This window comes from Bacillus sp. SRB3LM (assembly GCF_015712745.1).
Taxonomy (GTDB): domain Bacteria; phylum Bacillota; class Bacilli; order Bacillales; family Bacillaceae_G; genus Bacillus_A; species Bacillus_A thuringiensis_K.
In genome coordinates this window covers 1-95,000 of the sequence record NZ_VWVQ01000045.1, presented here as the reverse complement: position 1 = coordinate 95,000, position 95,000 = coordinate 1, and the positions used below count along the sequence as shown (strand labels likewise).

The following is a 95,000-nucleotide window of genomic DNA, read 5'->3' as shown; positions in this document are numbered from 1 at the left end:
GCCAACGTTATGTTTTTCGGAAAATCCACCTCTGAATTATCTATCGTACTTGATCCGAACCAATTAAAAAATAAAAACGTAACATCACAGCAGGTACTAACTGTTTTACAAGGAAAAGAAACTTCTACTCCAGCTGGGGCAATTACTGTTAATCAGGAAGAATACAACCTCCGCGTCATTGGGGACATAAAAAATGTAAATGCCATTAAAAACATCACTGTGGCACCCCAGGTGAAATTGGAAGACATTGCTCAAATTGAAATTAAACAACACTACGATACAATCTCACATATAAACGGAGAAGAAGGCACAGGATTAATCATCATGAAAGAACCGAGTAAAAATGCAGTTGCCATTGGAAAAGAGATTGATAAAAAAGTTAAAGAGATTGATAAGGAATATAAAGATCAATTTTCTATTAAACTTTTGGCTTCAACCCATGAACAAATTGAAAATGCTGTTACTAACATGGGAAAAGAAGTAATACTTGGAGCAATCGCTGCAACTCTAATTATCTTAATCTTTTTACGTAACTTCCGAACAACACTCATCGCTGTTGTCAGTATTCCATTATCTATTTTATTAACACTCTTTTTACTACATCAATCTAACATTACGCTTAACATTTTAACACTCGGTGGTTTAGCTGTTGCAGTTGGACGTCTCGTCGATGATAGTATCGTTGTCATCGAGAATATTTTCCGCCGTTTACAAAAAGATTCTTTCTCTAAAGATATCATTCTCGATGCAACGAAAGAAGTCGCAGTCGCAATTACTTCTTCTACTTTAACAACGGTTGCTGTTTTTTTACCTATCGGCCTCGTATCAGGAGCAATCGGAAAATTAATGTTACCTATGGTATTAGCAGTTGTATATTCTATTCTATCCTCCTTAATCGTTGCACTAACAGTTGTTCCACTTATGGCTTTTTTACTACTCAAAAAAACAAAGCATCGAAAGCCAAGTTCTTCATCACGATATGTCGCTACGTTAAAGTGGGCTCTTTCTCATAAATTCATTATTCTACTTACTGCATTTTTATTATTTGTAGGATCAATTGCAGCCTATATATTACTACCGAAAGCAAACATAAAATCTGAAGACGACACAATGTTATCTATTAACATGACATTTCCAGCAGATTATAATGCTGAATCTCAAAAACAAAAAGCATTTGATTTTGAAAAGAAATTACTTTCTAATTCAGATATAACAGACGTTATTTTACGAATGGGATCTAGCGCAGAAGATGCACAATGGGGGCAAACAACTAAAAATAACCTCGCTAGTATATTCGTAGTCTTTAAAAAAGGTTCTGATATTGATCAATATATTAAAGAGTTAAAAAAGGAAAATAAAACTTTTGAGCCTGCTGAACTTGATTATATAAAAACAAGTTATTCAAGCTCTGGCGGCGGCAATAACTTACAATTTAACGTAACAGCTACTAACGAAGCGAATTTAAAAGAGGCGGCTACTATCGTTGAAACAAAACTAAAAAGCATGGATGATCTTTCTAAAGTAAAAACAAATTTAGAAGACTCTAAGAAAGAATGGCAAATTCATATTGATCAAACAAAGGCTGAACAACTAGGTTTAACACCAGAAATAGCTGCGCAACAAGTAGCATTCCTTATGAAGAAATCACCTATTGGCGAAATTACAATTAATAACGAAAAAACTACTATTATGATAGAACACAAAAAAGAAAACATTAATAAACAAGAAGATATTTTAAATACAAACATACTATCACCTATTAATGGCCCAATACCTTTAAAAGACATCGCAACTATTTCAGAAAAACAAACGCAAACAGAAATTTTCCATAAAGATGGAAAAGAAACAATCCAAATTACCGCCGAAGCTTCAAATGAAGATTTGAGCAAAGTAAACACAGCAGTAAATAAAGCGATGACTGACTTAGATTTACCTATCGGTGCAAAAGTAAATATCGCAGGAGCTACTGAATCTATGCAAGAGAATTTTACGGATTTATTCAAAATTATGGGGATTGCAATCGGTATTGTATATTTAATTATGGTTATCACCTTCGGGCAAGCACGTGCTCCTTTTGCAATCCTATTCTCCTTGCCGCTAGCTGCTGTCGGTGGTATTTTAGGATTAATCATTTCACGAACACCTGTTGATGTAAATTCCTTAATTGGCGCATTAATGTTAATCGGTATTGTTGTTACAAACGCTATTGTATTAATAGAAAGAGTCCAACAAAATCAGGAACACGGAATGGAAACAAGAGAAGCCTTACTTGAAGCAGGTTCTACTAGACTACGCCCAATTATTATGACAGCTATTACAACAATCGTTGCTATGCTCCCACTCCTATTTGGCCAATCCCAAGCAGGAAGTATGGTATCAAAAAGTTTAGCCGTCGTTGTCATTGGTGGTTTGGCAGTCTCAACTGTTCTTACATTAGTAGTCGTTCCAGTTATGTATGAACTGTTAGATAAAATTGGGAGAAAAAGACGCTCCCGTAGGAAAATCAGCACTTCTACAGAAACACCTGATATTTAAAAACAAAAGGCGTTATCTTCAAAAATGAAGATAACGCCTTTTCTCTACTTAATCATATAATGCATCATTTTTTCCACATATCGCTCTATAGGTTTACTAGAATCCACAATCCAAATTACATCTGTTCTTCTTTATAATTAATTACAAATTCAACAATCATTACATCCATTCCTTCTATATTAAAATACAAAAGAACCCCCTACTTATAAATAGAGAGTTCTCCTTTGTAACTTATGCCGCTTTTACCTTCTTCGTCGTTTTACTTTTTCTTTTCGTTCCTGTAAAACGCTTGTGTAATATAGACGCTACCAAGCGTGAAATAACATTGAATAATAATACCATAATAATTAATACAGCTGCAGATTTTGTCGCAATCAACTTCGCATCTGGAATAACTCCTTCAGAATTTAATTTCCAAATGTGAACCGCTAATGTTTCAGCTGGTCTAAACGGATTTAAAGGATGCGCAGGACTTGAGAAATCCGCTGCTGAATTTAAAATCGGCGATGTTAAACCCGCTGTGTAAATTAATGCTGCCGCTTCTCCAAATATACGACCCGCCGCTAAAATAATACCTGTAATAATTTGCGGTAATGACGATGGGATAATAATACGAGCAATCGTTTGCCACTTCGTTGCACCTAATCCAAGACTTGCCTCTTTTACATTATGAGGAACTTCTGAAATCGCATTTTCACAAACACGTGTTAAACCTGGTAAATTTAAAATAGTTAAAGCAAGAGCACCACCCATTACTGTGTATCCCCAGCCTGTCATTGTAACGAACACTAACAAACCGAATAAACCAACAACAATCGAAGGTAAAGACGCCATTGTCTCAATACATAAACGAACAAAATTTAAAAAACGTCCTTGTTTTGCGTACTCCGCTAAATATATTCCAGCACCTAAACCAAGAGGAATAGATATAACAAGCGTTATAACAAGCATGTAGAAGGAATTGAATAACTGTGGACCAATCCCACCACCAGCTCTTGTATTACTTGGTTCTCCAAACAAGAAATTAGGATCCCAAAATCCCCATCCCTTTTGCAGAATTTCAAACACTAAGAATACTAGTAAAGCTACAACAAAAGCTGCAACTGCATAAAAGATACCTGTCCAAACTTTATTTACCGTTCTTGCATTCATTATTATCGCTCACCTCTTTGCCCAATCGCTCGAATTACTAAAATAAACAGGAATGAAATAACAAGTAAAATCATCGCTAAAGTCCATAGCGCATTGTTCCAAGCAGTTCCGTTTAATGTATTTGTCATGTCCATTGTCAAAATACCAGTTAACGTTGCTGTCGGACTGTATATTCCTTCTGGTAATTTAATTGTGTTCCCGATTACCATTTGAACCGCTAATGCTTCACCAAAAGCACGCGCTAAACCTAAAACAATACCTGTTAAAATCCCTTTTTTCGCAGCAGGAACAATCACTCGGCTAACCGCTTGCCATTTCGTTGACCCTAAACCATAAGAAGCTTCTAAATAATCAAATGGAACAGAGCGTATTGCATCAGAAGCGATACTAGCAATAGTAGGTAAAATCATAATACTTAATACAACAATACCTGCAATTAAACTAAAGCCCACTCCTCCAAACGAATCACGTAATAGCGGCACTAAAATCGTAACCCCTAATAACCCGTATACAACCGAAGGAATACCAACTAATAATTCTAAAACAGGCTTCAATACTTTATTTCCAAACTTCGGCGAAATTAAATTCATGAATATAGCAAGAGCTATAGCAATTGGCGCACTAATAATAACCGCACCTAACGAAACCACTGTTGAACCTACAATGAAAATCAAAGCCCCGAAGGTTCCTTCGTCAGCATTTGGATTCCATTTTGTGGATGTTAACATCTCAGTAAATGAAATACCGCTTTGTGTAAAAGATTGAATACCTTTACCACAAATAAACGCGATAATAGCTAATGTAATTAAAACAATAAAAATACCACAAAACGTAACAAGCGATCTTCCTATATATTCACTTTTTACGTAATTAATTTGTTTTTTCCCCTTCATCACAGGTCAGACCCCACTTCATAGATTGAAATGAACAGGACTGGCCTTGCAGCCAGCCCCATAAACTTTATTACTTATTTAATTTAGACATTGGGATGTAACCCATATCTTCTACTTGCTTTTCAAAGTCTTTACCTTTTACATAATCAATGTAAGCTTTTGTTGCTTCTTTCGCTTCACCTTTTGTTACCATGTACTCGTAAGACCAGAATGGATATTTACCAGACGAAATGTTTTCAACTTTTGGTTCAGCACCATCAATTTTCACTGTTTGTAGTGCACCTTTTTTGTCGCCAACCATGTAAGACATCGCTAAATAACTTACTGAACCTGGAGTAGAGTTAATCGCTTGCTCTACTGCACCGTTAGAATCTTGTGTCGTACCAGTTCCATCATTAATCTTTGCTTCTTTCATAACTGTCTTTTCAAATGTAGCACGTGTACCAGATGAAGCCGGACGGTTAATTACGTTGATTTTTTCATCTTTCCCGCCTACCTCTTTCCAGTTTGTTACTTTTCCAGTGAAGATATCTTGTACTTGTTGCACTGTTAAGTTATCAACTTTTACATCTTTATTTACGACAAGTGCGAATGCAATACCCGCAACCTTGTTATCTACTAATTCTTTCGCTTTTTCAGCATCTTTTATTTTATCTCCTGATGGAACATCTGAATTACCAATTTGTACTGCACCCGATGCTACTTGGTTAATCCCAGTTCCACTACCGCCACCTTGTACTTGAATAGAAACTTTTGAATTTTTCTCCATGAATTTCTTTCCAGCTTCCTCCGCAAGAGGTAGAAGAGCTGTAGAACCAGCTGCTGCAATCGTACCTGATAACTCTTGTTTTGTATTATCGCTTCCTTTAGCAGTTTCTTTACTAGCTGTATCTTCTGCTTTCCCACATCCAACTAACGCTCCTGCCACCACTAAAGCTGCTAAAGAAAATTTAATACCTTTTTTCATAACCATGTCTTGTACCCCCATTTGGATTATCGCTTTTCGAATTCATTTTCTTTCGAACACAAATTCATTGTAGGACAACAATATTATGTGAGTGTTAAGCAATTTTTAATTTTAAGTAAATGACGATAATACTCTTTAAAAGCTAGGAATCCCAACATTTATAGTTAAAGAATCCAACAAAAACCACACTAACTATGCTGTAATGTAAATTTATTCTTAACAATGTAAATTCAATGTAAATGTTTTTCTATCTTTTCCCTTTCTAGTTAAAGTTAGATTTACAATTCCGCGCATTTTGTAACTTTTACACGCCTAATTTGTGAACATTAAAAAGAATTTCAGTAATATTTTTTAGTACAACTAAATAAATTGGAACAATTCTAAAATTAAATGAATATTTTTAAAGTACTAATTGACAACATAATCCAACGTGGTCTACTATATTACTAACAAAAAGTTTACCTTAGGAAACTTTTTAAACTTAAACTAACAATATAGAGATGAGGTAACTTTTATGGTATCGGCTAATACAAAACCACTTTCCGAATTTAGAACAGGAGAGTTTGTACAAATTGAGAAGATACAATTAGAAGGAACTATGAAACGACGTTTATTAGATTTGGGATTTATCCCTGGGGCAACGATTAAAGTATTGCAACGCAGTCCACTTGGAGATCCAGTTGCTTATCAAGTAAGCAACACAACTATTGCACTGCGCAAAGAAGAAAGTTCCCTTATTTTCGGGGTATTAATAGGAGATGATTTCAGATGAGCAAACATCGTATCGCTTTAGCTGGTAACCCGAATACCGGGAAAAGTACATTATTTAATACTTTAACAGGCTTAAAACAACATACTGGCAACTGGACGGGAAAAACTGTTTTAAAAGCTGAAGGGGAATATGAACATAACGGAAGTAAATATACATTAATAGATTTACCTGGAACTTACTCACTATATTCAAACTCTGCGGATGAAGAAGTAGCAAGGGATTATATTATATTTGAAAAACCAGAAGTAACTGTAGTCGTTGTAGATGCAACTGCAATGGAAAGAAATTTAAATTTAGCACTTCAAGTGATTGAAATGACGAGTAACGTAGTCATTTGTATTAACTTAATTGATGAAGCTGAGAAAAAAGGCATCGTTATCGATGAAAAGAAATTAGCAAAATCACTTGGTGTGCCTGTCGTTAAAATTTCAGCACGTAACCGAGTAGGTATTGGTCATTTGCTGAATGTTATTGCAAAAGTAGCAAATAAAAAACTAATTCCAACACCAATTAAAATTACTTACAGCGAAAAAATCGAAAATATGATTCAGGAATTAGAACCACAAATTTATAAAGTGTTCGGTGATACGTATCCAGCACGTTGGATTGCGTTACGTATACTAGATGGAGATAAAAATTTCTTAACTACACTTCAAAAACACCATAATGAACCACTTGTAAGGGAGGTCGTAATTAATGGAATCTCACTCAGCCAGTAAAGCTCTTCCATTAGACTATATTATTCAACATGCACAAACACTTTCAAAAGAAGATATACGAGATGATATAGTCGGAGATATTTACCGAACATCTGCAAGCATATGTAAAGAATCCGTCCAATATACAAATACTGATAAATTATATCGTTCCGAAAAACTAGATAAAGTTTTCACATCTCCAATATGGGGATTCCCAATTATGCTTGGTATTTTATCTATTATTTTTTATCTTACAATTGCAGGCGCTAACGTACCATCTGATATGATTGCCGAATTCTTCGGATGGGCCGAAGGATATTTAACATCTTGGTTCCAAGCAGCACATGCACCTGAATGGTTACACGGCATTTTAATACTTGGTTTATTCCGTGGTATCGGTGCTGTTATTAGCGTTATGTTACCACCTATGGCAATCTTTTTCCCTATGTTCGCGCTATTAGAAAACTACGGATACTTACCACGTGTCGCGTTTAATATGGACCGCTTATTCAAACGATCCGGTGCACACGGGAAACAATCTTTAACAATGGCAATGGGATTTGGTTGTAATGCAGCAGCCATTATGTCAACACGTATCATTGAATCACCACGTGAACGTATGCTAGCAATCTTAACAAACAACTTCGTACCTTGTAACGGTCGCTGGCCTATGTTAATTTTAATGGCCTCATTATTTATGGCTACTGGTTATACAGGTAGTATGCAAACACTTGTTACTGCCGGCGTTGTAGTTGGAATGGTTGTAATTGGTATTATTATGACATTAACCGTTTCTTGGGTACTATCAAAAACAGCTTTAAAAGGCGTTCCAACTCACTACACACTTGAGTTACCGCCGTACCGTAAGCCAAAGGTTTGGAATACAATTGTGCGTGCAACACTCGATAAATCAGTCTATGTTTTAAAACGAGCTGTTGTTGTGGCTGCCCCTGCGGCTGCATTAACTTGGTTACTAGCTAATATTTTCATCGGTGATACAAGTCTACTTATGTATTTTGTAAACTTCCTGGATCCATTCGCTAAAATGTTAGGACTTGATGGCTTTATTCTAGCTGCGTTCATTCTTGGACTACCAGCAAATGAAATTGTTATCCCAATTTTATTAATGTCTTACTTATCAACCGGGGCTTTAACTGAAATAGATGATTTTAATCAAATTAAAAATTTATTCTTAGAAAATGGTTGGACTTGGTTAACAGCGTTAAACACAATGTTGTTCTCACTTCTTCATTTCCCATGTGGAACAACACTGGTTAACATATATAAAGAAACAAAAAGTGCAAAATGGACATTCTTATCGTTTGCAATCCCTACCGTTATCGCTATTGTTGTGACATTCCTCTCTACACAATTGGTACATTGGTTAGGGCTTGTATAAAGCAAAGCATACATAGAAGGTATCCCCCTTCACATATGCTTTGTATAAAAGAAACCTGAAATCATTCAGGTTTCTTTTTTTGCACATCAGTATTCCAAGGTTGCGCTCCATACGTTGTGAGTTTCTTATGAATAAAGTATATGGCTCCTGGAAGAATCGCTATTAATATTGTGCAACTAATTCCTAATCCAGTAAACAACTTCCATCACCTTACTTCACTTTCTTTGGTAATGCTGAACCTGAATGTTCAATTGTTGGATCAACGTGAACATTAATTTCAGCATTACTAAAATAATTCTGACCTTGATCCCAATTCTTACTAATTTTCTTCCACTCTTTATAATTATGCCTCTTATATACCTCTCCTAATTCCAATACATCTACCTTATATTTTTTTTGAACAAGCTGTATAGATTTTTCAATACGCTTCTTCATTTCCTTTGAAATCTCTTTCTTTAAAAACTTTTCATTCATCACTTGTTTCGGTTCATTAAAATGTAACTCAGCTAATATGCCTTCTGTGGACAAATGAATATCAAACTTCGGTTTTGTAGCATTTTCAGTAGACACCTGAATCTTTCGGCGCAACTTATGAATTTCATATGTAATGAGCTGATTCTTTTTACGAACAGTAAAGAAACCTCCAATTTTTTTACCTATTACATAGTTCATTCCTAATGTTTGTTCTCCACTCAAAGTTCCAACGCACTTATTATCCTTTCCACGGATCAATGCCGCTCCTTCCATTTGTACTCCTTGTTTAGTTAATCCTAAGAGAGGTAATGCAAAACTTCGATCTGCGATCATTTTCCCTTGTACCTCACCAATTCTCGCCGCCTCAATCATTTGAGCGTTTTTCGGAGGATGTTCAGCTAACATATCAATGTACTGCGCCGGTAAGTTTTCAGGTTTGGCGCTCTGTTTTAAAATAGATTCTGCATTTTTCTTGGAAACGAACAAACGAATATTTCTTCTCATTTCATGATCACGAAAATATACATCTAACGTATTTTGCAAAACATACGGATTCGCTAGTAATTCATCCGAAAAAATAATGACTTGTATATGCGGAAAAAATAATGTTCGACTAATTTTTTTAGCAATTATTCTTATTTGCTCGAAGACGCTATCTGCTTTCGCACTTACGTTAATATAATTTTCACTATCTCCATCGCCCTGTCCACCTTGTTGTGCTAACTTACTGGGAAGTACCATCTGATACGTCCCTTTCATAATCGGATTTGATTTCTTTTTCTTCACAATATCGTAAGCTGCGCCTACTACAAATCCTCTTTCTTCTATTTCTTCTAGTTCAGAACACCCACTTATAAATCCAGCTAAAACCATAACCATTATAATTTTAAGAAGGTTTTTCATTTCTACCATTCCTTCTTTTTATTTTATATACAATAAAAACTAGCAAAGGAGCTAATACGACAAACCCCATATCTATCCACGCTAAATACGTTCCGTAACTTGATAACGTATCTAAATTACCAGGGAGCATATTCAGCATAAAAATCAGAGGCGCGCTTCCGAAAATAAAAATATGTTTCTTCACTTTCGGAAACATGGCACAAAACAATAAAGATGCGACGTCATAATACATTGCTGTAGTGTTATAAATAGTAATAATCCAAGTCGTAAAAAAAATTGCATCGAACCTTTCTAAAAAGCCTCCACCAATTTCAATTTCTTTCCCTAATTCAATTGTTGGATATGTCAATCCACGAGTTGTCATATACGTAAAAACACTAATACAAGTTACATAAATTAAAATATATGAGAGCACATTTACTATCACGGCTTTTGCAACTGCCATTGGTGCCTTTTTCGCTGTCTTATCATTCAACAACACAGCATAAAACAGAGCTACCTCAAATCCAATAAATGTGAATATAGAATTTTTAACCCCAACAGCGTACTGACTTACTTCCGTTTGAAAAGCTGGAAATAAATTGTTTATTTCCATTAAATTTATATTCAATAAAGAAAGAAGCACTATCGCAATTAAAACAATAGGTAAAAATAGAACATTTAACCTTAATAAGGCCGCTCTTGATCCTGCTATTCCGTAAATAACAACTAGTAAGAAGAAGAAAGACAGTAGTTGTATCGGTGTCTCACTAAATAAATACGTTTGAGAAATAATTGAAATCATTCGCGATTCATATGCTGTCAAAGCAGCAAACGTTAATACTAAAACCATACTAATCGTGTATGCTACCGGCTTTGTCAAATGTGCACTCGTATATTGAACAAAGTTTTGTTTTGGAAATAAAATAGCCACCCTCGTTACAAACCAGCCTAAAACTGCACATATCAATCCACCCAAAAGCAAAATAATCCAACCATCTGAAAATAAAGTTTGGTTAGCAATATCCCTTGGCATAGATAATGCTCCTATACCAATAATGGTCGATGATACCGCAAACCCAATTTCCCGAGATCCAATTTCTTCATCGCCATACTCAAATGGTTTCAATTATTTTCGCTCCTTTGGACGTACTGTAGAATCTTTCGTTTGTAAATATTCCGGTCTCTCTTTCAACATTGATTTTGGCATGCGAATAAACTCCTCTTTCCAATCTTTATAAAATGCAGGAGCAATTGGAGTTGTATACGGTACACCAACACTTGTTAAATTTGTAATATGAACAGCAAGCGCAATAAGAGCTAGAATGATTCCATACAACCCAAAAGCCGTTGCTGCTAATACAAAGACGAAAAGTAAAATCCGAAACGTAATTGTGATGCTATACACTGGAAGTGAAAATGTAGCAATAGCTGTAACCGCAATAATGATAACTAAAAATGGATTTACAATTCCTGCATTCACCGCTGCCTCTCCAATTACAAGACCACCTACAATCCCAATTGTTTGCCCCATCGGTTTCGGCAACCTAATTCCTGCTTCTCGTATTAGCTCCATCGTTAATGCCATCATTAACGTTTCAATATATGCAGGAAACGGAACCCCTTCTCTTGCTCCAGCAATTGAATAAGCCAATTTAGAAGGAATAAGTCCTTGATGATATGAGACGAGCGCTACATACATCGCTGGCATTAAAATCGCAATTATACCAGAACCCATCCGCAAAATTCTTAATAAAGTCCCAATTACCCAGCGCTCATAATGATCTTCCACAGATTGAAAAATATCAACAAATACTAATGGCGCAATAAGAGCAAACGGTGATCCATCCACTAAAATAGCCGCCTTACCTTTCATTAATGAGGCCACAATATTATCAGGCCTTTCTGTGTTCAAAAATTGTGGAAACGGTGACAAATTATTATCTTGAATTAACTGCTCAATCGTTCCCGTCTCAAAAACGACATCTGTCACTATTGATTGAAGACGCCGATCTAACTCTTTTACAATGTAAGGATTAATAACGTCTTCTACATATACTAAAGTTACTTCTTTTTGGGATCTCTTCCCTATAATATAAGATTGAAATCTCAGCTTTGGGTCACGTAAACTACGGCGAATTAACATTTTATTCACGTTAATATCTTCATTTAATCCGATCCTCGGTCCACGTATTAAATCTTCTGTCACTGGTGGTTCTAAACTTCTCTTCTCCCAAGCCCTACTATTAATAACGATAGCAGTTTGAATATTATCAATTAATATAACTGTATCTCCCGCTAAAATCGCATTCATAATGTCTGGAAACTTCGTCTTTACACCAACTTCTGCGATAGAAATAAAACGATCCAATAACGTTTGAACAACGGCTTCCTCACTTGGAATTTCTTCGTATTGCAGCGTACGAACGACATATTTATAAACATTATCCTTGTCTGTTAACCCACATAAAAACACAACCGCACAACGTGTAAAACTCCCAGCAAGAGCAACTTCTCTAATTGTTAAATCATTGGGTGAACCTAACTCATCCCTAATTTCTTTCATAACTTCAAATAAGTTACCTTCAAGCTCTAACAATTTCCCCACCTAACTTCCTTTTCAACAAGTTTTTAGTTAGATTCCGCTAATAGAAGAAAATATATACAAAAAAGAGCTATCTCTTTTCAAAGATAGCTCTAATAAACGAATTACTTTTCTACTATTATGCTGTTTTTCTTTATAGATACACTTTTTGTAAATCCACTAACTACAAACATCACAATCATATTAATTAACAATGCGACTATACCTACATTTAAATCTTTTATAGACTGCGGAAAACTCGGAAACATCGTAGCTATATTAGAGCCCGATAAAGTGATATATGCAACAACTAATAACCCCATTCCCATTCCTGCAATCGCTCCTTGCTTCGTAATAACCTGACGTGGAAACAAGCTACATACAAGTGCAGGGAAAAGTTGTGTAACAATACTGTACCCCATTAATAGAAGGGCTCCTATTGTTTCTCCTCCTTTAAATGTAAATAAAACTGCTACGAGCGTTACTACAGGTACAAATAACTTTGCAGCTTTAGCAACTTGTCTATCTGAAGCAGATGGAACCATCGTTCGATAAATATTTTTCGCTAACAGTGTAGAAGCCGCCATAACAAGCATAGAGCCTGGAACTAACGCCGTTAATACTCCCGCACTACCAATAATTCCAATAAACCAAGGATCAAAAGTTTGTAAAGCAAGACGGAATAACGAAAGATCCACATCCGCTCCCTTTAACCCAGGAACTTGCAATATAGCAGCAAACCCTGCAAAAAATACGAAAAGTAACACTAAAGAATACAATGGCATAATTGCTGCATTTTTACGAAATACTTTTTCATTTTTTGCAGAAAAAGCAGAAGCAAATGTATGAGGCCACATATAAAAACCTAGGGCCGTTAATATAATAGTAGAAACAAACCAAGAAATACTCATTCCTTCTTCAGGTAAAGATAAAAATCCCGGCTTCGCTGCTTCTACAGCCTCAAACATAGGCTGAAATCCTCCATAATAATGATACGGTAAATATATACCTAAAAACATAACGATAAACAGTATCATAATATCCTTCAAAGCAGCCGTCCAAGCCGAACCGTGTATACCTGAAACCATTACATATATAGTTATAACAATAGCACCAATCCATACTGCAACAACAGGTGACACCCTTCCGTAAGAAGCTTCTGAAACGATAATCCCTAGTCCCTTTAACTGTAAAACAAGATATGGGATGATGGAAACAACACCAACAACTGAAACAATAAGTCCAAGAGCTTTACTTCTATATTTCTTCGCAAAAAAATCCGACTGCGAAACAAGGTTATGCTCTTTCGCATACTTCCAAATTGGTGGTAATAAAAAATACGATAAAAGATAAGCTAAAGCACCATATCCCAAAATATAAAAGGTAGGTGCTCCTTTACTATACGCCCAGCCGCTTCCCCCTAAAAATGTAAACGTCGTATAAATCTCACCTGCCATCAGGAGAAAAACAAAAATAGTGCCAAATCCTCTTCCCCCAACTGACCATTGCTCTAAATTCATATCTTTTCCATGTTGTGCCCGAATCCCTAAAAATAGTGCGAGAAACAAAAATAAAATAATGATAAGTAATGCAGTCATTTTACATCCTCCTTATTAGCAGGATCAAACACGTACACAAGCCCCATACAAAGAGATGTAATAAACACTGATAATAATACCCAAAATAATAAAAATGGCATCCCTAATACGTAAGGAGTAACTGAATTCGCAAATATTGGCCCAACTACTAAACAAAGAACTGGGATAAGCGCTAGAATGTGTATTTTCTTCATCTCATTCTCCTTTACTTATAAAGTTCATAATGGCTGATACAAAGACTTCCACTCCAATCGGTAATGCATCTTCGTCAATCGTAAAACGAGGGTGATGATGAGGATATATAATACCTTTCTCTTTATTTCCCGCTCCGATAAAAAAGAATGCCCCTGGTGCCTTTTGTAAAAACGCTGAAAAATCTTCTCCAGCCATCGTCGGCTGCAAACGAACAACTCTATCTCTTCCATAAAGTTGTAATGCCGTTTGTTCAATAAGCTCTGTAACTTCATAATTATTTACAACTGGTCGATATCCATATTCATAAGAAAACGTATATTTCGCTCCGTAAGATTCCGTAATATGCTTCACAATCCGCTCAATCTTCTTCTCTGTTTCACCTCGTAACTCATGTCTTAAACTCCTCACTGTCCCTTCAATCTCCGCTTGCTCTGGTATTACATTATGAGTTGTCCCCGCATGAAATTGCGTAACGGATATTACGAGAGAATCTAATGGATTCGTGAGGCGAGATACAATTTGCTGAAGTTGCGAAACGACTTGTGTACCGATTGCGATACTATCTACCGTTTCATGAGGGATTCCAGCATGTCCACCTTTTCCCTCTATCCTAATTTTAAAAACATCCGGTGCAGCCATTGCAGGACCATAAATAACGCCTATTTTCCCAACCTCTAACAACGCCCAAAGGTGAGCACCAATGATATAATCCACACCTTCCATTACACCTGCCGCAATCATCTCCTCTGCACCACCAGGAAAATTTTCTTCAGCATGTTGGAATAGAAAACGAATCTCCCCTTTAATCTTCTCTCTTGCTTCTACTAACTTATGTACAACCCCAAGTAATATCGCTATATGTCCATCATGGCCACATGCATGCATTACACCCGGATATTTAGAAATAAAGTCAAACTCATTTTCTTCATGAATAGGAAGAGCATCCATATCGGCTCGAACCGCAACTGTTTTGCCCGGCTGTTTACCTACTAACTTTGCCATCACACTATATTTAGTCGGCCGTGACACTTCTAAATATGGGCATTTCCGAAGTATATCGAACACAAACTGCGATGTTTTTTCTTCTTGAAAAGATAACTCTGGATACTTATGAAAATGCCTTCTCCACTCAACTAACTGATTTTTTGACAAAACAAGTTCCTTTGCAACATCCATACCCCTTCACTCCTTCTTCACCAAGTTAAATGTTATTATAACGTGAATTGTTAACTTTTAAAAGAATTTTCTGAATTTTCAATTACAATAAAACAAAAAGAAAAAGCTATCCAAAAGATGACTTTTTCTTTATTATAAAATAGTAATCGCTTGTTTTCCCATTTGCTCCCAAGCTTTCTCAAATTCTGCTCGTGGAACAGCCAAACGTGGATTATTTTTCAGAGGATCATTTACATATACAAAGTTTTGATCATATCCAATTACTACTGCACTATGCTCATAATATGTAATTTTCACTTCGCCTGAACTCGTATTCCATGTTTCAAAACTACTTTCAGCTAGCGGCTTAAACGTCGTATTAATAATGACCCATACCGGGGAGCCAGAACTAATTACTTTATATATATCTTGCATGTCTCTACCTGTTAAATTAATTACTTTTTCAGGAACATATTTTTCTGCTAAATCAAAGATTGGTTTATTGTATACACCATATCCAGGCTTTGCCTTTGTATAAATATTTCCTACAAATCCCTCGTAAGGATTTCCACGCAAACCATTTTGTTCAAATGGAACACGATAAATTTCGCTAGCAAGTTGCATCTTATCTACTTGTACACCTTTATATTGCAGCAACATAGCTAAACTTGTCACTTCACATCCTCGAGGTAATTCTGGTAATTGTTTAATAAACGGAACATCTTCAATCATAGCTGCTTCTTTCATTTCAGATAGAAACTCTAAGCGTAAAACTTGCGCCTTTTGCATGATTTTATCTTTCCCTATAAAAAATGCAGCAACAAGTATAATACCAAAAACAAAAAGATATTTTAACTTTTTCATTATAAACAAAACTCCATTAATTATTATTTTACAGACACAACTCTTATCATTGTACCTTTCTTCTTACTAGTTTGCTAGAAAGATCATGTGAATTATCGCTCATAAAATTAATTGTAAAAATTCTAATTATTTTTAATAAAAAGAAAAATAAATATACATTTCCAGAATATTTTGCTAAAATAAAAATTGTTAACATAGTGAAGATATCACCATGTTAACAAACATTCTTAGAGTATTTAGTCATAGTTCGTTTTTTACATACTCCATTCATTTCATAGCAAATAAACCGAGTGTGTGTTGCATCCCCCACTAATGATTAAAAACTCAGAATAAAATGAAGTTCACACATTCAAGAAAATACGGGGTGAGGGGCATATGAATCAACAAATTGAACAAACAAATTTAAAACGAACAATGAAAAGTAGACACCTATTTATGATTGCACTCGGTGGTGTTATCGGAACCGGGCTATTTATGGGATCTGGTCAAATCGTCCATAATGCCGGACCTGGTGGCGCTATACTTGCATTTTTAGTCGGTGGATTTGTTATGTATTTAACGATGTTATGTCTTGGTGAATTATCTGTTGCTATGCCAGAAGCAGGTTCATTCCAAAGCTATGCAAGCAAATTCATTTCACCTGGTTTTGGATTTGTTGTCGGTTGGATGTATTGGTTAAATTGGGCTGTTACAGTTGGTGTAGAGTTAACAACTGTAAGTATTTTAATGAAACGCTGGTTTCCAGACGTTTCTTCATGGATTTGGTGCGTTACATTTGCAGCAGCGCTCTTCCTCGTAAACGCTTTATCAGCAAAAGCATATGCAGAAGCAGAGTTTTGGTTCGCAAGTGTAAAAGTCGCAACAATCGTTATTTTCATTGTACTTGGTGGGGCTGTTATGTTCGGTTTACTAGACTTTAATGGAAAGCCAGCTCCGATGCTTCATAATTTCACTGAAAATGGCGGGCTATTTCCAAATGGTGCATTAGCTGTTCTTCTTACGATGATTACAGTAAATTACTCCTTCCAAGGAACAGAATTAATCGGAATCGCTTCAGGAGAAAGTGAAAATCCTGAAAAAACAATTCCAAAAGCGATCAAAAATACAATTTGGCGAACTCTCTTCTTCTTCGTCTTAGCGATATCAGTTGTTGTAGGTTTACTCCCATGGCAAGAGGCTAATCTAGTCGAAAGTCCGTTTGTACTTGTTTTTGATGTAGCCGGTGTCCCATATGCAGCGGACATTATGAACTTTGTTATTATTACAGCTGTATTATCCGTTGCTAACTCTGGTCTATACGCAAATTCTCGTATGCTGTGGGCGATGGCAAAACAAGGAATGGCAAGCCCAGCATTTACGAAATTAACTAAAAAAGGTGTACCGCTAAATGCATTAATTTTCAGTCTGATTTTTGCTAGCCTTTCCTTATTAACAAGTGTATTTGCAGCAGATACTGTCTTTCTAGTTTTAACATCTATTGCAGCAATGGCTGCCGTTGTCGTTTGGATGTCAATCGCCGCTTCACAGTTTTTCTTCCGTAGAAATTTCGTGAAAAATGGTGGCGACATAAATGATTTAAAATATCGTACACCGCTCTATCCACTAGTTCCAATCGTAGCATTCTCGCTCAATTTCATTACATTTGTTAGTTTGGCTTTCATTCCAGATCAAAGAATTGCTCTTTATTGTGGCATTCCATTTATGATTATTTGTTACATTTTATACCAAGTTAAATATAAAAAAATTGTCACACTTGAACAGCCGCGAACTGTCACACGATAAATAAACTAAACATACAAAACATTCAGCTATCTTTCTTATGATAAGATAGCTTTTTTCTATTTCTTGGATATCCTGGTATAACTTTATTTATCTTAAAATTTTCACAATCACGTTTTTCTCTGGAAAATAGTTTACAATGTAATCAAGTTACAAATGATATTCACCTTAAAAAGTGTGCATTTGTGTCTATTTTTTAACAATATATCAAAAACTATTGCCTTCTATAAATTAATAGGTTTATATTGTTTTATTGGCATAGTTTCAATCCAAGGAGAAAGGAGATTTTCAATCGTGCAACTAAAGAAAGCGTTTTGGAAGTTGGCTTCGCTTCTTCCGTTATCATTACTTCTGTTCCTCGGTGGCTGTGATAAAAAACTCGCAGTATTAAATCCGCAAGGACCTGTTGCAAAAGCACAGTATGATTTAATTGTTTGGTCATTCTTGCTTATGTCATTAATTATCGCAATTGTATTCATTCTGTTTACAGTCATCTTGATTCGTTATCGTGAAAAACCAGAGAATATGGACTATGAGCCACCTGAACAACACGGTAACACATTACTAGAAATTATTTGGACGCTTGTTCCTGTTATTATCGTTATCGCATTATCGATTCCAACAGTAAAAGCAACTTATGCTTCTGAAGAGGTGCCGAAAGAGTCCAAACATATTAAACCAGTTGAAATTTATGTTACATCTGCAAACTGGAAATGGTTATTCAGTTACCCAGAGGAAAAAATTGAAACCGTTAACTATTTAAACATCCCAGCTGGTGTACCAATTCAATTCAAACTGACTTCTGTCGGCCCAATGAATGCTTTCTGGGTACCAGAACTTGGTGGTATGAAGTACACAATGGATGGCATGATTATGGATCTTTATTTACAAGCTGATAAGCCAGGTTCTTACCTAGGTCGTAGCGCGAACTTCTCTGGTGAAGGATTCACACACATGGAGTTCGAAGTTGAAGCAAAAACTAAAGAGAAATATGACAAGTGGGTTAAAGAAGTACAACAAACTGCTCCTAAACTAACAGAAGATAAGTACAACGAAATTGTTAAACCTGGTGTAGTTGGTCGTATGACATTCTCTAGTCACCACTTAAGTTATGTAGATCCAAAATCACTTGAATATTGTGATTACAACTACTACAAAAACAAAAAATAATAGCTATTATTCCAACAGATTGGAGTGAACACAGTGAAGCTTGATGAATTCTTTGTCACAGGTGACCCGATTATTTACGGTGCAGACGCTTCTATCGTTCTTGTGACATTAGCAATCATTTTCGTACTAACAAAGTATAAAAAATGGAAATGGCTTTGGGACGAATGGTTGACAACTGTTGACCATAAAAAAATCGGAGCTATGTATATTATTTCTGCGGTTATCATGTTATTCCGTGGTGGTATGGATGGTTTAATGATCCGTGCACAGTTAACATTCCCAGAAACAACTTATTTAAACGCTGAACACTATAACGGGATCTTTACAACACACGGTACAGTAATGATTCTTTTCATGGCAATGCCATTCGTTATGGGATTAATGAACCTTGTAGTACCATTACAAATTGGTGCTCGTGACGTTGCATATCCGTTCTTAAATGCTTTAAGTTTCTGGTTATTCTTTGTCGGAGCAATGTTATTCAACATCGCTTTCGTAATCGGTGGTTCTCCAGACGCTGGGTGGACTTCTTACTTCCCAATGGCAGGTACAGAGTTTACTTCTGGTGTAGGAAATAACTACTACGCAATTGCATTACAGATTTCAGGTCTCGGTACGTTAATGACAGGTATTAACTTCCTTGTTACTATCTTAAAAATGCGTACACCTGGTATGACTTTAATGAGAATGCCAATGTTTACTTGGTCAATCTTAATTACAACAATTATCATTATTTTCGCTTTCCCAGTATTAACAGTTGCTCTTGCATTAATGACATTTGACCGTCTATTCGATGCTCACTTCTTTACGATGGCGAGCGGCGGTATGCCAATGTTATGGGCCAACCTATTCTGGGTATGGGGTCACCCTGAAGTATATATCGTTATTTTACCGGCATTCGGTATTTTCTCTGAAATCATTAGTACATTCTCACGTAAGCGTCTATTCGGTTACAGTGCGATGGTATACTCAATGGTTGCAATTTCTTTACTAAGTTTCGTCGTATGGCTTCACCACTTCTTCACGATGGGTGCAGGTCCAGCGGTTAACTCATTCTTCTCGATTTCGACAATGGCGATTTCGATTCCAACCGGTGTTAAGATCTTTAACTGGTTGTTTACGCTGTATAAAGGACGTATTCGTTTTACAGTTCCAATGCTTTGGTCATTGGCATTTATTCCAAACTTCGTAGTCGGTGGGGTTACAGGGGTTATGCTTGGTATGGCAGCAGCTGATTATCAGTACCATAACAGCTACTTCTTAATTGCTCACTTCCACTACGTATTAATCGCAGGTACAGTATTCGCTATGCTTGCTGGATTTACATTCTGGTATCCAAAAATGACTGGTCATATGTTAAATGAACGCCTAGGTAAATGGACATTCTGGATCTTTATGAGCGGATTCAACATCTGTTTCTTCCCAATGTACTTCTTAGGTTTAGATGGTATGACTCGTCGTATGTACACTTACTCTGAAAGTCTTGGATGGGGATGGCTAAACCAAATCGCATCTGTTGGTGCGGTAATGATGGGTATTGGTTTCCTACTTCTTTGTTACAACGTAATTTGGAGTGCTCGTCACGGTGAACGTGACACAACTGGAGATCCATGGGATGGCCGTACACTTGAATGGGCTACTCAATCTCCTGTACAACATTACAACTTCGCGAAACTTCCTGAAATTAAAGAAGCTGATGCTTTCTGGTACATGAAGAAGCGCGGGGAAACAGTTACACCAGCAGAAGAAGACATCAAACCAATTCACATGCCAAGTAACTCTGGTGTGCCTATTATTGCGTCTGGATTCTTCGGTCTTGCAGGTTTCGCATTAGTATTTAGCTGGTTCTGGCTTGCAGCAATCGGCGGCATTGGTATTTTAGCTTGCTTAATCTATCGTTCATTCGATTACGATGAAGGTTACTATATTAGTGTTGATGAAATTAAAAAATCAGAACATGTAGCATGAGAGGTGAAATGATATGGCGGCTTTAGATAAAAGCTTACCTTTGGAATATCAATCCGAACAAAGCAGATTGAATATCCTAGGATTCTGGATTTTTCTTGGGGCTGAAATTATGCTGTTCGCAACACTTTTCGCCTCTTATCTAGTACTTGCTGGTCGTACGGCAGATGGTCCAACACCAGCACAACTGTTTGAACTTAAAACGCTTTTAATTCAAACATTACTACTTTTAACAAGTAGTTTCACATGTGGTATCGTGATTCACGAAATGCGTAAGCACAACCAAAAAGCGATGCTTGGATGGTTCGTCCTTACATTACTTTTAGGTGCAGGCTTCCTATTCTTCGAGATTGAAGAGTTCATTATGTATATTGGTGAAGGCGCAACAATTCAAACAAGTGCTTTCCTATCTGGATTCTTCGTTCTTCTTGGAACGCACGGAGCCCACGTAACAGGCGGTATCATTTGGGCAATTTGTGTTATTATCCAAATTTTAAAACGAGGTTTAACACCAGTTACAGCTCGTAAAGTATTTATTATCAGCTTATACTGGCATTTCCTTGATCTAGTTTGGGTCTTTATTTACACACTAGTTTACTTGAACGGGATGGTGGCGTAAATGAGTCAAAATAACAATCAAGCAAACGGGCATGCGCATAGCGGATTCCCTTGGTCACACGTTTTCGGATTTATTTTATCGCTTGCACTAACGTTTCTAGCTCTATACGTGGCACTTTACACAAACCTGCCACTATCAACGATCTTAACTACCATTATCATAATGGCTGTTGCGCAAGCGTTGTTACAATTAATTATGTTCATGCATTTAAAAGAAGGAGAAGGAAGAGTTCAAATTCTTACTATGATCTACAGTTTCTTCGTTGCAACCGCAACTGTTGGTTTAACTGTATGGATCTTCTTCTCAATGTAATGTACATGAAAAGGACTGCTGAGATTGCTCAGCAGTCCTTTTTTTATCCTCTCCCCTATTACATCCACATTACGGAATTAACAACATAATCATGAAAAATATACTTATTATGACAAATGTTAAGAAAACTCTTTCTTTATGAAATCGAATCCATATGCGTTGCTTTTCTACCTATTATATGGCTAAATAGGTACTATATTTATTTGAAGGGAGAGAACGCAATGGAACATCATACTTCTGTTCTATCACTTATGGTTGTCGTTGCAATCGCGTTTTTCGTTCCCCTTTTGTTACAACGCTTTAAATTAAAAGCACTTCCTGTGGTCGTTGCAGAAATTATTGCAGGAATCTTTGTAGGTAAAAGTGGGTTTAATATTATTGAGCCAGATATATGGCTTCAAGTTTTATCAACATTAGGATTTATCTTCCTCATGTTCTTAAGCGGTTTAGAAATTGATTTTTCTATCTTTAAACAAAAAGGGAAAAAGAATACGACAAACGAACCAAATACATTTCAAGCAGCAAGCATTATCTTCTTATTTATTTTCATCTTATCTTATGCCCTATCATTACTATTCGTATGGCTAGGATTCGTAGATAATGCAATGTTCATGACTTTAATTATTTCAACTATTTCTTTAGGTGTTGTTGTACCAACATTAAAAGAGAACAACCTAGGAAAAACTGCAATCGGACAAATCATTTTATTAGTTGCTGTTATTGCAGATTTAGTTACAATGATTTTACTCGCTGTTTTCGTCGGATTAAATTCCGAAAGCGGCCAAAGTATGTGGCTCTTACTTATTCTATTCGGTGCCGGTATTATCATTTACTTTATTGCAAAACGCTTTAAAAACATTCCATACTTAGATAGTTTAAAAGCTGGTAGTGTACAAATTGATACACGAGCTGTTTTTGCACTCATTTTAATCTTAGTTGGGTTATCGGAATCTGTTGGAGCAGAAAATATTTTAGGAGCCTTCTTAGCAGGTGTACTTGTATCGTTATTATCACCAAATGAAGATATGGTGGAAAAACTTGATTCTATCGGCTATGGTTTCTTCATCCCTATTTTCTTCGTAATGGTTGGTGTAAATCTAGAGGTGTGGTCTATTTTCAAAGAACCTTCTAGCATGCTAATGATCCCAATCTTAATTGTAGGACTCTTTATTTCGAAACTCTTACCATCACTCGTCTTAAGAAAATGGTATCCACGTAATATCGTACTTGGAAGTGCAATTTTATTAACATCGACACTTTCTTTAGTTATTGCGGCTGCACAAATTGGTGAAAAACTGGGGATTATCAGTCCAAGTTTATCTGCCTCTCTTATTTTAAGCGCAGTTATTACTTGTATTTTTGCACCTATATTGTTTAAAAAAATGTTCCCAAAAGTAGAAACACCAAAACCAAAAGTAGCTATTATTGGCGCGAGCAGAATTACCCTTCCGTTATCACTAGATTTAAAACGAGAAGATTATGACGTAACGCTATATATGATGCGGCAAAACAAAATAAATGATGAAGAAGCGAAATCACACGACTTTCCTATCGTGAAATTAGATGATATTACAATCGCATCATTAACTGAACAAACAGCATTTGATGCAGATCGCGTCGTTGTTGCAACAAGCGATGATGAACAAAACTTATTATTGGCAGAACATGCAAAAGAGCTAGGTGTTGAACATGTTATTGCAAGTGTAGAAGATCCACTTCTACAAGAAAAAGCAACGCAAGAACATATCGCTGTATTCTCAACAATTAACTCTACACGTATTTTATTACGTGCACTTATTGATAAACCTAGTCTCGTTCGCTTAATTACAACAGCAAACGAAACAGTACGTGAAGTTGAACTGCGCAGCAATAAATATAACGGCGTTGCGCTTCGCCGCCTCCCGTTTTTAGGTGATGTACTTGTCATTCAAATCTACCGCGGTAACAAAGCATTAATACCACATGGTGATACAAGACTACAACACGGTGACACATTACTTGTAACAGGTTCAAAAGAACATATCGATACACTAAAAAACATATTAGAGTAAAAAAATGCCCCTCACATAATTGAGGGGCATTTTTTTAACTTCATATGGTAAAATGTTACTATCACATATTATGAGGATGGATCACATTATGTCTATTGTAACTTTAGCTCTTTTATTATTAGCAGAAATACTCATTGCCATTATTCTCATCGGTGTTAGTATTGAGATTTGTAGTTACGGATGGAAAAAATCGAATGGAATAAAATATTCTTGCCTCCTACTTTCACTCCTTCTCGGAACTGCTAGCATACTCGGACTTCTCGCCGCACCTGCTTATTTCTTTATACAATTAACAGAAAAAGCCTTATAAGAAAGGATGTTAATATGATTATCGTGAAAAATATTGAGGGATCTGAAACTTACGTATTACGTCAAAAAATTTTACGCCCCAATCAAACATTAGCAGATTGTAAATATCCTTCCGATTATGAAACAGACACCTTCCACTTAGGCGCATTTATAAACGATGAACTAATTAGTATCGCTTCCTTCTCAAAAGAAATATATCCTGACCTACCAGCCGGTATTCATTATCGTCTACGAGGAATGGCCACATTACCTGAGTTTCGAAACAACCACGCTGGAAGCTCCTTAATTCAGAATGCAGAACAAATCTTACAAGAGCGTCAAGCAAATATGTTATGGTGTAATGGCCGAATTACTGTAGCTGACTATTACAAGCGCTTAGGCTTTCAGGAACATGGTGAAATTTTTGAAATTGAACCAATTGGCCTTCATAAAGTTTTGTATAAAAAGATATAAGAAAAGCTTTCCTCAATACAGGAAAGCCTTTCTTATATTTCAATCTTCTCTTTTTATTTTTTTCATATATATGTATATAAACAAACTAGGAACTAAAAAACAAGCAAACATAATAAGTCCTGTCATACTAATTTCCTTTATCGAAATATCTGGTGTTACAACGATACAAATAGCTAAAATCCCAATAATAATACCCACCGGAATGAATAATAGCTTCATAAAATAACGACGCGACACTCCGCCCGTATGCTCATACACTTCCACTGAATTTTTCAGATTTAAAAAGTTAATAATTATTATCCCGATAAATACCATTAATAAATCCGAAACACTTTCATATCCTGCCCCTTGCAAGACATAGCGGTAAAAGACGATAGCTAGTATGACGATATTTTGTAAGATGAAAGCTAATCTAATATGTTTTAACCCTTCAATCATTAAACGTTCATCTTTCACGATTTTCATCCTACCACTCCTTTTCCTCCCAAAACAAATCATTCAACGTTTTATCTACTGCATAACAAATTTTTAAACATAAATCTAAAGATGGATTGTATTTCCCCTTCTCAATTAAACTAATCGTTTGCCTTGTAACGCCTACTTTTTCTGCTAATTGTTGCTGTGTTAAATCTAACTGAACACGCGCGACTTTTATTTTACTTACAGCCATTCATGTTCCTGCTACTAAAAATATAGACAAATGTATATTCTTAGAGTATTCCTGCTTCTACGTGCCCTGCCTCGCTAATCACTTGCTACTACAGTTTGCTGTGACACTTCACAGGCGTAAATTCCGATGTAGCCCACCGTACATATATACAATCTATTTACGTTAGTATTGTATATTTTTTTGCTTGTAAAAGGTTGATTGACGCATTTAAATCTCTATCTATTACATTGCCACATTCACATGTATATACTCGGTCAGACAGCTTTAAATCCGACTTTTTTTGACCGCAACATGAACACATTTTAGAAGATGGATAGAATCTGTCCACTTGCCGTAGTTCAATTCCATATTCCCTACATTTCGTTAATAACCATGTTTTAAAAGCATAAAAACATTGTTGCGCTACAGCTTTAGATAGATGTTTGTTCTTCATCATACCTTTCACATTCAAATCTTCTACTACAATAAACGTTGGCTTGGTTTTCACCACATCATTTACAATAGACTTTACATACGCTAATCGAATATTTGCTAGCCTAGCATGTAGTTGTTGCACCCTAAGAATATTTTTGTTTATATTCGCTCTTTTATTAGTAACAGGTTGTTCACCTCTCTTTCTTATATTTTCAAATTTGCGTGATAAAGAGCGTTGTTCACGTTTTAACCGTTTTTCTATCTTTTTTACTTGTACTGTTTTATTTATATTTTTGTGAGTTTTTCCATCGCTACGTACAGCGAAGTCTTTAATTCCCAAATCAATTCCTAGACCTACTGTATTGAGAGTTGCATTTGGTTTTACCTCTTTCACTTCACAGAGTATAGACACATAGTATCTTCCTGCTCTTTGATATACTGTACCACTTTTTACAGTTGTATTTTTTGAAATATATCCATACTCTTTTAACCTTATCCAACCAATTGTAGGGACTTTTACTCTATGTCTTTCTACTGTCCAATCTGTTTTGTTGTTTTTCGGAAAGTAGCACTTCACATCTTGCTTCTTCTTTTTTTTATATCGTGGAAACTTAGATAAACCTTTAAAAAACCGCTTAAAAGCTTTATCTCCATTCATAATCGCTTGTTTTACCGCTTTGCTCGACACTTCTTTAATCCACTGGTCACACTCTTTTGTATGAATGTTGTTTAACCATTTGGAAAAGTCATAACCACTAAGAAATTTCCCCTCCGACTCATATACCTCTTTATTTTTAGAGATATACAGGTTATATACATATCGACACACCCCAATAGTTTGACGGATTTTACTAATTTGTTCAGTTGTCGGTTTGATTTCTATTAAATATGCTCTTTTCATAAGTCTTCATCCTCCGACATTTTCTTTTCGTATTTTCTCAACCCATATATTCTACAGCTAAATACATGAATGATAGATATTAAATCCTGAACAAGTTCTTCTTGAATACCCATATATTTCTTATACTGTTCTTCTGTATAATATCTTCTTCCTTTTGGGTTTCGGTAAGCAGGTAAAACACCTTGATTGTCCCACCTTTGCAATGTCTTAACAGAGACATTAAGCATTTCTGAAAATTCTTTCGGTTTATATTGTTTCATAATTACTTTTCACTATATATGCCTACTTTTGTCTATGTTTTTGTTTACTGTTTCTTTCTCCTCCACCCTTATTATAATATATATTCCAATAAGTAATTTATATTTTACATTACTAATTTAAGTTTCACTTTATTATACACAAAAAAGGAGCCCCTCATAAGAAGCCCCCTCTCCTATATTATAAGAATAAATGACATCCAAATAAAATTGTAAATAAGTATAGTAATGGATGTACTTCCATCCCTTTACCCTTCACAATTTTCAAGACTGGATATACTAAAAATCCAATTGCGATTCCATTTGCAATACTAGATGTTAACGGAATACCTATAAAAATTAAAAATGCTGGTAACGCATCTTCAAATTCATTCCAATTAATATCTCGAATGCTTTGTGCCATTAAACTACCTACTATAATTAATGAAGGAGCTGTAATAGCGGCTACACTTGATAAAGAATCAATAACAGGACTAAAAAATGCCGTTATAATTGTTAGACCAACAACTACAATCCCTGTTAACCCAGTTTTACCACCTGCAGCAATACCTGCTGACGATTCAATCGTCGCTGCTGTTGGGCTTGTTCCAAAGATAGAACCTGTAGTCCCGCCAATTGCATCTGCAATAAACGCTTTACCAAAACGCTTCTCTGTATTGTCTGTAATTAAACCTGCTTGTTTAATTAAACCAAGTAATGCACCTGTTGTATCGAATAAAAGTACAAGTAAAAATGAAAATACAACGCCGTATAATCCGTATTCAATTACATCTGAAAAGGCATTGATTGGGTTTGAAACGATGATACCCTCTGGTAAATGAGGCATCGCCACAATTTTATCAGCAAACTTCAATTGCCCTGTAAAGAAGGCAATAATTCCTGTCACAATCATACTAATAAATAATGCACCGCTCACACGCAATGTCATTAATACCGCCGCTAATATTAAACCAATTAAAGTTAAAATAACAGCTGGAGAATGAAAATCACCAATCGTAACTAAATTAGACGGATGATCCACGATAATTCCAGAAAGGCGCAATCCAATAAAAGCAATAAATAGTCCAATTCCACCTGCAATTGCATGCTTTAAACTATCAGGAATTGCTAAAATTAACTTTTGCCTAAACGAAGTAAAAGATAATAAAAGAAAAATAATTCCCGTTACAAATACAGCTGAAAAGGCAACTACATATGTAATCCCTTCTGCCTTCTGTACAACAGAATAAGCAAAATATGCATTCATTCCCATAGCTGGAGCAATAACAATCGGGTAATTCGCGAAAATCGCCATACCTACTGTTCCAACAACAGTGGCAATAATTGTTGCTGTAAACGCTTGGTCAAACGGTACACCTGCATCAGATAATATTTTTGGATTGATGACAAGAATATACGCAAATGTAAAAAAAGTTGTGATGCCAGCTAAAAACTCTTGCTTCACAGAAGTGTTATATTTTTGTAATTGAAACATGCTTATGTACCCTTCCTACACCTGAATTATTATCACACATTCTTTTTCTTACTAGTATGTGAGAAAATATAATACTTAATCTTAACAATCAATAAAAAGAAGAGTCAATATATTCCCTAATAGTTCGAATTTTAAGTTTAAGTCTGACAAGTACAGATGTAGTACAGTTCATTATGATTATTTTTGTAGCATAACAGATAGAAATGTTTTATAATTTGAAATAGTTAAATATTTAGTAAACGCATTCAAATATCGTTCACTCTACAAGGGGGATTCTTCTTATGCAGCACACAAACAAATCTGGAACTTTAAATCGTGGTTTAAAAGAACGACATATTACTTTAATGTCACTGGGCTCGGCTATTGGCGTTGGGCTATTTTTAGGATCCGCTTCCGCCATTAAACTAGCAGGTCCTTCTATTTTACTAGGCTATATGATTGCCGGACTCGTTATTTTTTTCATTATGCGAGCTCTTGGGGAAATGGCAATTGAACAACCTGTTGCCGGTTCTTTTAGTAAATATGCATATGATTATATTGGACCACTCGCTGGCTATATTACTGGTTGGAATTACTGGTTCTTATGGGTTGTTACTTGTATGGCTGAAATTACAGCAGCTGGTATTTACATGCAGTACTGGTTCCCAGATATTCCGCGCTGGACTTGGGCGTTACTTGCTCTATTATTAATGAGCGCTTTTAACTTCTTATCGGTAAAAGTATTTGGAGAACTTGAGTTTTGGTTTGCTCTCATTAAAATTGTCACAATTATCTGTATGATAGTAGTCGGAGCTGGTATTATTTTATTCGGATTCGGAAACGGTGGTATCGCTACTGGTATTTCAAACCTTTGGTCACATGGTGGCTGGTTCCCAAATGGATTTTCTGGATTACTACTCTCCATGCAGATGGTACTATTCGCTTATTTAGGCGTTGAATTAATCGGTGTTACAGCTGGTGAGGCTCAAAATCCGAAGAAAACACTCGCAAAGGCAATCGATAACGTATTTTGGAGAATTCTACTCTTTTACGTTGGGGCATTATTCGTTATGATGGCAATTTATCCATGGAATGAACTTGGTGAGAAAGGCAGTCCATTCGTATTAACATTCCAGCAAATTGGTATCGCAAAAGCAGCAGGTATTATTAATTTTGTCGTATTAACAGCAGCTCTTTCTTCTTGTAACGGTGGTTTATTTAGTACAGGCCGTATGCTATATACATTAGCTCAGCAGAAAAAAGCTCCTGAAAGATTTGGTCGTTTAAATAAAAGTGGCATTCCAAGCCAAGGAATTGTAGCAACTGCTATCGTTTTACTAATTGGTGTTATATTAAACTATCTCGTACCTGCAAAGGTATTTACATGGCTTACTAGCATTTCAACTTTCGGTGCAATTTGGACTTGGGGAATTATATTAGTCGCTCAAATTAAATTCCGTAAAAGCTTGCCTACTCAAAATAAACAAAAGTTATCGTATAAAATGCCTTTATACCCATTAAGCTCATATTTCTCACTCGTTTTCCTTGTATTAGTATTAGGTATAATGGCGTATTCAGAAGATACACGAATTGCATTGATTGTCGGCCCAATTTGGCTTATCGGCTTAGCAATCGTATATTACATGAAAGGGTTTCATAAGATTGATGAAACACCTAACTCAAAAATTAGTTAAGCAAAACATCCCTTCCTTATTACTTGGAAGGGATGTTTTTATATCTATATAAATATTTCTCAACAAAATTCACGGTATTTTTACAATTTTTTAATATTTTTTATGTTTTCCGTCTTTATTTTTACAGAAAAATAAATTACATTATTAAAGCACATATATTTATTATTAGGGGGATTCTTCTATGAAGAATAAAAAATGGATTACATTTTCTTTAGCAACAGCAATTACACTAAGTATAGGGACCTCGTTCATACCGTCTACTTATGCCGAAAGCTCTGTAGACCCAGCTCCTGAAATTGCTGCAAAAGTTGTAAATCAAAACAATGGGAAGAAAGTATTATTTGATAATACACACGGTCAAACTGCTGGGACAGCTGACTGGGTTATTGACGGCGGCTTTTCTGACTTCGGAAACGGCATTGCAAAAAACGGATATCACGTAAAGGAACTTCGTAAATCAACACCTATTACGTACGAAGATTTAAAAGATTACAATGTATTTATCGTTCCAGAAGCTAATATTCCTTACAAAAAATCTGAGCAGGACGCTATGTTACAATATGTAAAAAATGGTGGTAGTATCTTCTTTATTGCTGATCATTACAATGCAGATCGTAATAAAAATCGCTGGGACTCTTCTGAAGTATTTAATGGATATAGACGCGGTGCTTGGGATAATCCAGCAAAAGGAATGTCTAATGAAGAAACAAATTCACAAGCTATGCAAGGAGTAGAAAGCTCTGATTGGCTCTCTGACAACTTCGGTATTCGCTTCCGCTACAATGCACTTGGTGATGTTTCAGCGAAAACAATTGTATCGCCTGAACAATCTTTCGGAATTACAAAAGGTGTTTCGTCTGTAGCAATGCATGCTGGTTCTACTCTGGCAATTACAAATCCAAAACTAGCAAAAGGACTTGTTTACCTTCCAGAAAATCCATCAAAATGGAATAACGCTGTTGATAGCGGCGTTTATAATGGCGGTGGTATTGCAGAAGGCCCATATGCTGCAATTGCAAAAGTAGGACTTGGAAAAGCTGCCTTTATTGGTGACTCTTCTCCTGTTGAAGATGCTACGCCAAAGTACGTTCGTGAAGATTCTGGCCAAACAAAGAAAACTTACGATGGTTATAAAGAAGAAAACGATGCTATCTTATTAGAAAACATCGTAAATTGGTTATCAAATAAAGAGACATTTACAAGTTTAGATCAAGTAAATGGTTTACAACTTGATTCACCTACAGCTCTACAAACATTTGAACAGCCAAGCTTATCAACAGAACCACAACCTGAACCTTGGAGCGCACCAAATGCAGGTTATCAATGGTTTAATACAAATACTTTTAAACCAGGTTCATACGGTTATAACGGTGCGGTAACAACAAGCGACTACGTCTTTACACACCCTAGCATTCTACCAAACAATGAAATTTTCCAAATGAAGATTCAAGTAAACAACTTACTACCTAATACAACTTATAACAACTATTCTTTAGGTATCTTCACTACTGGTGGAACACAAGTGGCTAAAGTACAAAATGCAAACGGCACTTGGCCATCTACTTTTGGATATAGTAGTGCATTTTCTTTCACAACAAACAGCTTAGGCTCTGCTGAGAAAGTTGTAAATGTACAGATTGATTCAAATACAATTGGACAAGCAACGCTTCGTCTACGCCAAAATACAACAACGAAATATAATGAAACTGTAACAATTAATAAGAAATAATAAAAAAGGCAATCCATACATGGATTGCCTTCTTCTCACTTCTCTTCCTTCGAGAAAAACATTCTTGAAATAACGATACCTATACTACCGACGATTAGGAATAACACTGCCCTAATCATCATCGATACCTCCGGTAAGTCAAGTAAGAATAACTTCCCTACCATTACGACTAAAACGACTAAACCAGCATATAATATTTCATTCATATTTCTATTTCTTCCAAACCAAACCGCAAATAATGCATATACCATCCATAATAACGATACTGATACACTAATTACGCTTCCATCTGTAGATAAAACTTCACCGATTCTCGTAATTGTAATAAATACAATTATCATAAACCAATAGAGCACTATAGAATACATATATTTGCCGAAGCTCGCTAATACTTCTTTCGCTTCTCTCATGCAATAATAGAACGTTCCTATTAAAATAAGATGAGCAACAAAGCCTGCCGAAATAAATTGATCAAACGGGCTAAAAATAGTCTGTATCATTCCAATTGCGTAAACCGTCGCACTAACATACAATTTTATCTGTTGTTTTACTTTAATAGAAGTGACCATGCCGAGGAAACCTTGTAACAATAGTACAATCGCTGCATTCACTAAACTATACTCATATAAAATCGCTAAACTAAATGCTCCCATTGCGAAACCAAATAAGAGATTTGTAAATGTAGAATGTCTATTTTTCCTATATTCAAATACGAACATAGCAGCGTGCACAATTGCACTAATAATCAATCCCCATGTTGTAAAATCAGGTATTTTGGCAATAGCTAGTATAAAGAAAACTGCATTCGCACTAAATATCGCCAAACGTGGTTCTGGTATAAAACTTCTCTCCGTAAACATATGCCAAAATAATAGTAAATGAATCAAACCATATACAATCGTTAACTGTATTTGCAAGTTCTCTACTAACATTGACATAACAGCAAAGAAAACGAAAAGGACAATGGCAGCAACAGCGTAAGAAATCATATATAAGTATTTATAACGATTTTTCAACGCATACCATAATAAACTAAGTGTTAATACTGTCTCATATCCAAAGAAAATATAAGGATTAGGAGTCGTACTATTTAACAAGAATGGTACGAAGAACGCACCGACCGCTACGAAAATAGTGAGATATTCCGATTGATATCTTTTCGCTAAATAAATACCTAAAATAACCCATGCAATATTACAGAGAAACGCGACACTGGCCGAAATAAATCCATATAAATAATGTGCTGCAAACGTCGTTAGAACAATCCCGGTAATACTTCCTCCAGCTAATACTAATCCTAACGCTTGCCGCTCTCTTTTAATTTGAATATCTCCTATATAATACAACCCGATAGATAATGCGATACCAAACACAATTCGTATCGCTGGTGTTAATAAACCAGCATCTACCCCTGCTTTAAATAACCAGATCACTCCAAGCAACATAATACCGACAAATACACGCGGTAACCACGTCTGACAAAACTTAATAATATTAAATGGCTCTGGTTTAAAAGCCGATATATCTACTTGTTTTACCTCAGGTTCTTGCAAAGGCCCTTTTATCTTAACTATTTCTTCTTTTGGCTTTTCCTCCATTACCGTTTCAATATATTCTTTCTTGTTCTTACTAACATGTTGCTGAGCGTTTTCTACTTCTATTTCCCTTTGCTTTACTTTTAATTCAGCAAGTGCTTCTTGAATTGTTTCAATTGCCGTTTCGAGTGCTTCTATTTTCTTATCCAAATCCTTCTTCATACGCTCCCCCCTTATTCGTAACTCTCATTGAACCTATATATTACCAATTATCTTTATCATACTCTTAGTCTATTCATTTTCAATAGTATTTTTCCAAAAAAAGAAAGGTGTCTTCCCAAAATAGGAAAACACCTTTTTACTCATTTATTCTTATTTAGAAAAATGCTAACGATAAAACCAAGACACATGCCTACAATAGCTGGAACAATCCACCCAACACCTTCTGTATAAAACGGGATGTATTTTAATGCTGACGTCCACTGATTCATCATTACATTTTTATTTAAAATGTCAATTGCACTAAATATCGCTACAACCAAAACAGTTACTGCATATACGTATGTATACTTTCCAATATACTGATGGAATAACCCTAGAATAATAAGCGTTAACGCAATTGGATAAATAAATCCAAGAATTGGTACTGATACTTTTAAAATTTGCGTTAACCCTAAATTAGCTAAGATCATACTAACAACGCTTACTATAAATGCCCACAATTTATAAGATACTTTCGGAAATGCACTCGCAAAAAATTGACTACAAGACGTAACAAGTCCAATTGAAACACATAAACATGCGATAGTAAAAATAAGCCCTAATAAAACGACTCCGCCCTGTCCAAATAATGTAATCATAACTTGTGCTAACACTTTCGCACCGTTATCAAATGTTCCTAATGAGCCACTAATTGCCCCCACATATCCAAGGATGACATAAATAATAGATAATAATAGTCCTGCCCCAATTCCAGCAATACTCATATATTTCGCTAAACCTTTATCATCTTCAATACCTTTTGCACGTAATGCATTTGCAATAACAATTCCAAAGATTAAAGCAGCTAACGCATCCATTGTTAAATATCCATCTAAAAACCCTTGAAACATAGGAGCTTGTCCATAGTTCCCTATTGGCTCTTTCATATCTCCTACCGTTGTAAACATACTCTTTATAAAAATGAGTGCAATCATACATAATAATAACGGCGTCAAGACTTTTCCAAACAACCCCATTAATTTAGATGGGGATAAACTTAACCAGTAAACAATACTAAAGAAAATAACTGTGTAAAACAATAATAATCCGTTTCCTGCTTCAGGGAATAACTGACCTGGCCCCATTTCAAAAGCTAAACTTCCCGCACGTGGTATACCAAGCCCAGGTCCAATAAATACATACACGATACATGGAAAAATAATTGCAAATGAAGAATGAACCCTACCCGCTAACGTTTGAAAGCTTCCTGCTTTTGCAATAGAGATAACACCTAATATAGGAAGACCTGTTGCTGATATAATAAACCCTACTAATGAAATCCAAACATGTTCTCCTGCTTCATACCCAAGGAAAGGTGGAAATATAAGATTCCCTGCTCCAAAGAACATAGAGAATAACATAAGGCTAATAAGTAAAATTTCTTTTTTCTGTAACAATTTCATTTCTTTCTCCTTCTTTAATTTCATCTTTTATGAAATCAATTTCACATATAAAAAAGTACAATAACCCGCTTCCTTACAAAGAAAACATAGTCCATAGTCTATCACAAAAGAAACACCCATTCTATAGCTATTCCTCTTTTCCAATTTCTTCTGAAAAATCAACCTTTATTGACTTATAATAGTTAATAAAGTAAAATATTAAATGTACAAAATTATTAACTTTGTTTTTGTTTGTGTCAGGAGGAAAATAACATGGAATCAGCGATACAACTAGAAAGAGAACAACAAAGAAAAAAGAAACATCCTCCAGGTTTATACTTACTCTTCTTTACAGAAATGTGGGAAAGATTTAGTTACTATGGATTACGAGGATTATTAACATTATATTTAACGACAGCTTTAGTAAGCGGTGGTCTTGGGTTTAGTCCCGCATGGGCACTCTCTATTTACGGATTTTATACTGGAGCCTGTTATTTCACACCAATGATTGGTGGATACTTAACAGACCGTTTTCTAGGTAGACGAAAAGCAATCACAATTGGTGGTATAACAATGGCAATCGGTAACCTTACACTATTTGCCTTGCAAAACCAATTAGGTCTATACCTCGGATTAGCGCTTATTATTATAGGTAACGGATTCTTCAAACCGAACATCTCTACACTGGTTGGAGAATTATACGAAGAGAACGATCCAAAACGTGATAGTGCATTTACCATTTTCTATATGGGTATTAACGTCGGGTCATTTTTAGCTCCACTCGTTTGCGGATTTTTATCAGAAAATTTATTCAAAACAACAGTTGATGGCGTTGTACATTACGGATTCCGTTACGGTTTCTTAGCCGCTTCAATCGGAATGATCATTGGACAAATTTTATTTACAACACTATCAAATCGCTTCCTTGGTAATATCGGTAAGAAACCAACTCGCGATTTACAAACAGCTACTGGACAACCATCAGTAGGAGATACACCGTTAACAAAAAAAGAAAAACAACGTACCGCAGTTATTGTCATTTTAACATGCTTCGTTGTCTTCTTCTGGGCTGGCTTTGAACAAGCTGGTAGCTCATTAACATTATATACAAACAAATTTGTAGACCGCTCTGTGTTCGGATGGGAAGTTCCAACATCTTGGTTCCAATCGGTCAATCCATTATTTATTATTTTACTTGCTCCAGTCATTTCTGCATTATGGGCAAAACTTGCAACTCGCAAGCAGGGTGATTTAAAAATCCCAACTAAAATGGGACTTGGTATGATCTTACTCGGTATCGGTTATATCATTCTCGTTATCGCTACATTAAAAACAGGTAGTGATGAACATAACATTACAGAAAAAGCAAACTTACTGTTTATCGTCTTTACGTATCTTTTCCATACGTTAGGTGAGCTATTCTTATCACCTGTCGGACTATCAATGGTTAGTGCACTTGCTCCGGTAAAATTAGCATCTTTATTAATGGGTGTATGGCTAGCAAGTTCAGGTATCGCCAACATTTTAGGCGGACAACTTGCAAGCTTCACAACTTCACTTGGATACGCTGAAGTATTCACAGTTATTGGCGCTGTGGCAATTGTATTAGGTTGTGTTTTATTATTAATTTCTAAGAAATTAGTGAAATGGATGGATTAAAAAAGATGAGGAATTTCTCCTCATCTTTTTTATGCTGTTTTACCTTTTTCTATTGCTTGTTCGTACAGCTCTTTATGTTCTTTATATTCACTTGGTACGAAACTCTTATAGAAGAATGAGAACCAGCTGTCTCCTTTTTTATACCCTTCTTCTCGAATTTCCGCTGCTTTTTTATTCGATTTAAATCCTTCAGTAAACCACTTCTTTAACAATTCATTTCGTTCATACTTAGCAGGAACTTTTAAATCATAGTTTTCAAATGCATACTTATAGCCAGCCTTTTCTACTGCCTTTTTTGTAGACTTATAGCCTTTTTCATACGCTGTTTCATATGCCTTCACGTATACTTCTTTCTCTCTATTTTCAGGATTCTTTTCAGCTAGTTCTTTCCCTGTCTTTTCCCCTAATTCAGCTTGCTCTTTTTCAATTTTTTCTGTTCTTTCTTTATTCCCTGCTTTGAACCCGTCTGCAAAGTTTACCTTAAACTCTGGAGCAACTTGACTATCGTCCATCGTCTCTTGTGCTAAACCTTGTTCTTTTCCTTTTTCAAAATGCGTTTTCTTCTGCTCTTCTAAAGACCATGCGGCTGCATAAGTCGCTTTAAACGCTTGTTTATATGCATCAGATTTTCCAGCTACATGCACTTCTGCATCATTTTTTCCTGCTTTAAAATCAGTTTCTCCATTCTTTTGACCTTCAAGTTGACCTTTTTCCATATCAGCTTGGCGCTGTGCTTCCTCTTGCTTACGTGCCTCTTCAGCTTTTCTTTGTTCCTCGGCTACACGTTGTCTCTCTTCTTCAGCTTTACGCTGTGCTTCTGCATTACGTTGTTTTTCAGCCTCAGCGTTGCGCTGTGCTTCTGCTTGTCTCTCAGTTTCTACAGCACTATTATTATTCTGACTAGGAGCTGGGCTCGTTACGCCACTACTAGAAGCTGGTTTATTGTGATAATGATATTCCCCATACTGTAATCCCCACTTCTCACAATTTGTACGACACGTATGTCCGCCATTAGCATCTGTACGCCCTGGATGCGCATAAGCTGAAATTGGAGCTACCAATAACGCTATACTCGTTGTTAAAAGAAGTTTCTTCACTTGTTGTCTCACTCTTGTTCCTCCCAAAATATAGAATTCTAACTTTATTATACATAAATAGAAGAATATTTAAATACGAACCGAAATATTCTATTATTTCTCAACATTAGTAAAAAAGAAGGTGAACTCTTTAAAGAGTTCACCTTCTTTTTTACTTCTTCGCCTTCGTTCCTACTAAATCACCAGCAACAACATAACGCTTAGAATTATCCTTTACAGATACACATGTAATAAGCGTTATCTCATCTTTCCCATGATCCTCTACAACTTCCCACTTATCAGGAGTCACTTCAGATACACCAGTAACCGCATACTCATATTCATTTTCATTGTCATACAAATAAATTTTATCGCCTTTTTTCAAAGAAGCTATATCACTAAATAAAACACCTTTTTTAGACATATTATGTCCTGCTAATGCGTAATTTCCTTTTCCCATAACTTGATTCTCTTTTACTGTCGCTGCACCTGATAATAAGTTTTTTTCAGTAGAAGCTTTTAAAACAGGCAGTTCTACTGAAACACTTGGAATCGAAATACGACCAATTACTTGTTTCTTATCTAATGATGCATTCGCTACTTCCGCCAAGTCTGGTTGATTAATTTTGGAAGCATCTACAAATTCCGTCTCATGCTTTTCATAATCCATCTTTTGAACAGCCTGCACATTTTCAGTCTGTTTCTTTTCAGCCTGATATCCATCATAAAATGGCTTTCCAATTAACACGCCACCTACAACAAATAGCAGAATTGCTACTATACTATAAATTCTTTGCTTATTCATACACAGTTCCTTTCCCTTACAAAATCTTACTCTATATAAAATGATAAAATAATATCGCTATATGTACAAGTATTAGCTGAAAAGAAACCTTCTTGCCGGTGCAAGAAGGTTTCTTTTTAAGCTAATTTATTTCTGTATAGTGATACGTGAAAGACTGTCATTTGAATAAAGAAAATCGAAAATATAATATATAATGGGTATCCAGGAAGATATTCATTAATAATAGGTGAAAAAGTTAAAAATCCAACTGCACAAGGTAAGACAAACCATAACGATACAAATGTTGTTCTACAAGCTTTATCCGTAATCGCTTTTTCACGTTCATCTTCTAGTGGAAATAATAATGGATACATCAAAAAAGATAAATTCTTATATTTTTTCTTTTGAATTCTATAAAAAATTGTAACTATAATTGCTCCAATAAATAATAAAATGAATGGTACTCCATTAAACCATACTTCAAACGGGAATTTCTCGTTTTTAATTATATCTGCTAACTCTGTAATAACACTATAAAATTCAACAAATGTCCAGCATGCTAAAGCAGTATAAAGCACGTTTATGATATAAGAAAAAACAATTCTATTCATCCTCTTCCCCCTCCTTATTTAAAACAAACACGTCTTCCATCTTTAACTGGAACACATCACAAATCGTAAGTGCTAATAACAACGAAGGAACGTAATCCCCTTTTTCAATTGCAGCAATTGTTTGTCTCGTTACTCCAACCTTTTCTGCTAATACACTTTGCGTAAAGTTAAAACGAGCTCTTAATTCTTTTACTCTATTTAAAATGGTCAAATTTACCACCTCTCACCATTATTGTATGCTATCTTTAACAAAATGTAAACTCAACTTAACATTATTATTATAAAAAAATCCAACTCTACGTATTGTAAAGTTGGATTACGTGTTAGTTTAAAATTGTAACTTTAACTGTTCTTCTGCCCCAACTACTTGATGAACCTTTATCTGGCATTAAAACATCAATTCTATGCCCCTTAATAGCTCCACCAGTATCGGCTGCAATTGCTACTCCATAACCTTCAACATTTACAGTCTTACCTAATGGAATAACTTTTGGATCTACAGCAATTAATTTCATTCCTGGGTTTGCAGTTAGATTATAACCTTTACCACCTGGTCCCCATGCAGAAAATACTTGTTGACCTGGTGCATAACCATTTTCCCCTGGATCAGCTGTATAAGCTGTAGCTTCTACATAAATTTCTTTCCCGCCAGCAGTTGGCTTAGAAGATGGTTCAGGTTGTGCAGGTTTTGCAGGTTCTACCTTCGAATTATTATTAGCAACTGGTTCAGCTGGTTTATTAACTTTTTCTTGCTTTTGCTTTTCAGCAATTTCTGCTTGTGCTTTCGCTAAAGCTTCTTGCTCTGCTTTTGCAGCCGCTTCTGCTTTTGCACGCTCTTCCGCTGCGATTCTTGCTGCTTCTTGTTCACGAGCAATTGTTTCTTGAACTGTCTTCATATTTGATTCAATTTTAGCTTTTTCTTCCGCTGCTAAATTAAGTTGACTTGCAACTTCATTATATTTAGCTTGAACTGTTTGTAAGTTATCTTGACGTTTTTTCAAGTTATCTTGCAGTTCAGCTTGCGCTTTTGCTAATTTTTGTTTGTCTACTACTAAAGATGCTTCTTTTTCGTCAATTGTTTTCTTATCTTCTTCAATTTGACGAAGATCTTGTTCTTGTAGACGTAAAATTTCTTTATCAGCTTCTAGAATAGTAGAAACTGCGTTCATACGTTGTAAGAAGTCTGCAAAGTTTTTTGACTCTACTACAACTTCTACTACTAAACTTGTATTTGAACTGTTTTGAACAGAAACCATACGTTTTCTCATAATATCTTTACGAGCAAGGACTTTATCCTCCAAAACGACAATTTCTTGCTTTTTTTGCTCAATCTGCTTATGTGTTTCATCGATTTTACGTTGAATAGCAGCTTGATCCTCTTTATTTTTTGCAATTGTATTATTTAAATTATGTAGTTCGTTTTCGATACCTTTAATTTCTTTACTAACAGCTTGCTTCTCTTGCTCTTTCTTTTGCATTTCTGCATCGTTTTGTTGCAATTGCTGTTGCATGTTGTTAAGTTTCTCGTCGTTTGACTCTGCTTTAACAGCGACTGTACTAGAAAGACCGATAATTCCTGCTAATACTAGACAGCTGATTCGCTTAAAATAGTTCATAATCCGACTCCCTTCTTATACAGTTATACATGATTTATTTTACAGTTTGTTTACAAAACGATTAAATACAGTTTATTTTTCGTGACAAAAAAAAGAGAATTATGAATAAAATGTAATAGATTCTTAAATATTTAACAATTCCTATATTTAAAAAATACAAAAGATGCTAAAATCCAAATATAGAGAAAATATAACTTTCGAAGGCGGTTGAAATAAATACATGTTTACTCAAAAAAAATCACTCCAACATACAATTGCTCAATTAGAAGAGCGTATACAAGAATTAGAAGCAGAATTAAAACAAAAAGATATTGAAAAACAAGAGACTATTTCTACTATCCACGATCGTGTACAAAGTGTTGTCCAAGAGCATCAACTTGTAAATAACCAACATAATACACTTCAAAATTTAGTTCAACAATTAAGTTCATGTTTCGAAAATGTTTCAACACGTACGACACATTCCAATGAGCTAAATAATGAAATGTTACAAAAGGAACAAAGCTTAATTCAATCTATTGCAGAAATTATTGACTGCTCTAATGAAGGAAAAGAATCCGTTCACCGCTTACTTATTGTAATTAATAAATTAGGTGAACAATCTCAACGCACGTCTAATAGTATGAATCATCTAAGCGAACGCTCAAAGGAAATCGAGCAAATTGTAGAAGTCATTCAAAACATTGCAGCACAAACAAATTTACTTGCTTTAAATGCGAGTATTGAAGCCGCACGTGCTGGAGAGCACGGTAAAGGATTCGCTGTCGTTGCCAATGAAGTAAGAAAACTAGCGGAAAGTACAGCAGAAAGTACAAAAAACATCGGCAACTTAACGAAAAAAATTCAAGAAGAAATTGAAAAAGCATATGATAACACAAAAGATAATTTACATTTAGTCGATGAAGGTGTAGAAATGAGCGCCGATACAAATGCTAGAATTGAAAATATTTTAGTTATGATTCAAACGTTACAAAATGGTGCTACAAATGTTATTAAGGCTATTGAAAACCAAAAATCTTGTAATGATGACATATTACGAGAATTCGCTAACACACAACAAATGTTCAAAAAATTAAATACTACTATTATGAATCATATTCATGATGCTGAAAAAGTCGATGTTCAATTGTCTAAAAGTCTTCAAGGAACAGTAACTTCTTAATTAAAAATAAAAATCCCTTATACTGCTATAAGGGATTTTTATTTTATTTCGAATATTTATTTCTTTTCAATATTCATCCATATCTTTGTTATAATGGAAAAGTTGTTTCTTTCAACTAATAAACAAGGAGGTTATTATGGAACAATTTTACTACGTTTTAAAATATTTAATTCTCGGTCTGTTCCAAGGACTAACAGAACCAATTCCGATTTCTTCAAGTGGTCATCTCGTTTTAGCACAACATTTGCTAGAACTAAAAATAGAAGGGTTTAGCTTCGAACTACTTGTTAATTCAGCTTCATTATTAGCTGTATTACTTATTTATAGAAATGATTTAATTCGTCTAACAAAGAATGGTCTCTCTTATATATTTACAAGAGCAGAAGACGCAAAATCAGATTTCTTCTTTATTATTTATCTTGTTATGGCAACCATTCCAGCAGGTGTTATTGGTGTTTTATTTAAAGATTACATCGATCAGTACTTAAAAGGTGTGAAGATGGTTGGGATTTCCCTTCTTATTACTGCTGTCGGCCTTTGGATTATTAGAAATTTACGCGGTCGTAAAAATGATGGCGACCTTTCTATGAAAGATGCAATCATCGTCGGATTAGCACAAGCTTGCGCACTGATTCCCGGAATAAGCCGATCTGGTGCCACAATCGTAGCAGCAATGTTACTTGGTATGAAGCAAGAAACAGCTCTTCGCTTCTCATTCTTACTATACATTCCTGTTAGCTTAGGTGGCTTATTGTTAAGCATTACAGACATTGCAAATGATCCAAATCTAGACACATTATTCGTACCATATGTCGTTGCATTCATCGCAACATTTATCATGACGTATATTTCACTAAAATGGTTTATGAACATTATGGCAAAAGGAAATTTAAAATATTTCTCTTTCTATTGTATTATCGTAGGTGTACTTACTCTTATTTTCTTATAAAGTAAAACTTACAAATTAAAAGCGAGTCATCTAGTGTAATAGAATAACTCGCTTTTTTATACCTTTATTAAGTTAAAACCTATTATTTACTTATAATTTTCTGAATAGTATAATTTTTATAAAGTTCACTATTACAGTAATTCTATCTTTCCTACTATTATCGTAAAAGAGGTGTTTATATGTTTATAGTTACTAAACTCATTCACATTAAGTACGGATATGAAAATGAGCTACTTTATGGGCTTAAACAATATTATCCTTCCCCCGGAACGAACGGTTGTATTAACATAGAGTTTTCACCTGTTCATCGTACAAATGATAAGGCAGAGTATATGATTCGTATGTTATGGAAAACACAACAAGATTACCATACATGGCTTTCTCAAAAAGAAGGCAATGAAACTTTGAAGCACAAAATACAAGGCTATATCCTTTCTTCCAAATCAAATGCTACCTATGTGCATTAATCCTTCTCTTTTTATTCCTTACGAGGGCCAAAATGATAAAGTGAAACTTTAATCAGCCCTCATCAATTGGGCTGTTCACAAATAACGAGATAAGGACCCTCTTACTTTTCATACTGTAAGAGGGCTTCTCTTATGCATACACTTTCTTCTCTTGACAATACAAACGAATAACATGTTTATTTTGTTGAAATACATCATGTGTCAGCCGAATAATAATAAAGTTTCGTTTTGTTTGATCATCATGAACAAAAATCTGTTCTCCCTCCTGAAAACGCCATACACTTTCAAAAGTCGTAATATGATCCCCACTTACAGAAAAAAGTTCATATCGCATCTCTTGTACCCTCTCTCAAATTATGTAATCACAATATCCTTATATTTAATTTATTATAACTTAATCCCTATAAAATTAGTAATTATTTCTATTTCGAAAAATTTTAACTTTGTATTTAAATATTTTTAGCGCTATAATGATAAACGAATTTTTATTGAAAGGAGTTTTACTTTGACTGCATATTTATTTCCAGTGAAAACAGCATTTATTTTATTTCCTTTTTTAGCAATGTTTCTTTTAATCCCTTTTTTAATATTTAATTATCGAAAATACGGTTATTTAAATAAATGGCGCTCATTTATTTTATACTCATTATTACTTTACTTATTAAATGCCTATTTTCTTGTTATTTTGCCGTTGCCACAAACGTTTGATACTTGTAGCCTACAACCGGCTAATACACAACACATGCAACTCTCACCATTTTATTTCATACAAGAGATTAGTAGTCATACATCGGCAGTTTTAACGAAACCAACTACTTATTTCTACTTATTAAAAGAGTCTGCGTTTTTACAAGTTGCCTTTAATGTTCTATTAACTGTTCCATTCGGCATTTACTTACGTTATTATTTCCGACGTAGTTTCTTACAAACAATTTGCATTTCCTTTTTCCTTTCACTATTTTTTGAGCTAACACAAGTGACTGGATTATACGGTATATACAATTGTGCATACCGATTATTTGATATCGATGATTTATTTTTAAATACATTAGGTGGCGTAATTGGTTTTATCATTGCACCAATATTTACGTACTTCCTTCCGAAGACAAACGAGTTAGATAGTCATATTAATTTGGAAACGAAACCAGTCGGATTCATTCGTCGCCTTATCGCGATGCAAATTGATTGGATTTTCTTATCTATCGTCGTACCTGTCGTTAAAAACAAAGGGAATTCTTTCTTCGTTTCTAATATGCAATCTTACACGAATATGTATGAACTCATTTTCATTACGTGTTCAATCCTTATTTACTTTATTATTATTCCATACTTTACGAATGGAAAAACAATTGGGAAAGCATTGCTTCGCATTCACGTGAAAGGAAAATCAAATCGTATTACATTAAAAGAACTATTTATTCGCTACGGTATATTTTATTTTGCGTTAGGCGGAATCAATTATATTCTTTCTAGTAGCTCTATTTTAAATCACACAGAGCCTTTAGTATTACTCGTTACATTGTTATTCCTATTTATCATTAACGGCCTATTCATTATTCATGTTTTACTTCATGTATTTAGCCGTGATAAACTACTATTTTATGAACATATTAGTCATACAAGAAATGCAATTACACTAAAAAAAGCTGACAAATAATTATTTGTCAGCTTTTTCATATACATAATGTGAAACTTTAATCAGCCCCGACCTAACTTCTTTGCTTCCGCTGAATTTTGAGGTGGGGGTCTTACTGCCTGACAAATAGCGGGATAAATAACTTTTCTGCATAAGGATTAAAAAACATTCCAAGTTCATCTAGAGATTTCCTCACCTGTAAAAACGAATGAAACTCTGGATATATATCTTGTAATTGCTCATACGATAATGTATGCATTTTCCCCCAATGCGGACGCCCTTCATACTTCAGAAAAATTTTTTCCACTTCGCCAAAGTAAGCAGCATATTTCATACCTTTATACATATGAACAGCGATATACGCTGAATCTCTTCCATAGGCTGGACTAAGCCATATATCATCCCCTTTTACATAGCGGCATTCGATTGGGAAGTGCACCTTATACTTTTTCTTTTCAATAAGATTTGAGATTTCTTCTACAACCGTCCTCATATACTTTGAAGGAATGCTATACTCCATTTCATAAAATGGTACCGTACGTGATGTAGCAAATACTTCATAGCTCGGGCCAATTATTTTTGTGTTTGGTACAGCTTTAGCTGATAATCGACTCACTCCTTTACTTATAGAAGGAAACCATTTACATCCTTTAGATAGTAAAGAGAACATCCTATTTTCAAGTAACTCTACCTTTAGTTTATGCCATTTCAAATCACTGCCTTTATTCGTTGTTTCGTTCGTAAGTTTCACTTGTACTTCATCAGAATAAGGAAAAACGAAAAATTCAAAATGACGATGCTTCTTATATTCTTCTAGTTTGTTCATTACAGTAGATAATGACTGTTTCTCACTTTCATAAACGAGTGAATACGCTGGAATAACCTTCAATTTTATCTTTACAATGATACCTAACATTCCAAGTGACAACTGAAACGCTCTCCAATATTCTACGTTCTCAGCTTCCGAACAAACTATACTCTCACCATTAGATAAAACTGCCGTAATCTCTATAACTTGTGTTGATAAACTCCCAAAGGTAATACCCGTTCCATGAGTCCCCGTACTAATCGCTCCTGCAATAGATTGTAAATCAATATCTCCTAAATTTTCTTGCGCATAACCTTTTTCCTCAAGTAACTTCCCTAAATCATATAACTTTGTTCCTGCCCATACTTCAGCAACCATCTTCTCTGCATCAATATTCACAATACCCTTCAATTCATCTAAAGAAACTAAAACTTCTTCCGTTTGCACAAGGGGTGTAAACGAATGTCCTGAACCGACAACACGAATTTTCTTCCCCTTTTTTCGCGCAAGCCCCACAACTTCTACTACATCTTGTATACTTTCTGGATACATCGTATAATGCGGCGTTCCTTCTACATTCCCTGTCCAATTTCTCCACTTTTGTCCCTTTATAGAAAGCATTGGCCATCCCCCCGATATGTTGAATACTCCCCAACAATCTCTCCTTTTTTAACACGATACAAAAAAGGAAAACGCTCACATAACTCACCAGCTTTACTATGGCGAAACAATATGGACTCTCCTATATCCACTCGTTCCTCGCCGTTATAAAAAATTGGTGTTTGTACCTCTCCAGCACCTTCTAAAGCTAATAGTTTTGCACCCTTCGGTCTCCAAACTTCAGGCTCTTTATCTTTTCCAACTGCTCCTGAAGCAATATATCCACCACCTAGGCAAGTGTAAATAAACGGGACTGGTTTCCGCACAACTGGTAAGGCAAATCCGACCGCTGGATGAAATTTCACCTCTTTATAATAATCAAACAGCTTTGGAGAATAAAAAGCAGAACCTACTGTAATCTCTGAAACTGAATTATCTTTCTCGGTTGTTTTTATGCTTCCTGTTCCGCCTCCATTTACAAACCTTAGCTCAATACCAATGTTTTGTATTGCTTTTACAATATGTTCTCTTCTTTCTTTAACTTCTAGCACTGATTTCTGCTTTAAATACGAAATCACTTTACTTTTCAACCATTGATTCGGTATATGATCTCCCACCCCAGCAATTTGAGCTTCATAACCCATCACACCATCTAACATTAAATATGATGACCTTCTCACCTTTTCTACTACTTTCAACGCATCCTGCACATTTTTTACTGGGGACCTTTGTACACCAAAATGAAATTGAAAGAAACGACTACTCATATCAATATCCAAACAAACACGAAAACATCCTTTAGATTTCTCAGCAATGTTTTCTAAATACACAATATGCTCTTCACAATCCACCATACAAGTTATAATGAAACCTTTCTTTGTTAACAAACTAATTTCATACAGAGCTCTTTCATCGTAAGCAGGATATCCAAGCAATAAATCATTAAATCCTTGTTCTATTAAAAATAAAATCTCTCTAGGTGAAAAGCACATAATACCTTGAAATCGATCATTTGCAGCTAAAATCTTTTGCATAATCGGAACAGAGCGTAACGATTTACTCGCTATACGAATCTTTTTATTTCCACTTAACTCTATAATCGATTGAATATTTCTATCTAAAGCCACTTCATCCAAAAATGCACACGGTAATGGAACTTCTTTAAAAAGTCCTCGATCCACATTTTTCTCTCCTCTTCTCAATATGTCTTATACATATTGGAAAGAAAGTGTGATTTTCCTGTTTGCAAATAAAAAAAGTTTCTTCTTTACGAAGAAACTTTTTGAAACTACTTCATAGAAAGAGTCGCCTCTACTGGATAATGATCAGAGTAATCATTATACGTATATTTTTGGAACCATGATGTAACAGTCCATTGTGGAGATTTCGGCTGTAACACCTTATTCTCTATATACGATGGGTTCGCATGGTCTTTACTTGCAATAATATAATCTAAATACTCAGCAGGACTATCAGGGAAATTATATTTTGCAATACTGTTTGTCGTCGCGTCCCAAGTCGCTGTATGTCCAGTATAAGATGGTACAGAAGCGTTCAATGTTTTAAACATAGATGCATACTCTGAATCATTCTTGTTCTCTGTATTTATTTTATTTACGTTCATATCACCACCAATTAACACATACTCATTCTTTGGTATATTTTTATTTTTAATAAAGTCTTGAATTTCTTTTAATTGGTCTGTACGTACAGATGCAGGTGAAGTTTTTCCGCACATGCTATCTTCCGCTTACAAATGCGTACCAATCACGTGAATGAAACGATCATTTTTCTTAATTTTCGTGTATACAAATCCTTTATTCGATAAATTATCTGGCCCGCATCCTTTTGCAAATACATATTGAATCTTTTCAGCGATTGGCCATTTGCTCACAATCGCAACGCCACCATCTTCAGGAGTTGAAGATGAATAGTTTCCTAACGTCTTGTCCCATTCGCTACCACTACTACGACCTAATACTGCTGTTTGATTTGGATATTCTTTCTTCAAATTCCCTAATAAACGATCTGAGGCGCTATTATCAAACACTTCATTTAATATAACTACATCTTGATTCTTTATATAATCTGCCGCCCCAATTAAATCAGCACGCTCAGTTTGTCCCCAGTTCGGATATAAGTTTGTTGATAGCATATATACATTATGCGTCATCACTTTTAATGTATCATTTTGATTTGTAGACGCTTCTGCTTGAGCTGACGTTCCGCTATATAAAGCCCCTAAACCAACACCTAAGCTAAGTACACCTTTTAGCAATTTACCTTTCACGTTTCATACCTCCATGTATTGTATAGTGATAAAAAGGCCAAATACTCTATTCTGAGATTTGACCTTTTTTAAATACTTAACGATTTCCGTACGTATCAAACCAAAGCTGAATATATCCAGCAGTAACACGTTGTGCATCCATTAAACGCTTACCTGTCATTGGTGTAACTTCAGCGCGCCATTTATCTGCATATTCTTGTGATACAGCAGCTCTCACGAACCAATCTTTCGTATTATCATTTACAATGCCAGCGTAATCTTGTTTCGCAACTACTGCCGCTCCATGAATCCAATCTTCTGGATTCGTACCTTTCCAGTTCCAATATCCATTTCCATCCGTTACTTTATAGTTATCTTTTATCGTATCTACAAAGTTTTCATATTTAGAATGGAACCCTTGTGGATATGAAAGGTTCGTAAAGTTTGCCGCATGCATCGGTTGATTTACATCCCCTAAATAATGAAGAGATAATCCTAAATAGAAGAATGCTTGTTTCATATCTTTATTTTTGTAAGACTCACCAGCTAATTTAAAATATTTAGCTCCCGTTTCCTTTGCCTGCTTTGCATACGGAATATAAGTTTTCCCATTGTCAGGGTCATAGAAATGTGAAGCAAATGTGCTATTATCATAATAAGGATTTTCATAGTCAGCAGCATAAATACCGTTCTCTAACTCCGTACGCCATTCATTTAATAGTGCAACTCGATCTTGTTTTACAAGTGTTGTATTACGAGACATAATATCAATTGCACGGTTTACAATCCATAAATGAGAATTCACGCCTTCTTTATGTTTATCTTCAGCAGACCAGCGCGGAATAACTCCAAATCTCTGTGCCCCATCATTTTCATGAGCAAATGCAACACTTTGTAATGGAGCAACTAATGTAATAGCTGCTGCTAAAGCAAGTACTTTCTTTTTCATATAAAATCCTCCATTTTATAATTGAATTATTGTAAACATTTTGTTAGGATCCTATGATGTCGTCCGGTTAACCTATGACTAGAATATCCCACCTTTCACGAAATTTCTATCACTAAATTAAAATATGCAAATGTTCATATAATTATAACTTTATACACAGTGAATATAATGAATGAATACACTTTCATTTTAATAAACTATTATTAAGGCTTGTCTAAACTAATGTAAAAAAAAAGTAAAGCATCTGAATGCTTTACTCTTTTTTTCTATTCGATAATATACTTGGCAATTGTACATTAACTGCTAACTTATGAATAAATCCAAACACTAATCCAATCCCAATAAATATGTATAAGATTGTAAATATCTTTCCGAAATCAGTTTGCGGACTAAAATTCCCATCACCGACAGTCGTCAACGTGACCACACTAAAATATAAAGCGTCAATAGGACGTAATTCTTCAACTGTACTATAAAAAATCGTACCCGATATTAAAGTCAAAATTGTTAATACGAATAATACTTGAAATTCTTTATCTTTCCACGCTCGTAAACAGGCTCTTAACATTCGCTTTAAAGTTAACAAAAATGAAAGCATTAGATTCTCCCTTCCAAACAAAAATACATTTAGTCAAAGGAAAGTCTATCACCTTTCAGTATAGAAAAAAAGTAGCCCTCTTCTATTTCTAGAAAAGGGCTACTCTATTCGATTCTATCTTATTTAGGTGAAACAAGAATTTTCACTTGTGTTTTATCTTTTACAAGTGCTTCAAATCCTTCTTCAACAACTTGATCGACTGTAATTTTTTTCGTAATTAATTTCTCTGCTTGAATTTGACCAGAGCTAATTAATTTAATAACAGCTGGGAAGATGTGACGGTATCCTAAAATACCAATAACTTCTTTTTCTTTTAATACTAAGTTATTTGGAGTAATTGTTGCGTCTTTTTCCCATACACTAACAATTACAGTTTGTCCTTCGAAGCTTGTACTTTCAATCGCTTGACGTAGTACAACTTCAACACCTGTTACTTCAAAGCTAACATTTACACCTAAACCATTTGTTAAGTTACGAATTTCAGCTAACACATCTTGAGTTGCTGGATTTAATACATAATCCGCACCTGCTAATTTCGCTAACTCTTGACGTTCTTTAGAAAGTTCAACTGCAATAACAGGAGTCGCTCCTGCTGCTTTAGCTGCTTGGATAACAAGAAGTCCAATTGGACCGCAACCAAATACTGCTACAGCTTCCCCTTCTTTTAATTTACTTTGACGTACTGCATGAACTGCTACTGCTGCTGGTTCTACAAGCGCACCTTGTTCATACGTCATTTCATCTGGAATGTGATGAACCATATCTTCTGGTACTACTGTATATTCAGAGAAACCGCCGCCTTCTCCGCCAAGACCGTGGAAAACAAGTTGTTCACAAACATTGTAATGTCCATGTTTACAAGCTTCACATTTACCACAAGAATAAATTGGTTCTACAACAACGCGGTCTCCCACTTTATGAGATGTAACTCCTTCACCAATCTCTATTACCTCACCACTAAACTCATGACCTAAAATAACAGGTGCTTTCACATGTGTTAATGGATGTTCTTCTGTTGGAATAAAAATAGGCCCTGCTAAATATTCATGCAAGTCTGTCCCACAAATACCACACCATTTAACTTTGATTTTCACTGTTGCTGGTTTTACTGTTGGTTCTGGTACTTCTTCTACTCGTACATCACGTTGATTATGCCAAAGTAGTGCTTTCATTTTATACATCCCTCTCTATGTATATACTTAACCTGGTGAAGTTTACAATTCTATTATAATACTTCTATCCATATATTTCAAAAAAACAATCGCATCTCTACTAATTTTTTACAAATAACGTTCAATATTTTGTCACTTTGTACTTTTTTCCACATCTGTTAATTCAATTTCATTGCAGGTGAAATTAGCATTGTGCCATAATAGCATAGGAGAGGTGAATATCGCTTGAAATATTTTATTTACTTTATCGTTATCGTGGCTTTTTTAGATACATTTTCACAATTACCTATTATGAGTACTTTCGCTCAAAGCCTTGGAGGAACCCCTCTTATTATCGGGCTAGTTGTCGGTATGTACTCATTCGCTAATATGATCGGTAATATTATTGCTGGAGCAGCTGTCGATAAATTTGGTGCAAAAAAAATCCTTTATATAAGCATGGGAATTACGAGTTTCATAGTCTTGTTATACACCGTTGTTCAAAGTGGTGAACAACTATTAGTTGTTCGCTTTATGCATGGATTTAGTGATGGCTTTTTAATTCCTGCTGCCTTTACATTTTTATCAAAACAAACAAATGCAAAAAGACAAGGAAAAGCAATGGCTCTATCTGGTGCTGCTGTTGGAACAGCGGCAATCGTAGGACCTGCTTTCAGCGGTATTATGAAAGCAACAGCTGGCGTAGAATGGGTCTTCATTACTATTTCTATTTTAATGGCTCTTGGTACAATCGTATCTCTATTCTTCTTACCAAATAACGTATCAAGAAAAGATACATCAAGAACGCAAATGATGAACAAAGAAGATATGATTGAACTATTAAAATCAGAACCGTTATTACAAGCATATATTGGTGCTTTCACATTAATGTTTTCACAAGGAATTGTCACTTATATGTTACCAGTAAAAGTTGAGGCATTAGCGCTTAAAGCATCTACAACAGGCATGATGTTAAGTGTATTTGGTATTACTGCTATCCTCTTTTTCTTGCTTCCAACAAATCGTATTTACGATCGATTTAATCGTTCGAAACTAATGCTAATCGGAATTGCAGTTATGGCATTCGCATTATCTTTACTCGGATTATTTGCTACAAAAGGTATGCTCTTTATTGTAATGATGATTTATGGAATTGGATTCGCAATCCTCTTTCCATCTATTAACGCTTTACTCGTTGAAAATACTACAGACGATAATCGCGGAAAGGCATTCGGATTATTTTATGCCTTCTTCTCATTAGGAGTTGTTGCTGGCTCCTTTACAGTCGGCGCAATCGGAGCATCACCTAGCATCAGCTTCATTATCGGGACAGCATTTTTATTAACATTTGCTGGTATGATTTATGTAAGAAGCAAAGTAAAAAAGACAATGATGGGATAATCCATCGTTGTCTTTTTTAAAATGCATATTGATATAATCCGTAATATAATGGAAGCGTTGGAATAATGCCAATTAATTTAAATATAAAAGGTAATGGCTCATCTCGCTCTTCATATAAACGAAAAACAAAAACTGCAGTTAAAGTCCAAATGACGCTAAACAAGAAGATACATTTCCAAACAATCGAGGTTAATATTTGTATATCAAATACAAAACCAAAGAGCCCTATCGAATAGAACTCTTTTTGCTCAATATATTACTTTTGTGTATAACCAAATAACAATGTAAATAAATTGAGCCGTAAAGGCAATAATACATCTCTTCTTTTAAACAGAAAGTTTATAAATACTGACGATACTTCGACAATTTCCTCGGAAATATTTCCTTTCCTCACATAATTTGATACACTACACATGAATAAACACTTGTATTACATAAAGTGAAACTTTAATCAGTGGGGGGTTGTTCATCCCCACTGATTATTAGTTGAACCAATCGGGCTTTTACGGGCAGTTGATCTCCCACCTAATTTCTTTACTTCCGCTGAATTTTGAGGTGGGGATCTTACTGACCGTTAATGCGGGATAAACTAAAATAATAACTTACTGTACAAATTAAAAAGCACACTCTTCATATGAAGAATGTGCTTTTATGTTATTAACGTTTAATCCAAACAGCGCCTGCCGATTTATCTTCTGCCTGTCCAACAACTTGGAATTTAAGTCCAAGGTTTGGAACTTTTCTTCCTGCGTCTGCAATTTGCTTGTTACTATATACTTTTGAATCATCAAAAGTTGTAACACCTTGTAATCCAGAATAGTTAAACTGACCACGTGTTAATGAATTTACACTCCATGCTGGTGTTTTATCAAATGAAAATGCAGCATCTGCAATTTGCATGCCCGTATTACCGTATGCTGGTTTGCCGTTTAAATTACCAACTAGCGCTTCTGGATGAGAGTCAACAACACCAAGGAATCCTTCACCTGGATGCATCCCAACCCAGTTATCTTTGAAACTATCATCTGCATACCAAACGACAAGACCTGTATTATACACTGGACCTTTTCCTGCTTTTAAACCATTATCTGATCCCGCATAGTTTCTCCACTCTAAGTAGTAATAATGAGCTTTCTTCTCTGTCCCATCAGAAACAACAAAACCATTTAAATTCATTTTAGACTGTCCTTCTGCATCATCAGAAAATACAACTTGTCCATCAACAGTTACATTTACATTGTCCATCGCAAAACCTTTATATGTTACAGCCGGATCTGTAATATAGTCGAATTGTAGTTTCACTTTTTTGCCTTTAAATTGACTTAAATCATATGATTTATCAATCCATTTCCCATCTGTTGTATCTTTATCTCCTTGGACTACTTTTTCTCCAAGTCTATCAATTAATGTTTTCGTTCCATCTTCTGTTACTGCATGTACTTCGACGAAATCGCACTCTGCTTCTAACTCATAATTTGCTTTATAATCGAATTTTGCATTTGTTCCTTTCGTTAAATCAAAGAATGGTGTCTCTAACGTTGTATGCATATCATCGCCTCTTGTACTATAATATGCATGCTTTCCAAACTCCGGTTTAATCGTTTCAACACTTTTACCTGGTAAGTTAACACGTACAACGCCGGGACGATTTGATTTCGTAACACTTTGATCAATATATGTAGGAACTCCCACACCACTCTTAATTTTATCGTAATCTACTTCTAATATTTTTGCCCAGTTGCCACCCATATTCTTTTGTAAGAAGTCTTTATTTTGTGGTGAAAAACTAGTCGGCTCTGTTCCTGCGATTTTCCCTGTCCAACTACCTCCACTCATTAATGACCAAGCTTCGACTGGTGAACCATTTCCAGTATATTTCGTGTCATATTCATCTGGTAATCCAAGATCATGTCCAAATTCATGCGCAAACACACCTACAGCTCCATCTTCTGGTTCAATTGTGTAATCATGTGCTGCTACTTTTCCACCAAAGTAATCTACCTTTGATTTTGTACCTTCAATCGCTACTGGATCTACTGCTAATTTTGAACGATGTGACCAGATCGCATCATCACCTAATTTACCGCCACCAGCTTCTTGACCAACACCAGCATGGATTACCATTAAATGATCAATTACACCGTCAGGTTCGTTTTGATTCCCATCCCCGTTTGTATCATATCTATCAAACTGATCAAACTGAGATAAATCTAGTCCTTTCTCAGCAGCTGCATGCAAAGCTTCTTTCACTAAATCACGTGCACCTTTCGGACCTTTATTATCGTGACCACTGCTACCATCAGCTCCATAATCAGATGCTTTTCCTGGAACTGTTAGCCACTCCGTTACATATCCGTCTGTCGTATAACTACCACCAGACTGCTCTTCATAGTATTGTTTAAACGTTTTTACTTTTGAACCATCAAATAATGTATAAGGCTCCTTACCGAACAACATCTTTTGATAATGTTCTCTACTGAAGTCTTTCGAATACATATAACCTGGTGTTTGATCAATATTATTATGTTTATAATCACTAAATTCAACGAGTAGCACTAATACTTTATCCGATCGAACAGATCCTTTATATGGAGCTTGCTTTGCTTTTGAAGTTGGAACTTGCCCATTCAATTGCTTTTTATTTGGTTCTGGCTTTTGCTCAAGGCTAACATTTTTTTCAGTCTTTTTTACATTTTCCTTTTCTTCCATCTTTTTCTCTTTTACTTTTTTTGTGAAATCAGACGTTTCTTGTGAGTGAGCATCTGGAAGAATTTCTTTGTTCGCCTGATCTCCTTGTTTCTTTTCAATATATTGCTCGACAGCCTTTTTCGTCTCTTCTTTAGAAGATGCTGGATTAATTGCTCCTCTTTCTTTCAAAGCTTCCGCTAAACGATCTTCTTGAATTAAATTGTAATCAATTGGCGTTGTAGACACATTCTCTTTCTCTTTTGCTGGCGTTTCTGCATATGCTAACGGCGCACTCATTACAGATGTGCATCCGATAATTGCTGCAATTGCTAATGATGACAACACTTTAAATGGGGCTTTTCTTCTCATTCCATTTCTCTCCTTTTATAAAACTTAAAATTCAGATAAATCGGTGCATTTTTGTCGAAATCTCTGTTTACTACCCTCCCTATATAAAAAGACATAATTCTATAAACATTAAACTTTCTGTTATAGAATCATGCCCTCCAGTTTTCTGGTCAGACCCTCTATCTGTTTATCCCTTGGTTTAACTAATAATCAGTGTGGTGATGAACAAAGCCCCCACTGATTAAAGTTCCACTTTATATCGAAATATGAAAAATAAAGAGTTATGTGATATATATTAAATATCTTATATAACAAATTTAAAAGACAATATGCAAAATTGCATGAAAATTCTTTTAAATAAAAAAGAATCCTAGTCAATTAAACTAGGATTCTTGATTTTCTATTATTTCTCTTGTGTTTTTTCCCAATCAGCTAAGAATTTCTCAATTCCTTGATCTGTTAATGGGTGCTTCACTAATGAAGCAATTACGTTTGCTGGGATTGTTGCAATATGTGCACCGTTTAATGCTGCGTCAGTTACGTGAACACTGTGACGTACAGATGCTGCAATGATTTCTGTTTCGATGCCATGAATCGCAAAGATTTCTGCGATTTGACGAATTAAGTCCATACCGTTATGACCGATATCGTCTAAGCGACCTAAGAATGGTGAAACGTATGTTGCACCAGCACGAGCTGCAAGTAACGCTTGAACTGCTGAGAATACTAATGTAACGTTTGTACGAATTCCTAAGTCAGAGAATGCTTTTACTGCTTTTAAACCTTCTGTTGTCATTGGAACTTTTACAACAACGTTTGGAGCAATTTTCGCCAATTCTTTTCCTTCTTCAATCATTTTATCAGCTTCTAAGCTAATTACTTCTGCACTTACAGGACCTTCTACAACGTTGCAAATTTCACGAATGCGCTCGTGAAAATCTACGCCTTCTTTTGCTACAAGTGATGGATTTGTCGTTACTCCAGCTAATACGCCTAATGCATTTGCCTCTTTAATTTCGTTAATGTTTGCTGTATCAATAAAGAATTTCATTTGTTGTTCTTCCTTCCTAATTTTCATTTTATATTTATTTATTTTTCTTAATAAGCTCTAATTCAATCGGAATAGATTTGTCCACTTTTTTACCTTGTGTTATCTCTTTTGCTGTTTGCATCGCCTTCTCTCCGATTAATTCTGGTTTTTGAGCGACTGTTGCAGCCATACGCCCATCGTTAACCGCTTTCACAGCATCTTCTGTTGCATCAAATCCAACAACGACTACATCTGTTTTTCCAGCAGACTTCAACGCTTCAAGTGCACCTAATGCCATCTCGTCGTTATGAGCAAACACGGCTTTAATATCGCTATTTGCTTGCAAAATGTTTTCCATAACAGATAATCCTTTCGCCCTATCAAAATCAGCCGCTTGTTTTGCAACTACTTTTAAAGACTTATCGGCTACGTTATGGAATCCTTTCCCACGTTCACGAGCAGCGGAAGATCCAGGGATTCCTTCTAACTCAGCAACGTTTGCTCCTTCGCCAACTAATTCCCGAATGTAATCACTAGCCATTTGACCACCTTCGATATTGTTAGAAGCAATGTGAGAAACAACCTTACCTGAATTCGCAACGCGGTCTACTGTAATAACAGGAACATTTGCTGCATTTGCCGCACTTACTGCTGAAGCAACAGCATCTGAATCGGTCGGATTAATAACAACTACATCAACACCCTTTTGAATTAAATCTTCAACATCGTTCGTTTGCTTTGCTGCATCATTTTGTGCATCAACAGCAATTAATTCGATGCCACTATCTTTCGCTTTCTTTTCTGCACCCTTTTTCAAAGTTACAAAAAAGGGATTATTTAAAGTTGAAACAGAGAATCCAACTTTAATAGTTTTATTTCGACCTTTATCGCTAGAATCCTTTGCCCATTCTGGCGGTTCCATTGAACAACCAGCAGTAATGACCATAATACATGCAACGAGTATAAGTAACCATTTCTTCATAAACTGTCCCTCCATTACGCTTCTTTTCTGCGATCAATTAATACAGCTAGTAAGATTACAAGTCCTTTTACAACTTGTTGGAAGAAAGAAGATACACCTAATAAATTTAAACCGTTATTTAGTACACCGATAATAAGTACACCGATGAATGTACCAACAATCCATCCTCTTCCCCCAGAAAGACTTGTTCCACCTAATACAACTGCTGCAATTGCATCTAATTCATAAGAAGTACCTGCAGTCGGCTGTGCAGAATCTAATCGTGATGTTAAGACAATACCTGCAAGCGCTGCCAAAATTCCGGAAAGACCGTAAATCATTACTTTAATTCTCGTAACATTAATACCTGATAGTGCTGCTGCTTCTTCATTTCCACCAATTGCAAATGTACGGCGACCAAATGTCGTTTTCTTCAAAATGAAGTACAGTACTGCGAAAGCGATCATCATTGTAACAGCTGGTACAGGAATACCAAGAAAATAACCGCGGCCAAACATCTGGAACATTAAATGATCACCAAGACCAGTGATCGGACGTCCGTCCATATAAACAAGCGTCAACCCACGAAAAATAGTCATTGTTGCTAAAGTTGCAATAAATGGAGCTACTTTTCCTTTCGCAATGATGATACCGTTTACAATTCCCATTACAAGACCTGCTAATAGTCCAACTGCCATTGCAAGGAACGGATCCATGCCACTTGCCATCATTCCAGCAACAAGTGCACTTGATAATGCTAAAATAGAACCTACCGATAAGTCAATACCCCCTGTTAAAATTACGAAGGTCATTCCGAATGCAATAAGCGCATTAATCGATACTTGACGCAGTATATTAAATAAATTTGGAATTTCAATAAACGCTGGATTTAAAGCTGTAATTACGACGATAATTAATACTAAACCGATTAAAGAACCGAGTTGTTGTAATACATTCCCCTTCTTAGCCATCCTTACTCTCCCCCTGTAGCTAGTGCCATAATAGACTCTTGTGATGCCTCATCTTTCCCTAAAATGCCGCGGACTTTTCCTTCATGAATAACAAGAACTCGATCACTCATCCCTAAAACTTCCGGAAGCTCAGATGATACCATAATAACGGCATCGCCTTGCTCTGTAAGCTTATTCATAATAGAGTAAATTTCTTTTTTCGCTCCAACATCAACACCTCTTGTTGGCTCATCTAAAATGAGTAATTGCGGATGAATGCCTAACCATTTTGCGATTACAATCTTTTGCTGATTTCCACCAGAAAGAGATTTCACTGCCTGCTCTCCGCTAGATGCTTTCACATTAAGAAGCTTCATCATATCCTCTGTAAACTGTTGTTCTAGCTCGTTGCTTAGAACACTTCCCTTTGAAAGACTTTCTAAATTCGGTAAAGCTAAATTTTCTCGAATTGAAAAATCTAGCACTAATCCTTCAGACTTTCTATCTTCTGTAATAAAAGCAATTCTTTGTCTAATTGCATCTATTGGACTATCAATCTTTACTTCTTGTCCATTTATAAAAATTTGTCCAGAGTCTAAAGGTTCATAACCAAATATCGCTTTCATAATATCAGTGCGACCAGCCCCCATCAAACCAGCTACACCAAGGATTTCACCTTTCCTCACTTGAAACGAAACATTTTCAAATTTCCCTTTCTTCGTTCCGTTACGCATTTCAAAAATGACATCACCAATTTGACTATTTCGCTCTGGATAACGTTCACCAATGCTGCGCCCCACCATCATACTCACTACTTCATCAAATGATGTTTCTGGAATTAATCTCTTTCCGACGTATTCTCCATCACGCAAAATCGTAATAGCATCACATATTGAGAAAATCTCTTCCATACGATGCGAAATGTACACGAATGAAACACCTTCTTTACGTAACTTATTGATTACTGTAAAGAGCGTTTCGATTTCACGATCCGTCAGTGCCGCAGTAGGTTCATCCATAATAATAACGCTCGCGTTTGTCATTAATGCTTTCGCAATTTCGATAATTTGCTGTTGTCCAACCGATAATTCCTCTGCTAACATAGCGCCTCTTACATGCAACCCTAACTCCGCTAGTTGCTGCTGCGCAATCGCATTCATTTGTCGAGTGCGTAAAATACCTGTTTTCCCATACATTAACTCTTTACCGAGAAACATATTTTCAGCTACTGTTAAATTCGGCAATATGTTTAGTTCTTGATGTATAAATGCGATGCCGTACTCTTCAGCTTCTTTCGCATTTTTAAAGGTGCGCTCTTGCCCATCAATTGTGATTGTCCCACCATCTTTTTTGTATACACCTGTTAAAATCTTCATGAGCGTTGATTTACCCGCTCCATTTTCCCCCATCAATGCATGGACTTCTCCTGTTTCAATCATAAACTGTGCATTCTTCAAAACAGGATTTCCATTGAACGCCTTTGAAATGTTTTTCATTTCAATATGCATTCCCATCACTTCCCTTTATTAAAAAATCACGCCTGCATGTAAAATTATATTTGCATAAGGCGTAGCCTCACCTGTACGAATAATCGCCTTCGCTTTCTTTGTATGCTCTTTAAATTGTTCATGAGATACATACTCAAATGCTGGCTCTATTAATTTCTGCTCGATTTCTTTATTTACTTCCGCATTCTTTATAATGACTTCTTCTGCTAACGTCACTTTTTCAATTGCCATATCATCAGCTACAACTTGTAACACCTCTAAAAAACTCGGTTTTCCAATCTCAACAGCTAAATCAATTCGTTTTACTCCATCCGGAATCGGTAACCCGCAATCAGCAATTACAACCATATCTGTATGCCCAAGTGAAGCAAGGACTGCCGCGATTTCACTGTTTAATACACCATGCTTTTTCATCCAACAATCACCTGCACTTCACGTACTCGATCTCTCGTTGGCATACCGCCCTGTGCTCCAAGTTTTGTTACAGAAAGACCACCAGCAATATTCGCGAAACGAATTGCTTTTTGAAGTGTCTCTCCTTCAGAAAGTGCAACTGCTAGCGCACCATTAAATGTATCACCAGCTCCAGTTGTATCCACTACATCAACAGCAATGCTAGGAACATGTACAATCTCTGTTCCATTATGGAAACGGACACCTTTAGAACCTTCTGTCATCAATAATTTATTTGGATACTTCGCCAATAAATCTTCAATTGGTGATGTAAAATCATCTAATACGATGCGGCACTCATGTTCATTTGGCGTAATATAAGTTGCTTTTTCTAAAATATCTTCTGATAAAACTTGTGCTGGCGCTGGATTCAACATAACAGGAATGTTATGTTCCTCACAAATAGCTAATACATATTTTACTGTTTCAAGTGGAATTTCCAGTTGAAGAACAACCATATCCGCTTTTACAAGAAGGTCTTTGGAGCGATCTACCACTGACTTGTTTACAAAAGCATTTGCCCCTTGTACGACAACGATACTGTTATCTTCTTCTGCTAAAACGATATGAGCAATTCCTGTCGTTCTATCTGTAACCGGTACCACATAATCGATAAAAACGCGTTCGTCCTCTAAATTTGTTCTAACTACTGTTCCATAATCATCATTTCCTACGGCTCCAACCATTGCTACATTTGCTCCTAACCTAGCTGCAGCAACTGCTTGGTTTGCCCCTTTCCCTCCTGGGATTGTATGAAACTCTTCACCAATTACTGTTTCTCCTGCTTTCGGCCGTTTCTTTGAAACAGCCACTAAGTCCATTGAAATGCTTCCTACTACTGCAATATTTGGCATCTGTTTCATCTCCTTACTTCGTTGTATTTCGTTCTATAATTTCAATCGGTAAACGATAGTGTTTCTCTTCTAATGTATTTCCTTCCATTTGCTCTAGCAACAACTCTGTTGCAATTTTCCCCATTTCATATATCGGTTGTGCAACTGTTGTAATAGATGGATACATCATTTCCGCTAAAGAAATTCCATCAAATCCGATAATTTGTAAATCATCTGGAATGGCAATCCCCTTTTGAAGTGCAGCCTTTACAATACCAATCGCAATTAAATCATTCCCAGCAACAATACCATCAATATGCGGGTATTCTTCTAATAATTCCATCGCTACACGCTCACTATTTGCTGGATCAAACGTACTCTCTGCAATCATATACGAAAGATTATTTTGCGTAATAACGTCTACAAAACCTTCAAAGCGTTCATTTGCAGTACTCACATCACGTGGACCGCGAATATGTGCAATATGTTTACATCCTTTATCTAGTAACAACTTTGTCGCAGCCTGACTTCCTGCATAGTTATCTGCATATACAGTAGGAATACGCTCATTAAACATACGGTCAATCGCAACAACTGGAACAGATACATTCATGTAATTAACACTATTTTGTGGATTCGTTGCTACAATAAATCCATCTACATTATTTTGTCTAAGCACATCAATATATTGTTTCTCTTTTTCTAAACTTTCATCAGAGTTACAAAGGACAACTGTGTAACCTTGTTTATGTGCTACATCTTCTACGGCACGTGCAACTTCCGGAAAGAATGGATTCACGATATTTGGAACAACTAAGCCAATTAAACGAGACTTTTTATTATACAGTGAACGCGCTACTGTACTAGGCTTATAATCTAACATCTCAATTGCACGTTCTACCTTTTTTAATGTATCTTCGTGAACATATCCATTTTTATTTAGAACTCTGGAAACGGTCGCAACAGATACTCCCGCTAATTTCGCAACGTCTTTGATCGTACTCATTCTCTTTTCTCCTCACTTCATGTAACCGTTTACAGAAAATAATATAACGTATTTCTAAAAATACGTCAATCATTTCTCACTAAAAAGCTTTTAAGGTTATACTCAAAGAAGCACCGCCATAAGGCGATGCTTCTTCATTATGAGTATGATACAGTTTTTTCTTTTTCTTCTACAGCAGGCTCTTCAGCATCTTTTTTACGATCTGATAGTTTAATTTTTTGTAAGAAAATCGTAAAGATGGCACCTACTACGATAAATACTAATCCTGTTAAGAATACAGTATGAAGCGAGTCTACTAAAGAGTTTTTCAAAATAGGTACAATGCTGTTAGCGAACGCTTCTGGCATTTGTTTTAATGCCTCTGGGCTAAATAGCATCGAATATAAACCTTGTGGATCTGTGTGAATCATATCTTTAAATTTCGTTACCATTTGACCCGCTTCTTTCGGGAATGTATCTAATACAGGTACTAAATTCTTTGTTAATGTCGTACCTGAAGTGTTATTCATAATTGATCCTAAAATTGTAATACCAAATGTACCACCGATTTGTCGGAAGAACTGACTTGATGATGTTACAACACCAAGGTCTTTTTTCGGGAAGCTTTCTTGTAACGCTAATGTTAATGTCGGCATTACAAGACCCATTCCTAAACCGATAACCATCATATAAGAAGTAGCTGTAAGCTTCGTTGTGTGCATATCCATCGTTGTTAATAACCAGAAACCACCGGCCATAATAAGCATACCTGCGATAATTTGTGGTTTTACACCAACTTTTAATACAAGTTGCCCACCGATAATACTCATCACAATCATTGTAATCATCATTGGGGTCATAATTGTTCCTGATTCAGCAGCACTTACTCCTACAATACCTTGCATGAAGAATGGTACGAACATAATCGCACCGAACATTCCAATACTCATAAAGAATCCAATCGCATTCAGTATTGTAAATGTGCGATTTTTAAAGAAATGCATTGGTAAAATTGGCTCTTCAGCTTTCGTTTCAACGATAACAAAGCTAACAATACCAATTACAGCTAGTGCAAATAAACCGATAATTTGCCAAGAATCCCATGCATAATCTTTTCCGCCAAACGTTAGCGCAAGTAATAAACTTACAACACCGAGAATCATCGTAAAGATTCCAGCGATATCAATTTTAATTGGTCCTGTTTGTTTATGCGATTTTAATCCCATTGCAATAAAGATTGTTGCTAAAATACCAACCGGTAAGTTAATGTAGAATACCCATCTCCAGTTCACTGCATCTACAATCCAACCACCAACTTGTGGTCCAATTACAGAAGCAAGGCCGTATAACGCACCAAAAATACCTTGCCATTTTGCACGTTCTTTCCCCGTGAACATATCTCCAATAATAATCATAGCCATTGGCATCATAATACCGCCACCAAGACCTTGAATACCACGGAAAATAATTAATTCTGTCATACCATTTGCCATACCACATAACGCCGAACCAATCATGAAAATAACTAGCCCTGTTATATATACGTTACGACGACCAAGTAAATCCGCTAATTTACCTGCAATTGGTACAACTGTCGTTGATGTTAACATATAAGCTGTTGTTAACCATGTCATTAAACTTAATCCACCTAGGTCACCGACGATACGTGGCATTGCTGTACCAACAATTGTTCCATCTAATGCAGCAAATAGCATCGCGATAATTAAACCGATTAACAACAACTTTCTATTTTGATTTTCTTGTTGCTCCATGTAATCTCCTCAATTCCTCTTAGTTATTCTCTTTTTTCTCTTGTGTCCCACAAATAATGGTTTCTAACTTCTCAAAGAGACGTAATAAATCTTCTCTTTCTTGCAACTCTAAATGTGAAAAGTATTTTGCAATATGCTCGTTACGAGCTGTCATTGCCTCTTCTACTCTAGATTTCCCCTTTTTCGTTAACTCGATGATGACAACGCGACGGTCATCTTTGTCGTGATAGCGTTCTACAAGTTCTTGATCGATTAGACGATCAATCATCACTGTAATCGCGCTAGGCTTCACATACATCTTTTTCGCTAATGTTGTCGCTCTTGAAGCCCCATAATGATCTAAAATCTTTAAAATATAAAACTGCGGTGGTGTAAGTCCTGTCGCTTGCATTTGTTCTAATAACTCCGTCTGCATTTTCTTTCCAATCGAAAAGGCAAGAGCTTGAATTTTATCGATATGCGTCATATCATTTGGCATGTTATCCACCTCTTATTTAAACAATAAAATATTTAATGTATTTAAATATTAATCCCACGAACAAAATCCGTCAATACTTTTATTCATAAAAACGTTTACATTTTTGTCACAAAGTTGTATAATTTTCGACGAAGTTAATATTGACAGTCACGGAGAAACGGAGTACACGGCTATGAATCATAAAAAAGGAAACTTTTTTATATTTCATGGCCTTTTTATGTTCTCTGTCTTAAAACGCTTCGAATTAATTAGGGGAGGATTTTCATTTTATGTTTTTCACACAATTATTTAAACCTGCGCCCCACGCGGAACGCTTACCAGCTGATCGCGTTGATAGCGAATACCGTAAATTACGTTTACAAGTATTCTTAGGTATCTTCATCGGTTATGCAGGTTACTACTTTGTTCGAAAAAACTTTTCACTAGCAATGCCATACTTAATCGAGCAAGGCTTTAGTAAAGGGGAACTTGGGGTTATCCTTTCAGCAGTTTCTATCGCTTACGGATTAAGTAAATTTCTTATGGGTATCGTATCCGATCGTTGTAATCCTCGCTACTTTTTAGCAGCTGGGCTATTTTTATCAGGTATCATTAATATTATTTTCGGCTCATTTTCTTTCATTACAACGAGCATTATACTTATGTTTGTACTTCAGTTTTTAAATGGATGGGTACAAGGTATGGGATGGCCTCCTTGTGGTCGTACGATGGTTCACTGGTTCTCTATTAGCGAACGTGGTACAAAAATGTCTATTTGGAACGTCGCTCATAATGTTGGCGGAGCGCTTATGCCTTCCCTTGTAACATTAGGCTTATACTTCTTCGCAGATGACTGGAAAAGTATTTTTTACTTCCCAGGTATTCTTTCAATTTTAGTTGGTATTTATGTATTAATTACGATGAAAGATACGCCTCAATCTTGTGGACTACCTTCTATTGAAGAACATACTGGGGAATATCCACCAGATGAAAAAGTAAAAGATCGCGAACGCGAGCTTTCAGTAAAGGAAATTTTGTTTAAATATGTATTAAACAATAAGTTTTTATGGTACATCGCTATTGCGAACGTTTTCGTATATTTCGTACGTTACGGCGTTGTAGACTGGGCTCCTACTTATTTAGTAGAAGAAAAAAGCTTTACTCATAGTAGCTCACGTACTGCTTACGCTCTATATGAATGGGCTGGTATTCCAGGTACACTTCTTTGCGGATGGATGAGTGATAAACTATTTAAAGGACGTCGTGCACCTGCTGGTATTTTATTTATGGTTGGTGTATTTATCGCAGTTCTTGTTTACTGGTTAAACCCTCCTGGTAATCCAATGGTTGATAGTATCGCACTTGTCGCAATTGGATTTTTAATTTACGGACCGGTTATGTTAATTGGTCTACACGCTCTAGATTTAGCACCAAAGAAAGCTGCTGGAACTGCAGCAGGCTTAACTGGATTCTTCGGTTACTTAGGCGGAGCTGCTTTCGCTAGTGCAGCTATGGGCTTTATCGTAGATGCATTCGGATGGGATGGCGGATTCATCTTATTACTCGCATCTTGCGTACTTGCAATGTTCTTCCTTGCTCTTACTTTAAAGACAGGGTCAGTAAAATCAAAACAAGCTTAAATAACATATAACAAGCATAAAAATAGCTCTTAGCATCTACATACATGCTAAGAGCTATTTTTTATTTTCATTGCTGTTCCTACTAATAATAACAACCAATTCCTTCCCTACTCTAATATTAAAAGATTTGATGAAACACCTTTATTAAAACAGCTAACGTAACAGATGCAGCAAATCCCCCTAGACAAATTAAACTTACCCCTTGACTATATGACAAATTTTGAAATGATTTCATTGCTTCCATCCTCCCTATCTCCCCTTTGATACTTTTATTTTACCAATGGGAAAAATTTCATAACATCGATTTCTCTAACAACTAACTTACAAATTTGTAAGTTAACATCTTTTCAACTTATATATCTAGTATTTCCACAAATAAGAGTCATTTATACATAAAAAAGACCTCAGTTATACTAAGGTCTTCGTTACATTCTATTTCATTTTATAATCATCACCGGACATTTCACTCGTTTTGCTATTTTATGACTTACACTTCCAAGCACCATTTCTTGCAATGTATTTAATCCTCTACTTCCAGCGATAACAAGATCTATATCTCCTGTATTTACATATTGAACAATCGTATCTCCAGGATCACCATGTAATATCGTAATTGTATAAGAAATGTTCTCTTTCTTTAATAAACCTTCAATCTCTTTTAATTTATCTTTTCGACTAGCTGATATTGTTTCTAAATCTGTTTGACCTTGTATAATATCTGATTTTGCCGTTCTATTATCTACTACGTACACAACTTCAACATTTGTTTCTTCGCTACATTTCGCAATATATGTTGCATGCTCCGCTGCTCGAAGTGCATGTTCAGAACCGTCACATGCTAATATAATTTGTTTGTACATATGCTGAATCCCCTTTTCGTTATCCTACTCGTATTATATAATAAAGCCCCCTAAAAAGGAGGCTTTTAACTAGCAATTCTTTTATTATAAGTAGCTAAATTTGCAACAAGTTTTGAGCTACGTTCATTTAATCCCGTTATACTCACTTTCACACCACTTTGTTCATACTTCATGATAACTTTATCAATTGATGCCACTGCTGAATCATCCCATACATGCGCATGAGTAAAGTTCATCTCAATTTCTTTCACATCTTCATTAAATGAAAAAGCATTTATAAAATCTGCCGTAGACGCAAAGAAAAGTTGACCGTGAATTTCATATATTTTCTTATTTTCAATATATAAATGTTTCACGTGAATCTTTGCCATATTGAATGCAAATAATACGGCACTAATTACTGTCCCAATGACTACGCCTAACCCTAAATTGTGGGTAATAAGAACGACTACTACTGTTACGATCATAACGAATGCATTCCCTTTTGGTACTTTATGAATCGTTGTTACAGAGTTCCAATCAAATGTTCCGATCGAAACCATAATCATAACTGCAACTAATGCTGCCATCGGAATATGAACAACATAATCACCTAAAACGAATAGTAATACAATTAAAAACCCGCCCGCTATAAACGTCGATAATCGTCCGCGTCCACCTGATTTAATATTAATAACAGATTGACCAATCATTGCACAACCTGCCATTCCTCCGAAGAAACCAGCAACAACGTTTGCGATCCCTTGTCCGCGTGCCTCTTTATGCTTATTACTTTCCGTATGCGTCATATCATCTAAAACTGAAGCTGTTAATAAAGACTCTAGTAAACCAATGATTGCAAGCATAACTGCATAAGGTAAAATAATCCCTAATGTTTCTAATGTAAATGGCACATCAGGAATACTAAAGAACGGTAATTCTTTCGGCAAGCTTCCCATATCCCCTACTGTTTTCAACTGTAATCCGCTCATAAGTGCAATACTCGTCACAATAATAATTGAAATAAGCGTAGAAGGTACAGCCGTTGTAATACGTGGAAATACATATATAATTGCAAGTCCTAATACAACGAGTGCATACATTTGCCAAGTTGCATTTTTAAAATGCGGTAATTGCGCTGTAAAAACTAAAATTCCAAGTGAATTTAAAAAACCACTCATAACAGATTTCGGAACAAACTTCATAAATGAGCTCAGTTTGAACACGCCAAAAATAATTTGGACGATACCTGTTAATATTGTTGTAGCAAATAAATATTGCAAACCATGATCTTTAACAAGCGTTACCATTAATAATGCCATTGCACCTGCTGCAGCTGAAATCATTCCAGTTCTTCCGCCAACAAATGAAATGGTAACCGCAATACAAAAGGCTGCGTATAGTCCAACTGTCGGATCCACGCCTGCAATAACAGAGAAGGCTATCGCTTCAGGGATTAATGCTAAAGCAACGACAATTCCTGATAACACGTCCCCTCTCACATTAGAAAACCAGTCATTTTTTATCGTTTGAAACAAAATACCACTCCTCTACTCCTTTATAATTTGATTTTCTCCATAAGAAAATCTAGCCGACTGCACGAAAGCTATTATATAACGAGTAGAAGATTTTTTGCTATGTAAAAGTTTCCTAAAGAAAAAGACGCTACCTCAGTAGCGCCTTTACTCCTTTTATTAAGGTTCTGGTGCAAATAAATGATAAATGAAACAAAAAGCTAGGATTCCTACCGGAATCTTTTTTATGCTGTTAATCCAAACAGTTGATTAATAAAGATATTCTGTTTTTGGACAGACCTCGCCCCTTGATAAGTTTGTCCTTTTTTGATCATATACATAGCTTCTATTCCGTCTATCATTTTTCTAGCTGTTTGGTATGATTTTAATCCAAGCATATTTCGGATGCGTTTTTTGATAAACCGATGGTCCTGTTCAATGATGTTATTTAAATATTTTTTCACACGAAGTGGAATATCGTGTGGTAGGTACTTGTCTTCTTTTAATTTCCATATCGCAACTGGGTAAGCTTTATCGCCATCGGCCGTAATTGTACGAGGTTTTTTCGCATGACAAGCTGCCAAAGCTTTCTTTAGAAAACGTTTGGCAGCTTTTGCATTTCGTCTCTGACTTAAGTAAAAATCAATTGTGTTTCCTTCGGAATCCACCGCACGATATAAATACATTTTCTTTCCTTTGATTTTTAGATATGTTTCATCCACTCTCCAGGAATCATTTGTTGGCTTCAAATGTTTTCGAATACGCTCATTTAACTCTGGCCCATACTGATGAACCCAACGCATAATCGTTGTATGAGAAAGGGATAAACCCCTTTCCTCCATCATTTCCACCAAATCGCGAAAGCTAAGATTGTACCGCAGGTACCAACGTATCGTTAACAAAATAATATCCGGTTGATAATGTTTCCACTTAAACATATTTTCTTTTTCCATACTAATCACGCACCTTTTTTAAAGTCGTAGTACCAGTATGACCAAGTTGGGAAGATCGTTTTCAAATATTTTAAAAATTTTGCACCAGAACCTTCTTTTTCCCTAATCCACTAATGTGGACTCGAACATCTTTATTGCTTTCATATTGATGTATTTCATCAAATACAACCGCGCCATCACGCAAACCATCCTTTGTATCTCCATTAGACGTTCTAAACTTCAATATACTTCCTGTAGCTTTAGAAACAGTTTGAGTTAATGTGGTTTTAAATGCTCGTTGCAATATGTCATTTCGTCTGACGCATTTATGAACTTCATCTGGACTAGTTTTCGCCTGCTCTTCGCTGTTTGCAACAACAGAAATGTTATATTCGGTAATACCATGCATTTCACTAATTAAAAAATGAATGATGACTGATATTAATCCGTTTTTACCACCACCACGCCCAAGCATCCACAAGAATTTCCGATAAAATACACGTCCGTTTTTCTTATAAAACCAAAAAACGAATGCTATTAAGAATTTCTGAAATGCTTGTAACGGAAAGTACCATTTCTCTCCAAAGCGGATACACTTCTCAATCATTTCATCATCAAAATACAAATCATCTCTGTTCAAAACATATTTTTCTAGATAGTCAATTAACAGTTCTCTTTCTTTATTGAATTTTATTTTTCCACTTCTATAAAGTTCAATGTATTCATCTACATACTTTTGCCCAATCATATTAAATCACTTGGACTGTATCCCGTATTAGAAGCACCAACTTTAGGGACAAACTTTATATCTCTTCCTAAAGCAATTAAAGAACTGTTAATTTTGTTTCTCTCACTTATAAGAGGGTGGGCTTTAACAAACACTTGGGAAGCATTTTTTACTGTTACAGACTCGCCTTCTTTATTAATGGTTTTATTTATTTTTCTAAATGCTTTGACCAGATCAATATATCTTTCTACTTTTTCAACTTCGACTAAATCTGTAATATCAATACTATTCATGAGCTGTTCTTTTAACCTCACAATACTAACAGCCATCTACCCACCCCCCTAACGTGCGTAATTTCGAAAAAAAACTGACAGTTAACCCCCTCCTCCGGTGCCCCTTAGACGAAAAAAAGCCCAACCTTCGAACTGGGGGGCCTTATCCCTGAATCATTTTCACCACTTTTCATCGTTTTCCCATTTGTTCGGTTTCTTTTTGAATGTTCTACCGTGTTCTTTATTATGGCAATCCACACAGACTGTTTCTAAGTTATCTATTTCTAATGCAAGTTCTGGATGATGTCCTAGTTCTTTTATATGATGGACAACGAGTTGAATCTTCTTACGCTTGGCACGCTCACTGTACTCATTGGTATCAGTTTGTACACGACCATTTCGTTTACATTCCTGACACTCATAATTGTCTCGCTTTTTTACTTCTTCTCGCAATTGTTTCCATGCCCTACTGTCATAGAACTTACGTTTTTGTTGTTTTGTTTTATATTCTCTCATTCTCTCTTTACCACTCTACTTTCGAACTACTCCTCTAAACAACCATCTATCAACCCTTCTTTTTAACCTCATAAAAAAGGAAGGATTGAATTGTTTTTGATTCTTTTCATCATTCTTTACTAATTCTTCTATTGTCGAATCCATAAGATGAGTCATTGAATAGAACATAGGTTGTTGCCCATACATTTTATAATATTTAAACTGAAGTTCATCCATTTCTACTACCGTTCGATTTTTAAAATATCTATGATAAATTATATCGTCCAAAGGACTTAGACCGAGCGCATCAATTTTCTTTTGTACCTCTGTTTCAATATGTTCCATCTTCTCCACTCCTTGTATCTGTTCTCATTTCAATACCATTTGGGCATTTGTTAATTTATATTCATTTTTATTGGTATACAAAACCAAAACTAACAAATAATAAGAGTGGATGAAAAACTTTCACTACGGCTTTGTACATTGAATGACCCCAATTAGCTATTCTACATCTTTGAAATGTATGAATATGTATGTGCTTCATCCTTTCAGTCACTCCATGAAGGATAAGGAACGTACTATGTAATTCACATTAAAACTAAACCATATTTTCTTTTGTTACAATTATACAGTCGTTCTTTATTCCTTTTCCATTCTTTACATATTTAGGTTTCCTAACAGGAAATAGACTTCCATCCATACTGGGGTATCTTCTCTCATTTTGTCCTTGTCAAGGACATTTTTATCAATCCCATTGTATATTCCTCATGTTATAATAATAATCTCTTAATCATATTTGATATCACATACAAGTTATATCAAACCTTTCTGTTTCTCTATTTGCACAGTTACTTATCATCCACAATTGATACGGTAACTGTGCTTTTTTTATTATTCCTTCAGAAGTTCATCCATAGTTTTATCTAACAAGCTAACCATCGCTTCTCTTCTTTGCTTTGGTGTGGTGTTATCTTCCAATTCATTAAAAATGGGAATTACACTCTCTAGTTGTCGTTTATCAATACGCTCATTTACAAGCTCTTGCCCTAACAGTGAAATGAATGTACCAATCGCAACCGCCTGTTCCTGTTTAGTTAGTTTCATTTGTTCTCACTCCTTATCCAAAATAAAGCACTCGAATGGATGCTTTAACTCGTATACTCAATTGGTATAAAAACCCAAATCACTTCCTATACTAAGAATACGAATAAAGAACATATGTAAAGATACTCTCTTTTTCATATCTCATTCTTACAACACCCTATGGCATCAAATACATATGTTCCCCTTCAGCTTTTCCATTTAGGTGGATGACGAGCGTGCTTGTATCTCAATTCATAAAGTTCCTCTTTATCATCATACAGTCGCTCTTCATCCAACTTTATTTTACCTTTATTACATGCCATTTCTTAGATGACCTTATTAACAAATCCATGCTAGTATAAAATTACAATCAAACATAATCCTTCCCCCTACGAAGGTATTTATGTTTTTCACTATCTATTCACACACTGAACAGCCAGATTATGTATCACAACATAATTTGGCTGTTCTTTTATTTTCCATACTCCATCCAAAATGAGCATGGATCTATTTAATTTAAAGAAAAAGAGAGCTACCAAAGAATGGCCGCTCTTACATAATCTATATCGAAAGGAAGGTTTCTAGAAAAAGCACCACCAATAGGTGTTGTCCTACACTTCAATATATGCTTCTCTCTTTAAAAAGTTCTACATTTTTGGTAAATAAAACCATAAAATGAGCTTGTATCAATGTCACATGAGAGGATACTTGATGTTTTTGGTTTTAAACACCATTTCAACTTTGTCCTTTGGTTCCATTCCCAACTCATTTACATATATTATCTTGAACCCTTACTTTTCGAACTATTATTTGTTCATGACTCACACACATAACAGTAATAGTGACTGTAAATTCAAAAAACGGGCACGCTGGCACACGTACTCGTTTTTTACATAATAAAAGAAAAGCTAAATTAAAAAAGGAACAGAATATAGTATACGAACACGCTCTATTGCATTTCTTAGTACCCATGTAAATGTAAAAAAGAGGCGATTTCATTCGCCTTTTTTTATTGATTCATTTTTATTGGTATTAAACACCAATTCAAAGTCCATAATACAAATAGAGGAAGAACCTACCATCAAATTGGTGCATTGCATGTGCTTATACCCACTCGTGTATCACACCAAATGATATTCGTTCTTCTTCCTACCATTTTTATTCAGAAGGTTGAAGAATGCACAGAATACCTTTCATCTAAAATAACCCACCACACTTATATATTCTTGCATTCTTCATTCCTTCATCCATCTATAACCATTAAACCTTCCCCCTCATACTTCTCTATTCATAAAGTCAGCTGTATGACCCAGAATATTATATTTTTTATTCTTTTTCTTTTCTTCCTTCTTTTTTCTCTTGAATAGCCTGAAAATCTGCGTTCCATTGCTTTAATCTATCATTTTTCGCTCGCATAGGATGTAACCTTTCCTATAAATGTATTCCCTATAATGACTCTAACTAAAAAAAGAGAAAAAAAGAACTGCATCTATTACCTATATCAAGAAACAAATTCAGAGGTACCAAAAGAGCAATCGTGCACCAGTTACCCTTTCGTCAAAACCTTATGTTATTACTATAATCGATATTTTCAAGAGTTTCGATTCACTTTAGGAGTGAACCTAAATGATACCTTCTCGCTCTACGAACTTAATCAAACGAACTATTTCAGCATGTTTCTTTTTAATATGGCTAGAGCTATAACTGATTTCTTCAGCTATTTGCTCCAACGTCATACCGTCCACATATTTCATTTTAAGTATTTTATTATCCAATCCCCTAAACTTACTAATTAATTTTTTCAGTTTGTACATATCATTCATCTTATATGCTAATTCATATTCAATTGCTTCAATACGTTCTTCTACTTTTGCACCTTCTGACCTGGTCAAGAAAAACTGGAACATGAAATAGATTATGCAATTGATTTTGAATACTGATACGGAGTCATTCCATTTAATGATGAGTGCGGACGAATGGAATGGTAATACATATAAATAAATTCAGCTACTAACTGAGTTACTTGAGCGAGAGAAATCAGTTTTTCTCCATGCAAACATTCACGTTTAAAGATGCTAAAAAATGATTCGATCACAGCGTTATCCCAACAGTTCCCCTTGCGGGACATACTTTGTTGAATCTTTTGTTGCTTACAAAAATCAGTAACTGTATAACTGGCAAACTGGGATCCTTGATCACTATGAAATAAAATCTTTTTGTGACTTCCATAAACATTTTTAACTTGCTGAATTGTGTCCTTTACTAATTGCGCATCTTGGTGAGTATCCAAAGAGTAACCAAGCACCCGCCGGGTGCTAATGTCTAATGCAGCACAAAAATACACTTTCAATCCATTTACTAAACGAAATTCTGTAATATCACATACAACTGTTGGAACGTCTTTCTTACCAGGTTTAAAGGAGCGCTCTAGTACATTTGGGAATGTATAATGGTCTTGCTTTCTTTTTTTATAATACGTGACAACTTTTGACTTTAATCCAGCTCGACATAAAGCTTGTCTTACTTGAGATAAGCTCACCATAACATCTCTATTTATAAGATAACGGTACAGTTTTCGATATCCCATTCTACCTTTTAAACGTTTAAATTGCATGACAATATAAGCCGCTGTCTTTTTACGTTTTTTCTGACCTTCAGTGGCTTTACGATGAAAATAGTCGTAAAAACCACTCGCAGACACTTGTAATCGATAGCAAAGCCAGCGCACTCCAAATATGTGGTGATATTGTTTGATAAACTGAAAACGTGTTAGTTTTGGTTTTTGGCAAAGAAGGTTGCCGCCTTTTTTAAAAATTCATTTTCCTTTTTTAATGCCTGGATTTCTCTTCGTAAAGAACGTAGTTCTGCCATATCAGTTCCCTTACTATCTAAAAGTGGAGAAGAATATTTTTTTATCCATGAATTAAGAGTCCCATGTCCTAGATCAAATTCTCTTTGAATACTGGAAATTGTACGCCCTTCTTTGATTACCAATTCAACACATTGTTTTTTAAACGTTTCATCATACTGTTTTTTCATCTGAAACACCTCTTATATAGAATAATTTATCTCTATACTGTGTTCCAGTTTTACTGTACCACCTCATCAAGGTACGGTCAAAATGGAGAATAAAAGAGGAAGCTTTAAGCAAATTGTCCCGAATTATGAAAAAATCAATGCCGGTTTTACGGTTGATGTAGGTAAACCGGATAAGATTTATTTTTATGAAGATCCAATCGACATGTTATCTCATTGGAGTATCAAACAAAATAAGATACAAAACGCTCGCCTGGTTTCTATGCATGGATTGAAGTCAAAAACAGTAATTCAATCTTTAATGGATGCGAAAAAAGAAGGGCACGATATTAAAGAGGTCATTATGGCAGTTGATAATGATAAACCTGGGAAAGACTTCATTCAGACAATGAAATGCTTTGTAGACCTTCAAGAGGATATTCCAACAAATGAAAAGGATTGGAACGATGTCCGGAAGAAACAAGTGAATGAGCAACAGGCAAAAGAAATAGCCCAACCAAAGAAAATGAAACCAATTAAAGAGGTGGAGCGAAGTGTCTAATCTACCAGAAATGCCAAACATATTACAAATTTTGATGTATAGTTTTATCCTTTATTTTCTTTTTCTTATTTTTAAATTCATGTACCGGAAGATCCAGGAGCGAAGAATATTAAAGCGAATGGCTAAGTCTGGTATTCGTTTTAATATGTGCGTACTTACATGAGAAGGAATCACAATCTTTAAATCTGATTATAAATAAAGGTTCCACATAATCTCTTTGAATAAGAACATCTTGTCCACTTATAGAATAATATATCTAGATGCTTCGTAGTTAATTAGAACAAGGGATGTGGAAACATGGAAGATATCAAGAAAAAAATAGAGGAGTTGACCTTGAACCAAAAAGAAATCATGCGAGAAATAAGAAATGTAGAGATGCGTACAACGATAAATGAAAAAGACATTTCTACAGTTAATAAGCAATTGGAAAAAATCAGTTTAAATACAGTTTGGATTTTACGAATTATTATCGGGGCAGTCACAGCAGGGATTTTAGGGTTAGTAATTAAAGGAATAATGTGAAAAGTTTATTTAAAAGAGCTCTTAACGGGGAGCATTCGCAGCGTTATTCGCGTGGATGCTTTTGACTATGTAAAAAAGAATGAACAGTATCAGAAAGTTATTGAAAAAAACCAGGATGTTACCAAAAAACAAGCAGAAGTTTTTGAGGATTTGAAGTGCCCCCTAAAAGTTAAACATGGTTATTTCATTAGGAAGCTTGATAAAAGTGAGTCTGGTATTGCACCGGGCTCATTTTTAATCTTGTCTTTATCCGTTTCGTATTATAATAATTTGTATATTTTTTTAATTCTATTTTAAAATGTTCTACACTTTCAAACTCTTTTATGTAGAGGAATTCCGACTTCATGATCCCGAAGAAATTGTCCATTATTGCGTTGTCATAACAGTTGCCTTTTCGAGACATACTCTGCACAATACCTCTTGATTCAAGAGTACGGACATATTGTTTCATTTGGTAATGCCACCCTTGATCTGAATGCATCAATAGTTGGTGATTTTCAAGCAAACGTTCTAATGCGTTCTCTGACATTTCTGAAACAAGTGAATACGTCGGTCTAGAGCCTATTGTATAGGTAATAATTTCACCATTATACAAGTCTAATACAGGTAATAAATAAAGTTTCTCTCCAAAAAATTTCTGTTACCCATTTTTGATTCGGTGCATCTGCATGAAAACTACGCGCTAAAATATTTGGTGTCATTTTACCGGTTTTCTCTTCATAAGACTTATATTTTTTCATACGTACAACCCACTTTAATCCAAGCTCTTTCATAATGTGCAGAACCTTCTTGTGATTCACTTTCTGACCACTATTCGTTAACTCATCACGAATGCGACGGTAGCCATAACACCTTCATTTTTCCTTGTTTTGAACTAAGGCATTCAACTTTTTTAAGTACTCATTTTCCATTTCAAGCTGTTTAATACGTACTTCAAGTGCTTCGACTGAAATTTCAACTGGTGCTTGTTTTGATTGTTTATTTGACTCTTTTTTCATGGATGGACGCCTCTTTTTCCTTGATTGAAGGGCATCAATTCCTTGTGTTTCGAGCTGTTTTTTCCAAACAGAAATCGTTGAAGGGGCAGGAATGTTAAAGATAGCTGCCGTCTCAAATAAGGACATACCGTTTTCAATCATAAAGTTTAGTACGTCTAGTTTAAATTGTTGTGTGTAATTTGTACATCGTTTTAGAAAAGCTTCCATACCATTCTGTTTATATTGGTTTACCCAATTCAAAATAATTGTGTCACTTATACCAATCGATTTACCCATTTCTCGATAACTTTCATTTCCGTTCAAATAACGTAGAACGATTTGTATTTTTTCATCAGCTGTAAATTTAGCCATAGAAAAACTGCACCTCCAATTGTTAGACTGTGTCTAACAATTGGGGTGCAGTTCATTGCTTATTAGGCAATTACTCTTTTTCTATGTACGTCTTAATATTTTAGTCTCGTTCAAGTAAGGAAAGGAACGATTGTAATACCGGGGAAATCCATCTAGATTTATGATAGATTACATAACTTTGAATAACTGTTGGAGTTTCGATAGGTTGAAAACATAGTTGTCCTTTTTGGCAACTTTCTTGTACAACGATATAAGGAAGAATTGAAATGCCTAACTCACACATAACGGATTGTTTAATGACTTCAACATTGGAAGTTTCAAATGTTTTAGCTGGAATATTTCCACTTTGACGTAAAAAACGATCTACCATTGGCCTATAGCCGCAGCTTTGTTCTGTAAAAATGAACTGGGTGTCCTGTAATAACTGGAATGGATTTGTATGTGCAGAGGAATAAGCTGGTAAAATCCATCCAAATGTTTCATTACTAAAAGTACGCGTAATAAAATCATTATGTTCTATACTTTCTCCAATTATGAAGACAACGTCTGTTTCTCCTTCACGTAATTTTTGTAATGCTTGTTCATTTGTGTTTGTTTCAAGTACGATATTTACTTTTGGATTTTTCTGTTTGTAAGTACGTAATAATTGTGGTAATCGGTATACCGCTAATGATTCATTAGATGTAATACTTAATGTACCTTCTAAATAATCTGTATTTTGGGGGATTTCTCGCGCTTTTTCATATATTGAAAGTAATTCTAATGCATAAGGATGAAATTGATGACCTGCTTTTGTAAGTAGCACTTTTTTCCCTAACCGATCGAAAAGAGGAATATGTAAATCGTTCTCTAAAGCTTTCATATGTGCTGTAACAGTAGATTGCGCATAACCTAGCGCATGCGCAGCCTTAGAAAAATTACCATACTTCACAATGGCGCAAAATGTTTTAACATGTCTCATTTCCATAAGCGATCCCTCTTTTATTATCATGATTTGTGAATGATTATATCATGTATTTTAATTTTCCAAATGATTAAATTCTGTATAAAATGAAATTGTAGAAATATTCATTCAGGTGATATTGGAGGAGAAAAGATGAAAAAAAAGGGCTATCATGTAGCTGTTGTTGGGGCTACAGGTGCGGTAGGGCAAAAAATTATTGAACTGTTAGAGAATGAAATGAAGTTTAATATAGTTGAAGTTACATTGCTTTCGTCAAAACGATCCGCTGGTAAGAAAGTAAGATTCAAAGGACGAGAGATAATTATAAAAGAGGCAAAAACAACTAGCTTTGAAGGTGTAGATATTGCCTTTTTTAGCGCTGGGGGAGAAGTATCTAGACAATTTGTAACTCATGCAGTTTCTAGTGGTGCGATTGTAATTGATAACACAAGTGAGTACCGAATGGCACAAGGTGTACCGCTCGTTGTTCCGGAAGTGAATGCGCATACTTTAAAGCAGCATAAAGGTATCATTGCAGTTCCAAATTGTTCAGCATTACAGATGGTAACAGCACTTCAGCCGATTCGAAAATCATTCGGTTTAGAAAGAATCATCGTTTCAACATATCAAGCCGTATCGGGTTCTGGCATTCATGCGATTCATGAATTACAAGAGCAGGCTAAGTCTATGCTTGCTGGTGAAGAAGTGAAAAGTAATATATTACCGGCGAAAAAAGATAAAAAACATTACCCAATAGCGTTTAATGTACTGCCTCAAGTAGATATATTTACAGACAATGATTTTACTTTTGAAGAAGTAAAAATGATTCAAGAAACGAAGAAAATATTAGAAGATGAAAACCTGAAAATGGCAGCTACTTGTGTACGTGTTCCAGTTGTATCAGGGCATTCAGAATCGGTTTATATAGAACTGGAAAAAGAAGCAACCGTTACGGAAATTAAGGAAGTATTAATGGATGCACCAGGTGTTATTTTGCAGGATAACCCTAGTAAACAGCTGTATCCAATGCCATTATATGCAGAAGGGAAAATAGATACATTTGTCGGAAGAATACGTAAAGATCCTGATATGCCAAACGGATTCCACCTCTGGATTGTTTCTGATAACCTATTAAAAGGTGCGGCTTGGAATTCAGTTCAAATCGCAGAGACTTTAGTAGAAAAGGGAATACTTTAATCTAGTTTGAAAAACCGGGGAATCGATAATCATTTTCCGGTTTTTATCCCGCTATTTGCTGGGCAGTAAGACCCCCACTGATTAAAGCTTCACTTTATTTAATAATTGTTTTCTTTATTTCGCCCAACTTTAATTTAAATTAGTCGTTATTGAATTTTTATAAATATCTACTTTATGTGCAGTGAAGCGTAAGGTTTTGGATTCTGCATGAATTGTTAGGTTAATAATAATCGATAACGGCATTTCGACCGTTTTCACAATATCTTCTATAGCAATATACTCATTTTCTGCTTTGTTATAATAAACAACAGAACGAATTACTGCCTCGTTATTTTCAATGTCAATTTCACACATCATAGGGAATTTTTCACTATTATGTAAGAATAGTTCGCCTAGTACGATTGAACCGTTTAGCTCCTCTGTAAAATTAGTAGTTGCTGCTGGTTTTACCCATGTTTCGTCATGTTCTTCGTTTTCCTCTTCATCTATTGCCCATTCCCAAATGGGGTTTTGTTTTAGGTCTTCAATAGTTAATTCATCAATTGGTTTGCAATTGCTCATACATAATTCTCCTGTTGCTTTGATAAATAAGTTTCTTAATCTCAAAAATTAGATGATTGCTTACGAGTAAGTTCAATATAGTATTTTGCTCATTTGATATTAAACTATTTTATTTTGAAGTAAAGCTTCTGTAGCAATATTAACAAAAAAATAATTATTTAGTAAATAATTATTAGTGGAGGTTTTAAAGTGGCATGGAGTTAAGGTAAGGTAGTAAAAAACATCAAGAATGAATGGGATTCATTTGGTACGATATGGATATGTTTAATAAGAGGGGGAATTTGATGTATCAAGTAAAGGGATATTTTTCATCGCTCAAAGGAAGTCATTATGAAATTGGTAAGCAACAAGGTGAATTTGTGAAACAACATTCTTATCTTATTCCGCAATTTATAGAGCAAGAAAACTTAATATCGCATAACCATTGGACAGAATCTAGAAATATATTAAATCAATATTGTTCTGGAATTAATGAAGAAATTGAAGGTTTTTGTGAAGTGTTAAAAATTCCTTCAAAAAATATGATGTATTACTATCAAACACTATTGAAAGCAGGTTGTAGTCATTGTGCAGTATTACCTAAAAAGACAGATTTAACTCACACTTATGTATTAAGAAATTATGATTTGTCACCAGTAATAGATGATATGCGTTTTTGCTCGACGCATGTTGAAGGTGCGTATGCACATAGTGGCTTTTCTACTCAATATTTTGGTCGAACAGAAGGGGTTAACGAACATGGATTATCTGTTACATTTTCAGCATGTGGTCAACCAGTAGGAAACATTGCAGGTTTAAGAAAGCCAATGGTAAATGGTTTACAGTGTTTTGCGGTAATTCGATTGTTGTTGGAGAAATGTAAAAATGTGCAGGAAGCTAAATCACTAATAGAAGAAATACCAATTGCTAGTAATATTAATTTAATAGTAGCTGATCCTTTAAACGCAGCACATATTGAAATATTTGACGGTCATAAATCCACAACAACGATTGATGGTGACAACCAAGCTTTTATTGTATCAACAAACCATGCAGTTAGTTCATCAATTCAGAAATTAAATAATAGGAAATTAGAACAATCTACAAAGAGATATCATGTTTTACATGAGCATTTAAATGGATATGAACAAGTGAGCATAGAGTCTTTAAAAAAGTTAGTAGAAGAAGAATATCCTGATGGACTGACTGTACATAACTATGAAGAATGGTTTGGAACTTTACATTCTGTATTATTCGATTTACATGATCGTACAATGAAGATTTGTTTCGGATCACCACTTTTAAACGACTGGTACTCATTGAAAGTTGGAGGAAGTATGCCGTTTTCTGAGGTGAACGTGAACTTTAAAAATAAAACTTATACTGACTTTTGGAGGGAAGATAAGAATGAATTGATGCCTAAAAGATAAATGAGATAAGATGATAATGAAGAGAGTGCATTTACACTGGAGGGATTACCAATGCTAAAAGTTATGTTACCATTTATTCTTATCTTTTTTCTTGTCATTGCGATGTATATTGCTTATCAAAAGAGAAAAAAAACCGGGATAAAAGGATTGAAAAGTGCGTTAACTTCTATTTGCTTCTTTTCACTCGCAATTTTAAATATGTTTGCATATTGGTTTCACTTTGGCGGTGCTTTTACTTGGTTATTTTCAATTGTATTATAGCTAGTTGGTGCATATTTTACTAAATATATTCCAATATCTAAAAAGGTACATTAAAATCTATAAGAGTTTAATATAATGTTTACTTTGTTTTGAAAAGAGATTATTCTACTAGATCGTTGTGAAACGGTTTCATAGGATAATCTCTTTTTTTTAGTTTTGGAAAGAACTTACTGTGCTTTTTAGTTGTTCAATAAATTCTTGAGTTGCAGCACACATATATTTATCTTTTCTATAAATTAACCCTATTTCAATTGTTGGAGTAGGGTTTTCTATTTTAATAGCTTGAATGTTATTATTTTGTAAAAAGTCTATATATGGTTTGGGTAACACTGTAATTCCCATTGCTTTGGAAACCATTTGGATTAAAGATTCCATCGTGCTAATTTCTAAAATTGGTCTTGGTTTAAAGTTGAATTTTTGACAATAAGATGTAATTAGTTCGGTTAAAAAGAAATTTTTAGGTAAAAGAATTAAAGGATAGTTCTGTAATTCAGCAATAGATACATGATTACGTTCAGCTAATCGATGACCAGTGGGCACGACTAATTTAAGATCGCTTTTGTATAGAGGGATAGAGATAATCTCTTTATCTTGCACTGGGAGAAATGTAATTCCAATATGTAGTTCGTTTTGTAATAATTTTTTACGAATATCTCCTGTACGAAGCCCTAATACAGAAAGCTCTATATTAGGATATAAATTATTAAAATTTAAAATAGCTGGTGGTAGTAAGTAATTTACAACGGTTAACAAAGCCCCTATTGTTAAGGAACCTTGCTGTAATCCGTTTAGGTCTTGAATAGCTGAACGAGCTTGTTCGACTTCATGAAAAATGGTTTTACTATGTGATAATAAAATCTTCCCTGCTTCAGTTAGAGATATTTTTTTACCAATTCGATCGAAAAGTGGCATTCCTACTTCATGCTCTAATGCACGTATTTGTTGACTTAGAGAAGGCTGTGAAATATTTAATTTCTCAGCTGCTTTTGTGAAATGTAATTCTTTTGAAACAGCTAAAAAGTATTCAAGTTGTCGTAATTCGATTGAAATCACCTCAAGTATAATAATAGGTTATACCTATCATTATTATATAAATAATTGAATTGAACAATGATTTTAGAGGTTTTATAATCATCTTTAAATAACAGAGAGGGTTGTAAAAATTAATTGAGAGAAAATACATGTAACACCTTTAAAGGAGGAAATAGAATGGCTAATGAATATCAATTATTATCTTTAAATATAGGATTACCAAAAGAGGTTACATACGGCGGAAAGGTAATTCATACAGGCATAAATAAGAAACAAGTAAAGGAACCGGTATATTTATCCTTTGTAAAATTTAATGGGGATGGACAAGCTGACTTAGTTCATCATGGAGGAGTAGATAAAGCAGTTTGTGTTTATACTGGTGATCACTATCCATACTGGGAAAAAGAATTGAATCAAGATCTTGTATATGGGGCTTTCGGAGAAAATATAACAGTTAGTGGTATGAGCGAAGAGGATGTTTGTATTGGTGATACGTTTGAGCTAGGACAGGCAATCGTACAGGTAACACAACCAAGGCAACCTTGTTTTAAATTAGCAAAAAAATATAATATTCCAAAGTTACCACTATATTTTCAAGAAACAGGATATACAGGATTTTATTTTCGTGTATTAAAAGAAGGATGGGTATCATCAGTCGACACCTTAAAAAGACTACAGTCTGATCCAAAAGGTGTTTCAGTAGCATTCGCTAACCGTATTATGCATAAGGAAAAACAAAATATTGAAGGGGTAAAAAGGATATTAGAAGTAAATGCACTTTCAAATAGTTGGAGAAAGTCTTTTGAAAAGCGTATAAGTGGAGAAGAAATTAATACGAAGGAAAGACTTGAAGGGATAAAAGAATAAAAATATTTTATTATAAATAGTGTATTTCTATTAGTAAAGGCTAATTAGAAAGCGCTATTTTTATAAAATAAACTAATTAATATCCGAAAATCTTAATATTTTTTTATTCGACTTATTTTCAAATAGTCGAAACATAAAATTAATTAGACTTTTTTTTTATGTTTTATGATAGTATATTGATTGGTAAGACCTCTATTTTTAAGAGTAGGTCATATAAGTATATCTAATTTAATGGAATTTAACATTTGGAGGTACAACATGGGGAATGTTGAAAAATTGGCAAGTCTTCTAATAGAAGAACCGAAAAGAGAGCAGTTATTTCCTTTATTTGAAGAAGTGTTTGGAATTACAACTCAAACATTGAATGATTTTTCGGATAAAGGATATTGGGATGATACATATAAAGCTTTATCATTTTTACAAGAAGAGAAAGTGATTGCAAATGTTGCGGCATTTTCACTCCCATTATTAATTAATGGTGAAAAAATAAATGCGGCGGGTATTCAATCAGTAATGACACACCCTAATTTCCGTAGACAAGGGCTAATGACACAATTAATGAGTAAAATGATAGAAGAAATTGATAAGAAATGTGAATGTGCATTATTGTTTACGGAAAAACCTGAACTATATACAGCATTTGGATTTAAAGTTGTGCAGGAATATTTGATGACTATACCATATGATAAAAATATTAATAATAACCATTCACTACTTAAAAAGTTAGATTTCTATAATATAGAGAATAGACAGTTAATACATGAAACTATTGATAGTAGCCAAAGACTTTCAAATAGTTTTTCAACTTTAAACTTCCATCCTTCATTTTATTTGAATATGTATGATTCAGAATGGAATGAGAAACTGTATTATTCAGAGAAACTAGATGCTTTAATCGTTTATGAAGTAGACAATGAAAAGTTGAAATTATTTGGAGTATTTGCGCCAGTACTTCCGGTTTTAGATGAATTATGTGGAGAAATCAATGAAAGGTTTACGGAAATCGAATTTTATTTTTCTCCGGATCAATTAGGGGTTGAGGATGTACAGTTTACAGAATTACAGTCTAGCAAGTATTTAATGGTTCGAAGTGATAAAGAGTTAGATTTTAAAGGTTATAAATTCCCAGTATTAGCGGAGTTTTAAATGTCTATATAAATGCTTTGTTATGGAGGAGCTATGAATATATCGTATATACCAGAAAGTATTGAGCAACTCACTATAATGAATGTACCTGAATACTATAAAATTAATGACAATCATGCGTTTATTGTCCGTTCGAAAGCAGAAACCGATTTTTGGCTTAAAACACATTATGGTTTTGAAGTAATGAATGGTCATGTATTTTATAATGAGATGATGACAGACTTTCAAGCTGAAGTTCAGTTACGTATGAATCCAAATTCAAAATTCGATCAAGCAGGTCTTTTTGTTATGATTTCGGAGAACTGTTGGCTGAAAACTTCATTAGAATATATTCCAGATGGTCCATCTCACTTAGGTGCTGTCGTAACGAATAATGGATATTCTGACTGGTCAACGCAAGATTATCCAACTGAAGCAGCTAAGCAACAACTTCGTTTTCGCATTATTCGAAAACGCGGTGATTATACAATATATGTGAAAAAGAGCCATCAATGGGAACAAATAAGAATCGCTCATTTAATGGAGGATATAGGGAATGAGCCTATTAAAATAGGTTTTTACACGTGTAGTCCTTCTAAAAATAAGGGATTTGAGACTGAGTTTTTAAATTTTACAATTGAAGAAATATAGATGAAAAAACCGTATTCTTTTTATTAAGAATGCGGTTTTTGTATTTACATAATATAAAGCATATGTATTGACCAGAAAGTCATTAATACTTATCATTTAATAATGTTAAATATTAATTTACATAATATAATAGAAGTAATGAAGAAATTGCAAAAAATATCGCTTAAATAAGGAGGGATATGAATTATTCAGTGGTAATTTCATAGGAAAAGGAGATTATGTATGAAATCATTTCGTAAGTTATTACAGTATTTAAAACCATACATGTTCTTCGCTATTATTGGACCGCTATTTATGGTACTTGAGGTTGCGATGGACTTAATTCAACCGACTATTATGCAACATATCATTGATGTTGGGATTGCAAATCGGGATTTAAATTATGTAATAAAAATGGGGCTTCTTATGATAGGAGCAGCAGCACTCGGTTTAGTTGGAGGGCTTGGGTGTATGATGTATTCTACAAAAGCAGCTGTTAATTTCGCTACAGACATACGAAAAGATGTGTTTGCGACAATAGAAACATTTTCTAGTAATAATCGTGATTCATTTGGAACAGGTAAATTATTAACGATTGTGACGAATGATATCACTTCCATCCAATCGGCAATGACAATGACATTACGTGTTCTCGTTCGTGGTCCGCTGTTGTTTATTGGAAGTATAATTATTGTTTTTGTAACAGCGCGAGAGTTATTTCCAATATTACTTGTAGTTATTCCAATTTTATTACTTGCGATTATTTTAATTGCAAGTAAAGCAAGTGGTACATTTAAAAAGGTGCAAGAGGCATTAGACAAAGTCAATACAAAGTTACAAGAAAATTTATCTGGTGTGCGTGTTATAAAAGCGTATGTAAGACAAAAATATGAAATCGCTCAATTTGGAAATGTAAATACAAATTTAACGAAGATAAATATTCGAGCTGTGCAGCTTATTTCTTTAATGATGCCAATCATTATGCTAGTTGTAAGTGGCGGGATTGTCGCAACATTATGGATTGGTGGGGAAAAAGTATTCAATGGAACGCTTCAAGTAGGAGCGATTTTGGCATTTATTAATTACTTGAATATCATTTTAATGTCACTTATGTCGATTAGCATGGTATTTATTCAAATTGCGCGAGCTTTTCCATCTGCGGATCGTGTACAGCAAGTGTTAAATACAGAGGTTGATATTATAAGCGGAGCGAATGCGATCGAACCTGAGAAAATCGAGGGGAATATTCAATTTAAAAATGTTAGTTATAGCTATACGAAAAATAATGAATACGTTTTAAAAGATATTTCGTTTAGCATACAAAAAGGTGAAAAAGTAGGGATTATTGGATCGACTGGAAGTGGTAAATCTACCTTAGCGAAGCTGTTACCACGTCTATATGATGTTGATCAAGGTGAAATATGTATAGATGGAATAGATGTTAAAACATATGATTTGCAAAAACTCCGTGCTTCAATAGGGTTTGTACCTCAGAAGGCTTTGTTGTTCTCAGGTAGTATAGAAGAGAATTTACGTTATGGTAAAGAAGATGCAACACATGATGAGCTGGAAGTAGCAGCTGCATCAGCTTGTGCGACTGAGTTTATCAATAAGCTGGAAGAATCTTATCAATATAATTTAACACAAGGTGCGACAAATTTATCAGGTGGACAAAAACAACGTCTATCAATTGCAAGGGCACTTGTGAGAAAACCACCGATTCTCATATTAGATGATTCTACATCAGCAGTTGATGCGAAATCAGAGGCTACTATTCAAACAGCTTTAAAAACAAAATATAAAGGCACAACGACTTTATTAATTGCGTCCAAAATTTCTTCCATAATGGATGCGGATAAAATACTTGTATTAGATAATGGTGAATTAGTTGGCAATGGTACACATGAACAATTATTAGAACAAAGTGAGGTTTATCAGGAAATTTATCTTTCCCAAGGTGGTAATTTGCATAAAGAAGGTGGGGAAGAACATGCGTAATTTTCAAGGGCAATTTGCTAATAAAGGTGGACGAAACACGCCAAAGATGGGGAAAGCTAAAAATGCTCCAGGAACTGTAATGCGGATATGGAACTATATGGGCTATCAAAAAGCTGCTCTTATGTTTGTTATATTTCTAGTCGTTGTTACTACTTTACTTGGATTATTAGGTCCCTATTTTATGGGAGTCATTATAGATCAATATATTGTACCGAAAGATTTAAGTGGTACAGCAAGAATGTGTATGTTACTTATCGCGATTTACGGTGTAACTGTACTTTTAACATGGTTACAAACATTTGTCATGATTAACGTTGCATTAAAAACAATTCAAAAAATAAGACAAGATATTTTTGAGAAAATCCAAACGCTTTCTTTACGGTTCTTTGATGTGCGTTCTCAAGGTGATTTAATGAGCCGGGTGACAAATGATATAGATAATTTGAATCAAGCTTTGACACAAAGTGTTGTACAAATTATTTCATCAGCGTTAACTTTTATAGGTGTAACGATTGCGATGTTCGCTTTAAATTGGATTTTAGCAATTGTAACTTTAATTACAGTACCTATTATGTTTTACGTTACAAAAAAACTAGTTGCATATAGTGGTAAAAACTTTGCGAAGCGTCAAAAAGATTTAGGTGAATTAAATGGATTTATTGAGGAAGCAATTACAGGTGCGGATGTTACGACGTTGTACGGAAAAGAAAAAGAAACTGTACAAAATTTCAATAAAATTAATGAACAGCTAAGAGTTTCAGCTACGAAGGCTGATACATTTTCAGCTTTTATTTTTCCAAGTATGAACTTTATTAATAACTTAGGTATGGGGCTTGTCATTGGGACTGGATCAGTTATGGTCTTAAACGGAATGACAACAGTAGGTGTTATTGCAGCTTTTATTAATTATTCTCGTCAATTCTCAAGACCGTTAAGTCAATTTGCGACTTTAATGAATACAATTCAAGCGGCAGTTGCTGGTGGAGAACGTGTTTTTGAGATTATGGATGAGGTACCAGAAATTCAAAATAAAAAAGACGCATTTGTTGTACAAAATTTACAAGGGCATGTTGCACTTGAGAATGTTTCATTTGGCTATGCAGAGAATAAAACGATTTTAAAAGAAGTGAGTCTTAAAGCGCAGCCAGGAGAGACAATTGCTTTAGTTGGTCCGACTGGATCAGGGAAAACAACAATCATTAATTTGTTAACTCGCTTTTATGATATACAGCAAGGACAAATTCATATTGATGGAAAAGATATAAAAGATTATGATATTAATTCTTTACGAAGTAAAGTAGGAGTAGTTTTACAGGATACGTATTTATTTGCTGGTTCGATTATGGATAATATCCGTTATGGACGCTTAGATGCTACTGATGAAGAAGTTATCACTGCAGCTAAGGCAGCATCTGCACATTCTTTTATTAAGCATTTGCCAAATCAATATGAAACAGAAATTGCTTCAGAAGGATCGAATTTAAGTCAAGGACAAAAACAACTTCTTGCGATTGCACGAGCAATTTTAGCAGATGCAGATATATTAATTCTCGATGAAGCGACATCTAATATTGACACAAGAACAGAATTACAAATACAAGCAGGACTAAATAATTTAATGAGAGGTCGCACAAGTTTTGTGATCGCTCATCGACTTAAAACAATTGAAAAAGCAGATCAAATCGTTGTTATAAAGGATGGAAGAATTTTAGAAAGAGGGGATCACGAATCTCTTATGAAAGATAAAGGATTCTATTTTGATTTGTATACGAGTCAGTTTAAAATATAGTAAAAGCATTGATATGTTGCGGTTTCTCTTGAGAGGAGAAACCGCATTTTTTATATTTATAAATATTACTATTCAAATAGTTTTTCACTACATGTTTTAACAGTATCCTCCTGCATTCCAGGCAAAACATGTGAATAGCGATTTAATGTTATGAACATATGTTTATAACTGAAGTGTTCACTTACAGTCTTTGGATGTATACCTTGTTTCAAAAGTAGCGTAGCATGTGTATAACGTAAATCATAAAATTGAACCTTAAAAATTGGAATTTAAATAAAAAGAGCACTGTTAAAAGCGCTCTGAGACAAACCATATATTTAGAGAGGAATCAAGATAATATATGGATATTGTGTGAGAATGTTGTAGGTTTTAATTAAAAATAAAGCACACATATAAGTGTGCTTTTATGAACGCTTTAGATTTGTATGACTATATAGTCATACAATAAAATATGCTTGTTTGATATAAATGTGTGTAAAATCTATAAAAAGATATTGTGTATAAGGAACATATTAAATGTTAATTAGCCAAGTCTTTTGTTTTTATCCTGTTATTTGCCGGGCAGTAAGACCCCCACCTCAAAATTTAGTGGAAGCAAAGAAGTTAGGTGGGGGCTGGACTACCCGTAAAAGCCCGATTGGTGAGAGCTCATTAAAGTTTCACTTTATTAACGAATTTGCGCAACTGTTAACGCTGCAGAACGAATATCTACTGTACCTATTACTTCAACGGGGACAATTTGAATTAAATCACCAGGGTTTAAGTTAATTAGAATGACACCACTTGATACATCGACTTCACCAGTTCCGATAATATTAGAACGGACTGCGGTTCCGGATCCTGCAATAACATTAGTCGATGAATTTAATGTCAAGAAAAAGCGTGCTGCTTCCGGGGCTACTGGAACGTTATCAAGGCTAATCGTTAATGTATAGCTAATTTGATAAATACCAGCTACCTGAATTTTAATACCAGTTCCAGTACTAATTGTATCATTGATTACAGGGACAGTAATGTTAGGATTTGGGCCTGTACTAGGTAATAGTAGTGGTGTAAATAATGTTGCAAATTGAGGTGAAGTAGCATTGAAGGCAAAACCTAGGGCAGGTAGTGTACTAGATGCTTGTGCTTCACAATTAAAATTAGCGAATTTACGAATGGATGAGCGCATATTTTCACTCCTTTCTTGTATTTAGATTTCGTGAGTATTAACTTCACATTTTGGACAAGCATAATACAATATATGAAAATTTATAGTAGATAGTGCATAAGCGTTACTATTACGGATAAAGCTATGAATAATAATAAATACTATATGGAAAAAGCAGTTAGCTAATTTAGCTAACTGCTTAGTAGGTTCTCCAAGAGCAAATAGACGAAAAATTATTGCGCTATATAAAAGATCACTATAGATAAGTGCTCTTTTTGAGAGTGAGTATAAATTTCTATCATTCTATCTAGTATATGCACTGTATTATGTAGTTGCTACTAAAATTGATATGAACTTTTAAAATTAGAGGTTTCTTTTAATGAAACCTCTAAAAAGACAACTAAAGTTACGTTATAGTAAATTCAATTGCGATAGGAGTGCCTCCATCTAGGACAGCTCCTCCTACAATAGTAGCAGCTGTAGTAGTTACACCAGTAATAGTATCACCTGTTTGAATAACACCATTAATATAAAGTGTTAAAAAGGCATATGAAGCAGGGAATGTTGTTACAGCACCAGTGTCATCAGTGAAGTCTGTGTTAGCAAAAGTTAAATCTGCTCCAGCAGCAGTTCCTGTTGCTGCTGTACTTACAAATCGTCTTCCAGCTATAAAAGGTTTAACGATAGGCATTTATATTCACCCCTTTTTGAGAATTAACTCAGACAAGTTTTTTTGAAAGTTTTGTCCTGTATCGTATATTATGCTGTGCTTCTACTAAGAGATACGGCTTGTATACTAGTAAATAAATATAATTATTATGCGTTTTACAAGTTAGATTCTTATAAGTAATTAAGTGATTAAGGTTGGATTTTGTATATGGTACGTTCAGGTTAAAAAAGAGCTCTTTTAGAAAGAGCTCTTCATCAAATTATTATCTTAGTGTTGGAGGGAAACTGGCGGCCTCAGTGACAGATGGTAGAAATAATTTACGTGGTATTGTAATAAATTCAAGCGCAATTTGCTTTGGATAAAAAAATATTTGAGTTAAATCTAGAGCATGTATTAATAGTATCATGAAGCTTGTAAGAATTATAAAACTACCCCAAAAGAAACTTTTTGAAGTATTGCGAAAATCTTTTATTAAAGAAAAGAATGAAAAAATGCGGTAACAATGAGAATTAAAAATTTATACTTATCAGACATTGTGATCCTCCTAAAGAACAGTAATTTATATTATAACGTATCTTTTTTCTATAATTATAAAAAGATTTTCAAATGCCTATGTTGTAGACTTATTGTTTTCATTTTGCATACAATCGTATAATATTAAATTGAATAATATTGAAGAGCTTTATTAAGCTAGCGTCACAAAACAAAATTAATATTATAAAGTGAGAAACATTCTAGTTTATTTCGTAGTCCCAATCCATAAATTAGAACTACGAAATGGATTATTAATAAAAACATTTTAAGATTATTATAATAATGATGTGGTGTATACAGAAAAGAGGATGAAAAAAAGCATCCAGAATGAGTTGATAGCTAGTGGATAACAATTGAAATAGCACTGAAAACTAATAAAACAGCCATAATGATGTTAAATAATTGATTATGTTTTAATAAAAGTTTTTGAAACATGGAACCAAAAAGGCTCCAACTAAATGTACTCAGTAAACCGACTATACCTAGAAATAATGAGAAAAGTAGAAAACTTGAATATGAATTGTAGTAAGGGAGTATAAAAGTAGAGACTACTGTGAGTCCGAATAATATTCCTTTAGGGTTAAAAAATTGAAGGAAAATACCCACTGTAAATAAGTTTTTATTATTTTTTTCATTGTGATCTGCACCGCCTTTACTAGTGATTATTTTAAAGGCTAAATATAGCATATACGTGACACCTAAAATTTTTAAAGGAAATTCAATTATAGGGACAATATTAATTAATACAATATTAAAGAAACTACATAAAGAAGTGAGGATGAAAAAACCGAATGCTACTCCAAAGCAAAAGTTTATGCTTCTCTTTAATCCATGTTGATTTGCGTATGTCATAGCTAAGAAATTGTTAGGACCAGGTGTGAAGCTACTTATAAATACAAATAACAAAAAAGAAAATATAGGCATTTCAACCTCCTTATTTTTTGTGTGTTATAATGACCAAAAAGAACAATATAACGTTTTTTGTTATACATAACGGTCGTTATATTGTATACAGTGTAGGAGTGTTTTTTATGGAAGAAATTCAACTTATTCTGGCAAAAAATTTAAAATCAATACGTGAAAAAGAAAAATTAAGTTTAGAAAAGGTCTCTCAATTAACAGGTGTAAGTAAAACAATGATTGGACAAATAGAAAGAGGAGATTCAAGCCCGACAATAACGACAATATGGAAAATTGCTAATGGTTTGAAAGTATCCTTTACCTCTTTAATCAATAATCCAAAGCCTGATACGAAAGTAGTTTTACGAAATGATGTTCAAGTATTGTCTGAAGACAATGGGAAATATAAGGTGTATCCCTCATTTCCTTTCCAAGATGATAGGAACTTTGAAATCTATATGGTTGAAATTGATACAGAAGGGAAATTAAGTTCAGAAGCGCATAAAGAAGGAACAGAGGAGTTTATAACAGTATTTGAAGGGGAATTGACAATTGACATAAATGATTGTCAATATACGTTAAATAATGGGGACTCAATTCGCTTTAAGGCGGATAGACCGCATACTTATACTAACTCAGGAAGAACATTAACTCGGTTAAGTATGACTATTTATTATCCAGCTTTATAAGCTGGCAATAATATGAAGAGTAAAAGTGTATTGTTAAAACCATCTATAAGAGATGGTTTTATTTTTTTGAATATAAAAAAAGACACTCAATTGAGTGTCAATATAGTATTGCTCTCGCGTATAGGATTGGAGATGTTCCTCAAATACATATTGAGATGGTCTGTAAAAAAGAAACAATCTTCATCTTTAATGTAACATCGACATGGGGGAAGTGTAAATTGATAATATATATACGGAAAATTTAGTATAGATGTTTTCTACTATGGATATAGTACAATTTACTTTTATTACGTAATTACTATCGTAATATTTACCAATTGAGTATTTAGGTTGTTTATTATAAAAAGAATGAATCATTTTTTAATCAATTCGTATAATTGTAAGAGAGGCACCTGTTGATCCACCTCCAACTAAATTCACGACAGATAATATACCAAATAATTGTAGTGAAATTGTATTACCAACATTTAAATTAGTAATTAAATTATTACTATAATTTGAAGTTGATAAAGCGGGAGAAAAAATAGAGCCAGGAATTGGCGTAGAAGCGTTTAATAGTAGTCTAGTTCCAGCAAGTAGAGCGGTTGTCGTATTAACTTGATAGGTTAAATGATATCTTCCAGTTACAGGAATTGTAAATACGTCATTTGAAGCGTTAACTGTAAAATTACCAAGACTTTGGTTATTTGAAAGTGGAATGTTTGTTCCTCCTAATATGACTGAAACAGGACCACCTGATGTATTATTAGCGAACATAGAGTTTGTTGTAACGATAGACCCAGTATTGCCGGTAGGCCCAGTACTCCCAGTAGACCCAGTACTGCCGGTAGGCCCAGTACTCCCAGTAGACCCAGTACTGCCGGTAGATCCAGTATTCCCGGTAGGCCCCGTAGGTCCAGTAAGCCTATAAGGGAAAATAATGTCAAGAGCCATTGATATTAATTCCTTTTTTCTAATTTCATTATTATCTTGAATATAAATCACCTCAACTTTTTAAATAAGAATGTTATAGATTTAGTACTTTTTAAATAGAATGATTAATTTATTATATTAATTAAAGCGGTTATAGCAACGGTAAAATGTTTAATATATGTAATAATTCTTTGGGAAGAAAAAAAGAGAATAGTTATAAATTTTTTCTTTAATGATAGGGTCATAATGATGTGTATGAATTAAAAAACATGTGGAATGAGGTATTAAATTGAAACGCAATGACAATTTATCATTGAATAAGGGGATGATAGGACCAGAAAATATTGGACCTACCTTTCCGATTCTTCCACCAATTTATATTCCAACCGGAGAAACAGGACCGACTGGACCAACAGGGATAACAGGCCCAACCGGAATAACAGGAGCAACCGGAGAAACGGGGCCGACCGGAATAACAGGCCCAACCGGAGAAACGGGGCCGACCGGAATAACAGGCCCAACCGGAGAAACGGGGCCGAC

General features: G+C 34.9%; 86 protein-coding genes and 10 pseudogenes (1 of these 96 running past the window's edge). 35 read left to right on the top strand and 61 right to left on the bottom strand.

Features of this window, described 5'->3' with window-relative positions:
• Window positions 1-2,535: the 3' portion of an efflux RND transporter permease subunit gene (locus F3I02_RS18165; RefSeq protein WP_074593802.1), read on the top strand. It extends 510 nt beyond the left edge of the window; the window shows 2,535 of its 3,045 coding nt (coding positions 511-3,045); its start codon lies beyond the left edge, outside the window; the stop codon is at window positions 2,533-2,535.
• A 231-nt stretch (window positions 2,536-2,766) separates the two neighbouring features.
• Here the strand turns inward: F3I02_RS18165 and pstA are convergent, their stop codons facing one another.
• The 3 genes from pstA to F3I02_RS18150 form a co-directional block, all read right to left on the bottom strand.
• Window positions 2,767-3,687 (bottom strand): phosphate ABC transporter permease PstA, encoded by a 921-nt coding sequence (gene pstA, locus F3I02_RS18160; protein ID WP_000994135.1) that lies wholly within the window; start codon window positions 3,685-3,687, stop codon window positions 2,767-2,769.
• A gap of 2 nt (window positions 3,688-3,689) precedes the next feature.
• Window positions 3,690-4,580, bottom strand: coding sequence for a phosphate ABC transporter permease subunit PstC (gene pstC / locus F3I02_RS18155; protein ID WP_000676674.1), 891 nt, complete (start codon window positions 4,578-4,580; stop codon window positions 3,690-3,692).
• A 70-nt stretch (window positions 4,581-4,650) separates the two neighbouring features.
• Window positions 4,651-5,553 (bottom strand): phosphate ABC transporter substrate-binding protein PstS family protein, encoded by a 903-nt coding sequence (locus F3I02_RS18150; protein WP_000245105.1) that lies wholly within the window; start codon window positions 5,551-5,553, stop codon window positions 4,651-4,653.
• A 508-nt stretch (window positions 5,554-6,061) separates the two neighbouring features.
• Between F3I02_RS18150 and F3I02_RS18145 the strand changes: the two genes are divergently transcribed.
• The 3 genes from F3I02_RS18145 to F3I02_RS18135 are packed head-to-tail and all read left to right on the top strand — an operon-like array spanning window position 6,062 to window position 8,416.
• Complete coding sequence (locus F3I02_RS18145) at window positions 6,062-6,319, top strand: FeoA family protein (protein ID WP_000252992.1); 258 nt, start codon at window positions 6,062-6,064, stop codon at window positions 6,317-6,319.
• Window positions 6,316-7,038 carry a FeoB small GTPase domain-containing protein gene (locus F3I02_RS18140; RefSeq protein WP_000033859.1) on the top strand — a complete coding sequence of 241 codons (723 nt, stop codon included), beginning with the start codon at window positions 6,316-6,318 and terminating at the stop codon, window positions 7,036-7,038. Before F3I02_RS18145 ends, F3I02_RS18140 begins: the two co-directional genes overlap by 4 nt.
• A complete protein-coding gene (locus tag F3I02_RS18135; RefSeq protein ID WP_074593801.1) occupies window positions 7,016-8,416 on the top strand; it encodes a nucleoside recognition domain-containing protein in 1,401 nt (466 codons plus the stop codon). Before F3I02_RS18140 ends, F3I02_RS18135 begins: the two co-directional genes overlap by 23 nt.
• A 210-nt stretch (window positions 8,417-8,626) precedes the next feature.
• Here F3I02_RS18135 and gerLC read toward each other — a convergent pair whose 3' ends face one another.
• The 7 genes from gerLC to F3I02_RS18100 form a co-directional block, all read right to left on the bottom strand.
• Window positions 8,627-9,793 (bottom strand): spore germination protein GerLC, encoded by a 1,167-nt coding sequence (gene gerLC / locus F3I02_RS18130; RefSeq protein ID WP_000793363.1) that lies wholly within the window; start codon window positions 9,791-9,793, stop codon window positions 8,627-8,629.
• Window positions 9,777-10,901 (bottom strand): spore germination protein GerLB, encoded by a 1,125-nt coding sequence (gene gerLB / locus F3I02_RS18125; protein ID WP_000801998.1) that lies wholly within the window; start codon window positions 10,899-10,901, stop codon window positions 9,777-9,779. The genes gerLC and gerLB overlap by 17 nt, the downstream gene beginning before the upstream one ends.
• Window positions 10,902-12,380 (bottom strand): spore germination protein GerLA, encoded by a 1,479-nt coding sequence (gerLA, locus tag F3I02_RS18120; protein ID WP_003300032.1) that lies wholly within the window; start codon window positions 12,378-12,380, stop codon window positions 10,902-10,904.
• Window positions 12,381-12,481: 101 nt separating this feature from the next.
• Entirely contained in the window at window positions 12,482-13,954 is a 1,473-nt protein-coding gene (locus tag F3I02_RS18115; RefSeq protein ID WP_000125940.1) for a sodium:solute symporter family protein, read from the bottom strand.
• Window positions 13,951-14,148, bottom strand: a complete 198-nt coding sequence (locus F3I02_RS18110; protein WP_000719836.1) for a DUF3311 domain-containing protein — start codon at window positions 14,146-14,148, stop codon at window positions 13,951-13,953. Before F3I02_RS18110 ends, F3I02_RS18115 begins: the two co-directional genes overlap by 4 nt.
• 1 nt (window position 14,149) lies before the next feature.
• A complete protein-coding gene (locus F3I02_RS18105; RefSeq protein WP_163050584.1) occupies window positions 14,150-15,325 on the bottom strand; it encodes an amidohydrolase in 1,176 nt (391 codons plus the stop codon).
• A gap of 132 nt (window positions 15,326-15,457) precedes the next feature.
• Window positions 15,458-16,168, bottom strand: a complete 711-nt coding sequence (locus F3I02_RS18100) for a C39 family peptidase (RefSeq protein WP_000734496.1) — start codon at window positions 16,166-16,168, stop codon at window positions 15,458-15,460.
• 375 nt (window positions 16,169-16,543) lie between these two features.
• Here F3I02_RS18100 and F3I02_RS18095 point away from each other — a divergent pair, with 375 nt between their 5' ends.
• From F3I02_RS18095 to F3I02_RS18060, 8 genes are all read left to right on the top strand, one after another.
• Window positions 16,544-17,950, top strand: coding sequence for an amino acid permease (locus F3I02_RS18095; protein WP_001075768.1), 1,407 nt, complete (start codon window positions 16,544-16,546; stop codon window positions 17,948-17,950).
• A 291-nt stretch (window positions 17,951-18,241) separates the two neighbouring features.
• Window positions 18,242-19,117 carry a cytochrome aa3 quinol oxidase subunit II gene (locus F3I02_RS18090; RefSeq protein WP_001176167.1) on the top strand — a complete coding sequence of 292 codons (876 nt, stop codon included), beginning with the start codon at window positions 18,242-18,244 and terminating at the stop codon, window positions 19,115-19,117.
• 33 nt (window positions 19,118-19,150) lie between these two features.
• Window positions 19,151-21,085 carry a cytochrome aa3 quinol oxidase subunit I gene (gene qoxB, locus F3I02_RS18085; RefSeq protein ID WP_000762377.1) on the top strand — a complete coding sequence of 645 codons (1,935 nt, stop codon included), beginning with the start codon at window positions 19,151-19,153 and terminating at the stop codon, window positions 21,083-21,085.
• 13 nt (window positions 21,086-21,098) lie between these two features.
• Window positions 21,099-21,701, top strand: coding sequence for a cytochrome aa3 quinol oxidase subunit III (gene qoxC / locus F3I02_RS18080; protein ID WP_000729317.1), 603 nt, complete (start codon window positions 21,099-21,101; stop codon window positions 21,699-21,701).
• Window positions 21,702-22,013: a cytochrome aa3 quinol oxidase subunit IV gene (gene qoxD / locus F3I02_RS18075; RefSeq protein WP_000081349.1), complete on the top strand. Its 312-nt coding sequence runs from the start codon at window positions 21,702-21,704 to the stop codon at window positions 22,011-22,013.
• Window positions 22,014-22,234: 221 nt separating this feature from the next.
• Window positions 22,235-24,064, top strand: a complete 1,830-nt coding sequence (locus tag F3I02_RS18070; RefSeq protein ID WP_000399958.1) for a monovalent cation:proton antiporter family protein — start codon at window positions 22,235-22,237, stop codon at window positions 24,062-24,064.
• A 52-nt stretch (window positions 24,065-24,116) separates the two neighbouring features.
• Window positions 24,117-24,374, top strand: a complete 258-nt coding sequence (locus F3I02_RS18065) for a DUF4022 family protein (protein ID WP_003300023.1) — start codon at window positions 24,117-24,119, stop codon at window positions 24,372-24,374.
• Between the two features lie 14 nt (window positions 24,375-24,388).
• Window positions 24,389-24,826, top strand: coding sequence for a GNAT family N-acetyltransferase (locus tag F3I02_RS18060; protein WP_000587679.1), 438 nt, complete (start codon window positions 24,389-24,391; stop codon window positions 24,824-24,826).
• A 39-nt stretch (window positions 24,827-24,865) separates the two neighbouring features.
• On the opposite strand, the gene F3I02_RS18055 is transcribed toward F3I02_RS18060, so the two are convergent.
• From F3I02_RS18055 to F3I02_RS18035, 5 genes are all read right to left on the bottom strand, one after another.
• The gene (locus tag F3I02_RS18055) at window positions 24,866-25,291 is read right to left on the bottom strand and encodes a hypothetical protein (RefSeq protein ID WP_074593799.1); all 426 of its coding nucleotides are present in this window, start codon (window positions 25,289-25,291) and stop codon (window positions 24,866-24,868) included.
• Window position 25,292: 1 nt separating this feature from the next.
• Complete coding sequence (locus tag F3I02_RS18050; RefSeq protein WP_000301183.1) at window positions 25,293-25,496, bottom strand: helix-turn-helix transcriptional regulator; 204 nt, start codon at window positions 25,494-25,496, stop codon at window positions 25,293-25,295.
• 157 nt (window positions 25,497-25,653) lie between these two features.
• The gene (locus F3I02_RS18045; RefSeq protein WP_063535666.1) at window positions 25,654-26,811 is read right to left on the bottom strand and encodes an RNA-guided endonuclease InsQ/TnpB family protein; all 1,158 of its coding nucleotides are present in this window, start codon (window positions 26,809-26,811) and stop codon (window positions 25,654-25,656) included.
• Window positions 26,808-27,071, bottom strand: coding sequence for a MerR family transcriptional regulator (locus tag F3I02_RS18040; protein WP_025710075.1), 264 nt, complete (start codon window positions 27,069-27,071; stop codon window positions 26,808-26,810). The genes F3I02_RS18045 and F3I02_RS18040 overlap by 4 nt, the downstream gene beginning before the upstream one ends.
• A 178-nt stretch (window positions 27,072-27,249) precedes the next feature.
• The gene (locus tag F3I02_RS18035; RefSeq protein ID WP_025710076.1) at window positions 27,250-28,542 is read right to left on the bottom strand and encodes an NCS2 family permease; all 1,293 of its coding nucleotides are present in this window, start codon (window positions 28,540-28,542) and stop codon (window positions 27,250-27,252) included.
• A gap of 281 nt (window positions 28,543-28,823) precedes the next feature.
• On the opposite strand from F3I02_RS18035, the gene F3I02_RS18030 reads away from it, so the two are divergent.
• Together F3I02_RS18030 and F3I02_RS18025 are read left to right on the top strand one after the other, a co-directional pair.
• Complete coding sequence (locus F3I02_RS18030; protein ID WP_074593798.1) at window positions 28,824-30,215, top strand: amino acid permease; 1,392 nt, start codon at window positions 28,824-28,826, stop codon at window positions 30,213-30,215.
• 181 nt (window positions 30,216-30,396) lie between these two features.
• Window positions 30,397-31,944 (top strand): DNA-binding protein, encoded by a 1,548-nt coding sequence (locus F3I02_RS18025; RefSeq protein WP_196478276.1) that lies wholly within the window; start codon window positions 30,397-30,399, stop codon window positions 31,942-31,944.
• Between the two features lie 35 nt (window positions 31,945-31,979).
• Here the strand turns inward: F3I02_RS18025 and F3I02_RS18020 are convergent, their stop codons facing one another.
• Window positions 31,980-33,701: a DUF2339 domain-containing protein gene (locus F3I02_RS18020; protein WP_196478275.1), complete on the bottom strand. Its 1,722-nt coding sequence runs from the start codon at window positions 33,699-33,701 to the stop codon at window positions 31,980-31,982.
• Window positions 33,702-33,841: 140 nt separating this feature from the next.
• Window positions 33,842-35,143 carry a branched-chain amino acid transport system II carrier protein BrnQ1 gene (gene brnQ1, locus F3I02_RS18015; protein WP_063535662.1) on the bottom strand — a complete coding sequence of 434 codons (1,302 nt, stop codon included), beginning with the start codon at window positions 35,141-35,143 and terminating at the stop codon, window positions 33,842-33,844.
• A 252-nt stretch (window positions 35,144-35,395) separates the two neighbouring features.
• Here brnQ1 and F3I02_RS18010 point away from each other — a divergent pair, with 252 nt between their 5' ends.
• Window positions 35,396-36,781 (top strand): peptide MFS transporter, encoded by a 1,386-nt coding sequence (locus F3I02_RS18010; protein ID WP_000443145.1) that lies wholly within the window; start codon window positions 35,396-35,398, stop codon window positions 36,779-36,781.
• Window positions 36,782-36,810: 29 nt separating this feature from the next.
• On the opposite strand, the gene F3I02_RS18005 is transcribed toward F3I02_RS18010, so the two are convergent.
• From F3I02_RS18005 to F3I02_RS17985, 5 genes are all read right to left on the bottom strand, one after another.
• Window positions 36,811-37,890, bottom strand: coding sequence for a YHYH domain-containing protein (locus tag F3I02_RS18005; protein ID WP_142237988.1), 1,080 nt, complete (start codon window positions 37,888-37,890; stop codon window positions 36,811-36,813).
• A gap of 139 nt (window positions 37,891-38,029) precedes the next feature.
• Window positions 38,030-38,662, bottom strand: a complete 633-nt coding sequence (locus tag F3I02_RS18000; RefSeq protein ID WP_001041724.1) for a class A sortase — start codon at window positions 38,660-38,662, stop codon at window positions 38,030-38,032.
• A 116-nt stretch (window positions 38,663-38,778) separates the two neighbouring features.
• Entirely contained in the window at window positions 38,779-39,252 is a 474-nt protein-coding gene (locus tag F3I02_RS17995) for a DUF2178 domain-containing protein (protein ID WP_001080039.1), read from the bottom strand.
• Entirely contained in the window at window positions 39,245-39,463 is a 219-nt protein-coding gene (locus F3I02_RS17990) for a helix-turn-helix transcriptional regulator (RefSeq protein ID WP_000154019.1), read from the bottom strand. The genes F3I02_RS17995 and F3I02_RS17990 overlap by 8 nt, the downstream gene beginning before the upstream one ends.
• Window positions 39,464-39,575: 112 nt before the next feature.
• Window positions 39,576-40,868, bottom strand: coding sequence for a 3D domain-containing protein (locus F3I02_RS17985; protein ID WP_131251208.1), 1,293 nt, complete (start codon window positions 40,866-40,868; stop codon window positions 39,576-39,578).
• Window positions 40,869-41,499: 631 nt separating this feature from the next.
• On the opposite strand from F3I02_RS17985, the pseudogene F3I02_RS34940 reads away from it, so the two are divergent.
• The 3 genes and pseudogenes from F3I02_RS34940 to F3I02_RS17970 all read left to right on the top strand — a co-directional run.
• A pseudogene (locus tag F3I02_RS34940) lies at window positions 41,500-42,030 on the top strand (methyl-accepting chemotaxis protein); the annotation flags it as partial.
• A gap of 136 nt (window positions 42,031-42,166) precedes the next feature.
• Window positions 42,167-42,979 (top strand): undecaprenyl-diphosphate phosphatase, encoded by an 813-nt coding sequence (locus F3I02_RS17975; protein WP_000434790.1) that lies wholly within the window; start codon window positions 42,167-42,169, stop codon window positions 42,977-42,979.
• Between the two features lie 179 nt (window positions 42,980-43,158).
• Window positions 43,159-43,446: a hypothetical protein gene (locus F3I02_RS17970; protein WP_000471252.1), complete on the top strand. Its 288-nt coding sequence runs from the start codon at window positions 43,159-43,161 to the stop codon at window positions 43,444-43,446.
• 130 nt (window positions 43,447-43,576) lie between these two features.
• Here F3I02_RS17970 and F3I02_RS17965 read toward each other — a convergent pair whose 3' ends face one another.
• On the bottom strand, window positions 43,577-43,780 hold the full coding sequence (locus F3I02_RS17965; protein WP_098110875.1) for a hypothetical protein: 204 nt from the start codon (window positions 43,778-43,780) through the stop codon (window positions 43,577-43,579).
• Window positions 43,781-43,951: 171 nt separating this feature from the next.
• On the opposite strand from F3I02_RS17965, the gene F3I02_RS17960 reads away from it, so the two are divergent.
• The gene (locus tag F3I02_RS17960) at window positions 43,952-45,103 is read left to right on the top strand and encodes a VanZ family protein (RefSeq protein ID WP_000128028.1); all 1,152 of its coding nucleotides are present in this window, start codon (window positions 43,952-43,954) and stop codon (window positions 45,101-45,103) included.
• A 91-nt stretch (window positions 45,104-45,194) separates the two neighbouring features.
• Here the strand turns inward: F3I02_RS17960 and F3I02_RS17955 are convergent, their stop codons facing one another.
• The 6 genes and pseudogenes from F3I02_RS17955 to bdhA form a co-directional block, all read right to left on the bottom strand.
• Window positions 45,195-46,511, bottom strand: coding sequence for a D-arabinono-1,4-lactone oxidase (locus tag F3I02_RS17955; RefSeq protein ID WP_000948945.1), 1,317 nt, complete (start codon window positions 46,509-46,511; stop codon window positions 45,195-45,197).
• Window positions 46,499-47,671 (bottom strand): amino acid deaminase/aldolase, encoded by a 1,173-nt coding sequence (locus F3I02_RS17950; RefSeq protein WP_000373793.1) that lies wholly within the window; start codon window positions 47,669-47,671, stop codon window positions 46,499-46,501. The genes F3I02_RS17955 and F3I02_RS17950 overlap by 13 nt, the downstream gene beginning before the upstream one ends.
• 107 nt (window positions 47,672-47,778) lie before the next feature.
• Window positions 47,779-48,780, bottom strand: a pseudogene (sph, locus tag F3I02_RS17945) (sphingomyelinase C).
• 76 nt (window positions 48,781-48,856) lie between these two features.
• Window positions 48,857-49,708 (bottom strand): phospholipase CerA, encoded by an 852-nt coding sequence (gene cerA, locus F3I02_RS17940; protein ID WP_000730995.1) that lies wholly within the window; start codon window positions 49,706-49,708, stop codon window positions 48,857-48,859.
• Window positions 49,709-49,961: 253 nt separating this feature from the next.
• Window positions 49,962-50,306, bottom strand: a complete 345-nt coding sequence (locus F3I02_RS17935) for a potassium channel family protein (protein ID WP_000948209.1) — start codon at window positions 50,304-50,306, stop codon at window positions 49,962-49,964.
• A 119-nt stretch (window positions 50,307-50,425) separates the two neighbouring features.
• Complete coding sequence (gene bdhA / locus F3I02_RS17930; protein WP_000645819.1) at window positions 50,426-51,478, bottom strand: (R,R)-butanediol dehydrogenase; 1,053 nt, start codon at window positions 51,476-51,478, stop codon at window positions 50,426-50,428.
• A gap of 225 nt (window positions 51,479-51,703) precedes the next feature.
• Between bdhA and F3I02_RS17925 the strand changes: the two genes are divergently transcribed.
• Window positions 51,704-52,858, top strand: a complete 1,155-nt coding sequence (locus F3I02_RS17925; protein ID WP_000873268.1) for an MFS transporter — start codon at window positions 51,704-51,706, stop codon at window positions 52,856-52,858.
• Window positions 52,859-52,874: 16 nt separating this feature from the next.
• Here the strand turns inward: F3I02_RS17925 and F3I02_RS34025 are convergent.
• The 11 genes and pseudogenes from F3I02_RS34025 to F3I02_RS17875 all read right to left on the bottom strand — a co-directional run.
• Window positions 52,875-53,087, bottom strand: a pseudogene (locus tag F3I02_RS34025) (hypothetical protein); the annotation flags it as partial.
• Window positions 53,088-53,515: 428 nt separating this feature from the next.
• Window positions 53,516-55,915: a M6 family metalloprotease immune inhibitor InhA2 gene (gene inhA2 / locus F3I02_RS17920; protein WP_163050589.1), complete on the bottom strand. Its 2,400-nt coding sequence runs from the start codon at window positions 55,913-55,915 to the stop codon at window positions 53,516-53,518.
• 382 nt (window positions 55,916-56,297) lie between these two features.
• Complete coding sequence (gene fsa, locus F3I02_RS17915; RefSeq protein WP_000667661.1) at window positions 56,298-56,945, bottom strand: fructose-6-phosphate aldolase; 648 nt, start codon at window positions 56,943-56,945, stop codon at window positions 56,298-56,300.
• A 34-nt stretch (window positions 56,946-56,979) separates the two neighbouring features.
• Window positions 56,980-57,906: a ribose ABC transporter substrate-binding protein RbsB gene (rbsB, locus tag F3I02_RS17910; protein WP_000758976.1), complete on the bottom strand. Its 927-nt coding sequence runs from the start codon at window positions 57,904-57,906 to the stop codon at window positions 56,980-56,982.
• Between the two features lie 14 nt (window positions 57,907-57,920).
• On the bottom strand, window positions 57,921-58,856 hold the full coding sequence (locus F3I02_RS17905; protein WP_001074641.1) for an ABC transporter permease subunit: 936 nt from the start codon (window positions 58,854-58,856) through the stop codon (window positions 57,921-57,923).
• A gap of 2 nt (window positions 58,857-58,858) precedes the next feature.
• Entirely contained in the window at window positions 58,859-60,343 is a 1,485-nt protein-coding gene (gene rbsA, locus F3I02_RS17900; protein WP_033703508.1) for a ribose ABC transporter ATP-binding protein RbsA, read from the bottom strand.
• An 18-nt stretch (window positions 60,344-60,361) separates the two neighbouring features.
• Window positions 60,362-60,757 (bottom strand): D-ribose pyranase, encoded by a 396-nt coding sequence (gene rbsD / locus F3I02_RS17895; RefSeq protein ID WP_000716135.1) that lies wholly within the window; start codon window positions 60,755-60,757, stop codon window positions 60,362-60,364.
• A complete protein-coding gene (gene rbsK, locus F3I02_RS17890) occupies window positions 60,754-61,650 on the bottom strand; it encodes a ribokinase (RefSeq protein ID WP_001132879.1) in 897 nt (298 codons plus the stop codon). Before rbsK ends, rbsD begins: the two co-directional genes overlap by 4 nt.
• Window positions 61,651-61,663: 13 nt before the next feature.
• Window positions 61,664-62,635 (bottom strand): ribose operon transcriptional repressor RbsR, encoded by a 972-nt coding sequence (gene rbsR, locus F3I02_RS17885; RefSeq protein WP_196478274.1) that lies wholly within the window; start codon window positions 62,633-62,635, stop codon window positions 61,664-61,666.
• Window positions 62,636-62,772: 137 nt separating this feature from the next.
• Window positions 62,773-64,386 carry an MDR family MFS transporter gene (locus F3I02_RS17880; RefSeq protein ID WP_000437640.1) on the bottom strand — a complete coding sequence of 538 codons (1,614 nt, stop codon included), beginning with the start codon at window positions 64,384-64,386 and terminating at the stop codon, window positions 62,773-62,775.
• A gap of 19 nt (window positions 64,387-64,405) precedes the next feature.
• Complete coding sequence (locus F3I02_RS17875) at window positions 64,406-64,864, bottom strand: MarR family winged helix-turn-helix transcriptional regulator (protein ID WP_001132366.1); 459 nt, start codon at window positions 64,862-64,864, stop codon at window positions 64,406-64,408.
• Between the two features lie 269 nt (window positions 64,865-65,133).
• Here F3I02_RS17875 and glpT point away from each other — a divergent pair, with 269 nt between their 5' ends.
• The gene (gene glpT / locus F3I02_RS17870) at window positions 65,134-66,483 is read left to right on the top strand and encodes a glycerol-3-phosphate transporter (protein ID WP_000466383.1); all 1,350 of its coding nucleotides are present in this window, start codon (window positions 65,134-65,136) and stop codon (window positions 66,481-66,483) included.
• Window positions 66,484-66,601: 118 nt separating this feature from the next.
• Here the strand turns inward: glpT and F3I02_RS17865 are convergent, their stop codons facing one another.
• The 12 genes and pseudogenes from F3I02_RS17865 to F3I02_RS17810 all read right to left on the bottom strand — a co-directional run bounded on the left by F3I02_RS17865 (window position 66,602) and on the right by F3I02_RS17810 (window position 75,384).
• On the bottom strand, window positions 66,602-66,718 hold the full coding sequence (locus F3I02_RS17865; RefSeq protein ID WP_000834733.1) for a DUF4027 family protein: 117 nt from the start codon (window positions 66,716-66,718) through the stop codon (window positions 66,602-66,604).
• Between the two features lie 202 nt (window positions 66,719-66,920).
• Complete coding sequence (locus F3I02_RS17860) at window positions 66,921-67,343, bottom strand: universal stress protein (RefSeq protein ID WP_000277998.1); 423 nt, start codon at window positions 67,341-67,343, stop codon at window positions 66,921-66,923.
• 65 nt (window positions 67,344-67,408) lie between these two features.
• On the bottom strand, window positions 67,409-68,860 hold the full coding sequence (locus F3I02_RS17855) for a SulP family inorganic anion transporter (protein WP_196478273.1): 1,452 nt from the start codon (window positions 68,858-68,860) through the stop codon (window positions 67,409-67,411).
• A 221-nt stretch (window positions 68,861-69,081) separates the two neighbouring features.
• Complete coding sequence (locus tag F3I02_RS17850) at window positions 69,082-69,789, bottom strand: IS6 family transposase (protein ID WP_196478272.1); 708 nt, start codon at window positions 69,787-69,789, stop codon at window positions 69,082-69,084.
• Window positions 69,790-69,880: 91 nt separating this feature from the next.
• Window positions 69,881-70,516 (bottom strand): annotated as a pseudogene (locus F3I02_RS17845) (terminase large subunit domain-containing protein); the annotation flags it as partial.
• Window positions 70,513-70,824, bottom strand: coding sequence for a P27 family phage terminase small subunit (locus F3I02_RS17840; protein WP_196478271.1), 312 nt, complete (start codon window positions 70,822-70,824; stop codon window positions 70,513-70,515). The gene F3I02_RS17840 and the pseudogene F3I02_RS17845, both read right to left, overlap by 4 nt.
• Before the next feature lie 123 nt (window positions 70,825-70,947).
• Window positions 70,948-71,283 carry an HNH endonuclease gene (locus F3I02_RS17835; protein WP_078187444.1) on the bottom strand — a complete coding sequence of 112 codons (336 nt, stop codon included), beginning with the start codon at window positions 71,281-71,283 and terminating at the stop codon, window positions 70,948-70,950.
• 15 nt (window positions 71,284-71,298) lie between these two features.
• Window positions 71,299-71,607, bottom strand: a complete 309-nt coding sequence (locus F3I02_RS17830) for a hypothetical protein (protein WP_061656728.1) — start codon at window positions 71,605-71,607, stop codon at window positions 71,299-71,301.
• A 546-nt stretch (window positions 71,608-72,153) separates the two neighbouring features.
• A complete protein-coding gene (locus F3I02_RS17825; protein ID WP_078187446.1) occupies window positions 72,154-72,366 on the bottom strand; it encodes a hypothetical protein in 213 nt (70 codons plus the stop codon).
• A 1,601-nt stretch (window positions 72,367-73,967) separates the two neighbouring features.
• Window positions 73,968-74,228 (bottom strand): annotated as a pseudogene (locus F3I02_RS17820) (hypothetical protein); the annotation flags it as partial.
• A 32-nt stretch (window positions 74,229-74,260) separates the two neighbouring features.
• Complete coding sequence (locus F3I02_RS17815) at window positions 74,261-75,160, bottom strand: IS3 family transposase (protein ID WP_196477931.1); 900 nt, start codon at window positions 75,158-75,160, stop codon at window positions 74,261-74,263.
• Window positions 75,115-75,384, bottom strand: coding sequence for a transposase (locus tag F3I02_RS17810; RefSeq protein WP_230876755.1), 270 nt, complete (start codon window positions 75,382-75,384; stop codon window positions 75,115-75,117). The genes F3I02_RS17815 and F3I02_RS17810 overlap by 46 nt, the downstream gene beginning before the upstream one ends.
• Before the next feature lie 67 nt (window positions 75,385-75,451).
• Between F3I02_RS17810 and F3I02_RS17805 the strand changes: the two are divergent.
• The 4 genes and pseudogenes from F3I02_RS17805 to F3I02_RS34020 form a co-directional block, all read left to right on the top strand.
• Window positions 75,452-75,922 (top strand): annotated as a pseudogene (locus tag F3I02_RS17805) (toprim domain-containing protein); the annotation flags it as partial.
• A pseudogene (locus tag F3I02_RS17800) lies at window positions 75,915-76,064 on the top strand (restriction endonuclease); the annotation flags it as partial. The pseudogenes F3I02_RS17805 and F3I02_RS17800, both read left to right, overlap by 8 nt.
• A 155-nt stretch (window positions 76,065-76,219) precedes the next feature.
• The gene (locus F3I02_RS17795) at window positions 76,220-76,444 is read left to right on the top strand and encodes a hypothetical protein (RefSeq protein ID WP_196477511.1); all 225 of its coding nucleotides are present in this window, start codon (window positions 76,220-76,222) and stop codon (window positions 76,442-76,444) included.
• A 25-nt stretch (window positions 76,445-76,469) separates the two neighbouring features.
• Window positions 76,470-76,597: pseudogene (locus F3I02_RS34020) on the top strand (BhlA/UviB family holin-like peptide); the annotation flags it as partial.
• Between the two features lie 34 nt (window positions 76,598-76,631).
• On the opposite strand, the pseudogene F3I02_RS17790 reads toward F3I02_RS34020, so the two are convergent.
• Together F3I02_RS17790 and F3I02_RS17785 are read right to left on the bottom strand one after the other, a co-directional pair.
• Window positions 76,632-77,793: pseudogene (locus F3I02_RS17790) on the bottom strand (IS3 family transposase).
• 100 nt (window positions 77,794-77,893) lie between these two features.
• Window positions 77,894-78,760: a LysR family transcriptional regulator gene (locus F3I02_RS17785; protein ID WP_000425906.1), complete on the bottom strand. Its 867-nt coding sequence runs from the start codon at window positions 78,758-78,760 to the stop codon at window positions 77,894-77,896.
• 129 nt (window positions 78,761-78,889) lie between these two features.
• On the opposite strand from F3I02_RS17785, the gene F3I02_RS17780 reads away from it, so the two are divergent.
• Complete coding sequence (locus F3I02_RS17780; protein WP_000726549.1) at window positions 78,890-79,933, top strand: aspartate-semialdehyde dehydrogenase; 1,044 nt, start codon at window positions 78,890-78,892, stop codon at window positions 79,931-79,933.
• 129 nt (window positions 79,934-80,062) lie between these two features.
• Here F3I02_RS17780 and F3I02_RS17775 read toward each other — a convergent pair whose 3' ends face one another.
• Complete coding sequence (locus F3I02_RS17775) at window positions 80,063-80,494, bottom strand: hypothetical protein (protein WP_046946312.1); 432 nt, start codon at window positions 80,492-80,494, stop codon at window positions 80,063-80,065.
• A 284-nt stretch (window positions 80,495-80,778) separates the two neighbouring features.
• On the opposite strand from F3I02_RS17775, the gene F3I02_RS17770 reads away from it, so the two are divergent.
• Entirely contained in the window at window positions 80,779-81,903 is a 1,125-nt protein-coding gene (locus tag F3I02_RS17770) for a C45 family autoproteolytic acyltransferase/hydrolase (protein WP_046946311.1), read from the top strand.
• Between the two features lie 51 nt (window positions 81,904-81,954).
• Window positions 81,955-82,164 (top strand): hypothetical protein, encoded by a 210-nt coding sequence (locus tag F3I02_RS17765; protein ID WP_196478270.1) that lies wholly within the window; start codon window positions 81,955-81,957, stop codon window positions 82,162-82,164.
• Window positions 82,165-82,314: 150 nt separating this feature from the next.
• Here F3I02_RS17765 and F3I02_RS17760 read toward each other — a convergent pair whose 3' ends face one another.
• Window positions 82,315-83,217: a LysR family transcriptional regulator gene (locus F3I02_RS17760; protein WP_196478269.1), complete on the bottom strand. Its 903-nt coding sequence runs from the start codon at window positions 83,215-83,217 to the stop codon at window positions 82,315-82,317.
• Window positions 83,218-83,373: 156 nt separating this feature from the next.
• Here F3I02_RS17760 and F3I02_RS17755 point away from each other — a divergent pair, with 156 nt between their 5' ends.
• The 5 genes from F3I02_RS17755 to F3I02_RS17735 all read left to right on the top strand — a co-directional run bounded on the left by F3I02_RS17755 (window position 83,374) and on the right by F3I02_RS17735 (window position 89,605).
• Window positions 83,374-84,063 (top strand): MOSC domain-containing protein, encoded by a 690-nt coding sequence (locus tag F3I02_RS17755; RefSeq protein ID WP_001262998.1) that lies wholly within the window; start codon window positions 83,374-83,376, stop codon window positions 84,061-84,063.
• Window positions 84,064-84,321: 258 nt separating this feature from the next.
• On the top strand, window positions 84,322-85,209 hold the full coding sequence (locus F3I02_RS17750) for a GNAT family N-acetyltransferase (RefSeq protein WP_196478268.1): 888 nt from the start codon (window positions 84,322-84,324) through the stop codon (window positions 85,207-85,209).
• Between the two features lie 33 nt (window positions 85,210-85,242).
• On the top strand, window positions 85,243-85,839 hold the full coding sequence (locus F3I02_RS17745; RefSeq protein ID WP_001027685.1) for a DUF1349 domain-containing protein: 597 nt from the start codon (window positions 85,243-85,245) through the stop codon (window positions 85,837-85,839).
• 222 nt (window positions 85,840-86,061) lie between these two features.
• Window positions 86,062-87,816, top strand: coding sequence for an ABC transporter ATP-binding protein (locus F3I02_RS17740; RefSeq protein ID WP_196478267.1), 1,755 nt, complete (start codon window positions 86,062-86,064; stop codon window positions 87,814-87,816).
• Window positions 87,809-89,605 carry an ABC transporter ATP-binding protein gene (locus F3I02_RS17735; protein ID WP_196478266.1) on the top strand — a complete coding sequence of 599 codons (1,797 nt, stop codon included), beginning with the start codon at window positions 87,809-87,811 and terminating at the stop codon, window positions 89,603-89,605. Before F3I02_RS17740 ends, F3I02_RS17735 begins: the two co-directional genes overlap by 8 nt.
• A 667-nt stretch (window positions 89,606-90,272) precedes the next feature.
• On the opposite strand, the gene exsF is transcribed toward F3I02_RS17735, so the two are convergent.
• The 4 genes and pseudogenes from exsF to F3I02_RS17715 form a co-directional block, all read right to left on the bottom strand.
• Window positions 90,273-90,776, bottom strand: a complete 504-nt coding sequence (exsF, locus tag F3I02_RS17730) for an exosporium protein ExsF (RefSeq protein WP_001257879.1) — start codon at window positions 90,774-90,776, stop codon at window positions 90,273-90,275.
• Window positions 90,777-91,161: 385 nt separating this feature from the next.
• The gene (locus tag F3I02_RS17725; RefSeq protein WP_001123247.1) at window positions 91,162-91,446 is read right to left on the bottom strand and encodes a DUF4183 domain-containing protein; all 285 of its coding nucleotides are present in this window, start codon (window positions 91,444-91,446) and stop codon (window positions 91,162-91,164) included.
• 241 nt (window positions 91,447-91,687) lie between these two features.
• Window positions 91,688-91,959: pseudogene (locus F3I02_RS17720) on the bottom strand (hypothetical protein).
• 339 nt (window positions 91,960-92,298) lie between these two features.
• Window positions 92,299-92,883, bottom strand: coding sequence for a LysE family translocator (locus F3I02_RS17715; protein WP_001121277.1), 585 nt, complete (start codon window positions 92,881-92,883; stop codon window positions 92,299-92,301).
• Between the two features lie 29 nt (window positions 92,884-92,912).
• On the opposite strand from F3I02_RS17715, the gene F3I02_RS17710 reads away from it, so the two are divergent.
• Complete coding sequence (locus F3I02_RS17710; protein ID WP_196478265.1) at window positions 92,913-93,548, top strand: helix-turn-helix domain-containing protein; 636 nt, start codon at window positions 92,913-92,915, stop codon at window positions 93,546-93,548.
• A 360-nt stretch (window positions 93,549-93,908) separates the two neighbouring features.
• On the opposite strand, the gene F3I02_RS17705 is transcribed toward F3I02_RS17710, so the two are convergent.
• On the bottom strand, window positions 93,909-94,532 hold the full coding sequence (locus F3I02_RS17705; RefSeq protein ID WP_196478264.1) for a BclA C-terminal domain-containing protein: 624 nt from the start codon (window positions 94,530-94,532) through the stop codon (window positions 93,909-93,911).
• A gap of 217 nt (window positions 94,533-94,749) precedes the next feature.
• Between F3I02_RS17705 and F3I02_RS17700 the strand changes: the two genes are divergently transcribed.
• Window positions 94,750-95,000 (top strand): exosporium leader peptide-containing protein (locus F3I02_RS17700; protein ID WP_196478263.1); only part of this gene is annotated, 251 nt, incomplete at its 3' end.

Bases quoted from the DNA above. Each gene is read 5' to 3' on its own strand.
- pstA (WP_000994135.1), bottom strand. From the start codon at position 3,687: ATGAATGCAAGAACGGTAAATAAAGTTTGGACAGGTATCTTTTATGCA.
- pstC (WP_000676674.1), bottom strand. From the start codon at position 4,580: ATGAAGGGGAAAAAACAAATTAATTACGTAAAAAGTGAATATATAGGA.
- F3I02_RS18150 (WP_000245105.1), bottom strand. From the start codon at position 5,553: ATGGTTATGAAAAAAGGTATTAAATTTTCTTTAGCAGCTTTAGTGGTG.
- F3I02_RS18145 (WP_000252992.1), top strand. From the start codon at position 6,062: ATGGTATCGGCTAATACAAAACCACTTTCCGAATTTAGAACAGGAGAG.
- F3I02_RS18140 (WP_000033859.1), top strand. From the start codon at position 6,316: ATGAGCAAACATCGTATCGCTTTAGCTGGTAACCCGAATACCGGGAAA.
- F3I02_RS18135 (WP_074593801.1), top strand. From the start codon at position 7,016: ATGGAATCTCACTCAGCCAGTAAAGCTCTTCCATTAGACTATATTATT.
- gerLC (WP_000793363.1), bottom strand. From the start codon at position 9,793: ATGAAAAACCTTCTTAAAATTATAATGGTTATGGTTTTAGCTGGATTT.
- F3I02_RS18115 (WP_000125940.1), bottom strand. From the start codon at position 13,954: ATGACTGCATTACTTATCATTATTTTATTTTTGTTTCTCGCACTATTT.
- F3I02_RS18110 (WP_000719836.1), bottom strand. From the start codon at position 14,148: ATGAAGAAAATACACATTCTAGCGCTTATCCCAGTTCTTTGTTTAGTA.
- F3I02_RS18105 (WP_163050584.1), bottom strand. From the start codon at position 15,325: ATGGATGTTGCAAAGGAACTTGTTTTGTCAAAAAATCAGTTAGTTGAG.
- F3I02_RS18100 (WP_000734496.1), bottom strand. From the start codon at position 16,168: ATGAAAAAGTTAAAATATCTTTTTGTTTTTGGTATTATACTTGTTGCT.
- F3I02_RS18095 (WP_001075768.1), top strand. From the start codon at position 16,544: ATGAATCAACAAATTGAACAAACAAATTTAAAACGAACAATGAAAAGT.
- qoxC (WP_000729317.1), top strand. From the start codon at position 21,099: ATGGCGGCTTTAGATAAAAGCTTACCTTTGGAATATCAATCCGAACAA.
- qoxD (WP_000081349.1), top strand. From the start codon at position 21,702: ATGAGTCAAAATAACAATCAAGCAAACGGGCATGCGCATAGCGGATTC.
- F3I02_RS18070 (WP_000399958.1), top strand. From the start codon at position 22,235: ATGGAACATCATACTTCTGTTCTATCACTTATGGTTGTCGTTGCAATC.
- F3I02_RS18065 (WP_003300023.1), top strand. From the start codon at position 24,117: ATGTTACTATCACATATTATGAGGATGGATCACATTATGTCTATTGTA.
- F3I02_RS18060 (WP_000587679.1), top strand. From the start codon at position 24,389: ATGATTATCGTGAAAAATATTGAGGGATCTGAAACTTACGTATTACGT.
- F3I02_RS18055 (WP_074593799.1), bottom strand. From the start codon at position 25,291: ATGAAAATCGTGAAAGATGAACGTTTAATGATTGAAGGGTTAAAACAT.
- F3I02_RS18050 (WP_000301183.1), bottom strand. From the start codon at position 25,496: ATGGCTGTAAGTAAAATAAAAGTCGCGCGTGTTCAGTTAGATTTAACA.
- F3I02_RS18045 (WP_063535666.1), bottom strand. From the start codon at position 26,811: ATGAAAAGAGCATATTTAATAGAAATCAAACCGACAACTGAACAAATT.
- F3I02_RS18040 (WP_025710075.1), bottom strand. From the start codon at position 27,071: ATGAAACAATATAAACCGAAAGAATTTTCAGAAATGCTTAATGTCTCT.
- F3I02_RS18035 (WP_025710076.1), bottom strand. From the start codon at position 28,542: ATGTTTCAATTACAAAAATATAACACTTCTGTGAAGCAAGAGTTTTTA.
- F3I02_RS18030 (WP_074593798.1), top strand. From the start codon at position 28,824: ATGCAGCACACAAACAAATCTGGAACTTTAAATCGTGGTTTAAAAGAA.
- F3I02_RS18025 (WP_196478276.1), top strand. From the start codon at position 30,397: ATGAAGAATAAAAAATGGATTACATTTTCTTTAGCAACAGCAATTACA.
- F3I02_RS18020 (WP_196478275.1), bottom strand. From the start codon at position 33,701: ATGAAGAAGGATTTGGATAAGAAAATAGAAGCACTCGAAACGGCAATT.
- brnQ1 (WP_063535662.1), bottom strand. From the start codon at position 35,143: ATGAAATTGTTACAGAAAAAAGAAATTTTACTTATTAGCCTTATGTTA.
- F3I02_RS18010 (WP_000443145.1), top strand. From the start codon at position 35,396: ATGGAATCAGCGATACAACTAGAAAGAGAACAACAAAGAAAAAAGAAA.
- F3I02_RS18000 (WP_001041724.1), bottom strand. From the start codon at position 38,662: ATGAATAAGCAAAGAATTTATAGTATAGTAGCAATTCTGCTATTTGTT.
- F3I02_RS17995 (WP_001080039.1), bottom strand. From the start codon at position 39,252: ATGAATAGAATTGTTTTTTCTTATATCATAAACGTGCTTTATACTGCT.
- F3I02_RS17985 (WP_131251208.1), bottom strand. From the start codon at position 40,868: ATGAACTATTTTAAGCGAATCAGCTGTCTAGTATTAGCAGGAATTATC.
- F3I02_RS17975 (WP_000434790.1), top strand. From the start codon at position 42,167: ATGGAACAATTTTACTACGTTTTAAAATATTTAATTCTCGGTCTGTTC.
- F3I02_RS17970 (WP_000471252.1), top strand. From the start codon at position 43,159: ATGTTTATAGTTACTAAACTCATTCACATTAAGTACGGATATGAAAAT.
- F3I02_RS17965 (WP_098110875.1), bottom strand. From the start codon at position 43,780: ATGCGATATGAACTTTTTTCTGTAAGTGGGGATCATATTACGACTTTT.
- F3I02_RS17955 (WP_000948945.1), bottom strand. From the start codon at position 46,511: ATGCTTTCTATAAAGGGACAAAAGTGGAGAAATTGGACAGGGAATGTA.
- cerA (WP_000730995.1), bottom strand. From the start codon at position 49,708: ATGAAAAAGAAAGTACTTGCTTTAGCAGCAGCTATTACATTAGTTGCT.
- F3I02_RS17935 (WP_000948209.1), bottom strand. From the start codon at position 50,306: ATGCTTTCATTTTTGTTAACTTTAAAGCGAATGTTAAGAGCCTGTTTA.
- bdhA (WP_000645819.1), bottom strand. From the start codon at position 51,478: ATGAAAGCACTACTTTGGCATAATCAACGTGATGTACGAGTAGAAGAA.
- inhA2 (WP_163050589.1), bottom strand. From the start codon at position 55,915: ATGAGAAGAAAAGCCCCATTTAAAGTGTTGTCATCATTAGCAATTGCA.
- fsa (WP_000667661.1), bottom strand. From the start codon at position 56,945: ATGAAATTCTTTATTGATACAGCAAACATTAACGAAATTAAAGAGGCA.
- rbsB (WP_000758976.1), bottom strand. From the start codon at position 57,906: ATGAAGAAATGGTTACTTATACTCGTTGCATGTATTATGGTCATTACT.
- F3I02_RS17905 (WP_001074641.1), bottom strand. From the start codon at position 58,856: ATGGCTAAGAAGGGGAATGTATTACAACAACTCGGTTCTTTAATCGGT.
- rbsA (WP_033703508.1), bottom strand. From the start codon at position 60,343: ATGCATATTGAAATGAAAAACATTTCAAAGGCGTTCAATGGAAATCCT.
- rbsD (WP_000716135.1), bottom strand. From the start codon at position 60,757: ATGAAAAAGCATGGTGTATTAAACAGTGAAATCGCGGCAGTCCTTGCT.
- rbsK (WP_001132879.1), bottom strand. From the start codon at position 61,650: ATGCCAAATATTGCAGTAGTAGGAAGCATTTCAATGGACTTAGTGGCT.
- rbsR (WP_196478274.1), bottom strand. From the start codon at position 62,635: ATGAGTACGATCAAAGACGTTGCGAAATTAGCGGGAGTATCTGTTGCG.
- F3I02_RS17880 (WP_000437640.1), bottom strand. From the start codon at position 64,386: ATGGAGCAACAAGAAAATCAAAATAGAAAGTTGTTGTTAATCGGTTTA.
- F3I02_RS17875 (WP_001132366.1), bottom strand. From the start codon at position 64,864: ATGCCAAATGATATGACGCATATCGATAAAATTCAAGCTCTTGCCTTT.
- glpT (WP_000466383.1), top strand. From the start codon at position 65,134: ATGTTTTTCACACAATTATTTAAACCTGCGCCCCACGCGGAACGCTTA.
- F3I02_RS17865 (WP_000834733.1), bottom strand. From the start codon at position 66,718: ATGAAATCATTTCAAAATTTGTCATATAGTCAAGGGGTAAGTTTAATT.
- F3I02_RS17860 (WP_000277998.1), bottom strand. From the start codon at position 67,343: ATGTACAAACAAATTATATTAGCATGTGACGGTTCTGAACATGCACTT.
- F3I02_RS17850 (WP_196478272.1), bottom strand. From the start codon at position 69,789: ATGGAAAAAGAAAATATGTTTAAGTGGAAACATTATCAACCGGATATT.
- F3I02_RS17840 (WP_196478271.1), bottom strand. From the start codon at position 70,824: ATGGCTGTTAGTATTGTGAGGTTAAAAGAACAGCTCATGAATAGTATT.
- F3I02_RS17835 (WP_078187444.1), bottom strand. From the start codon at position 71,283: ATGAGAGAATATAAAACAAAACAACAAAAACGTAAGTTCTATGACAGT.
- F3I02_RS17830 (WP_061656728.1), bottom strand. From the start codon at position 71,607: ATGGAACATATTGAAACAGAGGTACAAAAGAAAATTGATGCGCTCGGT.
- F3I02_RS17825 (WP_078187446.1), bottom strand. From the start codon at position 72,366: ATGAAACTAACTAAACAGGAACAGGCGGTTGCGATTGGTACATTCATT.
- F3I02_RS17810 (WP_230876755.1), bottom strand. From the start codon at position 75,384: ATGAAAAAACAGTATGATGAAACGTTTAAAAAACAATGTGTTGAATTG.
- F3I02_RS17795 (WP_196477511.1), top strand. From the start codon at position 76,220: ATGGAAGATATCAAGAAAAAAATAGAGGAGTTGACCTTGAACCAAAAA.
- F3I02_RS17785 (WP_000425906.1), bottom strand. From the start codon at position 78,760: ATGGAAATGAGACATGTTAAAACATTTTGCGCCATTGTGAAGTATGGT.
- F3I02_RS17780 (WP_000726549.1), top strand. From the start codon at position 78,890: ATGAAAAAAAAGGGCTATCATGTAGCTGTTGTTGGGGCTACAGGTGCG.
- F3I02_RS17775 (WP_046946312.1), bottom strand. From the start codon at position 80,494: ATGAGCAATTGCAAACCAATTGATGAATTAACTATTGAAGACCTAAAA.
- F3I02_RS17770 (WP_046946311.1), top strand. From the start codon at position 80,779: ATGTATCAAGTAAAGGGATATTTTTCATCGCTCAAAGGAAGTCATTAT.
- F3I02_RS17765 (WP_196478270.1), top strand. From the start codon at position 81,955: ATGCTAAAAGTTATGTTACCATTTATTCTTATCTTTTTTCTTGTCATT.
- F3I02_RS17755 (WP_001262998.1), top strand. From the start codon at position 83,374: ATGGCTAATGAATATCAATTATTATCTTTAAATATAGGATTACCAAAA.
- F3I02_RS17750 (WP_196478268.1), top strand. From the start codon at position 84,322: ATGGGGAATGTTGAAAAATTGGCAAGTCTTCTAATAGAAGAACCGAAA.
- F3I02_RS17745 (WP_001027685.1), top strand. From the start codon at position 85,243: ATGAATATATCGTATATACCAGAAAGTATTGAGCAACTCACTATAATG.
- F3I02_RS17740 (WP_196478267.1), top strand. From the start codon at position 86,062: ATGAAATCATTTCGTAAGTTATTACAGTATTTAAAACCATACATGTTC.
- F3I02_RS17735 (WP_196478266.1), top strand. From the start codon at position 87,809: ATGCGTAATTTTCAAGGGCAATTTGCTAATAAAGGTGGACGAAACACG.
- exsF (WP_001257879.1), bottom strand. From the start codon at position 90,776: ATGCGCTCATCCATTCGTAAATTCGCTAATTTTAATTGTGAAGCACAA.
- F3I02_RS17725 (WP_001123247.1), bottom strand. From the start codon at position 91,446: ATGCCTATCGTTAAACCTTTTATAGCTGGAAGACGATTTGTAAGTACA.
- F3I02_RS17715 (WP_001121277.1), bottom strand. From the start codon at position 92,883: ATGCCTATATTTTCTTTTTTGTTATTTGTATTTATAAGTAGCTTCACA.
- F3I02_RS17710 (WP_196478265.1), top strand. From the start codon at position 92,913: ATGACCAAAAAGAACAATATAACGTTTTTTGTTATACATAACGGTCGT.